This is a genomic window from Neobacillus drentensis, from assembly GCF_021560175.1.
GTDB lineage: Bacteria > Bacillota > Bacilli > Bacillales > Cytobacillaceae > Neobacillus > Neobacillus drentensis_A.
Window position 1 is genome coordinate 1763427 of record NZ_CP091110.1, and the last position, 115343, is coordinate 1878769.

Consider the following 115343-nt stretch of genomic DNA (forward strand, 5'->3'; position numbering starts at 1 on the left):
GTTAAAACAAATCAAAAGTCGCCCAAATAAATTTTTTGCATAAACTGAAAAAAACGCATCTTGGAAAGTTAGGTGGTATAGATGGACGCAATCGTAACAGAATTGCAAAACTTAAATATTGGAAAAGTGAAGACAAATGAACCATTGTTAAATCATACGACAATAAAAATTGGTGGCCCTGCTGATCTTTTTATTGAACCTTCATCAGTTGATAGCTTAAAAAAGGCTATGGCAGTAATTGAAAAGAATGGCCTTAAATGGCGGGCCATTGGCAGAGGTTCTAATCTGTTAGTCTCGGATAAAGGGATAGAAGGGGCAGTCATAAAGCTAGGTTCGGGCTTAGACCTCCTAGAAATCAACGAAACTGAAATTACCGTCGGCGGTGGATATTCCCTTGTTAGTCTGGCTACTTCAATTAGTAAAAAAGGGCTTTCCGGTCTCGAATTTGCCAGCGGCATTCCTGGTTCAGTTGGCGGAGCAGTGTATATGAATGCTGGAGCACATGGTTCAGATATTAGTAAAATCTTAACGAAAGCGCATATTCTGTTTGATGACGGCTCGATGGAATGGCTGACGAATCAAGAGATGGAATTTTCGTATCGAACATCTATTCTTCAAAAGAAACGTCCTGGGATTGTATTAGAAGCGGTTTTTAAGCTTACCCAAGGTGACCGTGCAGCGATTGTTGCCCAAATGCAAAAAAATAAGGATTATCGGAAAGAAACACAGCCATGGAATTTCCCTTGTGCAGGCAGTATTTTCCGTAATCCCCTTCCGAATTATGCTGGTAAATTAATTGAGGATGCTGACTTAAAGGGCTATAGCATTGGTGGGGCAAAAATATCAGAAATGCACGGGAATTTCATTGTAAATGCCGGCAATGCAACGGCGGAAGATGTCCTATCATTAATTCAGTATGTAAAGGATACTATCTTTCGTTTATATCAGGTTAAAATGGAAACAGAAGTGGAGATTATCGGTAGATAACCCTACTTTTCCTGTAAGAAATTCCTTACGAATGACAAGAATTGTGTTATAATTACAAATAATAAATACGTGGATACAAGCAAGAAAATCAGTGACGGCATGAATTTTCGTGCCGTTGTTTCTCTTTATAGTGGCCGTTATGTAAAATGGACAAGCCTTGGGGCAACTGCTTATAGTTTTAAAGTTTCATACATATTTCAAAATAGCGCTCACGCTTTTCTTTTGGAGGAGAGTTTAGGGATGGAAAATGGTAAAATCGTTGCTCTTGAGGATCGTATACCAAAACTGAAGGAGCAAAGACGACGAAAGGCAAACAGACGTCTTGTACTCCTGCTGATTTTGTTTTTTACAGTAATAGTCGTTGTTGCCTATTCCCAATCTCCATTAAGTCATGTAAAACATATAATTGTGACAGGGAATGAAGTATATTCTGATCAGGAAATCATTAAGGCGAGTGGTATTACAACACAGTCGAATATTTGGAAGGTGAAAAAAAGTAATGTTGCTTCAAAACTTGACCATCTATCAGAAATCAAAAAGGCAACAGTTCAGATTAAATGGCCTAATTCTATTCAAATCCAAGTGAAAGAACATATAAGAGTTGCGTACCTTAAAAGTGGTAAAAACTACCTTCCTATCATGGAAAACGGTAAGATTTTAAAGGACAGAAAAACGGAAATAATTCCAGTTAATTCTCCGATTCTTTTTGATTTCAAGGAAGGTTCGGTTCTTAACCTAATGGTAAAAGAGTTAGAAAAACTTCCCATTGAAATTACAAATTCCATTTCTGAAATACATTATACTCCGAAAAAAACTGACCGGTATCATATTTCCTTATTTATGAATGATGGCTTTGAAGTCAGCGCAACGCTAAGAAGTTTTTCAGAAAAGATGGTGCATTACCCTTCCATTATTAGCCAATTAGATCCGAAAAAGAAAGGGTTAATTGACTTGGAAGTAGGTTCCTATTTTAAGGCTTTTGGAGCGAATGTCGAGGGGAAAAACGGTGAATAGGATAAAGGTGAAAGGGAAGTACTTTATCTTGTCACTCGTTTGTTTGGTTTTGGGATTTATGGTTGCTTTTTCGTATCACCTTACCCAAACTAAACTTCAAAATGAAAAACGGAATCTTTCAGGTAATCAATATGAAGAAACCCTTGGGTTAAGAAACCAATTAATTGCTCAAGAGGAAACCAATCGCAAACTGCAAAAGGAATTAAATCAGAAGCAGGGCGAGGTCCTGAAAAATGAAAAAAACCTTTCGAAGGAGACTGAAAGTTTCCTTAATCTTACAGAAGATGCAGAGAAATATCGGATGTTTCTTGGAAAAGTAAAAGTAAAGGGGAAGGGTGTGCGAGTGACTCTTTCTGATGGAGCTTATAACCCTAAAGAAGACAATGTGAACAATTACCTTGTTCATGAACAGCATGTTTTTAAAGTAATCACCGAATTGTACATCTCAGGTGCTGCGGCTGTAGCCATTAACGGACAGAGACTGACAAGCCATTCGTATATTGTCTGTAATGGACCGGTTATTACAGTGGATGGGGTGCCGTATCCAGCACCTTTTGTCATTACGGCGATAGGTGACCCGGATGTTCTTTCTACTTCATTGAACCTTACAGGTGGAGTGAAGGATCAATTAGTAAATGACAATGTAGTTTTTTCGATGGAAAAGGAGGATGAAATCGTCCTAAATCCAATCTTAGGCAGCTAATTTATGTCCACACGAAATGAATGGAGAAGGTCAGGTGAAAAAAGTGGACAAGCGGAAGATAAATTTAAGCTTTACCTTAATAGCGACTTTGGTTGGATTTATGATCGCGATTCAATTTCAAACAGTGAAGAAACCAGTAGAACGTGATACACGAGATATATGGCAGCTTCGAGAGGCGCTCCTAAAGGAAAAAGAACTACAATTTAATTTACTAAGTGAGATTCGTTCTAACGAAGAAAAACTATCAGCCTATGAATCTAAGCAAAAACAAAGTAAGGAACAAGCATTAAATGATACGTTAGAGGAGTTAAAAGGGGAGGCAGGATTAACAGACATCACCGGTCCTGGGATCACGCTCTTGATTGAACCGGTGATGGAAGATATTCAGCTGGGAGCCCCAGTGGAAGATTCGGTTTCGCCCGAACTTTTAAAAAGGTTATTAAACGAACTGAATATGTATGAAGCCAAATACGTGGCAATAGATGGTCAAAGGGTCATTAATACCACTGTCATTAGAGATATAAATGGAGAAACAAAAATTGATGGGCATACCATAAAAGGACTGCCAATTGAGATTAAAATAGGCGTAGATGATATGAATGCGGCGGAAAATTTATCAAATCGGATGAAGGTATCAAAAGCCAGGGATGAGTTTTTCACTGAAAGCTTAAGACTTGAGGTGTCGGCATCAAATCCCGACATTACGATACCCGCCTATGATAATTCGATCCGGGTGAAGTACATGGAGCCGATTAAAGAAGGAGGCGGTTCCTAATGTGGCTTCCTTTTATGGGACTGGTAATTGGTATCATTCTTGGGTTACTAACGGAACTTCGAATCCCTGAGGAGTATTCCAATTATTTGTCGATTGCTATTTTGGCAGCTTTTGACACACTTTTCGGAGGAATTCGAGCATACCTGCAAAATATATATGATGAAAAGGTGTTTGTATCAGGATTCTTTTTTAATATTGTCCTTGCAGCAAGTTTAGCTTTTCTCGGTGTTCATCTTGGTGTAGACTTGTATTTAGCAGCAGTTTTTGCGTTTGGTGTCAGATTGTTTCAAAATATTGCCGTGATACGGAGAATATTATTGACAAAATGGTCAACAAACAAAGAAAAAATAGAAAAAAGTTGAATTTTTTAAAGGGAAATATGTAGTTGTGACGAATAATTTTATAAGATATGACTATGAAACTAGTATAGGACGAAAAATGAAATTGTTGTTCTTCCCAAGGAGATTAAAAGGAGGTGCCATAGAATGAACAGCAATGAAATATATGTTAGTCTTGACATCGGTACATCCAGTGTAAAAGTAATCATTGGTGAAATGGTCAATGACTCTGGAAAAGACACGTTAAACATAATTGGTGTTGGAAATGTGAAATCAGAAGGTTTGCGTAAAGGGTCGATTGTTGACATGGATGATACCGTTCATTCTATTAAGCGGGCAATTGAGCAGGCAGAAAGAATGATCGGAATGGAAATCCGCGAAGTAGTGGTCGGTATATCTGGAAGAGACATCATGCTTCATAACTGTCACGGTATTGTAGCTGTTTCAAGCCAAAACCGGGAAATAACTAATGAGGACGTCATTCGTGTAATTGAGGCATCTCACGTCGGTTCTATACCACCGGAAAGAGAAAACATTGGTGTTATTCGAAAACAATTTATTCTTGATGGTAAGGATGAAATTAATGATCCTCGCGGGATGATTGGTGTTCGTCTAGAAATGGAAGGAACTCTGATAACTGGTTCCAAATCGATAATCATCAACACTTTACGCTGTGTGGAACGTGCAGGCCTAGAAATTTTAGATATTATCCTGCAGCCTTTGGCAGCAGGAGATTTTGCCTTATCAAGAGATGAGAAGAATCTGGGTGTTGCCATGATCGATATCGGCGGAGGGTCCACTACGATTGCTGTGTTCGAAGAAGGATTCTTAAAAGCAACCAGTGTGATTCCAGTTGGCGGTGATCTGCTAACAAATGATCTTTCTAAAGTTTTGCATACCTCAACAGAGGATGCTGAAAATATTAAGATAAAATATGGACATGCCTTCTATGATAATGCCTCGGAAGATGAGTTCTTCAGCGTACCAATCATCGGCAGTGACCAGCATCAGCAATTTAACCAACTCTATGTGTCTGAAATTATTGAAGCTAGAATGGAAGAAATTTTTGAACTGATCGCAAATGAATTGAAACGTATGGGTGTAATGGATTTACCTGGTGGTTTTGTCTTAACAGGCGGATCAGCAAAAATGCAAGGTTTGTTGGAACTTGCTCAAGATATGTTCCAAAATCCAGTCCGTATTGCCTCACCTGACTATATAGGTGTAAGAGAACCTCAATATACAACAGCGGTTGGCTTAATTAAGTATGCTTACAAGAATGCTAGACTACCTGGAGGAACCAATGGATCAACCTCTGCGGTGTCGGTTTCGGAGCCAGTCGAAAAAAGAATACCAAAACAACATCAACCTAAAACTAAGGTAGAAAAACAACCTGAAGAAAAAATGTCATCAAAAGTAAAAAAATTCCTTGGTTACTTTTTCGAATAAGAAATAGTAAATCAACGAATTAGGAGGATTTGTCATGTTAGAATTTGATACAAATTTAGATTCTCTTGCAACAATAAAAGTAATCGGAGTTGGCGGCGGAGGCAATAACGCAGTAAACCGAATGATTGAACATGGAGTTCAGGGCGTAGAATTTATCGCCGTTAATACAGATGCACAAGCCTTAAATCTATCAAAAGCAGAAGTTAAAATGCAAATTGGTGCCAAACTTACCCGCGGTCTTGGAGCAGGTGCTAATCCAGAGGTAGGTAAAAAGGCTGCAGAAGAAAGCAAGGAACAAATTGAAGAGGCGCTAAGAGGTGCCGATATGGTCTTTGTTACAGCTGGGATGGGTGGCGGAACCGGTACTGGTGCAGCGCCGGTTATTGCACAAATCGCCCGTGATTTAGGTGCCTTAACGGTAGGTGTTGTCACTCGACCATTTACCTTCGAGGGTAAAAAGCGTTCGAACCAGGCGTCAGGCGGAATTGGGTCAATGAAAGAAGCGGTTGATACGCTCATTGTGATTCCAAATGATCGTCTTCTTGAAATTGTTGATAAAAGTACGCCTATGCTTGAAGCATTCCGTGAAGCAGATAATGTATTGCGTCAAGGTGTTCAGGGTATCTCTGACTTAATTGCTACACCAGGATTAATTAACTTAGACTTCGCTGACGTAAAAACGATTATGTCTAATAAAGGTTCCGCTTTAATGGGTATCGGAGTTGCTGCCGGTGAAAATCGAGCAACTGAAGCGGCTAAAAAGGCAATCAATTCTCCTCTACTAGAGACATCGATCGATGGTGCTCAAGGTGTCCTAATGAATATTACCGGTGGATCTAACTTAAGTCTTTATGAGGTTCAAGAAGCGGCCGATATCGTTGCCACAGCAACCGATCAAGAAGTAAATATGATCTTCGGTTCTGTTATCAATGAAACGTTAAAAGACGAAATTATTGTTACGGTTATTGCAACGGGCTTTAATGAAGAAGTGGCCCAGCCAAAAGTTACACGACCATCTTTTGGACAAGTGAAACCGACTGTTAACCCTGTTAAGAGAGAACACAAACGTGAAGAAGCTCCGCAGGAACCAGTCCGCAACAATACCAATGTTTCTCAAGAGGATGCACTAGATATCCCAACATTCTTACGTAATCGAAATAGAAGAAGATAATTTTTTTAGATGAAAGAGGCGCAGTTCCACTAGGGACTGCGCCTTTTTCATATTTTCAACTATATAAATATGACAAATTCCGTTTGCTTTTGTGAAAATTTCTGATTTTTTGATTACAGAAAGTGACACACTTCCGCTAGTAAAGTACGTTATACTTTTTCGTAAACAGAAGAATAGAAACATAAGCCAATAGCTGAATTAAGGAGGAAGCTGGCTTGACAGTTTATCTTGATGTAATTTGGGCTCTTAATTTGTTATTCGATAGCCTTCTCCTGTACTTAACGGCTATATTTCTTAAAAGAAGAATACAAATCTGGAGATTACTTGCCGGTGGATTTATAGGTTCAATGATTATTTTATTATCGTTTACACCACTAAATGCCTATACCAGCCATCCGATCTCAAAACTTATTTGTTCGATGTTGATGGTACTATGCACTTTTGGATTTAAACGGTTAACCTTTTTCTTTAAGGCCTTAATGACGCTATATGTTTCTACTTTTTTGATTGGCGGAGGCTTAATGGGTGCCCATTATTTCATTCAATCTGATTTAGAGCTGTCCGTAAAGGTTCTGTCTTCCAGTGTGAAGGGATTTGGTGACCCGATTAGCTGGCTGTTTGTACTGATTGGCTTTCCGCTGGCCTGGCACTTTGCAAGAAAAAATGTAGAAGGTATGGAAATGACAAAAATACAATTCGAACAAATTGTCAGTGTTCAACTCCATATCTCCGAAGAAAGGATGCATTTCAAGGGATTGGTTGATAGTGGAAATCAACTGTATGATCCGTTGTCTAAACTCCCTGTTATGATTGTCTCTCTACAAAATCAAAGTGAAGCTGTTCCAGAATCAATTAACAGGCTGGCAGCGGCCGATCCAGAACAGTTCATATTGGGAAGTCAGGATGTGCCTAATGATTGGCAGAATAGGCTAAGAATCATTCCGTGCCGAGTCGTTGGACAAGAGCACCAGCTGATTGTTGCCATTAAACCCGATCTCATTTTAATCGAACATAACGGAGATCAATATGTATGTGAAAAGGGTCTTGTTTCGTTTACGATGCAGCAGCTCTCGGTTGATGATGCCTTCCAATGCATTGTTCATCCCAAAATGCTGACGGGAACTAAGCGGCAAGGAGGGGCTGTGAAGGTAAGTTAATATTACTATACTCAATCAGAACATTTTTTAGAAGGAGGAACATACATGAAAAAATGGAGATTTCGCTTAACTTACTATTGGTATAAATTGCTACTAAAACTGGGTCTTAAAACAGATGAAGTTTATTACATCGGCGGAAGCGAAGCTTTACCACCTCCTTTGAGTAAGGACGAAGAAGAGGTTTTGTTGAAAAAGCTTCCTGGTGGTGATAAGGCTGCAAGATCAATCCTAATCGAACGAAATCTACGTCTCGTTGTGTACATTGCGAGGAAATTTGAGAATACAGGCATCAATATTGAGGATCTGATTAGTATTGGAACAATTGGATTGATCAAAGCAGTCAATACGTTTAATCCTGAAAAGAAAATAAAACTAGCTACATATGCATCGCGATGCATTGAAAATGAAATTCTTATGTACTTAAGACGGAATAATAAAATACGATCAGAAGTATCGTTTGATGAACCGTTGAACATCGATTGGGATGGTAACGAGCTGCTCCTATCAGATGTTTTAGGAACAGACGATGATATTATTACAAAAGATTTAGAGGCAAGTGTCGATCGTAAGCTGCTGACCAAAGCATTGCATCAGCTTACGGACCGAGAAAAGCAAATTATGGAACTAAGGTTTGGCCTTACAAATGGAGAAGAAAAAACCCAGAAGGATGTGGCCGATATGCTTGGGATATCCCAATCCTATATATCCAGATTAGAAAAAAGAATTATCAAAAGACTGCGGAAAGAATTCAATAAAATGGTTTAGAAACGGAAAGGACTTAAGAACAGACTAATTGCAATTACTGTAAAGTTTTATCTTTAAAAGAAAAATTTTTCCATTCCAAAAACCTATTCAATTCATGATGTCATCGCATTTTTCGACAAATATGCATCAGTCCGATGGTAAGGACTGGTGCATATTTTTCCTTCTCGGGGAGATACTGTTTTTTGTACAGCAGCTCCTGTGAGGAGGGAAAAGGATTGACTCGAAATAAAGTTGAAATTTGCGGTGTAGACACATCAAAACTTCCTGTTTTAAAGAACGAAGAAATGAGAATACTCTTCAAGCAAATGCAAGAGGGCGATATAAGTGCTCGTGAAAAGCTTGTCAACGGTAATTTACGTCTTGTCCTGAGCGTCATTCAGCGGTTTAACAATCGTGGCGAGTTTGTTGATGATTTATTTCAGGTTGGCTGTATTGGACTCATGAAATCAATTGATAACTTCGATTTAGGTCAAAACGTAAAGTTTTCCACTTATGCCGTACCAATGATCATAGGAGAAATTCGAAGGTATTTGCGTGATAATAATCCAATTCGTGTGTCGCGTTCCTTACGAGATATTGCCTATAAGGCGCTACAGGTGAGGGAACGATTGATGAGCGAAACCTCACGTGAACCAACTGCAGAGGAAATTGCAAAGGTCTTGGAAGTACCGCATGAGGAAATCGTTTTTGCATTGGATGCAATTCAAGATCCGGTCTCCTTATTTGAACCCATCTATAATGATGGCGGTGACCCCATTTATGTAATGGACCAGCTAAGTGATGAAAAAAATAAAGATATTAATTGGATTGAAGAAATTGCCCTTAAGGAGGGCATGCGAAGATTAAACGAACGTGAAAAGCTGATCCTTAGAAAGCGATTCTTCCAAGGGAAAACACAAATGGAAGTCGCAGATGAAATTGGTATTTCTCAAGCTCAGGTCTCACGCCTTGAGAAAGCAGCAATTAGACAAATGAACAAAAACATTCAAAGTTAAAGCTGTCCAATCGGACAGCTTTATTTTTTATAGATAAAATAGCCCGTGCCAACATATAGTGGTAATAGTATGGAGCGGGAGTGGTGATGTGGTGAAAATTTCGGAATTCCAAATAAAAGATGTTGTAAATGTATCGGATGGTAAAAGGCTGGGGAATATTGGGGATATCGAGATTAATTTAACAACTGGGAAAATTGAGGCAGTAATCATTTCTGGGGGCGGCAGAGTTCTTGGTTTTTTTGGTAAAGATGAAGATATCATCATACCGTGGAAAAATATCCTTAAAATAGGGCATGACGTCATTTTGGTTAGATATAAAGGCAGCACTGAATTGATAGGGGAGCAGACAGAAGTTTAATATCTTTCATTTGCGGTGACCAAAATTTCTTTTCATGGTAAACTATAGAAAAACAAAAGAGGTAATTGGATGGAACCTTTTGTTAAAAATAATCAATCCTATTTATCAATTGATAGTTGGATGAGACGTTTCCCGAAGTTGACGGCCGGTTTCACAACCAAAAATGGCGGGACGAGCAAGGGAGACTATAAGACCCTAAACCTTGGATTTCATGTTGGTGATGATGTATCCGCTGTTTGCTCAAATAGAGAAAAAGTCGCGGAATTGCTGGAGTTTCCGTTAAGCAGCTGGACTGGTGCTGAACAAACACACGATACGATCCTTAAGAAAATAACAAAAACCGATCGTGGAATTGGATCCGATTCATACGAAAATGCCTTTAAAGGTACTGATGGATTTTATACGGATGAAGAGGGAATCCTGTTAACACTTTGTTTTGCTGACTGTGTCCCTCTTTTTTTTATTGCCCCAGAGAGAAGAATGATTGGTATCGCTCACGCTGGCTGGAAAGGGAGCGTTGGTCAAATCGCCAAAAAAATGATAGACACATGGGGCCAAGAGGGGATTAGGCCAGAGGGGATTTATGTCGCAATTGGACCTTCCATTTGCGAAAAATGTTATATGGTTGATCAACATGTTATAAACTTTGTAGAAAAATCACTAGTAGAAGGCGCGGCATTCACCTATAATTTAATTAGTGAAGGGCAATATTCCCTTAATCTACAGGAACTAAATAAACAGATTCTTCTTGGGTCCGGTGTTCCGGAGCAAAATATTCTTCAAACAGGCCTATGTTCTAGCTGCGATCAAGAGGAATTTTTCTCTCATCGCCGTGATAAAGGCAGAACAGGAAGAATGATGAGTTTTATTGGCTGGAAGGAGTAATTATTCAAGATGAAAGTAGCAGAAAATCTAAAGCGCATTAACCTGCAAATAAATGAGGCCTGCCATAAAGTGAATCGAAGCAGTGAAGAGGTAACTTTAATTGCGGTGACTAAATACGTCAGCATTGAACGAGCTGAAGAAGCACTGGGGGCAGGTATTCATCATCTTGGTGAAAACCGTGATGACAGTCTTTTAGAAAAGTGGGAAGTATTACAGGACAAGCCTACATGGCATTATATTGGATCATTGCAAACACGCAAAGTTAAAAATATTATTGATAAAGTTGACTATATTCATTCATTGGACCGCTTATCCCTTGCAGAAGAAATAAATAAGCGTGCAAACCATCAAATGAAATGCCTTGTTCAAGTCAATGTTTCTGGTGAAGCATCGAAACACGGTCTTTCTTTAGAAGAAGCTATTCCTTTTATCAAAGCTCTTTCAAGCTATGAACACATTGTGGTGGATGGACTCATGACTATGGCTCCATTAACAGATGATGAACAAATTCTTCGGGATTGTTTTCGGAAGTTAAGAGAGCTTCGGGGGCAAGTTCAGAGCCTGCAGTTAGAGTTTGCGCCATGTTCAAATCTTTCAATGGGAATGTCCAATGATTTTGCTATCGCCATTGAAGAAGGGGCAACCATGATTAGAATTGGCACGGCACTTGTCGGTGAAGACGGTTAAGGAGAGAAGAAAATGACGATTAAATCAAAACTAAAAACATTTTTCTTTTTAGATGATGAATATGATAATAACAATGAAGAAGTTGTAGAGAAGACCGTTCCAGTTAAACAAAAACAACAGCCTGTTAAAAGTCAAAACGTTGTTAGTTTTCAAAGTATCCCAAAGCCTGTCGGAACAACTACTGCGACTACTGCAACTAATACAACAAAATCCTCAAAAGTAATCATACTGGAGCCTATAACGTATTCAGAATCAACAGAGATTGCCGATCATTTAAAAAATCGTCGCGCTGTGGTCGTAAACCTGCAAAGTATTGACCAGACTGAAGGCCGTCAGATCGTTGATTTCTTAAGTGGAGTCGTATACGCGATAGGTGGAGACATTCAAAAAATCGGCTCAAGTATTTTTTTATGTACTCCCGATAATGTAGAAGTCACTGGGAATATTACAGATTTCCTTCCTGAACACCATAACCCTAATACAAGGTGGTAATGTGAATGGCTTTTATCTTTACCTTATTAATAAAATTAATCAATATTTATTCATGGGCGTTAATTATATATATATTGATGTCTTGGTTTCCAAATGCAAGAGAAACGATGATTGGAAGATTTTTGACAAGAATTTGTGAACCTTATTTAGAGCCATTTAGAAAGATCATTCCCCCAATTGGAATGATGGATATTTCTCCGATTGTGGCATTCCTTGTTTTAAATTTTGCCACCACCGGTTTAGGCAGTGTGTACAGGTGGCTTGTATAACAATGAAAAATAGGTTGTGTTAAAAGGGATGAATATTTATCAGCATTTCCGTCCAGAGGAACGGGAATTTATTGATCAGGTCTTACAATGGAAAAGCAATGTGGAGCAGCAATACGCCCCTAAGCTAACTGATTTCCTCGACCCTAGAGAGCAGCATATTCTCAAAATGCTCCTCGGTGAGCATGGCGAGGTAAAATATCAGTTCTTTGGCGGGATATCTGGTTTAGAAAGAAACAGGGCCCTCATTTATCCGGAATATTTAATTCCGAATGAAGATGATTTTCAAATCAGTTTATTTGAAATTCAATACCCGCGAAAGTTTGTCACGATTGAACACCGGCAGGTTTTAGGGACACTCATGTCAGTAGGTCTCAAACGCGGGAAATTTGGTGACATTCTGATAAGTGAGGGGCTGGTTCAATTTTTTGCTGCTAAAGAGATAAGTCCATATATAAAGAACAATGTCGAATCAATAGGCAGGGCAGGAGTAAGATTAGTTGAAACAGGTATCGAAAATGCCGTAGCTGCTGCCGCAGTTTGGGATGAGAATGAGTTAACATTGTCATCCTTACGACTCGATACGGTTATATCGGGAATTTATCATCTATCCAGGCAAAAATCCCTTGCCTTAATTCAGCATGGACTAGTCAAAGTGAACTGGACTTCGATCGAGAATCCTTCTTTTCCATGTGAAGCAGGTGATATGCTCTCCGTAAGAGGACACGGACGAGCCAAAATTATCGGTTTGGATGGCAAAACAAAAAAAGAAAAATGGCGAATTACTGTAGGGAAACAAAAATAATTGTAAATGCAGCAGGATTTTCGGAAAAACTTGTCGAATATTTGCTTATACATATGGAAGTACAGAATGCATGGAGGTGGCTTTAATGCCGTTAACGCCGTTAGATATTCATAATAAAGAGTTTAATAAAGGATTTCGCGGGTATGATGAAGATGAAGTAAATGAATTTCTTGACCAGGTAATCAAGGATTATGAACTTGTTCTTAGAGAAAAAAGAGAATTGGAAGAACGCCTCAATGAGATGAATGAGCGTCTAGGCCATTTTGTAAATATTGAAGAAACACTCAATAAATCAATCATTATTGCCCAAGAGGCTGGGGAAGAAGTAAAACGCAATGCCCAAAAGGAAGCGAAACTGATCATCAAAGAAGCCGAGAAAAATGCCGATCGGATTGTGAATGAATCCCTTTCAAAAGCAAGAAAAATTGCCCTAGAAATTGAAGACTTAAAGAAACAATCAAAAGTATTCCGGACTCGTTTTAAAATGTTGATTGAAGCACAGCTCGATATGCTGAATACAGATGATTGGGATCATTTATTAGAGTATGAAGTCGATGCAACAGAATTAAAGATTCATGAAGAAGAAGATTCATTAGCTTGACGAAATGCATTTTATTAGCATATAATTTTTAGACATAGTAAATAGAATGGAAATTGACGATGAAAGGGACAGTACAATTTTTCTCGAGACTTTTCTAGCGAGTCGGGGGTGGTGAAAGCCCGATAAAGTTGAAAAATTGGAAGATCACCCTCGAGTTCCAGGTTGAAACCCCAATCGGGATAGTAGGCTTAGGCGTGTTATTCACGTTACGAATGGTAAAGAGGATAGTACGAATGGGTATTATCTATCAGGGTGGTACCGCGGGAAAAAACCTTCTCGTCCCTATTTGGGATGAGAAGGTTTTTTTATTTGTCTATTCCCGATTCTGATTATATGAACAAGGATTTTAGGAGGAAAAGGAAAATGGAATATAAAGACACGCTTTTAATGCCAAAAACAGAATTTCCGATGCGTGGAAACCTTCCCCAAAGAGAACCTGACTTACAGGCTAAATGGGAAGAAATGAACATTTATCAAAAAGTACAAGAGCGGACAAAGGGACGTCCAATGTTTGTCCTTCATGATGGGCCTCCATACGCTAATGGAGATATCCATATGGGGCATGCTCTAAATAAGATCTTAAAAGACATGATTGTCCGTTACAAATCAATGAGCGGTTTTCATGCTCCGTATGTACCTGGCTGGGATACACATGGGTTACCGATTGAACAGGCTTTAACCAATAAAGGTGTTAAACGGAAAGAAATGACGATTGCTGAATTCCGGGAACTTTGTACAAAGTATGCCCTTGAACAAATTGATAATCAGCGGACACAATTTAAGCGTCTTGGTGTTCGGGGGGATTGGGAGAATCCATACATTACCCTCAAACCTGAATACGAAGCACAGCAAATTAAAGTGTTTGGCGAGATGGCCAAAAAAGGCTACATCTATAAAGGCAAAAAGCCTGTTTATTGGTCTCCATCAAGTGAATCAGCTTTGGCTGAAGCTGAAATTGAATACCAAGATAAAAAATCTGCGTCTATCTACGTTGGCTTTAAAGTTAAAGACGGCAAAGGTGTCCTAGATACTGATACAAGCATTGTCATTTGGACAACAACCCCTTGGACGATTCCGGCTAACCTCGGAATTTCCGTACATCCTGATTTAAACTATGTGGTCGTTGCCGTAAACGGTGGGAAATACCTCGTCGCAGAGGCATTATTAGAGGCTGTTACCAAAGAGGTAGGTTGGGAAGAAACAGAAGTCGTTCAAAAGGTCAAAGGCTCAGAACTAGAATATATCATCGCTGCTCATCCATTATACGGTCGTGATTCTCTAGTGATGTTAGGGGAACACGTTACTACGGATGCTGGTACTGGATGTGTTCATACAGCTCCAGGTCATGGTGAAGATGACTTCTATGTTGGTCAGAAATATGGTCTAGATGTGTTATGTCCTGTAGATGATAAGGGTGTGATGACAAGTGAGGCCGAAGGGTTTGAAGGTTTATTTTACGATACAGCTAATAAGCCAATTGCCCAAGCCTTAGAAGAGGCAGGAGCATTATTAAAGCTATCATTTATCACGCACTCTTATCCGCATGACTGGAGAACCAAGAAACCGGTTATTTTCCGTGCGACAGCCCAATGGTTCGCTTCCATTAAAGATTTCCGGGATGAACTATTAGAAGCTGTAAAAGAAACCAAATGGGTTCCTGCCTGGGGAGAAACAAGATTATTTAATATGGTTCGCGACCGTGGTGATTGGTGTATCTCTCGTCAGCGTGTTTGGGGTGTTCCTATTCCAGTATTCTATGCGGAGAATGGCGAGGAAATTATTACGGATGAAACAATTGAACATATTTCTAACCTATTCCGTGAGAATGGTTCCAATGTTTGGTTCGAACGGGAAGCAAAAGATTTACTTCCTGAGGGATTTACACATCCAGGAAGTCCGAATGGAACATTCACTAAAGAAACGGATATTATGGATGTTTGGTTTGATTCTGGTTCATCCCATCAGGCCGTACTGCTTGAGAGGGAAGATTTAGTAAGACCAGCAGACCTTTATCTTGAAGGTTCAGACCAATATCGCGGCTGGTTTAACTCATCATTATCAACGGCTGTTGCTGTTACCGGTAAGGCTCCATACAAAGGTGTACTTAGCCACGGCTTTGCTCTTGACGGAGAAGGAAGAAAGATGAGTAAATCAATTGGAAATGTCGTCGTTCCAGCAAAGGTTATGAATCAATTAGGTGCCGATATTTTACGCCTTTGGGTAGCATCGGTTGACTACCAGTCAGATGTTCGTGTATCCGATGCGATCCTAAAACAAGTGGCAGAGGTTTACCGTAAAATCCGGAACACTTTCCGTTTCTTGTTAGGAAACTTAGCAGACTTTGATCCGACTGTAAACAAAGTAGATTACGCAAACTTACGTGAAGTGGATCAGTTTATGCTTGTAAAACTGAATAAATTAATCAATTATGTACGAAATGCTTATGAGAACTATGAGTTTGCGGGCATTTATCATGCTGTCAATAATTTCTGTACGTTAGATTTAAGTGCATTTTATCTTGATTTTGCAAAGGATGTTCTTTATATTGAGGCTGCCGATAATCACGAGCGCCGTGCTATTCAAACGGTGTTATATGAATCACTGCTAGCGTTAACTAAATTGGTTTCTCCAATTCTTTCACATACAGCTGATGAGGTTTGGCAGTTTATTCCTGCGGTAAAAGAGGAAAGTGTCCAATTAACAGACCTGCCGGAGTATCAGGAGTTAGCAGGGGCAGAAGCTCTCGAGGAAAAATGGTCTGCTTTCATGACGCTCCGAGACGATGTGTTAAAAGCTCTTGAAGAAGCCCGTAATCAGAAAGTAATCGGTAAGTCTTTAACGGCTAAGGTAGCTTTATATGTAAATGAAAAATCAAAAGCACTGTTGGATTCTATCAGTGAAGATTTGAAGCAGTTGTTTATTGTTTCCGGCTTTGAAGTGGCTGGATCGTATGATCAGGCACCTGAAAATGCTGTGAAATTAGAAACAGCCGCAATTGTAGTGACAAAAGCTGAAGGTGAAACATGTGAACGCTGCTGGATTGTAACACCAGAAGTGGGTCAAGACCCAGAGCATAGTACCCTTTGTCCGCGTTGTGCCAATGTAGTTAAAGGAAATTATTCACATCTAGCATAATGTTTAGCCCCTTGCCAACAACAGGCAAGGGGCTTTTTCTATATTGTTATACCATATTCGAGAAAATCAGTATTTTTAAAATTTACCTTTTTCGCTAATAGTTGTAGTCGTTGTCAATTGTTTTATCGTGTCAGGAATGATTCTGCGGAGATAATAGTACAAATGACAAATTACGGAGGTAACAACTATGAATGCCATGCAGGAAAAGCTGTTTTTAGAACTCCGTCAAACGAAGGAAGAAATTGAGAACTCTCTTAAGCAACAAAAGCAACAGTGGCTCACCTCTATTTTAATGGCAGAGCTTAAAGACATTAATACCGCTATTCAAAAGGTCGAGGATGGGAAATTTGGCCAATGTGAGATTTCTGGTGAATTGATCCCTGATGATTTACTTAAAATGCTACCTACCATCAGGTCGGTTAAGGATTCAAAGGAATTAGAACACTATTACAAAAAGCCCCTTTCAACTGCTTTTTTATAATGTTACATTGTCGTTTTGCGATTAAGTATGCTAAAATGCAAAGGAGATTAGAAAAGCTTATTGCTGACTCTAGTCAGCTTAATGTGGAGGTATTTTTAAGTGTTTTATTACTTAATCGCAATTTTTGTAATTTTATTAGACCAATTTACAAAATGGCTAATCGTAAACAACATGTTTTTAGGGGAGAGTATTACAATCATTAATAATGTTTTGTATATTACCTCTCATCGCAATCGTGGAGCTGCGTGGGGGATTCTCCAAGGCCAAATGTGGCTTTTTTATGTTATTACTATTGTGGTTATTGTAGCCATTATGTTTTATCTGCACAAAGCTGCACGAGGAAAGGTGTTATTAGGAGTTTCTTTAGCATTAATGCTTGGAGGTGCGATTGGAAATTTTATTGATCGTGTCTTGAGAAAAGAAGTAGTTGACTTTATCCATGCGTATATTTTTAACTATAATTTTCCAGTCTTTAATATTGCTGATTCAGCATTAGTTATTGGTGTCATTTTGTTAATGATTCAAATGCTGCTAGATGAGCGGGGATCAAAGGAGAAATCATATGGAGAAAATGGAACACACCATTCTTGAAGATCAAAAAGGCGACCGAATTGACAAGGTCATCTCAGGTTTAGACGAAGAATGGTCACGAACACAGGTTCAGCAATGGATTAAAAATGGGAATGTCCTGGTTAATGGACAACCCGTTAAAACAAATTATAAATGCAGCTTAAATGATGAAATCGAAATTAATATCCCAGATCCTGAAGAACTGGATGTCATTCCAGAGGAAATGGATTTAGATTTTTATTATGAAGATAAAGATGTATTAGTGGTTAATAAGCCGCGGGGAATGGTAGTTCATCCGGCCCCGGGGCATATGTCTGGAACACTTGTAAATGGCCTAATGGCACACTGTACGGATTTATCCGGGATTAATGGAGTGTTACGTCCGGGGATTGTTCATCGTATTGATAAAGATACATCTGGACTATTAATGGTTGCGAAAAACGATATGGCACATGAGAGCCTTGTAAATCAATTGGTGGAAAAGACGGTTACACGTAAATATAAAGCGATTGTTCACGGAGTCATTCCTCATGATTTTGGCACCATTGATGCACCTCTAGCGAGGGATACAAAGGATAGGCAAAGTATGGCGGTTGTCGATAACGGCAAACATGCGGTCACGCATTTTCATGTGATCGAACGTTTTAAGGATTTTACCTTTGTGGAATGTCAATTAGAGACAGGCAGAACGCACCAAATCCGTGTCCATATGAAATATATTGGCTATCCGCTTGCTGGTGATCCAAAGTATGGTCCGAGAAAAACATTAGATATTGACGGACAAGCCTTACACGCCGGTATACTTGGATTCACCCATCCAAGAACAAAAGAATATTTAGAATTTGAGGCGCCCCTGCCGGAGGATTTTGAACGTCTTCTTGAACAACTTCGTAAATAATAATTGACGCTAGCCCAAATATGGGGTACTATGAGTATAGTTTAATAAGCCTTTAAATCAGTCCCGTGAGGCTGAGAAGGAGACGGTTAAGTTATAGGCCCACTATGCCTTTAACTAAAATTAACTTATCTACCTCTCGCCAAAACCGGTGAGAGGTTTTTTATTTTAAGATAATAAAAAGTAGGTGTAAAATGAACCAAAAAGCTCTGGTCCTTGATGAACAAGCCATTAATCGGGCACTTACGAGGATTGCTCATCAAATTATCGAAAAGAATAAAGGGATTGAGGGATGTGTGCTTGTAGGTATTCGTACAAGGGGAATCTATTTGGCAAAACGCCTAGCCTCAAGAATAGAGGAAATTGAAGGAAATCCAATCCCAGTCGGTGAAATTGATATAACCCTTTATCGGGATGATTTAACAAAAAAAACAGAAAATCAAGAGCCGCTAGTAAAGGGTTCAGATATACCAGTTGATATCAGTGATAAGATTGTTATTCTGGTTGATGATGTATTATATACAGGCAGAACGGTCAGAGCAGGACTTGATGCGCTGATGGATTTTGGCCGACCGGCAGCGATTCAGCTGGCAGTCCTTGTAGACAGAGGGCATCGTGAACTTCCTGTAAGAGCTGATTATGTAGGCAAAAATGTACCAACATCCAGTGATGAAAAAATTGTCGTTGAATTGGTGGAAGTAGATAAAATTGATCAAGTAGGTATTTTTGACAAATAAATAGCACGCCCTTTTAAAAGGCAGTCCTGTGAGGCTGACAAAGGGGAGAAGCCATGAAACTATTGGCATTTCTACACCCTCTTTGTACCCTCATGTACACAAGAGGGTTTTTTTATGGCTAAAAAGCAGACAATATAGATTAACTAAATAAAATTAGGAGAAACAAAAAAAAATGAAAAATACACCGGTCTTAGATGTTTCAGATATTCCAAAATCATCGCAATGGCTTACGTTAAGCTTACAGCATTTATTCTCTATGTTTGGTTCAACCATTCTTGTACCATACCTGGTTGGCTTAAGTCCATCCCTTGCGTTAATCTCAAGTGGACTTGGAACCCTTGCATTTTTGTTAATCACAAAGGGGAAAGTACCAGCTTACCTAGGCTCATCCTTTGCCTACATTATCCCAATTAAATTATTGAATGAAACAGGCGGCCCAGGAGCCGCCATGGTTGGAACATTTATAGCAGGGATTCTTTATGGAATTGTTGCCTTAGTTATTAGTAAGTCAGGGCACCGTTGGGTAATGAATTTATTACCTCCAATTGTGGTCGGTCCTGTTATTATCGTTATCGGCTTAGCATTATCATCCACTGCTGTGGGAATGGCAATGAATAACCCTGCTGGAAAATACAGCATGCTACATTTCTCTGTGGGTCTTGTTACTTTGGCTGCTACGATTATTTTCTCAATTTACGCAAAGAAAATGTTAAGTATTATCCCAATTTTGGCAGGTATTATTGTAGGTTATATTTATGCACTAGTGGTAGGAGTTGTTGACTTCACACCGGTTGTAAAAGCACATTGGTTTGAGATGCCAGAATTCGTCATTCCATTTGTAAGCTATAAAGTCAAATTTACTTGGGATATAGTCACACTAATTATCCCAATTGCGGTTGTTACATTGTCAGAGCATATCGGTCATCAGCTAGTTCTTAGTAAGGTTGTAGGACGTGATTACATTAAAAATCCGGGGTTACATCGATCGATTTTAGGTGATGGAACAGCAACTATCATTTCATCTTTAATTGGCGGACCTCCAAAAACCACTTATGGTGAAAACATCGGGGTCTTAGCCATTACTCGCGTATACAGTGTTTACGTCATTGCAGGTGCAGCAGTATTCGCGATTATCTTCGGATTTATCGGAAAGGTAACAGCATTAATCCAAACGATTCCGACACCAGTCATGGGTGGTGTATCCATCCTGCTATTCGGTATTATCGCTTCATCTGGGCTAAGAATGCTTGTGGATAGTAAAGTTGATTTCGGTGACAAACGAAACCTAGTGATCTCATCCGTAATCCTGGTTCTAGGGATCGGCGGAGCGATTGTAAAACTTCCTTATAATATTCAAATCCAAGGAATGGCATTAGCAGCCATCATCGGAGTACTGTTAAACTTAATTCTGCCAGGAAGACAAGAGGCCGATGAGAATATGTTTGGTACAGAAGAAGAAAATAGTAAAACTGCATAGTTGTTAGAACAGAACCTTTTAAATGAAGTCCAGTGAGGCTTCTAAGGGTGTAAAGCTTGAACAAAGAGACGGATAGGATTTTCGTATCTTTGTGAAGGTATGGTCGTTTACACCCTGATCACAAGGTCAGGGTGTTTTTATTATCTTTGAAAGGCGGAAATTGGATGTTACAACATTTATTAACCACAAATGAATTAAAGGTGGAAGAGATTTATCAAATCTTAAATGATGCTCACAACTTTAAAAAAGGAATGGAGTGGCATCCAGAGGGAAAAATTTTCGCTGCCAACTTATTTTTTGAACCAAGTACAAGAACAAAAAGCAGTTTTGAAGTGGCTGAAAAAAGGTTAGGTCTTGATGCAATCCACTTTGAAGTACTGACATCTAGTGTTCAAAAAGGTGAAACACTTTATGATACAGTGAAAACATTAGAATCCATTGGTGTAAAAACAGTTGTAATTCGACATGATCAGGACCGCTACTTTGATGAATTAGTAGGGAAGGTAAATATACCAATCATCAATGGTGGTGATGGCGTCGGCCATCATCCTACACAATCACTTCTAGATTTAATGACGATTCATGAGGAGTTTGGCCAATTTGCCGGGTTGAAAATCGCTATTATTGGAGATATTCGTCATAGCCGGGTTGCCCGTTCTAATGCGGATGTATTGACAAGACTTGGAGCAGAAGTGATTTTTTCTGGCCCTGAAGAATGGTTTGATTCCCGCAGTGCCGATATGTCTAAGTACAGACCGATTGACCAAGCCATTCAGGAAGCGGATGTTGTTATGCTGCTAAGAGTGCAGCATGAACGGCATCAACAAAAAAGCAGCTTTACGGCAAATGAGTACCACAAACAATATGGTCTTACTCTTGAAAGAGAAAAAATGATGAAGCAGGACAGCATTATCATGCACCCTGCACCAGTTAATAGAAATGTAGAAATTGCCGATAGTCTTGTAGAGTGCAAGAGATCAAGGATTTTTAAACAAATGGAAAACGGTGTGTATGTCAGAATGGCAGCCATTAAGAGATCAATTGAAAGTCTTGAAGGAGGAAACCAAAATGAAACTACTTATTCAGAACGCGTGCTACATAGCATCTAAAGGAGAAAAGAAACAAGCTGATATATTAATAGAAGATGGCATCATAACAAAGATTGAAACACAAATCGACACAATTGTGGATCGCACAATTAACGCGGAGGGTAAATTAGTTTCACCTGGATTTATCGACCTGCATGTCCACCTCCGTGAACCAGGCGGCGAAAAAAAAGAAACCATCGCAACAGGAACAGCAGCAGCGGCAAGAGGCGGATTTACCACTATTGCCAACATGCCAAACACAAGACCGGTGCCTGACACCATTAACAACATGGAGGACTTGCAAAAGCGGATCAAGGACACAGCAAAGGTTAGGGTGCTGCCGTATGCTTCGATTACGATTCGTCAGTTAGGCCAGGAGTTAACAGATTTTGAAGGTCTAAAAGCTAACGGAGCTTTTGCCTTCACGGATGATGGTGTAGGAGTTCAGTCTGCAAGCATGATGCTTGAAGCGATGAGAAAAGCTGCAGCACTTGATATGGCGATTGTCGCTCACTGTGAAGAAAACACATTAATCAACAAAGGTTCTGTCCACGATGGTTCATTTGCGAAGAAACATGGATTGAATGGAATTCCGTCAATCTGTGAATCCGTGCAAATTGCAAGGGATGTTTTACTGGCAGAAGCAGCTGAATGCCATTATCATGTCTGCCATATCAGCACGAAGGAATCCGTCCGAGTGGTAAGAGATGCGAAACGAGCAGGAATTAAAGTAACGGCAGAAGTAACACCTCATCACTTATTATTATCTGAAGATGATATCCCAGGCCTGGATGCTAACTTTAAGATGAATCCGCCGCTTCGTTCTGCAGAAGACCGCAAAGCCTTAATAGAAGGGCTTTTAGACGGAACGATTGATTTCATCGCAACCGATCATGCACCCCACACAGCAGAAGAGAAGCTTGAGGGAATGACTTTAGCACCATTCGGTATTGTCGGGCTCGAGACGGCGTTCCCGCTTTTATATACTCACTTAGTATTGAAGAACATCATGACGCTTGAACAGTTGATAGACTACTTAACAGTAAAACCAGCAGAGGCATTTGGTCTGCCTTATGGAAAAATTGAGGTGGGGGCACCGGCAGATTTAGTCCTCTTAGACTTAGAAGAACAAGAAATTAACCCAGAAGAATTTTTATCAAAAGGAAAAAATACACCATTTGGCGGTTGGAAATGTAAAGGATGGCCTGAAATGACAATCGCTGGAGGAGAAATCGCTTGGGAAAAAGGACGTGTGTTAGTATGAAAAAACAATTAATCTTAGAAGATGGAACCATCTTTATTGGTAGAGGCTTTGGAAGTGATACAGAAACAATTGGTGAAGTTGTTTTTAATACAGGGATGACAGGCTATCAGGAAATCATATCTGACCCATCCTATTGTGGGCAAATTGTCACATTAACATACCCATTGATTGGTAATTATGGAATTAACCGAGACGACTTTGAATCCATAAATCCTGCTATAAAGGGGTTAGTTGTTAAAGAGGCAGCAGACTTCCCATCCAACTGGAGAAATGAATATACCTTAGATGAATACTTTGATATGAAAAAAATCCCTGGGATTGCAGGTATTGATACACGTAAATTAACAAGAATTATCCGTCAATACGGAACACTTAAAGGTGCCATCTGCAGCATTGAGAAGGACCCAAAAGAGGTTTTGGAACAATTAAGAAAATCTCCACTTCCAACAAATCAAGTGAAACAAGTTTCTACTAAAAATTCTTATCCAAGCCCAGGACGCGGCAAAAGAGTCGTACTTGTTGATTTTGGGATGAAGCACGGAATCTTAAGGGAACTAAACCACCGGGATTGTGATGTGGTTGTTGTCCCTTATCATACGACAGCTGACGAAATCCTCCAGTTACGTCCGGATGGAATTATGCTGTCAAATGGACCTGGGGATCCAAAAGATGTTCCAGAAGCAATTGATATGCTAAAAGGTGTATTAGGCAGGGTGCCATTGTTTGGAATTTGCTTAGGTCATCAGTTATTTGCACTAGCTTGCGGAGCTAACACAGAAAAAATGAAATTCGGTCATCGCGGTTCAAACCATCCGGTCAGAGATCTTTCAACAGGAAAAGTTGCCATTACCTCACAAAACCACGGTTATACAGTGGAAGAAGAATCGATTAAAAATACAAGATTAAAAGTTACGCATATTGCAGTTAACGACGGTACAGTTGAGGGACTAAAGCATCTAGATTATCCAGCTTTTACGGTTCAATACCATCCCGAAGCATCTCCAGGACCAGAAGATGCAAACGGACTATTTAATCAATTTATTGACTTGATGGAAAAGCACAAACAGGAGGTTACAGCAAATGCCTAAACGTACAGATATCAAATCCATTCTAGTAATCGGTTCAGGACCCATTGTCATCGGCCAGGCAGCAGAATTTGACTATGCAGGGGCACAGGCATGTATCGCATTAAAAGAAGAGGGTTACCGTGTTATTCTAGTAAACTCAAACCCTGCAACCATAATGACAGATACTGAGATGGCAGATGCCGTTTATATTGAACCATTAACCGTTGAATTTGTCAGCAGAATCATTCGCAAAGAACGTCCAGATGCACTTCTAGCGACTCTTGGCGGACAAACAGGCCTTAACCTGGCGGTTGATCTTACAAAATCAGGCGTTTTAGCTGAATGTGAAGTAGAAATTCTTGGCACGAAACTTTCAGCGATTAACCAAGCGGAGGATCGCGACCTTTTCCGCAGCCTAATGAACGAATTAAACGAACCCGTTCCAGATAGTGAAATTATTCATGAATTAGCAGAAGCAAAGGCATTTGTTGAAAAAATTGGCTTCCCTGTAATTGTCCGTCCTGCCTTTACATTAGGGGGAACAGGCGGCGGAATCTGCCATAACGATGAGGAATTAGAAGAAATCGTTACTAGCGGCTTAAAGCACAGCCCTGTAACTCAATGTTTACTAGAAAAAAGTATCGCTGGTTTCAAGGAAATAGAATATGAAGTAATGCGTGATGCAAACGATAATGCGATTGTGGTTTGTAACATGGAAAACATCGATCCTGTCGGCGTACACACAGGAGATTCGATTGTTGTGGCACCGAGCCAGACATTAAGTGACCGTGAGTACCAGCTGCTTCGAAATGTTTCATTAAAAATCATTCGTGCTTTAGGAATTGAAGGGGGCTGTAACGTTCAGCTTGCTTTAGATCCAGATAGCTTCCATTACTATATTATTGAAGTAAATCCACGTGTTAGCCGTTCTTCGGCACTGGCGTCGAAAGCAACTGGTTATCCAATTGCTAAGCTTGCAGCTAAAATTGCAGTCGGTTTAACCCTAGATGAAATGTTAAATCCGGTTACAGGAAAAACGTATGCAAGCTTTGAACCTGCGCTTGATTATATCGTGACGAAAATCCCTAGATGGCCGTTTGACAAGTTCGAATCGGGCAATCGTTCACTAGGTACTCAAATGAAAGCAACCGGTGAGATTATGGCGATTGGCCGTACATTCGAAGAATCATTATTGAAGGCGATTAGATCCCTTGAAGCAGGCGTTCATCACTTTGAACTAAACGGTGCATCTGAGATTGATGATGAATTACTTGAGAAGCGGATCCGTAAAGCGGGAGATGAAAGACTCTTTTACATCGCAGAAGGGTTAAAACGTGGATTAACGATAGACACCATTCATGAATGGAGTAAAATCGATTTGTTCTTCTTAAAGAAGATGGAAGGAATTATTGAACTGGAAAAGGCGATTGCAGCAACTCCGTTCGAAACCGAAATCTTACTAGAGGCAAAACAAAAAGGTTTTACTGATAAAAAAATCGCTGAACTATGGAATATATCTGAAGGAGAAATTTACCGGACCAGGAACAATCTAGAGATTAGACCTGTATATAAAATGGTTGATACATGTGCAGCAGAATTTGAATCGGCAACACCTTACTACTATGGCACCTATGAAGAGGAAAACGAGTCGATTGTGACAGAGAAAAATAGCGTGATTGTACTAGGTTCTGGACCGATCCGAATCGGCCAAGGGATTGAATTTGATTATGCGACGGTTCACTCTGTAAAAGCAATTAAAGAAGCAGGTTATGAAGCGATTATCATCAACAATAATCCAGAAACCGTATCGACTGATTTCAGTATTTCCGATAAACTTTACTTCGAGCCGCTTACAATTGAAGATGTAATGAGTATTATCGATTTAGAAAAACCAGTAGGAGTAGTTGTTCAATTCGGCGGACAAACCGCGATCAACTTAGCTGCTAAACTTGAAGAAAACGGTGTGAAAATTCTCGGAACAAGCTTAGAAGATTTAGACCGCGCAGAAAATCGTGATAAATTTGAACAGGCTCTTCAACAATTAAATATCCCGCAGCCGTTAGGAAAAACAGCCATGTCAGTGGAAGAAGCAGTGGTGATTGCCGGCGACATCGGTTATCCGGTCCTAGTCCGTCCTTCTTACGTGTTAGGCGGAAGGGCGATGGAAATAGTCTACCGTGAAGAAGAACTGCTTTACTATATGAAAAACGCAGTAAACGTAAACCCTGAACATCCAGTCTTGATTGACCGTTATTTAACAGGAAAAGAGATTGAAGTAGATGCGATTTGTGATGGAACAAACGTCTTAATCCCAGGCATTATGGAACATATCGAAAGAGCTGGGGTTCACTCTGGTGATTCGATTGCTGTTTACCCGCCGCAAACGCTAAGTGAGAAAACCAAACAAACCCTTGTTGAGTATACTGAGAAACTAGCAAAAGGCTTAAATATTATTGGCTTACTAAATATTCAATATGTACTTGCAGGTGACGAAGTGTTTGTTCTAGAGGTCAATCCAAGATCAAGCCGTACCGTTCCATTCTTAAGTAAAATTACCAATATCCCAATGGCTAAGATTGCAACAAAAGCGATTCTTGGGGTATCCATCCTTGACCAAGGTTACATTCCAGGTCTTGTTACTGAAAAAGAAGGAGTATACGTCAAAGTTCCTGTATTCTCTTTCGCCAAACTGAAGAGTGTCGATATCACGCTTGGACCGGAAATGAAGTCAACTGGAGAGGTCATGGGTAAGGATGTAACACTGGAAAAAGCTTTATACAAAGGATTAGTTGCCTCAGGTATGAAAATTCAGCCATTTGGCACTGTATTGTTCACGGTAGCCGATAAGGATAAAGAAGAAGCATTAAAGCTTGCGAAGCGTTTCTCAAGCATCGGCTATCGTCTAATGGCCACAAGCGGTACAGCAGCTGTGTTAGAATCGGCAGGCCTAAGAGTAAAAGTGGTAGGAAAGATTGGTTCAGAAGAAAAAACACTCTTAGATGTTATCCATAATGGAGAAGCCCAGTTCATAGTTAATACACTAACAAAAGGCAAACAGCCGGAACGTGATGGATTTAGAATCCGCCGTGAATCTGTTGAAAATGGTGTTCCATGCTTAACTTCATTAGATACAGCTGATGCAATCTTAAAAGTGATTGAATCCATGAATTTCTCAGCAGAACCAATGGCAGCAATGAAAAAGGAGGCAGTGTTTGCATGATCCAAAAAGAGTTATGCAAAATTCTAAGCCAAAAAGAAATAGCATCAGATATCTATGAACTTACTATAAATGGCGAATTGGTTACCCAAATCACGTCACCAGGTCAATTTGTTCATATTAAAGTTTCAAATGGCTTGGATCCACTGTTACGCAGACCAATAAGTATTTCTTCATACGATTTTGAGCAGAAGAGTTTAACGATGATTTATCGTAAAGAGGGAAGAGGAACTTCCATGCTAGCAGAATTACAACCAGGGATGTTGGTTGACATCCTTGGTCCGCTAGGTAATGGATTTCCTGTAGACGAGGTAAGCATAGGGGATACGGCGCTACTTGTTGGGGGCGGAATCGGTGTCCCTCCATTGTATGAGTTATCGAATCAGTTGGTTGCAAAGGGTGTTAAAGTCATCCATGTGCTTGGATTCCAGACAGCATCCGCTGTCTTTTACGAAGAAGAATTTTTGAAAAATGGGGAAACCTATGTGACGACAGTAGATGGTTCTTATGGAAGAAAAGGCTTTGTCACTGATGTCATGAAAGATTTGCAGTTTGATTGTATTTATACCTGCGGTCCAACTCCGATGTTACGAGCAATTGAACAGAATTATCAAGATAAAAAAGTATTCTTATCGCTTGAAGAGCGAATGGGCTGCGGCATCGGTGCCTGCTTTGCTTGTGTATGTAAAAAGAAGGATGATCCAACAGGAGTTTCTTATAAGAAGATCTGCAGTGATGGTCCTGTATTTCGAGCCGGGGAGGTATTGATATGAGTCGATTAAATATTGAATTACCAGGCTTAAACTTAAAAAACCCAATCATGCCTGCATCCGGCTGCTTCGGGTTCGGCAGAGAATACAGTCAGTTCTATGATTTGAGTGTACTTGGCGCCATTATGATTAAAGCTACAACTGTAGAACCAAGGTTCGGAAATGCAACACCGCGTGTCGCGGAAACTTCTGCCGGCATGTTAAATGCAATTGGCTTGCAAAATCCTGGACTGGATAAAGTTCTTGGCGAAGAGCTGCCTTTCTTATCTCAGTATGATGTACCAATTATTGCAAATGTAGCCGGCTCACTTGAAGAGGATTACGTGGAAGTAGCCCGTCGAATTTCTAAGGCACCAAATGTACATGCGCTTGAACTAAATATTTCCTGCCCGAACGTAAAAACAGGCGGGATTGCGTTTGGAACCATTCCGGAAACAGCAAAACAATTAACCCGTAAGGTTAAAGAGGTATCAGAGGTACCCGTATATGTGAAGCTGTCGCCCAATGTAACCAACATTGTAGAAATGGCGAAGGCCGTTGAAGCAGGTGGTGCGGATGGGCTGACGATGATTAATACCCTTATTGGAATGAGACTTGATTTAAAAACCGGCAAACCGATACTTGCCAATCGGACCGGTGGATTGTCCGGCCCAGCAATTAAACCAGTGGCGATTCGGATGATTCACGAAGTCAGCCAGGCGGTCAGAATTCCCATTATCGGTATGGGCGGCGTGGAGACGGCTCAAGATGTCATTGAATATTTTTATGCGGGGGCTAGTGCAGTCGCAGTAGGAACAGCAAACTTTGTAGATCCGTTTGTTTGCCCGACAATCATAGAAGAATTACCAAGATTACTTGAAGAATTAGGGTTTGAACACATCAGTGAATGTACAGGAAGGAGCTGGAAGGAACATGGACAACTCGCTTATCATCGCGCTTGATTTTCCCGGCATGAATGAAGTTAATCAATTTCTGAAGCCGTTCGCGGGTAGAGAGCTATTTGTAAAAGTTGGGATGGAGTTGTTTTACCAGGAAGGCCCCTCGATCATTCATCAATTAAAGGAGCAAGGCCACCGTATTTTTCTAGATCTAAAACTCCATGACATTCCGAATACAGTTAAAAGTGCGATGAAGGGTCTTGCTCGTCTAGAGTGTGATTTGGTTAATGTTCATGCAGCCGGTGGAATAGATATGATGCAGGCGGCCCTTGAAGGTCTTGAAGCAGGTACCCCGGGAGGACGGAAACGACCTGCCTGTATCGCAGTAACCCAATTAACAAGTACGTCTGAGGAACAAATGAAAAAAGAACAGCTTATTCCGATCTCCTTGAAGGAATCGGTGCTTCATTATGCCTCGATTACGAAACAAGCTGGTCTAGATGGAGTTGTGTGCTCTGCATGGGAAGCAGCAATGATAAAGGAAGAGGCTGGACAATCGTTTCTGACGGTATGTCCGGGGATTCGAATGGCGTCAGATCAGGTTGGAGATCAAAAACGTGTCACAACCCCTGAAGCAGCACAGACAATGGGGGTAAGTTCGATTGTTGTAGGCCGGTCGATTACTCGTTCACAAGACCCGCTTACAAGTTATCAACAATGGATGGAAGCATGGAAGGGAGTACAACAATGAAAAAAATAATTGCCGAAAAATTACTAGAAATCAACGCGGTTGCCTTGAAGCCCGAGGTACCGTTTACATGGGCGTCAGGACTTCGTTCCCCAATCTATTGTGATAATCGTCTAACTCTTTCCTATCCTGAGGTGAGAAACGCAGTTGCGGCAGGATTGCAGCAGCTGATTCAGGAACATTTTCCGGGAACTGAAGTAATTGCTGGAACCGCAACCGCTGGGATTCCTCATGCTGCATGGGTCAGCGGTCTTATGGACCTACCGATGTGCTACGTACGATCAAAAGCAAAGGGGCACGGTAAAGGGAACCAAATTGAAGGGAAAGCCGAAGCTGGCCAAAAAGTAGTCGTAGTCGAAGACTTAATCTCTACCGGCGGCAGTGTAATCACAGCGGTTAATGCCTTAAAAGAGGCTGGCTGTGACGTGCTAGGGGTCGTATCGATCTTTACATATGGCCTTGAAAAAGGGAAACAATTATTTGAGGAAGAAAATATTAAGAGTTTCTCTTTAACTGATTTTTCTACCTTAATTGAAGTGGCTATTACAAAGGGCTATGTTAGTTCGGAAAATCAGGAAAGCCTGCTTTTATGGAGTAAAGATCCAGCTGCATGGAGTAAAAAATTCGAAGAAGCAGAATCGGTTACAAAATAAATTTTTCGCTGATAAAGTGTGGATACAGAGAAACCGCCGATAAGTAGCGGAAAACCGCCGATAAGTACCGAAGAACTGCCGATAAACCAAAAAGGGGAGCCAAATCAATATGATGGCTCCCCACTTTTAGTTATTATTTCTTCAATTTTAAAACCATTTCCTCATCAGGAGTCACATAAACCGTTTGTTGATTATCATAAATGACAAATCCCGGCTTTGCCCCATTCGGTTTTTTTACATGGCGGACTTTTGTATAGTCAACGGGCACCGAACCGGAATTACGTGCCTTGCTATAATAGGCCGATAAATTTGCAGCTTCGAGAATCGTTTCATCTGAAGGCTCCTTACTGCGAATCACTACATGTGACCCGGGAATATCCTTTGTATGAAGCCAAATATCGTCCCGCGCTGCCAGTTTATTAGTTAAGTAATCATTTTGTTTATTGTTTTTTCCAACAATAATTTCTGTCCCATCAGAAGCAACAAAGTGATCCAAAACTGGCTTGCTATTATGAGGTTTTTTTCCGTTCTTTTTTTGGCGCTCGCGGATATAACCACCCTCAACAAGTTCCTCACGGATTTCCTGAAGGTCCTTTGGCGATGCTGCTTGTACTTGCTGGAGTAAATTATCAAAATACGCAGCTTCCTCACGTGCCTTATCAATTTGTTCAATCACAATCGAGATCGAATTTTTAGCTTTTTGATATTTAGAAAAATACTTTTGGGCATTTTCAGATGGTGTCTTTCTTGGGTCGAGTGGAATGACAAGCATTCCGCCGTTTTCATCATAATAATTAAGAACCTCGATTTGTTTCATCCCTTTTTTTGCCGCATATAGATTTGCAGTTAACAACTCCCCGTATAGTTGAAACTCTTCTGCTTTCTCTGCTTCTTCCAATGTACGTTGGAGTTTGTCAATTTTCTTTTCGTTCTTTTCTTTTTCATTGATGATAAATCTCTCAATATCATTTCCTTGCTGTTTCACCCGGTCCCTTTCGGCTTTCCCGAAATAAAAACGGTCGAGCATTTCACTTAGGGTTGAAAAAGTTTTTACTTCTCCTTTTATATGTTCAAGCGGGAATAAATAAAATAACTCTTTTCCATTAGAAGTCATGATAGAGGGAGCAATATCCCCAGAGCTTATTTTTTTCATCAGTCTTACAAATGTTGCTGGCACTGTTGAACGATTGGCTAATCCGCTCTCAAATATAACTTCCTTTGCCAAAAGCGGCGAAATACCTCCGAAATGTTCAACGATCTGGCGGTCCAGTTTACCGCCCATAAAATCAATCTTCTTTAATACATCCTCTTCAACCGCAGTAAACGGATTGAGTTTATGTTGTTCGGGCGGGTTAATATATGGCTGCCCCGGAAGAATCGCTCTATGGCTGTTTACTGCAAAAGAAACGTGCTTAATACTGTCAAGAATGATATTGCGTGTCTTATCTACTAAAACAATATTGCTATGACGCCCCATAATTTCGACAATAAGTTGTTTATAGCTGATATCACCAATTTCATTTCTTCCTTTTATTTCAAACACAATCATCCGGTCATTGTTAACCTGATATACATCCTCTAATATATGTCCTTCAATATGTTTTCTAAGCAGCATACAGAACATAGGGGGTTCACTTGGATTATCGTAGGCTTCATTGGTGAATTGGACTCTTGCGTAGCTTGGGTGAGCCGATAATAATAGTTTTTGATTAACTCCGTTTGCACGGACCGTGAGAATGACCTCATTTTTATAAGGCTGATGGACTTTGTTAATCCGTCCGCCCTTAAGGGAACGAACCAATTCATCCACCATTGCTTTTGTAAATAAACCATCAAATGACATGGAAAACATCCTTTTCTAGAAGCTATGTTTCAATTATATCCTATCTGGCTAAAATCTGTCTTAATTTACCCATCAATCACATTTTCATCTAGCATTTTTTTGGACGACCCTGAATAAGCTTTCCTTAGAGCAAGTCTATAAAACGGGGAAGTGAGATGGTCGGATGAAATTCCATGAAATGAAGATAGATCAAGTAGAAAAGGCTCTAGAAACCGACTTTTCTTCTGGATTATCGCAGGAAGAAGTAAAGCAAAGAGTAAAACAACACGGACTAAATGAATTAGAAGAGGGAGAAAAGCAATCGGCTTTACTCTTATTTTTCAGCCAATTTAAAGACTTTATGGTATTAGTGCTATTAGCCGCGACGCTGATTTCGGGCTTGTTGGGTGAGTATATCGATGCGATAGCGATTATAGCCATTGTCATTATTAACGGATGTCTAGGTTTCTATCAGGAACGCCGGGCAGAGAAATCACTCCAAGCTTTAAAAGAGCTTTCGGCACCACAGGTGTCTGTACTTCGTGGAGGCCAGTGGATCAAGATTCCTTCGAAAGATATTGTGATTGGCGATGTAATTAAGTTTGCAAGTGGAGATCGAATTGGTGCAGATGTGCGTGTTATTGAATCGAAAAGTTTAGAAATTGAAGAATCCGCACTAACGGGTGAGTCCGTTCCTGTTGCTAAACATATTGATCCGTTAAGCAACCCAAATCCCGGCATCGGTGATATGGAAAATATTGCATTTATGGGAACGATGATTACAAGGGGCAGTGGATTAGGTGTCGTCATTGCAACCGGTATGAAAACAGCGATGGGGCAGATTGCCGATTTACTGCAAAATGCAGAGTCGCAGGATACACCGCTGCAGCGGCGTCTAGAGCAGCTTGGAAAAATATTAATTACTGTTGCCTTGGTTCTGACGGTCCTAGTGGTGATTGTCGGGGTAATCCAAGGACATGAATTATATGAGATGTTTTTAGCAGGTGTTTCGCTAGCGGTAGCAGCGATACCTGAAGGGCTTCCGGCTATAGTGACCGTGGCTTTATCTTTGGGCGTACAAAAAATGATCAAGAAAAATGCCATTGTCAGGAAATTACCGGCTGTTGAAACATTAGGCTGTGCATCGGTCATTTGTTCGGACAAAACCGGAACGATGACACAAAATAAAATGACCGTTACACATCTATGGAGCGGCGGAAATACCTGGACAGTCGACGGGGTCGGCTATCAGCCACAGGGGAATTTTTATCGAGATGAACAAAATGTACAGCCTAGGGATGAAAAGGCATTACAGCAAATGTTAATCTTTGGGATGTTATGCAACCATTCAGCACTGGCCATAAAAGATAACGATTATATCTTAGACGGCGACCCAACTGAAGGAGCACTGCTTGTCAGTGCAATGAAAGCGGGGTTTGACCGTACCAAATTATTAGAAGAATTTACGATTGTTAATGAATTTCCGTTCGACTCGACGAGAAAAATGATGAGTATCCATGTGAAAGACAAACAGGGAAGAAACTTTATCGTAACCAAGGGAGCACCCGATGTCGTGTTAGGTATCTGTGAGTCCATTTTATGGGATGAGAGAACCCAATACTTAAACAGGGAATCACAAAGTAAGGTACAGGATGCGATAAATGGACTGGCCTCACAGGCACTAAGAACGATCGCGATTGCTTTTAAGCCTATCCCTGCCAATACATTAATCTTGAGCGACCATGAAGCTGAAAAACAATTAACCTTTATCGGCGTCCAAGGCATGATTGATCCGCCAAGACCTGAAGTGAAAGCGGCTGTAAAAGAATGTAAAGAGGCAGGCATTAAAACCGTGATGATTACGGGCGACCACGTCATTACGGCCAAAGCGATTGCATCTCAGCTTGGGATCTTGACTAGGAAGAGCAAGGTACTCGAGGGAAAGGCATTAGCAGAAATGTCTGTAGAAGAATTGGAAGCTGTGGTGGATGATGTCTCCGTATTTGCAAGGGTGTCTCCAGAGCATAAATTAAAAATTGTTAAAGCCTTGCAAAACAGAGGGCATATTGTTGCCATGACAGGTGATGGAGTAAATGACGCTCCGGCTATTAAAGCCGCTGATATTGGTGTTGCCATGGGGATCACCGGCACTGACGTAGCGAAAGAAGCTTCAGCACTCGTTTTATTGGATGATAATTTTGCTACGATTAAAGCGGCTATTAAAGAAGGAAGAAATATTTACGAAAATATACGTAAATTTGTCCGCTACCTGCTTGCATCCAATGTCGGTGAGATTTTGGTTATGCTGTTTGCCATGTTATTGGCATTGCCGCTGCCACTTGTTCCGATTCAGATACTTTGGGTCAATTTAGTGACGGACGGACTGCCGGCGATGGCATTAGGACTTGATCAGCCTGAAGAAAATGTAATGAAGCGGGGTCCACGCAGTCCTAATGAAGGGGTATTCTCGCGTGGACTCGGCTGGAAAGTGGTCTCGCGCGGATTCCTAATCGGCCTAGTTACACTTTTGGCATTCATGATTGTGTACCATAATGATCCAAGTCAACTTCCATACGCACAGACTGTTGCATTCGCAACCCTTGTTATGGCGCAGCTGATCCATGTTTTTGATTGCCGCAGCGAACGATCAGTCCTATCAAGAAATCCGTTTGGGAACCAATATCTTGTCTGGGCGGTTGTTTCATCCTTATTACTAATGCTAGTAGCTATTTACTACCCGCCATTACAGCCTATTTTTCACACACTTCCTATTGCAGGAAAAGATTGGTTGTTAATTTTAGGATTATCTGCCGTTCCAACTTTTTTATTAGCAGGATCATTTTTGTTAAGAAAAACAAAATAAAGTGTGTTATAATCCAAAAGGTGATAGAATTCAGTTCTATTACCTTTTGTTATTTTTAAAAAATAAAGAGCCGATCATTATCTAAGATTGGATGTGTACGTGATGGTTATTAGTATGACAGGCTTTGGCAGAGGGAAGACAGAGTCAGGAGAATTTTTAGTGAATGTTGAAATAAAATCAGTCAATCACCGATTCTCTGAAATGAATATCCGGATGCCAAGACAACTTTTAAAAATAGAAGATAAAATGAAAAAAATATTGAGCTCTCATATTCGCCGCGGCCGAGTAGAAGTGTATGTAAGTGTTGATGGTGAAGGGATTGTCTCAAGGAAGATCCAGCCAGATTGGAAGCTGATAGAGGAATATTTCCAATTCATTAGTGATGCGAAAGGTAAATACGGGATCGAAGGGACCATTACCCTGCAAGATTTACTTAATCGAACCGATCTTTTACATATTGAAGAAAGTGAAGCAGGCAATGAAGAAATAGAAAAACTTGTCCTTACGGCCATAGAAGAGGCTGTGATATTGTTAAAGCAAATGCGGATGGCAGAAGGAGAAGAATTAAAAAAAGATTTACTTGCAATCACTGCCCAAATTGAAGCCAATGTAACAGAGCTCCAAAAATTTGCTCCTCTCGTTGTTCAAGCCTTTAAGGAGCGCTTGACGAAAAGAATGCAGGAGTTTGTTAATGGGCAATTGGATGAAACGAGAATTTTAACAGAGGTAGCTGTTTTTGCTGACAAAGCAGATATCAATGAAGAAATTACACGGTTAAGAAGCCATATCCAGCAATTCTTACAAACCTTAAATGAGTGCGAGCCAATTGGCAGGAAGCTGGACTTTCTTGTTCAGGAAATGAACAGAGAGGCCAACACCATCGGTTCCAAAGCAAACGATTCAAACATTGCAAAAAAAGTCGTTGAGATCAAAAGTTTACTTGAAAAGCTGAAAGAACAGGTTCAGAATATCGAGTAGGATTTGTTTAGAAACTGTTTAACACGGTCAAAATATATTATTAATGATTGGATGAGTAACCATGTCGATTAAATTAATCAATATTGGATTTGGAAATATTGTATCTGCCAATCGCATTATTTCCATTGTCAGCCCGGAATCTGCGCCAATTAAACGAATCATTCAAGATGCCAGGGATCGGGGTTCGCTTATTGACGCTACATATGGCAGACGGACACGTGCTGTAATTGTAATGGATAGTGACCATGTCATACTTTCAGCTGTACAGCCGGAGACGGTTGCCAATCGCTTAACTGACCGTGATGATATTATTGATGAAGGGTAGGATTTTCATAATATGCAGGAAAAAGGGTTGCTGATTGTATTATCCGGACCATCTGGTGTTGGGAAAGGAACGGTTCGAAAAGAGATCTTTTCTCATCCAGATACCGCTTTTGAATATTCCATCTCCATGACCACCCGGCTTCCACGTGAAGGGGAAGTGGACGGGGTTGATTATTTCTTTAAGACACGTGAGCAGTTTGAACAGTTAATTGAGCAGGGGAAGTTATTAGAGTATGCCGAATTTGTTGGCAACTATTATGGAACACCTGTTGATTATGTTCGGCAAACATTAGATTCCGGAAAAGACGTCTTTTTAGAAATTGAGGTTAAGGGTGCCCGTCAGGTACGCGAGAAATTTCCGGAGGGATTATTCATTTTCCTCATGCCCCCAAGCTTGACTGAACTCAAGAATAGGATTGTAACGAGAGGAACAGAAACAGAAGATATCATCCATAATCGAATGTTAACGGCACGTGAGGAAATTGAAATGATGGAATTATATGATTATGTGGTGGAAAACGATCAGGTGGAGAATGCCTGTAAACGCGTGAAAGCCATTGTAACGGCAGAGCATTGCCGTAGAGAAAGAGTCGAACATCGCTATAAAAAACTTCTGGAGGTTGATTAATATGTTATATCCGTCTATTGACTCATTATTAGAAAAAATTGATTCAAAATATTCACTTGTTTCTGTTGCGGCAAAGCGCGCCCGTGTGATGTCACAAGTAAAAGATGAAAGACTTCCTAAATATGTTTCTTATAAATATGTAGGAAAAGCATTAGAGGAAATTTATAGTGGTGAACTAACATATCGAGTTTCAAAAAAGGCAGAAACATCTGCTGAGTAATGACCCAGCCCACAGGCACAATATATAAATGAAACAAGGTCTGACAAAAGGGAGATTCGCCTGTATGTCAGCCTTTTTATTTTGCTTTAAGTGAATTGCATGAAATTGATAAGGAAATAGATGAAAAAAAAGATCTTTTCTAGCATAATTAAACTAAAAAGTAATGGACAAGAGTGGGGGCTTAAACAATGAGTAAGGAACGCAACATCCTATTGTGTGTGACAGGAGGGATCGCTGTTTATAAAGCTGCAGCACTAACAAGTAAGCTTGTGCAAGCAGGTTTTAACGTGAAGGTCATCTTAAGTGAATCGGCAGAAAAATTTGTTACCTCCTTAACCTTTCAGGCCTTATCCCGCAATGATGTATATACGGATACCTTTGATGAGAAGAATTCACAAGTGATTGCTCATATTGATTTGGCAGATTGGGCTGATTTAATTCTTGTTGCTCCGGCTACTGCTAATACAATTGGAAAATTAGCAAATGGAATTGCAGATAATATGATTACCACTACATTGCTTGCGGCAACTTCGCCTGTGTGGATTGCCCCTGCGATGAATGTACATATGTATGACCATCCAGCTGTAAAAAGAAATCTTGAGGTATTGGCTCAGTATGGCTGTCAATTTATTGAGCCTAGCGAAGGATACCTTGCCTGTGGCTATGTAGGAAAAGGCCGCCTCGAAGAGCCGGAAAAAATAGTGATATTAATACAAAACCACTTTAATCGACAAAAACAGGAAAAGTTAAAGGGAAAAACAGTCATGATCACGGCTGGACCAACACGAGAAAAAATAGATCCAGTCCGATTTATTTCCAATCATTCATCGGGAAAGATGGGGTACGCATTGGCAGAGGAATCTGTTAAACAAGGAGCGCGCGTGATTTTGGTTTCTGGTCCTGTCTCACTATCCGCTCCACAGGGGGTAGAACTCGTAAAGGTTGAGAGTGCAGAGGAGATGTACCATCAAGTCTTGAAGCACTACGATGGTGCCGATGTGGTCATTAAAACTGCGGCGGTTGCAGATTACCGCCCGAAAGTGACTTTTGATCATAAGGTGAAAAAGCAGACAGGCGATACTACTATTGAGTTAGAAAGAACAAGTGATATTCTTTTTGAGCTAGGAAAGCGAAAGGTCAATCAACTTCTGGTTGGCTTTGCTGCAGAGACCGATCATCTAGAAGAATATGCAAAAACGAAATTAAGCAAAAAAAATGCAGATATGATTGTTGCCAATAATGTAAAAGCAGAAGGAGCGGGCTTTGGCACCGACACAAACATTGTCACTCTGTTTAAGCGCTCAGGAGAGATCATTCGTTTACCGCTGATGACAAAGAACGAAGTGGCCGTAAAAATTATTGAAGAAATCACTTCACTTTTGAAGGACATGGATGAAAATGGAAATAGCTAGTGTCATCGTTGATGTACCGACTAAACAAACGGACCGGGCCTTCGATTATTTGATCCCTGAACAGTGGAGGGGCACCATTCAGCCGGGCATGAGGGTCATTGTCCCCTTTGGTCCAAGGCATATCCAAGGCTTTGTCGTGGGATTAAAAGCAGAATCAGATGTAGATGTAAACAAGCTTAGAGAGATCATTGAGCCCATGGATCTAAAGCCTGTGTTGAATAACGAATTATTAAACCTTGGGAACTGGCTGACTGAAAACACGCTTTGTTTTAAAATCTTTGCCTTCCAAGTAATGCTGCCGGCAGCTTTAAAAGCAAAATACGAAAAAAAAGTCAGGCTTGCAAACAAGGGAGCTTTCATGGAGTTACCCTCAAAAGTGCAAGCCTACTTTGAGAATGACGGAGAACTTGATTGGGAAGATGCACTACAAATGGGGATCGGTCCTCTATTACAGCGCGAGGCTGCAAACGGTCATTTAGAAGTCGTTTATGTGGTGAAAGAACGTGTGCGGAAAAAACATCGGAAATTTGTTCGGCCAACTGTCACCAGGCATGAATTAGAAGAGGCAATCCAAACCATTCCGGCCAAGGCGGAAAAGCAAAGGCAGGTTTTGCGCTATTTTCTTGAGCATGAGGATGAAGTTGAATTAAAAACCTTACTTGCTGAGCTAAAAACTTCAGGATCGACCATAAAAGCCCTTGTTGAAAAGCGGTTATTATCAGAGTTTGATAAAGAAGTTTACCGTGACCCATTTGAAAATCGAACATTCGAGCGGACTAAGCCACTGCCGTTAACAGACTCCCAGCAGAAAGCCATTGCTCCGATTCTCCAATCGATTGAATTAGATCAGCATGAGGTGTTTTTGCTGTATGGCGTTACTGGGAGCGGCAAAACAGAAATCTACTTGCAGTCAATCCAAGAAGTTATTGAAAAAGGTCAAGAAGCGATTGTTCTAGTACCTGAAATTGCTCTAACCCCGCAAATGGTCCATCGATTTAAAGGAAGGTTCGGTGATTTAGTAGCCGTTTTACACAGCGGTTTATCTGCAGGGGAAAAGTATGATGAATGGCGCAAGATTCAGCGGAAGGAAGTAAAAGTAGTGGTCGGAGCTCGCTCTGCTATTTTTGCACCGTTTGAAAATATTGGCATTATTATTATTGATGAAGAGCACGAAACCAGTTATAAGCAGGAAGAAATGCCGCGCTATCACGCCAGGGATGTGGCAATAGAAAGAGCGAAGACTTATAATTGTCCAGTCGTGCTCGGAAGTGCCACCCCATCGCTTGAGTCTTTTGCAAGAGCGCAAAAGAAGGTCTATCAGCTGTTATCATTACCAAGCCGGATGAACAATCAGGAACTTCCATCCGTAGAAATCATTGATATGCGGGAAGAACTTCGTGATGGCAATCGTTCGATGTTTTCCCGGAAACTTTTCGAACTGCTCCAGGACCGGCTCGAAAAGAAACAACAATCTGTCTTATTTTTAAATAAGCGGGGGCACTCTTCATTTGTGATGTGCAGAGACTGTGGGTATGTGGTAAACTGCCCTAACTGTGATATCTCCCTTACCTATCATCGCGTGAACGAACAAATGAAATGCCATTATTGCGGTTATGAAAGTTATGTACCAAAGAATTGTCCTGAATGTACTAGTGAATATATTCGTTATTTTGGCACCGGAACTCAAAAAGTGGAAGAGGAATTAGGAAAAATTCTCCCCGAGGCAAGAGTCATTCGAATGGATGTCGATACAACGGGACGGAAAGGGGCACATGAGAGGCTCCTTACTGATTTTAAAGATGGAAAAGCTGATATTTTACTTGGGACGCAAATGATTGCCAAAGGTCTGGATTTTCCAAATATCACCTTAGTAGGTGTGCTTTCTGCTGATACAATGCTCCATTTACCGGATTTCCGCGCATCAGAAAAGACATTTCAATTATTGACTCAAGTCAGCGGGCGGGCTGGAAGACATCAGCTGCCCGGTGAAGTTGTGATTCAAACCTATACACCGGAACACTATAGTATTGAGCTGGCCGGCCGTCAGGATTATGATTTATTTTATCAGCGGGAAATGTTGATTCGTAAACTGCATCATTATCCCCCATTTTTTTATCTTGCACTGATCACCGTGAGTCATGAAAACCTGATTAATGTCGTTTCGGCTACTGAAAAAATGGTAAACTATGTTCGCACACAAGTGTCAAATAAAGCAGTCGTTTTAGGACCAGCAGCCTCCTCCATCCCTAGGATAAATAATAGATATCGTTATCAATGTTTGATAAAATACAAGCGGGAACCGAACTTGATCAAAGCACTAAAAACCATCCTTGATCAATACCAAAAGGATGCCAAAAGTGGGTTGCTGGTGTCGATTGATGTCAATCCAGTTATTTTAATGTAACCAATCCTCAATTTAGATTGTAAAAGGTTATGAATGTCGTTTTTGGGTGAAAATGATAAGAAAAGCGGAAGCGCCTAGTCCAGGGGCGAGGCATAAGACGAGCCTTCTTGACGGATTGGCTTATGACCCCGAGCCCCTAGTCGCTGTAGCTAGACATATATCGAAGGTTATTAAAAGAAAATATACAGCTAACTAGATTTGGCATATGGGAGGAACAAAATTGGCAATTAGAAAAATCGTAATGCACCCTGCAGAGATTCTTGAACAATCCTGCAAGGAGGTCGTAAGGTTTGATAAAAAATTAGCACGTATTCTGGATGATATGTATGACACAATGATTGAATTTGACGGGGTCGGACTAGCTGCTCCGCAAATAGGACTCGATGCCCGAATTGCGATAGTGGATATAGATGATGACTTCGGCACAATTGAAATGATGAACCCGCGTATTATTGAAACATCAGGAGAACAAACCGATCCTGAAGGCTGTCTCAGCTTTCCTGGATTATATGGTGAGGTTACCCGCCCAAATTATGTAATGATTAAAGCGTTTGACCGTAAAGGGAGAGAGTACACACTTGAAGCCGAAGGTTTTTTAGCAAGAGCCATCCAGCATGAAATTGATCATCTAGACGGCATTCTATTTACCACCAAGGTTTCTAAGTATCTTAAGGAAGAAGAGTTAGAAGGAGTAGAAAGTGAATGACCAAAATCGTTTTTATGGGGACACCGGATTTTTCAGTTCAAGTTTTACAGCAAATCATTAAGGATGGTTACGAGGTGATTGGGGTCGTAACTCAGCCTGACCGGCCAGTAGGGCGGAAGAAAGTATTAACGCCGCCGCCTGTAAAGGTAGAGGCAGTCAAACACGGAATCCCTGTCTATCAGCCCGAAAAAATTCGCCAAGAAGAGGAACTAGCCAAAGTTCTCGCCTTAGAGCCGGATTTAATTGTTACAGCAGCTTTTGGGCAAATTTTACCTAAGAAGCTGTTAGATGCGCCAAAATTCGGCTGCATTAATGTACATGCTTCATTGTTGCCGGAGCTTCGCGGCGGTGCGCCGATTCATTATGCTATTATGCAAGGGAAAAAGAAGACGGGCGTTACCATTATGTATATGGTCGAAAAATTAGATGCAGGTGACATTTTAACAAGTGTAGAAGTGCCGATTAGCGAAGAGGATAATGTGGGTACCCTGTTTGAAAAATTAAGTGCAGCGGGGGCGGAACTGTTATCGGAAACCCTGCCGCCTTTATTAGCCGGACGACTTACCCCTAAGCCCCAAAACGAGGCGGAAGCTACATTTGCCACCAACATTAAACGTGAGCAGGAAAAGATTGATTGGGAGAAAACGGGAGAAGAAATCTATAACCATATCCGCGGGTTAAACCCATGGCCAGTCGCGTTTACGACAATGGAGGGGCAAGTGTTAAAAATTTGGCAGTCTGAAAAAGTAACGGGATTAACGAGTGAACCCGGGAAGATTTTAAAAATAGAATCAGATGGCTTCACCGTTGGAACAGGAAATAACACAGCCATTAAAATAATTGAACTACAGCCTTCGGGTAAAACCAAAATGCTCAGTGAACAATTTTTAAGAGGTGCTGGTTCAAAAATTACATTGGGCAGTAAGCTGGGAGAATAAGATGACCTTTACGAAAAAAAATGTACGTGCAATCGCTATGGACCTTTTAGTGACCATCGAGAAAAATCAATCATATAGCAACTTGCTTCTTAACAGCACAATTGAAAAGAATCAATTGTCCGCTGTAGATGTCGGATTATTAACAGAACTGACATATGGAACATTACAGAGACGAATGGTACTTGACTTCTATTTAACGCCTTTTGTCAAAGACAATAAAAAATTAGCTAACTGGATTCATCATTTACTTCGATTAACGCTCTATCAAATGGTTTATCTCGATCGAATTCCGGATCGGGCTGCAATTTTTGAAGCAGTAGAAATCGCCAAAGAACGCGGGCATAAAGGGATTGCCAGTTTGGTGAATGGGGTGCTCAGAAATATCCAGCGGCAAGGACTTCCATCCTTGGAGGAAGTGTCTGATCCAGTTGAAAGATTAGCAATTGAAACCAGCCATCCTCTATGGCTAGTTACTAGATGGGTTAACCAATTTGGGTACGATAAGACTAAAGAAATGTGTGAAATTAATTTAACGGCACCACTGCAAACAGCAAGAGTAAATCTCACGAAAATTTCTAGAGATGAGTGTGTTGCCTTATTAGAGGAGGATGGGTTTCAGATTGAGAAAAGTCCCATTATTCCTGAAGCCATCAGGTCATTAAAGGGAAACTTAGCCTCGACCATTTCTTTTAATTATGGAATGTTCACCATTCAAGATGAAAGTTCAATGCTTGCTGCTTATGCATTGGGAGCAAGGGAAGATGAATATATTCTCGATGCTTGTGCGGCACCGGGTGGAAAGAGTACCCATATTGCAGAAAAAATGAAAAATACTGGCGAAATCATCTCGGTTGACCTCCATCAGCACAAAGTTAGATTAATCAATGATAATGCCAAGCGATTAGGATTATCAAATATTATCACAAGTGTAGCGGATTCTCGCCATTTACAGGAAAAGTTCAAGCTTGAATCATTTGACCGGATCCTTCTTGATGCCCCTTGTTCAGGACTTGGAGTGATGAGAAGAAAGCCCGATATGAAATATACAAAGACCGAACAAGACATCGAACGGTTGAGCACTATTCAGCAAAACCTATTAGAGTCGGTTACCCCGCTCCTAAAAAAAGGTGGTATTCTTGTCTACAGTACCTGTACAGTAGATAAAGGGGAAAATGAACTTACGGTTAAACAGTTTTTGGAGAACCATCCTGATTTCGAAGGGGACACTACCTTAAAAAGCAGGATGCCAGAAGCGGTTCAACCCTTAATTACAAATTTTGATTTACAAATTTTCCCTCAGGATATTGGATCTGATGGGTTTTATATAGCAGCTTTAAGAAAGAAGGTGTAACAGTTGGAACAATTAAATACAACTGAGACAAAAACAACAATGGATACTAAAAAAAAATCAATCTATTCTCTTCAGCTTGAAGAATTAAAAAACTGGTTATCGGAGAATGGAGAAAAAGCATTCCGGGCTGAGCAAATTTTCGATTGGCTTTATAAAAAAAGAATTACCTCTTTTGAAGATATGAGCAATCTGCCAAAGGGTTTGCGTGATATGATCGATGGTCATTTTCAGATTACGACTTTGAATACGATTATCCAGCAGACATCAACGGATGGAACCATTAAATTCTTATTTGAGCTCCATGATGGCTACTCAATCGAAACGGTGCTTATGCGCCATGATTATGGAAATTCCGTTTGCGTCACCACACAGGTAGGCTGCCGAATCGGCTGTACCTTCTGTGCCTCAACTTTGGGCGGTTTGAAGAGACACCTAGAAGCTGGAGAAATTGTGGCGCAAGTGGTCAAGGTGCAACAGGCCCTGGATGAAACAGATGAGCGGGTAGATTCTGTCGTCATCATGGGGATTGGTGAGCCATTTGATAATTACGATAACATGCTAGCCTTTTTAAAGATCATCAATCACGATAAATCATTGAATATTGGAGCACGCCATATTACCGTTTCGACCAGTGGTATCGTTCCAAAAATTTATCAATTTGCAGATGAAAATACGCAAATTAATTTTGCCATTTCCCTTCATGCACCTAATACCGAGCTCAGGTCTAGATTAATGCCGATTAATAAGGCCTATAAACTTGATGACTTAATGAAAGCAGTACGGTATTATATCGATAAGACAGGTCGACGTATTAGTTTTGAATACGGCCTTTTTGGCGGTGTAAATGATTCAACAGAACATGCTGAAGAATTAGCAGCACTCTTAAAAGGACTAAAATGTCATGTGAATTTAATTCCTGTTAACTATGTACCAGAAAGAGATTATGTACGTACACCACGGGATAAAATTTTTGCTTTTGAAAAAACACTGAAAAACTTGGGTATTAATGTAACAATCCGCCGAGAGCAGGGATCAGATATTGCTGCAGCATGTGGACAACTTCGTGCAAAGGAGCGGAAGGAAGAGACGAGGTGAAGGGATGAAAGCAGTATTTCAGACAGATAGAGGGAGAGTGCGTCTTCACAATGAAGATGCCGGAGGAGTATTTAGAAATAAGGACGGTTACCGCCTTGCCATTGTTGCAGATGGCATGGGCGGACACCGTGCGGGTGATGTAGCAAGTGAGATGACGATCTCGGCATTAAAAGCAGAATGGGAAGCAGCCAGTGGGATTACGAGAGCCGGTGATGCGGAGAGTTGGCTTCAGGAGCAAATTAAGAAAGTAAATCTTTTATTATTAGATCATGCAACTAACAATTCTGAATGTGACGGAATGGGAACCACGATTGTTGCCGCGATCATCACGGATACGTTTGCAACCATTGCCAACATTGGTGACAGCAGGGGTTATTTGCTGAACGAATCTGGCTTTAAACAAATCACCGAAGACCATTCCCTTGTCAATGAACTCGTTAGGTCAGGACAAATATCGAGAGAAGATGCTGAACATCATCCACGAAAGAATGTCTTATTGAGGGCATTAGGGACTGAAAAAACAGTCGAAATGGATATCAAAACGATCATTTTTGAAGAAGGAGATATCCTTTTACTTTGCTCCGACGGTCTATCCAATAAAGTCAATGAAGCAGAAATGATGGAAATACTGCAAAATGATGAAAATTTACAACAAAAAGCAGGCACACTTATCTTACTTGCAAATGAAAATGGCGGAGAGGATAACATTACACTGGCTATTGTCGAGTTTTCTGAACCACGCGAGGATGATGTTTAGATGTTGATTGGAAAAAGATTAAGTGGCCGCTATAAAATATTGGATATGATTGGCGGAGGCGGCATGGCTAATGTCTACTTAGCTCATGATATGATCCTTGATCGTGATGTTGCGGTGAAAATGCTGCGACTTGATTTTGCTAATGATGAAGAATTTATCCGCAGGTTCCGGCGGGAGGCACAATCTGCAACCAGTCTTGCCCATCCGAACATTGTTAGTATTTATGACGTTGGCGAAGAAAATGACCTTTATTATATCGTAATGGAATTTGTAGATGGTCAAACATTAAAGCAATACATACAGCAAAATTCCCACCTTAGAGTGGAGGACGCGCTTGGAATCATGAGACAGCTTACCTCGGCGATCTCACATGCTCATCAAAATCATATTATACATCGCGATATAAAGCCGCATAATATTTTGGTCGATCACGATGGAAATGTGAAGATTACGGACTTTGGTATTGCCATGGCACTTAGTGCCACGAGTATTACCCAGACAAATTCTGTCTTAGGCTCCGTCCATTACTTATCACCCGAACAAGCCAGGGGAGGCATGGCAAACAGTAAATCGGATATTTATTCATTAGGAATTGTCATGTTTGAGCTGTTGACAGGCAGATTGCCGTTTTCCGGTGAGTCAGCAGTGTCAATCGCATTAAAACATCTCCAATCGGAGACACCTTCTGTCAGAAGATGGAATCCAAGCATCCCGCAAAGTGTTGAAAATATTGTCCTAAAGGCAACTGCCAAGGACCCCTTTCATCGATACAATAGTGTTGATGAAATGGAAGAGGACTTGCGAACAGCCCTTGATCCTGAACGAATGAATGAACCAAAGTTTATTATTCCGGTTGATGATGATGCTACAAAAGCGATTCCAGTTATTACAGTGAACCAGCCCCTGAAAAGTTTGGACGAAACATTGGTTCATAATAATGAAAAAGCAATAAATAATCAGAATCAGAAAGATACATCAAATAAAGGTCATTCAAATGAGAAAAAACGGAAAAAGTGGCCCATAATTTTAATATCCACTTTTTTAGTTCTTGCCATTCTCGCCATACTTACTTTTACCCTTTTACCTAGTTTGTTAGTTCCTAAAGATGTTAAGGTTCCTGACTTAAGCGGTATGACCTTAGATGATGCCATTTCCAAACTGAAGTTAGAAGGGTTAACCGTCGGTAATCAAATTGAAATGACGGATGAAGAGGTAATTGAGGGGAATGTAATAAAAACAGACCCCGAAAATGGCAGTACGGTGAAGGAAAATTCCAAAGTTACCATCTATGTCAGCACGGGTAAGGAGAAATATGAATTATCCGATTATGTTGGCCGGCAATATGACGATGTTATTCGTTTGCTAGAAGACCAGGGATTTAAAGATATAAAGAAAATAGAAACGAATGATGACAGTGTACCTGGCACAATTATTAGTCAAAATATTGCAAACGGCGAAAAGGTTGTTCCAGATGAGACTAGTCTAGAGTTTGAAGTTAGTAAAGGGCCTGAAAAAATTGTTCTTAAGGATTTAACCCAATACAATTTGAAAGGTGCTCAAGTTTACGCATCCTTGGTAGGACTAACTTTAGACTCCTCAGAAGAGAAATATGATGACAATATTGCTGCTGGAATGGTGATTTCTCAAGATCCAGCACCAGGGACAGAATTAGAAAAAGGTGACAAGGTTAGGGTCGTCATTTCTAAAGGGAAAGAAGATAAACCGCCAAAAGAAGTAATAATTGAATTGCAGATTCCATATGAACCGGCTGTACCTGGAGAACCTGGGCAAAAACAAAAGGTGACCATATTAATCGAGGATATGAACCACAGTATGACCGAACCTGCTGAGACCTTCTATATTACGGAAAATACGAAAAAGCAAATTAAGTTAATGATTCCTTATGGCAAGAAGGCAGGCTACAAAGTCATTCGTGATGACAAGGTGATTATTGATGAAAATAAAAACTATTCCGATATAGATGCTGACACTGGCACCGATACCACAACAGAAACAAATACACCTTCGAATAATTAGAATTGTTCTAGTCCTGTATAAGAAGGACGGAAATCGCGTAGATTTTAAAAGGAGAAAATTAATTATTGGTAAGTAAAAGGGCAAGGAGTGTAGCTATGCCTGAAGGAAAAATTGTCAAAGCATTAAGCGGTTTTTATTATGTTCTTCACAATGATAACTTGATCCAGTGTCGAGGACGAGGGGTTTTTCGCAAGAATAAAATTACCCCGCTTGTTGGTGATGAAGTTGTATTTCAAGCGGAAAATGATCTAGAAGGATATATTTTAGAAGTAAAAGAGCGCAAAAATGAATTAATTCGTCCGCCAATCGCCAATGTAGACCAGGCAATCCTAGTGTTCTCAGCGGTAGAGCCTGATTTTAGCACCGTACTTTTAGATCGTTTTCTCGTCTTGGTAGAATTTAATCAAATTGAACCATTAATTTGTATTACCAAGATGGACCTTACCAATCATGAGGAAAGAGCTAGGATTGAAGAATATGCATCCCGATATCGGGATGCTGGGTATGAGGTAATTCTCACCTCATCTGAAACAGAAGCAGGAATCGAACGGCTAAATCCACATATTGAAAACAAGATTTCAGTTTTTGCTGGTCAATCGGGTGTCGGAAAATCTTCATTGCTGAACGTATTAAGGCCTGACCTTGAACTGAAAACAAATGATATATCATCACACCTAGGCAGAGGGAAACATACCACTAGGCATGTTGAGCTTATAAAGGTTGGGAATGGACTAATTGCTGATACCCCTGGCTTTAGTTCGTTAGAGTTTACGAACATTGAAGTGGATGATTTAACATCTTGTTTTCCGGAAATCCAAAAAGCTAGTGAAAATTGTAAATTTCGCGGCTGTCTACACGTAACGGAGCCTAAATGCGAGGTAAAAGCAGCCGTTGAATCAGGTGAAATTCCGTCCTATCGGTATGAGCATTATCTAGACTTTTTGCAGGAAATTAAAGATAGAAAGCCTAGGTACTAACATAATAAAATTACACCCTCTATACTTTCAGCTGATTTTTTAAACTACTAGGAGGATAAAGCCAGGCTTCTAAAGCTGGCTTTTTTCCTTTATCGGAAAGGGAATGTGTCATGATCATCAATATACTTGCAGGGGGACCTGAAGAATTACTGCCTGATTTAAGCAGTTATCAAGGAGATGAGACAATCTGGGTGGGGGTTGACCGGGGGGTTTATCATCTGATTAACAGAGACATTATCCCTTCAATGGCATTTGGCGATTTTGATTCGGTAAGTGAAGAAGAATTATCAGCCATTGAACATCAGGTAACCGGGCTAAAAAAGTATAAACCCGAAAAAGATGAAACCGATATGGAGCTTGCCCTTAATTGGGCGCTTGAACAAAAACCTGATACTATACATTTGTTTGGGGCCACCGGCGGCAGGCTAGATCATTTACTCGCCAATGTCCAGCTGCTGCTCAATCCCATTAAATCGAAAAACCCAGCGAATGTTTACTTAATTGATGAAAAAAATATTGTTTTTTTAAAAGAAGCGGGGCGCTATACGATTGAAAAAGTCGCCGCCAAAAAATATATTTCATTTGTCCCTTTAACTCTTGACGTTACGGATCTCACGCTTGAAGGCTTTAAATACCCGCTTAAAAACCGTCATATTTATCTCGGATCCACACTATGTATTAGTAATGAACTTATTAGTGATTATGGTACTTTTTCATTTTCCAAAGGCATATTAATAGTGGTAAGAAGTAACGATTAAAAGTTTAGTAACTATTTAAGTACAGCCCATGGAAATTAGACTGATGCCTAGCTGCGGCGCCTAGGGGCTCGGGGTCATAAGCCAATCCGTCAAGAAGGTTAAAGAACAACCTTCTCGCCGGCTCGTCTTATGCCTGTCGCCCCTGGTCAAGGCGCCTCCGCTTTAAGTTTTTGGTACTGATTTCGTTCTGCTGAATACTATGTAGGGGCGTGCGGAAAAAGTGGCTTAAAATAAGCTGTGGGAGATTTGTGAGGAGGGACAGTATGAAATTTTATACAATTAAACTGCCGAAATTCTTAGGCGGACTTGTCCGAGCGATGATTGGAGCATTTAAAAAAGGCGAATAGAAAGACTTTTTAAATTCATGGGCACCCTTCAATTGGGTGCTTTTTATTTGCGATTTTGGTCATACTAAAAAGCGTAGTATAAAATTGTTCTTTTTTGTTCAAATATCATATAACGAGGACCGTTTTAAAAAAGGCTGTGTTAATCTTGAATGTTGATTTCCGCTCCAGGCGGATTCGCTCCAATCAACGTTCAAAAAATCAACTATAACCCTTAACACAGCCTAATAAAAAAGAAAAAGCATCCAATAATTGGATGCTCGCATGTTTTATACGCGTTCTACTTTACCAGACCTTAACGCTCTTGCAGAAACCCAAACACGCTTAGGCTTTCCGTCAACAAGAATACGTACTTTTTGTAGGTTAGCACCCCATGTACGCTTGTTAGCGTTCATAGCGTGAGAACGTGCGTTACCAGTGGTTGTTTTTCTTCCAGTTACTACACATTTACGTGGCATTATGATTTCCCTCCTTAACTACCAAAAGCTTAGAACAACAGCTATAGATGTTCATTTGGATATAGAAAATTGTTATATAAATTTTCTAGACTTGAGATACTTTAATAATTTATCACACAACGTACCTGATTGCAATACTTGTGGACAAACCTTTCAAGAAAAAATCCTTGACATAGATATTTGGTGAATGCTCTTATAGTATAAGGCAAGTATGGCTTTCAATATTGGATTGACTATAGTAAAATGACTGTAGTCAAAGAGCAATTATCCAAAGGGGGAACGATTCATGTCCATTGAATTGAAAACAAAGTACGGACAAATTGATATTTCAAATGAAGTAATTGCAACAATTGCCGGAGGAGCAGCAATTGAATGCTACGGAATTGTCGGTATGGCCTCTAAAAACCAAATTAAAGATGGAATCACGGAAATACTACGAAAAGAAAACTTTACTCGCGGTGTAATTGTACGCCAAGAAAACGAGGCATTACATATTGATATGTACATTATTGTCAGCTATGGAACGAAAATTTCCGAAATTGCCCACAACGTGCAATCAAAGGTTAAATACACCCTCGATCAGACAGTTGGACTTGCCGTTGACTCGGTTAATATTTACGTTCAGGGAGTTCGTGTGACGAACCCGTAGTGAGGAGGAAAGTTTGTGTCAATAACTGTATTAGATGGAAAACGTTTCGCTGAGATGGTGATCCAAGGTGCCAACCATTTGTCTGCAAATGCCAAGATGGTTGATGCATTAAACGTTTTTCCTGTACCCGATGGTGATACTGGTACTAATATGAATCTATCCATGACTTCCGGTGCAAAGGAAGTAAAAAATAATCGTCAAGAACATATTGGTAAAGTAGGATCAGCCCTTTCAAGGGGTTTGCTTATGGGAGCACGTGGAAATTCCGGGGTTATTCTCTCGCAATTATTCCGTGGTTTCTCAAAGGCAGTGGAATCTAAAGCCGTCATTTCGGGAAGTGATTTTGCCCATGCCTTAGAAGCAGGTGTAGAAACAGCCTATAAAGCTGTTATGAAGCCTGTCGAGGGGACCATTTTAACAGTGGCAAAAGATTCGGCAAAGAGCGCTGTAGCAGCCGCTCAAAAGTCAGAAGATATTATCTATATAATGGAAGAAGTTCTGAAAGAAGCTAAGGCATCGCTTAAACGCACACCAGATTTACTTCCAGTCTTAAAGGAAGTTGGCGTTGTGGATAGCGGCGGGCAGGGGCTTGTCTTTGTCTATGAGGGCTTTCTATCCCAATTAAAAGGGGAGAGTCTTCCTGAATCATCGGACTTACTACCTTCCATGACGGAGTTGGTCAGTGCGGAACACCATAAAAGTGTTCAAGGACATATCAACACTGAAGATATTGTCTTTGGTTATTGCACTGAATTCATGGTTCGGTTTGAAGAGGAAAAGATCGCAAACCATCCGTTTAATGAAACGGCCTTCCGTAATGATTTAAGTGAGTATGGTGATTCCCTATTGGTGATTGCAGATGAAGACGTGGTTAAAGTCCACATTCATTCGGAACAGCCAGGAGAAGTGCTCACCTACGGCCAGCGGTACGGTAATTTAATCAACATGAAGATTGAAAACATGCGCCAGCAGCATACTAATATTGTTGGTGAGACACATGTGGCAACGAAATCTAAAGCTAGCCAGGCTCCCAAAGAAATGCAAGAATATGGAGTAGTTACAGTATCAATGGGCTCAGGAATTGCCGAGTTGTTCAAAAGTATCGGCGCACATGCTGTAATTGAAGGCGGCCAAACGATGAACCCTAGTACAGAGGATATTGTGAAAGCGGTTAAAGATGTTCATGCGAAAAAAGTATTCATTTTACCAAACAACAAGAACATAATCATGGCTGCTGAACAAGCTAAAGACGTTGCTGATGAAGAGATCTATGTTATTCCGTCTAAGACGGTACCGCAAGGATTAGCTTCGCTTTTAGCCTTCAATCCATCTGCAGCCGTTGACGAAAATGAAGCAGCAATGAAGGAAGCCTTAAATCACGTCAAATCCGGGCAAATCACTTTTGCTGTCCGTGATACCTCTATTGATGGCTTAGAGATTGAAAAAGATGATTTCATGGGAATCTCTGAGGGGAAAATCGTGGTAAAGAGCAAAGATAAGGGAAAAGTGGCCGAGGACCTATTAGCGAAGATGCTCGATGAGGATTCAGAAATTCTAACCATTATCTACGGTGAAGATGTGACAGAAGAAGAAGTGGCTGAACTATCCTCATTTGTGGAAGAAAATTATGAAGATGTTGAAATTGAAATCCATGATGGCGGGCAACCATTATATTCATATATCTTTTCAATTGAATAAGAAAGAGCTAAAATAGAAGGGGGGCCATTTTGGTCTTTCCCTTCTTTTTTTGCCCAAAATTGGATTCATATTCCCAAGGGAAACCGTAATATAAGATAGAACGCCACTAAGGGAGAGAAACCTAATGAAATATAGAAGTGTGTTCGATATTATTGGTCCGGTTATGATTGGACCATCGAGTTCTCATACAGCTGGTGCTGCGAGAATCGGAAGAGTGGCAAGAAGCTTATTTGGCAGAGAGCCAAAATGGGCGAATATTTCGTTATATGGCTCATTTGCTAAAACATATAAAGGCCATGGTACAGATGTAGCCCTTGTTGGCGGCTTACTTGATTTTGATACAGACGATACAAGAATTATTGATGCAATTGATATTGCTAAACAAAAAGGAATGAAGCTTCGTTTTATTGAAGAAGACGCTGTAACAGATCACCCAAATACAGCAAGGGTCATTATTGGAGATCATAACGGTGAATTGGAATTGGTAGGAATCTCAATTGGCGGTGGGAAAATTGAGATTATTGAACTAAACGGCTTTCAATTAAAGCTTTCAGGAAACCATCCAGCGATTTTAGTTGTTCATAATGATCGTTTTGGGGCGATAGCCAGTGTGGCTAACACCCTTGCAAAATACGAACTTAATATCGGTCATATGGAGGTTGCCCGCAAAGATGTTGGCAAAATGGCGCTGATGACAATTGAAGTAGACCAGAATATCGATAATAAAATTATTACAGAACTCGAACAGCTTCCGAACATACTAAAAGTAACAAAGATTGTAGAATGATGCGAAAGCGGATTGCCTAGGTGCTTCCGCTTGAAGTAGGATTATATAAAAGTGAGGGGGGATTGTTTGTGTTTCGTAATGTCGCTGAATTAGTGGAAATGGCCAATAGTCAAAATAAAAAAATATCAGATATCATGATTGAGCAAGAAGTGACTGTTACTGGCCGGACAAGGGAAGAAGTCCTTTCGTTTATGGACCGGAATTTAACCGTTATGGAGCAAGCAGTCGAGAGAGGCTTAAAAGGGGTTACTTCTCACTCAGGCTTAACTGGCGGAGATGCTGTTCTAATGCAAGCCTACATCGAAAAGGGCAATTTTTTATCGGGTGAAACGATTCTTGATGCGGTAAGTAAAGCGGTAGCTACAAATGAAGTGAATGCAGCTATGGGGACTATTTGTGCTACGCCGACCGCAGGCTCAGCAGGAGTGGTTCCGGGGACCTTGTTCGCCGTGACAAAGAAACTCAACCCAACCAGAGAGCAAATGATTGCCTTTTTGTTTACCGCGGGTGCTTTCGGATTTGTGGTTGCTAATAATTCGTCCATTTCAGGAGCAGCCGGGGGCTGTCAAGCAGAGGTTGGATCCGCAGCAGGAATGGCGGCGGCGGCAATCGTTGAAATGGCAGGTGGAACTCCAAAACAGTGTGCAGAGGCAATGGCCATCACCCTAAAGAACATGCTTGGATTGGTCTGTGATCCGGTAGCTGGTCTTGTCGAGGTTCCTTGTGTGAAACGGAATGCGATGGGAGCAGCCAATGCAATGGTTGCGGCAGATATGGCTTTAGCTGGAATAACAAGCCGTATCCCATGTGATGAAGTAATAGATGCTATGTATAGAATCGGGCAATCAATGCCGACAGCCTTAAAAGAAACAGCGCAGGGAGGGTTGGCGGCTACACCGACTGGTCGTGAGCTAGAGGCTAAGATCTTCGGTATACCGCTCAAAGAAAAGTGAGTTCAGAATTAAATCAATCCATAACCGCCTTAAAAGGAATAGGGGAAGAAACGGCTGAATCCTTTGCGGAAATGAGGATCTATACAATCCGTGATTTATTAGAATACTTTCCGTACCGATATGAAGATTACTCCCTTAAGGATCTAACCGAAGTACAGCATGATGAGAAAGTGACAGTAGAAGGGAAGGTTCATAGTGAGCCTTCTCTTAACTATTATGGAAGAAAAAAATCGAAGCTGACTATTCGGCTTTTTGTCGGTGCATATCTAATAAAAGTAGTCTTTTTTAATCAGCCCTATTTAAAAAATAAAATCAATATGAATGAAACGATTACGGTAACCGGAAAATGGGATGCCCATCGGCAAACGATAACAGCCAATGAAATGCAAACAGGCCCTAACACGAAAGCAAACGACTTTGAACCCGTTTACTCATTAAGAGGCAAGGTGACCACCAAAGGAATGCGGAAATTTATCCATCTGGCCTTCCAACAATATGGACAGCAGATCGAGGAGACCTTACCGGAAACGTTTCTGAAAAAATATCGCCTCATGGGCAAACGGGATGCGCTGAAAATCATGCACTTTCCGAATAGTCCAGCGGAAGTTAAGCAAGCAAGAAGGCGGTTTGTTTATGAAGAATTTCTTTTGTTTCAGTTGAAAATGCAGGCATTAAGGAAATTTGAACGCGAGCATTCACCAGGGATCAAACAAAAATATAATTTGGCCAAATTAATGGAGCTCATCAATAGTCTTCCTTTCCCATTAACAGATGCCCAAAAGAAAGTGGTTAATGAAATATTAGCAGATTTAAAATCTCCCTACCATATGAATCGCCTGCTCCAAGGCGATGTAGGCTCCGGTAAAACGGTTGTAGCCGCCATCGGACTTTTTGCAACGGTTACAGCTGGCTATCAGGGAGCATTGATGGTGCCAACGGAAATACTGGCAGAACAGCACGCAGAATCGTTAAAGAATATGTTAGAACCCGTTAAGGTAAGATGTGAGCTATTAACCAGCTCCATTAAAGGTAAGCAGAGACGAGAAATCCTTCAAGAACTAAAAGAAGGAAAGGTAGATATCATAATTGGGACCCATGCACTGATTCAAAATGAGGTAACTTTTAACAAGCTTGGCTTTGTGATTACTGATGAGCAGCATCGCTTCGGGGTTGAGCAGCGGAGAATTTTACGTGAAAAGGGCGAAAATCCTGATGTCTTGTTTATGACTGCTACCCCAATTCCTCGGACCCTTGCCATTACGGTTTTTGGAGAGATGGATGTTTCCATCATTGACGAAATGCCGGCAGGAAGAAAATCAATCGAGACCTATTGGGCAAAACCAGAAATGCTAGAACGAGTCCTTGGGTTTATTGAAAAGGAATTGAGGAAAGGTCATCAGGCCTATGTGATCTGTCCACTCATAGAGGAGTCAGAGAAGCTGGACGTTCAAAATGCGATTGATGTTCATACCACTTTAAGCCACTTTTTTCAAAATCGCTTTCAAGTCGGCCTGATGCACGGCCGTTTATCATCAGACGAGAAAGAGTCGGTGATGAAGGAGTTTAGTGAAAATGTGGTTCAGGTCCTTGTTTCTACCACTGTTGTCGAGGTGGGAGTCAATGTTCCTAATGCGACCATGATGGTTATTTATGATGCTGAGCGGTTTGGTCTTTCGCAATTGCATCAGCTGCGGGGCCGTGTTGGACGTGGGAGTGCACAATCCTATTGTGTACTTCTGGCAAATCCAAAAACAGAAGTAGGTCAGGAAAGAATGCGGATTATGACTGAAACCAATGATGGGTTTGTTTTAAGTGAAAAGGATTTAGAGTTAAGAGGGCCTGGCGACTTCTTTGGCAAAAAACAAAGTGGGGTCCCCGAGTTTAAGGTGGCCGATATGGTCCATGATTATCGGGCGCTAGAAACAGCTAGAAGTGATGCGAGTATGTTGATTAGTTCAGAGTATTTTTGGACAGACCTCGAATATCAATATTTACGAGATCAAATTAAAGAATCTGGTGTATTAGAAGGGGAAAAATTAGATTAAACCTGTAAATTTTACTGGAAGCCTCCTAACCGTCTACTAGTGCCTGGCGACACGGAACGATTCGTTGTAAATCGGGCACTTCTGAATATTGTTGAGACATTTTTAGCTCCAGCGCCCAGCGACTAGTGTACTTCGCAAATTGGGCGCTTCCGCTTTTCTTTTGAATTTTAATCTTGCAATCTGCATTTTTAAATTTTATACTACTCTTAGTACCTAGTCATAAGAGCTCGGACGGTGTGAAGAATCATGAGAAGAAGCAAAAAAGATCGACAACAATTATTGACTTCTACAATTAAAGAGAATCCATTTATTACAGATGAGGAATTAGCGGAAAAATTTCAAGTTAGTGTACAGACCATTCGTCTGGATCGTTTGGAGCTATCGATACCGGAACTGCGTGAACGAATTAAAAACGTTGCTGAGAAACGGTTTGAAGATGAAGTCCGTTCCTTACCGTTAGAAGAAGTAATTGGGGAAATTATTCATATAGAATTAGACCAGAATGCCATCTCTATTTTTGATGTAAAAAAAGAACATGTGTTCAAGCGCAATAATATTGCACGCGGACATCATGTTTTTGCTCAAGCGAATTCTCTTGCCGTTGCTGTCATTAATGATGAATTGGCCTTAACGGCGAAAGCCAATATTCAATTTATTCGTTCTGTAAATTTAAATGAACGGGTAATTGCCAAAGCAAAGGTAGCTAAAATAGAGGATACAGGGAGAACGTTTGTAGAAGTACATAGTTTTGTCAATAATGAACTGGTTTTTACCGGAGAATTTGAAATGTACCGTTCGAAAAATAATTAAGGGATGAGACATATGAAAATTGCAATCGATGCAATGGGCGGAGATCATGCCCCAAAAGAAATAGTTTTAGGTGCAATGAAGGCTGTTCAGTCCTTTTCTGATATACATATCACCCTTGTTGGGGACGAAAACAAAATCAATGAAACGCTTAATAGTCACGAAAGAATCTCTGTTTTACATACCACGGAGGTAATTCTTGGCACAGATGAGCCAGTAAGAGCAGTTCGCCGAAAAAAAGATGCCTCCATGGTGTTAGCGGCTAAACAGGTAGTTGATGGATTAGCTGATGCATGCATCTCAGCGGGAAATACGGGAGCATTAATGGCGGCGGGATTATTTGTGGTCGGACGAATAGAAGGAATTGACAGGCCGGCCCTAGCGCCGACTTTACCAACCATTGGAGGGGAAGGCTTTCTTCTTCTGGATGTTGGCGCAAATGCCGATGCCAAGCCAGAACATTTAGTACAATATGCGATCATGGGTTCCATTTATAGTGAAAAGGTTAGAGGCATTCATCAGCCAAGAGTCGGGCTTTTAAATATCGGAACGGAAGAAAAAAAAGGTAATGATCTGACAAAAAACACGTTCGCTTTATTGAAAAACAGTAATCTGAATTTTGTTGGTAATGTAGAGGCACGTGATTTACTTGATGGAGTTGCGGACGTTGTGGTGACGGATGGCTTCACAGGTAATATGGTGTTGAAAACACTTGAAGGTACTGCACTATCAATGTTTAAAATGCTAAAAACAGCTTTAATGGGCAGCTTTACAAGTAAACTAGCTGCAGCCGTTCTAAAGCCGAATCTAAAGACTTTAAAAAATACAATGGACTATTCAGAATATGGCGGGGCTGCCCTTTTTGGGTTAAAAGCACCTGTTATTAAGGCACATGGTTCTTCAAACGCCCAAGCTATCTTTAGTGCAATTAGGCAGACAAGGGAAATGGTCGGAAACGATGTGGTCCAATTAATTCAAAAAGCAGTTGAACAGACAGATACTGTTAAATAAGAACGATTGAGGTGTTGAAATGAGTAAAATAGCCTTTGTTTTTCCTGGACAAGGTTCACAAACAGTTGGAATGGGGAAAGAGTTAGCGGAAAAACATCCAGAAATTATGGCGTATTTTTCAAAAGCTGATGAAAGATTGAATGTCCCTTTAAGCAAGCTAATCTTTGAAGGCCCAAAAGAAGAGTTGACGCTGACCTATAATACACAGCCTGCTTTGTTAACAACAAGTATCGCCATCTTAGACTTTTTTCAGCAATCTGGAATCAAGGCTGATTATGTTGCTGGGCACAGCTTAGGAGAGTATACAGCTCTTGTCGCTGCTGGAGTGCTATCTTTTGAAGATGGAGCCTACGCTGTTCGCAAACGGGGCGAGTTTATGGAACATGCAGTGCCAAATGGCGAGGGGTCGATGGCCGCTGTCCTTGGATTAGATCGAGATGCACTGCTAAAAGTAACAGAAGAGGTTAGTGGAACTGGTTTACCCGTTTCATTAGCAAATTTAAATTGTCCTGGCCAGATTGTTATCTCTGGTTCAAGGGAAGGTGTCAAGATCGCCGGAGAGAAAGCGAAAGAAGCAGGAGCAAAACGAGTACTCCCGCTCGAAGTAAGTGGACCATTCCATTCCGCATTAATGAAACCCGCAGCTAATCAATTGCGTGAAGTTCTAGATGGACTTGAAATGAAGGATGCCGAAATTCCTGTAATAGCAAACGTTACCGCCGAACCGATCAGTGCAAGTTTGGAAATAAAAGATAAGTTAATTGAACAACTATACTCTCCAGTATTATGGGAAGATTCCGTTGGAAAAATGATCAGCCTTGGGGTTGATACATTTATCGAAATTGGACCTGGTAAGGTTCTTACAGGCCTAATTAAAAAAATTGATAAGACAGTCAAAACGTATTCTGTATCGGATGAGGCGAGCGCTCAAGCAGTATTGGACGCCTTAAAGGAGGAAAAACTATGATTTTAGCAGGGAAATTTGCTCTTGTTACAGGAGCATCCCGAGGAATCGGCAGAGAAATTGCGCTAGAATTGGCGAGACAAGGTGCGAACGTTGCCGTCAATTATGCTGGCAGTGAAGCAAAAGCAAATGAAGTTGTCGATGAAATTAAGGCCCTTGGCAGAGATGCCTTTACTGTGAAATGTAATGTAGCCAATTCCGAAGAAGTGACTGAAATGGTTAAAACCACAGTAGACCGCTTTGGAAGACTAGACATCCTCGTTAATAATGCAGGAATTACGAGAGATAATCTTTTAATGAGAATGAAAGAAGAGGAATGGGATGATGTCATCAATACCAACCTAAAGGGTGTGTTCCTCTCTACAAAAGCCGTGACCAGACAAATGATGAAGCAGCGTGTAGGCAGGATCATTAATATTGCTTCTGTTGTCGGGGTAAGCGGCAATCCAGGTCAAGCCAACTATGTGGCGGCAAAGGCTGGTGTGATTGGCTTAACGAAAACAACTGCCAAAGAACTGGCATCCCGTAATATTACCGTAAACGCTATTGCGCCTGGGTTTATTACCACTGATATGACAGATCAATTATCGGAAGAAGTAAAGGCAGAAATGTTAAAGCAAATCCCTCTAGCACGTTTAGGAGAACCGAAGGATATCGCTAAAATTACCGCCTTTATCGCATCTGATGATTCCGCTTATATTACTGGGCAAACTTTCCATGTTAATGGCGGAATGGTAATGTAAACAAAAAAAGCCAGAGCTCCTTGACAGGGGCGCTTGTGCTGGACATTTCTTAGAGTAAAAAATTTCTTATAAAAGATTATGTATTATTTTAATGAAATACTCTATAATAGCTTGAGGGGAGGTGAACAAGCATGGCAGAGGTATTAGAACGTGTTACAAAAATCATCGTTGACCGCTTAGGCGTTGATGAATCTCAAGTTAAGCTTGAAGCTTCATTTAAAGATGATCTTGGCGCTGATTCCCTTGACGTAGTTGAACTAGTAATGGAATTAGAAGATGAGTTCGATATGGAAATTTCTGACGATGATGCTGAAAAAATCAGTACAGTTGGTGATGCTGTTAATTACATAAATAGCAGTAAATAATCCCGTTAGATTTATTCGAAAGCTCCGTTTTCAAACGGAGCTTTATTATGTCTAGCGACGGCGCCCATAGGCATGGCGCCTTTGCTTTTCTTAATGTATGATAGAACTTGGCAATACTATCTGCCAAGTTTCTTTGCGTTTTCATAAAAACTTTTTTAAACTCATAGTAAGTAGTTTGTAAATTTGATGCAAGGTGGAGAAATTCATGCGCAAGAATGGTAAAGAAAATGAAGTCAATCGCGCAAAAGAAAATCAATTTAAGGATTTTCAAACTTCAATCGGTGTGACGATTGAAAACGAAAAATTATTAAAACAAGCATTTACTCATTCATCCTATGTGAATGAGCATCGCAGAAAGCCATTCGAAGATAATGAAAGGCTTGAATTTTTAGGAGACGCTGTTCTCGAATTAACGGTTTCACAATTCCTATTTAAAAAATACCCTACGATGACAGAAGGAGAATTAACGAAACTGCGTGCTGCCATCGTGTGTGAACCTTCACTGGTAGCCTTTGCAAATGACCTGGATTTTGGTAAATACATTTTGCTTGGCAAAGGGGAAGAGATGACTGGCGGCAGGGAACGCCCAGCGCTGCTTGCAGACGTGTTTGAAGCCTTCATTGGTGCGTTATATTTGGATCAGGGAATTGAAAAAGTTGTTGAATTTCTAGAGAGAGTGGTCTTTCCTAAAATAAATGCCGGTGCTTTTTCTCATGTGATGGATTTTAAAAGTCAATTGCAGGAACTTGTTCAGCGCGATGGAGCTGGTATGATTGAATATCGTGTTCTTCAGGAAAAAGGGCCTGCCCATAATAAGGAATTTGTTTCGAGAGTATCACTTAATGGAGCAGAACTGGGTGTGGGTTCAGGAAAATCCAAGAAGGAAGCGGAACAGCATGCGGCTGAAATGGCCCTTAAGGTATTAAAAACAAAAACAACCTAGAAATGACATGTTGGCAGGAGTAATCCCCGTGCAGCATAGGGAGGATAAAGAAATGTTTTTAAAACGGTTGGACATTATTGGCTTTAAATCTTTTGCTGAACGCATTGAAGTTGATTTTGTTCCTGGAGTAACGGCTGTAGTGGGTCCCAATGGCAGCGGCAAGAGTAATATTACCGATGCCATTCGCTGGGTATTAGGGGAACAATCAGCAAAGTCATTAAGAGGCAGCAAGATGGAAGATATTATTTTTGCCGGAAGCGATTCTAGAAAGGCCCTTAATTTTGCTGAAGTCACCTTGACATTAGACAATACCGATCAAGGATTAGGGATTGATTTTAATGAAGTTAGTGTGACTAGAAGAGTTTCCCGCTCGGGTGATAGTGACTTTTTCATAAATAAACAGTCATGCCGTCTTAAGGATATTATTGATTTATTTATGGATTCAGGTCTTGGCCGGGAAGCCTTTTCGATCATCAGCCAAGGAAAAGTAGAAGAAATTTTAAATAGCAAGGCAGAGGACCGCCGCACCATTTTTGAAGAGGCTGCGGGAGTCTTAAAATATAAAAACCGTAAGAAAAAGGCAGAAGTGAAACTGTTTGAAACACAGGATAATTTAAATCGTGTCCATGACATCCTCCATGAACTGGAAGGACAGGTGGAGCCGTTAAAAATTCAAGCTTCCATGGCAAGAGATTTTCTAGAGAAAAAAGAAGAGCTTGAAACGATTGAGGTGGCATTAACGGTTTTTGAAATTGAAGACCTTCACCAAAAATGGGAACAACTTTCCAAACAATTAGAGGAGCACCAACAAGAAGAACTTAAGCTTTCATCAGAATTACAGGTCAAGGAAGCAGCGATTGTTGAAATAAGGGACAAAATCGCTGCCATGGATGAGTCCATTACAGATTTACAGAATGTACTCTTACATGCCAGTGAAGAGCTTGAAAAGCTTGAGGGCAGGAAAGAGGTACTCAAAGAACGGAAAAAGAACGCATCGCAAAATAAAGACCAGTTAAGAAGTAATATTACAGAACTAACCGATCGCATTAATCAGTTAAAGAAAAATCGGGATATACAGGCTGAAGCAGTAAAGGATCTAACCATCCAGGTTAAAAAACTGCAATCCGAATTAAAAGAGCGCCAAGAGAAGCTGCCTCTCTATTCGGAGAATACCGAAGAAAAAATTGAAGCCTTAAAAAGTGAATACATTGATTTATTGAACGATCAAGCCGGTGCAAAAAATGAACTAAAATATATCGACCAGCAATTGGAGCAGCAGGCGCGTAGAGGAACACGTCTTGATGCTGAAAATGAAAAATATCTTGAAGAGCGTCAGACCGCGCAAACCAACAAGATGGAAGTTCAAGCTGCCTTAGAAGAGATACAAAAGAAACTAGCTAGTCAATTGGTATCATATCGTGAGGGACAGCGTGAGCTTGAAACCGTTAAAAATAATTACGAGAAACAAGAAAAAACGTTATATCAAGCCTATCAGCTCCTTCAGCAGGCAAAGTCTCGAAAAGAAATGCTTGAAGAGATGGAAGAGGACTTTGCGGGCTTTTTTCAAGGTGTAAAAGAGGTATTAAAGGCTCGTGACCAAAAGTTAAAGGGAATTGAAGGTGCAGTTGCTGAACTTGTAACCGTTCCAAAGAATTATGAAACGGCTTTAGAGACAGCCCTTGGCGGTGCCCTTCAGCATATTGTTGTGGATAACGAGCAGAATGCCAGAACGGCTATTCAATATTTGAAGCAGAATTCATTTGGACGGGCTACATTTTTACCGTTGAGTGTGATTAAAGGGCGGTCGTTATCAGCAGCCCAGCTTTCTTCCATTCAAAACCACCCTTCGTTGATTGGACCGGCTGTCAGTCTCGTAACATTTGATTCAAAGTATGCAGAGGTTATGAATAACCTGCTCGGGAATGTGGTCATAACGAAGGACTTAAAAGGCGCAAATGAATTAGCCAAAATCCTTCAATACCGCGCAAGAATGGTAACGTTGGACGGCGATATCGTTAACCCTGGCGGATCGATGACTGGAGGAGCGCTTAAGCAAAAAACGACTTCCCTGTTATCGAGAAAAGGGGAGCTTGAAAACTTAAAAGAAAAGCTCACCATGATGGAAGAAAAAACTGCAGGCTTGGAGTCGGCTGTTAAAAAGCTAAAAGCAGTGGTGCAACAGGCTGAAAGTCAAGTAGAGGAGATCCGCCAAGATGGGGAGTCCTTAAGAGTAACGGAGCAATCTGTAAAGGGAGAGCTTCGTGAGGCAGAAATGCAGGAGAAGAACCTGAATGATCGATTAGCCCTTTACGACCTTGAAAAAGGGCAATTGATGGAAGAAAGCGAGTCACTGTTAAAAAGAAAAAATGAATTAGCGGGCGCTTTCGAGTCCTATAAGGTAACAATTGCCGAACTAGAGGCCCAAATTGCAAAACTAACAGAACAAAAGACGAGTGATTTGAGCTCAAAAGAAACGTTGACGAACGAAATTAATGAATTGAAGGTTGAATTTGCTTCAAAGAATGAACAGTTTACTCATGCAAAAGAACGCTTAACGATGCTCAATGCTGATTTATACGAGAGTGAGCAAAAGCTTGTCATTTTTACAGAAGACCTTAACCTGTTAACATCGGAAATGACGAATAGCTCCTCAGGTGAAGAACAATTAGAAGCAGCTGCCAAAAGTAAGCAACAGGATAAAGAAGCCACATTACAGTTAATCACCGAACGAAGACAAGAACGGTTATCCATGCAGGACTCCCTCGAAGATACAGAACTAGATGCCAAAGAGTTAAAGAGACTTCACAAAGGGATGATCGTGGTTCTAAAGGATGAAGAAGTGAAGATTAACCGCTTAGATGTGGAACTTGAAAATCGGCTTGCACAGTTAAGAGAGGAATACCTCTTATCCTTTGAGGGTGCGAAGGAACAATATCCATTAACCATTCCGGTAGAAGAAGCAAGGAAAAGGGTCAAATTGATCAAGCTGGCCATTGAAGAGCTTGGCAATGTTAACTTAGGCGCCATTGAAGAATATGAACGCGTGTCTGAACGTTATGAGTTCTTAAATGAACAAAAGACAGACCTGCAGGAAGCTAAAGATACCCTTTATAAGGTGATTGGGGAAATGGATACAGAAATGAAGAGACGTTTCGAACATACCTTTGAGGGGATTCGCGAACATTTCGAACCGACATTTCGGACTTTATTTGGCGGTGGAAGGGCTGACTTAGTTTTAACCATGCCGGATGATTTATTAAATACCGGTGTAGAAATTGTTGCGCAGCCGCCAGGTAAGAAACTTCAGAACCTTGGGCTTTTATCCGGAGGAGAGCGTGCTCTTACGGCAATTGCCTTGTTATTTTCGATTCTAAAAGTACGTCCCGTTCCATTCTGTATCCTTGATGAAGTGGAAGCAGCCCTGGATGAAGCCAATGTTCACCGCTTCAGCCAATATTTAAAAAAGTATAGTCAAGAAACACAATTTATTGTCATTACGCACCGAAAAGGTACGATGGAAGAGGCCGATGTTCTTTACGGAGTAACGATGCAGGAATCGGGTGTTTCAAAACTAGTATCTGTCCGCTTGGAGGATACAAAAGAATTAGTTGAATCTTAATGTGGAGGAAGTGAAGAGATGAGTTTTTTTAAAAAATTAAAAGAAAAAATTTCAAAATCTACAGATTCGGTGACGGAAAAGTTTAAGGACGGGTTAAGCAAAACACGAGATAATTTTTCCGGAAAAGTAAATGATTTAGTCGCGAGGTACCGTAAAGTCGATGAAGACTTTTTTGAAGAATTAGAGGAAATCCTGATTCAGGCGGATGTCGGTTTTGATACCGTCATGCAGTTAATCGATGAGCTTAAAATGGAAGTGAAAAAGCGTAACATTCAAGAACCGCAAGAGGTGCAAAGTGTCATCTCTGAGAAGCTGGTTGACATATATAATGCGGGTGAAGAACAATCTTCAAAAATAAATATTCAAGAGGATGGTTTAACCGTCATTTTATTTGTTGGGGTTAATGGAGTTGGAAAAACAACTACGATTGGAAAGCTAGGTCATAAGTTCAAGAGTGAAGGGAAGAAAGTGTTGATGGCAGCAGGTGATACCTTCCGTGCGGGGGCCATTGAACAGCTAGAAGTATGGGGCGAAAGAGTTGGAGTAGAAGTCATTAAGCAGGCAGAAGGATCTGACCCGGCCGCTGTGATGTATGATGCCATTCAAGCAGCTAAATCACGCCGTGCCGACATTTTATTGTGTGATACAGCAGGCCGTCTGCAAAACAAAGTGAATTTAATGAAAGAATTAGAAAAAGTGAAACGGGTCATTGAACGTGAGATACCTGGCGCCCCGCATGAAGTGATTCTAGTACTGGATGCAACAACCGGTCAAAATGCACTCATCCAGGCAAAGACGTTTAAAGAAGTAACAAATGTTAGTGGAATTGTTCTATCTAAACTAGATGGTACGGCGAAGGGCGGGATTGTTTTAGCCATTCGCAATGAATTAAAAATCCCTGTCAAATTTGTCGGGCTCGGCGAAAAAATGGATGATCTGCAAGAATTTGATGCTGAAAAATATGTATATGGACTATTTGCTGATCAAGTCGAAAAAACAGAATAGGTTGTAAAGGTATTATCTTGACAGATAGGACAGGAGCCTGTAAACTACTTTTGTAAAGGCTTTTCACTTAACAATAGTATCGGGGGGATGACTGGCATGATGCTTGAAAAGACGACGCGAATGAATTATCTATATGATTTCTACTATTCGCTGTTAACTCCAAAGCAACAAAGCTATATGTCTCTCTATTATTTAGATGATTACTCTCTAGGAGAAATTGCTGAAGAGTATGACGTAAGCAGACAAGCTGTTTATGATAATATAAAACGGACTGAAGCAATGCTCGAGGAGTATGAGGAAAAGCTGTTATTATTTCAGAAATTTCAAGAGCGTACAAGATTGATCAGGGACATGAAAGAATTGCTTAATGAGGAGAACCCATCAAAAGCAACATTATTAAAAATGGCTACTGAGCTTGAGAAATTAGATTAGGAGGCGGCATAAATGGCATTTGAAGGATTAGCCGACCGACTGCAAAATACGATCCAAAAAATCCGCGGAAAAGGAAAGGTCTCGGAAGCGGACGTCAAAGAAATGATGCGTGAAGTTCGTCTTGCTCTACTAGAAGCAGACGTTAACTTCAAGGTTGTCAAAGATTTCGTAAAAAAAGTCAGTGAGCGGGCTGTAGGACAAGAGGTCCTCAAAAGTTTAACTCCAGGGCAGCAAATTATAAAAATCGTTAACGAAGAACTAACGGCGTTAATGGGGGGCGAGCAAAGTAAAATTGCTGTATCTAATCGCCCGCCAACGGTTATTATGATGGTTGGACTGCAAGGTGCCGGTAAAACAACGACAACAGGAAAGCTATCGCTGTTACTTCGTAAAAAGTATAACCGGAAACCATTGCTGGTTGCGGCTGATATTTATCGTCCTGCAGCAATTAAGCAGCTCCAAACCTTGGGCAAACAATTGGATATGCCAGTATTCTCGCTTGGTGACCAAGTGAGCCCTGTCGAAATTGCTAAGCAAGCAATTGCCAAAGCAAAGGAAGATCATCATGATTATGTGTTGATTGATACAGCTGGACGTCTCCATGTGGACGAAGCTTTAATGGACGAGTTAAAGGACATTAAAGAACTAACGAAACCAGACGAAATTTTCCTTGTTGTTGATGCAATGACTGGACAGGATGCTGTCAATGTCGCTCAAAGCTTTAACGAACAGCTTGGCTTAACAGGTGTAGTTCTAACGAAGCTTGATGGCGATACCCGTGGCGGAGCAGCCCTATCTATTCGGGCAGTAACCCAGACACCGATTAAATTTGTCGGTCTTGGCGAAAAAATGGATGCACTTGAGCCATTTTACCCTGAACGAATGGCATCGAGAATCTTAGGCATGGGTGATGTGCTGACACTGATTGAAAAGGCACAAGCCAATGTTGATGAAGAGAAAGCCAAAGAGTTAGAACAGAAAATGCGGACGGCTTCGTTTACGCTCGAAGACTTCTTAGATCAACTTGGCCAAGTTCGAAACTTAGGTCCACTCGATGAATTGTTGAAGATGATGCCTGGGGCTAATAAAATCAAAGGTTTGAATAATATTCAAATCGATGAAAAGCAAATTGCCCATGTGGAAGCGATTATCCAATCGATGACAAAAGCCGAGAAAAATAATCCGGAAATTCTAAATGCTAACCGCAAGCGGAGAATTGCCAAAGGAAGCGGACGTCCAGTAACGGAAATTAACCGCTTATTAAAGCAGTTCGAGGACATGAAGAAAATGATGAAACAAATGTCCGGAATGCAGATGAAAGGCAAGAAAAAGGGCGGATTTAAATTTCCTTTTAAGTTTTAAACTATGTTGATTGGAGCGTAAGGCGCTCGACTCCTGCGGGAGTACGGGGCAGGGGGAGACCCCACAGGCGCAAAGCGCCGAGGAGGCTCCCCGGCACGCCCGCGGAAAGCGAGCGACTGGAGCGGAAATCAATAAACTAAGTTTTAGAACTGAAAAAGTTGGTAATAATGGTTGTAAAGAAAAAACACTTTACAAACTATAAAAGAATTGATATTATACTATCTTGTGTGAAACTATTCGGAGGTGCTTATTTAAAATGGCAGTAAAAATTCGTTTAAAGCGTATGGGAGCTAAAAAAACTCCTTTCTATCGTATTGTAGTAGCAGATTCTCGTTCACCACGTGACGGACGTTACATTGAAATCGTTGGAACTTACAATCCAGTTGCAGAACCAGCTAAAGTTGACATCAACGAAGAATTAGCTCTTAAATGGTTAAAAGACGGTGCGAAGCCATCTGATACAGTTCGTAACCTTTTCTCAAACCAAGGCATCATGGAAAAATTCCATAATGCAAAATTAAACAAGTAATTGTTAAAACGATTATGAAACAATTAATCGAAACAATTGTTAAGCCTCTTGTTGATTTTCCTGAAGATGTTCATGTGGATGTCTTGGAAGATGACTCGCGTATTACTTATCAACTATCCGTTAATAAAACGGATATGGGGAAAGTAATTGGGAAACAGGGGCGCGTTGCAAAGGCCATTAGAACTGTTGTTTATGCAGCAGGATCATCACAACAAAAGAAAATTTTTCTAGAAATTGGTGAATAGCTTTTTGCATCTAGATAAAAGGGAGGGATTGTTTCCTCCCTTTTTTGCTACTCGAAAAGTGGAAGCGCCTAGACGCTGAAGCTAGACAATTCTCATAGTTCCTATTAAGAACACAGGGAGGCGGATCTATGTGCAGCTGATTCAAACTGTTGTGGTGAAGCAAGTGTTAACGGAGAAAAGTAAGGAAGACCTTTACGAAAAGTTCCATGGGAAAATGCTGCAGTTGAAAAAGGAATGTGATCAGCTTTTATTCGAGCTAAAGCGATTGGAAAAAACTAAAAGCTTTTCACCGGAGGCACTAAAGAAAAAATTTGAAACAGAAATTCAAACGCGTAAAGAAAAAATCAAGCTTCTTGAGTTTCAAATCGAACAATTACATAACCTACCATTAGGAAGTGAAATACAGGAAAGAGAAGTTCAGGCCCTCGTGGAAGTAAATGTTGGTGATAGATGGAATGAGAGCATCGAGCAATCAACAATCATTATCGAGGACGGAATTATTAAGGAAATTAAATAGAAGGTGACGTAATATGGAAAAATGGTTTAATGTTGGTAAAATCGTCAATACACAAGGGATTAAAGGCGAAGTGAGGGTAATATCTAAAACGGATTTCCCTGAAAAGCGCTACAAAGCCGGTAATGTTCTCTATCTATTTATGCCAAACTCGAAAACACCGATTGAACTAACGGTGAAAAGCCACCGAACACATAAGAATTTCGAGTTACTAACTTTTGAAGGATACAATAATATTAATGAGGTAGAGAAATTTCGAGATGGGATTTTAAAGGTACCTGAAACACAACTCGGGGAATTAGAAGAAGACGAATTCTACTATCATGAAATTATCGGCTGCCTTGTGGCAACTACCAAGGGAGAGGAAATCGGAAAAGTGACCGAAATCCTTTCACCAGGAGCAAATGACGTTTGGGTGGTTAAAGGCAAAGGTGGCAAAGATGTCCTTATCCCGTATATTCATGATGTCGTAAAAAAAGTAGATGTAAAAGAACAAGTCATCATTATCGAACCAATGGAAGGGTTACTTTCATGATGCAAATCGATATTCTGACATTGTTTCCAGAGATGTTTTCTGGGGTCTTTGGTCATTCTATTTTACAAAAAGCGGCTGAGAAATCTGCTGTTCAGTACAATGTTGTAAATTTCCGTGATTTTGCGGATAACAAACACTCCACTGTCGATGATTATCCATATGGCGGCGGTGCCGGCATGGTACTCAAACCGCAGCCGATTTTTGACGCTGTTGCTTCTCTTCGAGAACAAGCAAAAAGTAATAATCCAAGGGTCATCCTGCTTTGCCCGCAAGGAGAGCGTTATGACCAGCGGAAAGCGGAGGAATTGGCTAAAGAAGAGCACTTAATTTTCATTTGCGGTCATTATGAGGGTTATGATGAACGGATCAGAGAACATGTCGTAACGGACGAAATATCGATTGGCGATTATGTCCTGACAGGTGGAGAACTGGGCGCGATGGTGGTCGTCGATAGTGTGGTCCGCTTGCTGCCAGAAGTACTAGGAAACGCGGAATCACATCAGAAGGATTCTTTTAGTACTGGTTTACTTGAACATCCTCACTATACAAGGCCGGCAGATTTTCGAGGGTTAAAGGTTCCAGATGTTCTTATGTCAGGTAATCATAAATTAATCGAAGAATGGCGCAATAAAGAGGCATTACGTCGAACACTAGTAAGAAGACCTGATTTATTAGATAAGATCGAACTAACAAACGAACAAGAAAAATGGCTAAAAGAAGTAAAAAAAGATTACGAGTAATATTGCAGGCTCATTATAATTATGTTATGATACTTCTTGTGACTTGCGAGCTGATCTTTTTCAGAGTGTAGTCTTATAACGATGTTCCGCTGCATGCAACAAGGAAAAAGGATATGCATGAGCATCTGTTGGAAGGAGTTGAAAAAACGATGCATAAATTAATCGAAGAAATCACAAAAGAACAACTTCGTTCTGATCTTCCTGCGTTCCGTCCTGGTGACACTGTACGTGTACACGTTAAAGTTATCGAGGGTACTCGTGAGCGTATTCAGTTATTCGAAGGTGTAGTGATTAAGCGTCGTGGTGGTGGAATTAGCGAAACTTTTACAGTACGTAAAGTTTCTTACGGAGTAGGCGTTGAACGTACTTTCCCAGTACACACACCAAAAATTGCGAAGCTTGAAGTAATTCGCCGCGGTAAAGTTCGCCGTGCTAAGCTTTACTACTTGCGTAACCTTCGCGGTAAAAAAGCTAGAATTAAAGAGATTCGATAATACGAAAAGAAAAGGGCTTGCTTCGAGCAGGCTCTTTTTTTATACATAATCTTTAAATTCATGGTAAATGATATGTATCGAATTGTTTCACTACAGACCGTTTTTTATAATAAATTATTAAAGTTTGGTTAAAAAAATCATCCCATCGTGATAAATAGGTTTAACTTATGTAAAATAGGCTTGTTAAGACATTTTTTAATAGTGATTGGTGGGGACTTGAATGACAAAAAAGAAAAATGAATTGTGGGAATGGACGAAAGCGTTATTGATTGCGGTGGCACTTGCTGCAGTCATTCGATATTTTCTTTTTGCTCCAATCGTAGTGGACGGACTTTCCATGATGCCGACATTAAAAGACCAAGATAGGATGATTGTTAATAAATTCAGCTACGAAATCGGAGCGCCTAAGCGATTCGATATTATCGTTTTTCATGCACCGGAAGGAAAGGACTACATAAAACGTGTTATTGGTCTTCCAGGTGATACACTTGAGTATAAGGATGATATCCTCTATATAAATGGAAAAGCGTATAAAGAGCCATATTTAGATGAATATAAGAAACAAGTAGAAGATGGTCCGCTAACGGGCTCATTCACCCTTGAAGAAAAAATTGGCCGTAAGACAGTGCCAAAAGGTGAATTGTTTGTAATGGGGGATAATCGCCGCTTCAGTAAGGATTCAAGGCATATTGGAACGGTTCCGTTGAGTAAAGTCATCGGGAAAACCAGTGTCGTATACTGGCCTTTAAAGGATGCCCACATTGTAACCGTTAAGGGGCAATAGTTTAAGCTTTAAAAAGGAGGTGGCGCTTTGACGATCCAATGGTTTCCGGGCCATATGGCCAAGGCTCGCAGAGAGGTCACGGAAAAATTAAAGCTGGTTGATATTATTTTTGAATTGGTGGATGCAAGAATTCCCTATTCTTCAAGGAATCCAATGATAGATGAAATTATCCAGCATAAACCAAGACTAGTCTTATTAAATAAGGCGGATATGGCTGATAAAGAAGTTACCAGACAGTGGATTGCGTACTTTGCTGATAAGGGAATTAAAGCTTTGGCAATTAATTCACAAGCAGGCGAAGGAATGAAAAATATTGTCCAGGCCTCTAACGAAATTTTAAAAGAGAAATTTGATCGATTAAAGGCAAGAGGTGTAAAACCACGTGCGATTCGCGCGATGATTGTCGGTATTCCAAATGCAGGTAAATCTACGCTAATCAACCGTCTCGCCAAGAAAAACATTGCAAAAACGGGAAACACTCCGGGTGTAACGAAGGCGCAGCAGTGGATAAAAGTAGGAAAAGAACTGGAGCTGCTCGATACACCAGGAATCTTATGGCCTAAATTTGAGGATCAGGAAGTCGGCATGAAGCTGGCGATCACAGGGGCAATTAAGGATACTTTATTAAATCTGCAGGATCTGACGGTTTACTCGCTGCGATTTTTAGAAAAGACCTATCCAGAACGGTTAAAAGAACGCTACAAGCTCACAGAAATACCTGAGGACGTAGTAGCATTATTTGATCATATTGGCACGCTTAGAGGCTGTTTAATGGGCGGAGGCATGGTCGACTACGATAAAGTAGCTGAATTAGTAATCAGAGAAGTTCGATCAGAGAAATTTGGGCCACTCACTTTCGAAAGCCCAAAAGATATTCCAGAACCCGTGGAAAACAAAAAATAAGCTCTCCCTTGGGAGGGCTTGATTTTTTTAATTTATGGCTGTGTTGATTTTTAGCATGTTGATTGGAGCGGAAGGCGGCGAAGACTCCTCGAAAATGCTATCACATTTCCTTCGTGCGTGGGCGGATTCGAGGATGCAAATTCAAAGTCCTGCGGGAGTACGGGGCAGGGGAGACCCCGCAGGCGCAGGTGCGCCGGGGAGGCTCCCCGGCACGCCCGCGGAAAGCGAAGCCGCCTGCAGTGGAAATCACGATTCATGATTAACGCAGCCTAATTTATAGACAAGGTGACTACATATGAAGAAACTTTCAATTGCGCAAATAGAAGAAAAGCTAGCTGCTATTTTAGTAGAAACCGATTCCTTTATTGTTGAGCTCAAAAACGATGAGCGAAAAGGTGTCCAACAATGCTTGGCCAAATGGAAAAAACAACGGGAGCAAGAAAAACGCCTGCGAGAAAAGTTCTTTGAAATGAATCATTATGAACGAAAGATACGGTCACAAGGCTTTCATCTCATTGCAGGGGTGGATGAGGTGGGCAGGGGACCGCTCGCAGGCCCAGTCGTGACAGCCGCTGTTATTTTACCTGAAGACTTTTTCTTAGCTGGAATTGATGATTCGAAGAAACTGACTGAAAAAAAGCGTCAGGAATTCGCTGCCATTATTAAAAAAGAGGCAATCGCGTACAGCGTTGCGATGATTCATGCCGAAGAAATTGATGAGATTAATATTTATGAAGCCACTAAGAAGGCTATGTATGCAGCAATTGTCTCCCTTGAGCCAAAACCTGATTTTTTACTGATTGATGCAATGAAGCTTGAAACCCCGTATCCAACAGAATCCATTATTAAAGGCGATGCCAAAAGCATCTCGATAGCGGCGGCTTCCATTGTTGCAAAGGTAGCAAGGGATACGTTAATGAAGGAACTGTCGTTAAGCTATCCTGTCTATGGGTTTCAACAAAACATGGGGTATGGGACAAAGGAGCATCTACAAGCGATCCAACAGTACGGCATCACTCCGTACCATCGAAAAAGTTTTGCACCAGTAAAGGACTATATCAACATAATAATTTAAACGAATAACAGGTTACGGCCTGTTTTTTTTATTATCGTGAAAAAAACGAAAAGTAGGGAAAATCCTATGAAATCGGTTTCTTTGACGCGCACTTTTCTGAATATTATAAAGATAATATAATTTTAGTACGAAAAGGTAGACAAGGTTTGTATCATTATATAAAATGAAAACGGAGTCAATTTTTTGAAGAGTTTGATAGGAGGATGGGAAATGAATATCCATGAGTATCAAGGAAAAGAGATCCTCAAGCAATTCGGGGTATCTGTTCCAAACGGAAAAGTGGCATTCACGGTTGAAGAAGCAGTAGAAGCTGCTAAAGAACTAGGCACACAGGTATGTGTAGTTAAAGCGCAAATCCATGCGGGTGGACGGGGAAAAGCCGGTGGAGTAAAAGTTGCGAAAAACCTTGATGAGGTTCGTACATATGCAAATGAAATCCTCGGAAAAACTCTAGTTACACACCAAACTGGTCCTGAGGGTAAAGAAGTAAAACGCCTCCTAATTGAAGAGGGCTGCGACATTAAAAAAGAATACTATGTTGGTTTAGTACTAGACCGTTCCACTTCACGTGTCGTTTTAATGGCATCTGAAGAAGGCGGTACTGAGATTGAAGAAGTAGCAGCAAACACACCGGAGAAAATTTTTAAAGAGGAAATCGACCCAGCAATTGGCCTACAGCCATTCCAGGCACGTCGAATTGCCTTTAATATTAATATTCCAACCGAGTTAGTCAACCAAGCAGTTAAGTTCATGATGGGCTTATATAATGCCTATATTGAAAAAGATTGCTCAATTGCCGAAATTAACCCGTTAGTAGTAACAGGTGACGGCAAGGTTATGGCATTAGATGCTAAATTAAACTTTGATTCGAATGCTCTATATCGCCAAAAAGATGTCATGGCCTATCGTGACCTTGAAGAAGAAGATGCAAAGGAAATCGAAGCATCTAAATACGATTTAAGCTATGTTGCCTTAGATGGAAATATCGGCTGTATGGTTAACGGTGCAGGACTAGCAATGTCCACAATGGATATTATTAAACATTACGGCGGCGATCCGGCCAACTTCCTGGATGTTGGGGGCGGCGCAACTGCTGAGAAAGTTACAGAAGCATTCAAAATTATCCTTTCAGATCCAAATGTAAAAGGTATTTTTGTAAATATCTTTGGTGGAATCATGAAGTGTGACGTCATTGCTGAGGGTGTTGTAGAAGCAGCTAAGCAGGTTGGACTATCTGTTCCGCTTGTTGTTCGTTTAGAAGGAACCAATGTTGACCTAGGTAAGAAGATTCTTGCTGAGTCAAGCGTTGAAATTATTGCTGCTGAATCCATGGCTGACGGTGCACAAAAAATCGTTTCATTAGTCAAATAGGATCTAAAGAAAGGGGAATTCACGTGAGCGTTTTTATTAATAAAGATACAAAGGTTATTGTTCAAGGTATTACAGGCGGAACGGCCCGTTTCCATACAAAGCAAATGCTTGAATACGGTACGAAAATTGTCGGCGGTACATCACCAGGTAAGGCCGGTCAAGAAGTCGAAGGAGTACCTGTTTTTAACACGGTAAGAGATGCGGTTGACGCGACAGGTGCTAACGCTTCTGTTATCTATGTTCCAGCTCCATTTGCAGCTGACTCTATTATTGAAGCAGTTGATGCTGAACTAGATCTTGTTATTTGTATTACCGAGCATATTCCAGTATTAGACATGGTAAAAGTTAAACGTTACATGGAGGGCAAAAAGACTCGTCTAGTTGGCCCAAACTGCCCAGGTGTGATTACAGCTGATGAATGTAAAATTGGGATTATGCCTGGATATATTCATACAAAAGGCCATGTCGGTGTCGTTTCCCGTTCTGGTACATTAACATATGAGGCTGTTCATCAATTAACGCAAGCTGGTTTAGGACAAACGACAGCAGTCGGAATCGGCGGAGACCCAGTAAATGGTACCAACTTCATTGATGTTTTAAAAGCATTTAATGAAGATCCAGAAACCTATGCCGTTATCATGATTGGTGAAATTGGCGGTACGGCAGAAGAAGAAGCTGCTGAATGGGTAAAAGCGAACATGACTAAGCCTGTTGTTGGCTTCATTGGCGGTCGTACAGCACCTCCAGGAAAAAGAATGGGCCATGCAGGTGCGATCATTTCAGGTGGGAAAGGTACAGCTGATGAAAAGATTCGTATCATGAACGAATGCGGTATTAAAGTTGCTGATACCCCTTCTGTTATGGGTGAAACTTTAATTGAAGTATTAAAAGAACAAGGTCTATACGAAAAGTGTAAGACTCATTAAGATGTTAAATGATAGTCCCTCAGATTTTGAGGGACTATTTATGATAAATTAATAAAATGGAGGTTTTTAATTATGGATGAGTTTAAAGAAAAATTTATTCATTTACTGCATTACCCCAATATCTCCTGGAAAACCGTCTTTCAAATGTTGAAAAAAGATCCATCACTCCAGTCAGTTTACCGAGCACCCATTTCAACCATTCCTTCTAACCCAATCTACCCAGCGGTTTCCCACGACTCCTCGTTAACTTCAGTTACTTCCTTTTCTTCTGAAAGTATTCACGAACAAATCCGTCAATACAAAACCAATGACATTAGTGTCATTACGATTTTTGATAAAGAGTATCCTCGTGTCTTAAAAGAAATCTATCAACCACCATGGGCCTTATACGCAAAGGGTGACATTGCCCTATTAGATAAAGAACCGAAACTTGCGGTTGTTGGGTCCCGTCAGGCCACACCATACGGTAAAAAGGCAATCCGGCACATTTTTCCTGACTTGATTCAACAGGATATTCTGATTGTCAGCGGACTGGCAACCGGAATAGATGCCCTAGCCCATGAAGAGACCATTAAACTAGACGGAAAGACCATTGGCGTTATTGCCGGAGGGCTATACCATATCTATCCCAAAGAGAATTTGCCTCTCGCTGTTAAAATGATGCAAACACAGCTAGTCCTCTCGGAATACCCCCCTGATACCAAGCCGCTTAGATGGCATTTTCCGGCACGCAATCGAATTATTAGCGGATTATCCACTGGAACGTTTATTATAGAAGCAAAGCGGAAAAGTGGGTCGCTGATTACCGCTAACTATGCCGTTCATGAAGGAAGAGATGTATTTTCATTACCTGGAAGCATTTTTAATCCCTGCTCTGAAGGGGCGAATGAATTGATCCAGCAAGGTGCAAAACTGGTTATCTGTGCAAAGGACATCTTGGAAGAGTTAAAATATCCCTAAACAGTAGAAAAGAAACTTACCAATAAAAAAGCCTTATTAGCAGGTATTTTTAATTAAATGGAGAAATTACCTAAAAAAGGTTGCAAAAATATCTATTATGTTATACATTTTCCAACAGATGTTAAAATACTAATAAATACATCCATTTTTAAAAAAAATGAATAGAATAAAAAATGTTAAATACTATGATAATTACCATATAGTTTAAAAATTTTGGGATAAGGCAGTTTTGTAAAGTATTTTCTCCAGTTAAATGTGTATAAACTGGAATTTAGGAAAACTTCTCAAATAGTAAGCATCTTAGAATCAGGCTTTTGCCGTATTCAAGGCGCTTTTACACTTTCCCTCTTAAGGAGGATATAGAATGGCAGCAGAATTTCTGGTAATTGTTGAGTCGCCTGCAAAAGCGAAAACAATAGAACGCTATTTAGGAAATAAGTATAAAGTAAAAGCTTCGATGGGACATGTCCGCGATTTGCCGCGCAGTCAAATGGGGGTAAATGTTGAAAATAGTTATGAACCAAAATATATTACCATTCGTGGGAAGGGCCCGGTATTAAAGGATTTAAAAACAGCGGCCAAAAAGGCAAAAAAAGTCTATCTCGCAGCTGACCCGGATCGCGAAGGGGAAGCAATTGCCTGGCATCTAGCTCATAGTTTAGACGTAGATGTCCACTCTGATTGCCGCGTCGTTTTTAATGAAATTACCAAGGATGCGATTAAGGAATCTTTCAAGCACCCACGTCCCATTAATATGGATCTTGTCGATGCCCAGCAGGCCCGAAGGATATTAGACAGACTTGTCGGATACAATATCAGCCCGCTATTTTGGAAAAAGGTGAAAAAAGGGTTAAGTGCCGGTCGAGTTCAATCAGTCGCCGTCCGGTTAATTATCGATCGTGAAAAGGAAATCAAAGATTTCAATCCGGAAGAATATTGGACGATCGAAGGAGAGTTCTTAAAGGGCAAGGACCAGTTTAGCGGAGCTTTTCACTCATTAGCAGGACATGAAAAGAATGAACTAAAGTCTGAAGCGGATGTTCAAGCCGTCTTGAAAGAGATGAAGGGGAATAAGTTCAAGGTCAACTCAGTGAGCAAGAAAGAACGCCGCAGAAATCCTGCACCGCCTTTTATTACTTCCTCCCTTCAACAGGAAGCAGCTAGAAAGTTAAACTTTCGTGCCAAGAAAACGATGATGCTCGCTCAACAGCTGTATGAGGGGATTGAGCTTGGCAAGGAAGGTACTGTTGGTCTTATTACCTATATGAGAACGGACTCCACTCGAATTTCAGAAATAGCTCAAGCAGAGGCGGCAGGCTATATCAAAGCAGAATTCGGTGAAGAGTACTTAAAGAATGACCAAAGAAAAGAAAAAAAACAAACGAATGCTCAGGATGCCCATGAAGCGATCCGCCCGACAAGTACCTTACGCGACCCCAGCAGTTTAAAAGAATATCTCTCTCGTGACCAGCTGAGATTATACAAGTTGATTTGGGAGCGGTTCCTTGCCAGTCAAATGGCACAGGCTGTTATGGATACCATGAGCGTTGATCTGCAAAATGGCAATGTCATCTTTCGGGCAACCGGCTCTAAGATTAAGTTCCCGGGTTTTATGAAGGTCTATGTCGAAGGCACGGATGACCAAGTGGATGGCCCGAATAAAATGCTTCCAGACCTAAAAGAAGGCGATGAGGTGTTTAAGAAGGATATTGAGCCAAAACAACATTTCACACAGCCGCCTCCGCGTTATACAGAAGCAAGACTTGTAAAAACCTTAGAAGAACTGGGAATTGGCCGACCATCAACATATGCACCAACATTGGATACGATTCAAAAGCGTGGCTATGTTGCATTGGATAATAAACGTTTTGTACCAACAGAACTCGGCGAAATTGTTCATGAATTAATGGTCGAGTTTTTTCCAGAGATTCTTGATGTAGAATTCACCGCCAAAATGGAGCAGGGCTTAGATAATGTCGAAGAAGGCAAAGTCAAATGGGTACAGGTTATAGATGAATTTTACCGGGATTTCGAGGTCCATCTAGAAAAAGCAGAAAAAGAAATGCAATCCGTCGAAATTAAAGATGAGCCTGCGGGTGAGGATTGCGAAAACTGTGGCAGTCCAATGGTATACAAAATGGGCCGTTACGGAAAATTCATGGCATGCAGTAATTTCCCTGATTGCCGCAATACAAAGGCGATTGTGAAAGAGATCGGTGTAACGTGTCCAACCTGTAAGGAAGGACAGATCATCGAACGGAAAAGTAAGAAAAAAAGATTGTTTTACGGCTGTACGAATTATCCTTCATGTGAATTTATCTCATGGGATAAGCCGCTTCCGAGACCTTGTCCGAAATGTGAAGGCTTGCTAGTTGAAAAGAAGTTAAAAAAGGGCGTTCAAGTGCAGTGTGTTAATTGTGATTACAAGGAAGAGCCGCAAAGCTAAGAGTGGGGAAAACCCACTCTTTTGTTATTTTTGGTACGTGGTTGAGTCCCATTTTTCCTCAAGTTGTCATGAGGTTAGTAGAAGGTTGGATGGGTGAAAATTGTTCTCATGAAGCGGTTATGAGGACAGAAGAAGGTTGGATGGGGTAAAAATTGTCCTCATGAAGTGGTTATGAGGACAGAAAAAGGTTGGTTGGGGTAAAAGTTGTCCTCATGAAGCAATCATGAGGACAACTGAAGGTTGATAGCCGTAATAATTGTCCTCATATAGCCCCATATCAACAAATGTGCACGATCCCCCTATTTTTCATAATCCAACCGATAAAAAAGTGGCCTCCTATTTTGCTTGTTTGTCTCTCTACTCGATTAAAAAAGTGTTTTAAAATTTTTTTACAAAAACAAAAAACTTTTTTGTTCCTCAATCGTATAGTACAATGCAAGATGGACTTATCATGAGGGCAAGGTATATTTATAGTACTTTTTAATCCAAAATGGTTACTAGTATAAATATTGAAGGAAATTGAGGAGGTACTTATTTGAAAGATGTAACGATCAATGTGATTGGCGCTGGTCTGGCTGGAAGTGAAGCAGCTTGGCAGATCGCTAAACGCGGAGTAAAAGTAAGACTGTATGAAATGCGGCCAGTGAAGCAAACGCCTGCGCACCATACCGATAAATTTGCCGAGTTAGTTTGCAGTAATTCACTCAGGGCTAATACTTTAACGAATGCGGTCGGAGTCTTAAAAGAAGAAATGAGAAAACTTGATTCGGTGATTATCGCCGCCGCTGATGCATGTTCGGTCCCAGCTGGAGGGGCATTGGCAGTAGATCGTCATGAGTTTGCCGCAAAAGTAACAGAGTTGGTGAAAAATCATGAGAATGTAACGGTAATCAATGAAGAAGTGACCGAGATTCCTGAAGGTCCAACCGTTATTGCAACAGGCCCGCTTACGAGTGAAGCTCTATCAGGACAATTAAAGGGTTTGACAGGGGAAGACTATCTGTACTTTTATGATGCTGCAGCGCCAATCCTAGAAAAAGACAGCATTAATATGGACAAGGTTTATTTAAAATCACGCTATGATAAAGGGGAAGCCGCTTATCTGAATTGTCCGATGACAGAAGAAGAATTTAATACCTTCTATGAGGCACTTATCTCAGCTGAGACCGCTCCTACAAAAGAATTTGAAATAGAAGTCTTTTTTGAGGGCTGTATGCCAATCGAAGTAATGGCGTCCAGAGGGAAGAAAACGATGCTATTTGGTCCATTAAAGCCTGTTGGACTAGAAGATCCAAAAACTGGAAAGAGACCGTTTGCGGTGGTCCAACTTCGACAAGATGATGCTGCCGGGACGCTTTTCAATATTGTTGGTTTTCAGACACATTTAAAGTGGGGGGCACAAAAGGAAGTCATCCGCCTGATTCCGGGTCTTGAAAATGCTGAAATCGTCCGCTATGGTGTTATGCACCGAAACACGTTTATTAATTCACCTAAAGTTCTAAAGGCTACCTATCAATTCCGAAATCGGGAGGATTTATTTTTCGCCGGTCAAATGACAGGGGTTGAAGGTTATGTTGAATCTGCTGCCAGCGGCTTAATAGCTGGAATTAACGCGGCTCGGCTAGCAATCGGAGAGGAGACAGTTGAGTTTCCTGCCGACACAGCGATTGGCAGCATGGCACGTTATATTACAACTGCTAATCCTGAAAATTTCCAGCCTATGAATGCAAACTTTGGTCTATTTCCGGAACTGCCAGTGAAAATAAAAGGGAAGCAGGAAAGAAATTTACAACATGCCAATCGAGCGTTAGAAACAATTCAGAACTTTGTGAAAGTTTTGTAAAATTTATTGCAAGGGCTATAGAAGTATGTTACGATTTACTAGCCCTTGTCAGTTTAAATAGTATGTTAATTGTGAATGTTTTATTAAACATATTTAAGGAGTGTTTACAAATTGTAAGCAATTCCGCAAAATAACAATTGAACCATTAATAACTTGTTTTCAGTGACTTTCTTTATTCTCATCAATAAGTGGGATTAGGTACCCAGCTCTTACATATCACTCGACTTTAAACCGAAATTACTCCAAAGGGAGGAAAATTTAATGAATCAATTTCATGCGACTACAATATTTGCAATCCACCATAATGGTGAATGCTCTATGTCCGGTGATGGCCAAGTGACTTTTGGCAATGCAGTTGTGATGAAACACACTGCCAGAAAAGTAAGAAAGATATTTAATGGTAAGGTATTGGCGGGATTCGCTGGTTCTGTTGCAGATGCGTTCACTCTTTTTGAGTTATTTGAAGGTAAGTTAGAGGAATATAACGGCAATCTTCAAAGAGCTGCAGTCGAGCTTGCTAAAGAATGGAGAAATGATAAGATGCTTCGCAAATTGGAAGCGATGTTAATTGTCATGAATCGTGAAAGTTTGCTATTAGTTTCCGGAACCGGTGAAGTGATTGAGCCTGACGATGGGATTCTTGCGATCGGCTCAGGGGGAAATTATGCATTGGCCGCTGGCCGCTCATTAAAGAAATATGCAGGCGAACATTTGTCTGCAAAAGAAATTGCAAAAGCTTCTTTAGAAATAGCTGCGGAAATATGTGTATATACCAACCACAACATTATCGTTGAAGAGCTGTAACGAGAAGGAGACGGAAAAAATGGTAAAAACTACGGATTTAACTCCCCGACAAATTGTTGAGAAACTTGATCAATATATTATTGGACAGAAGGATGCTAAGAAAGCCGTTGCTGTTGCATTAAGGAACCGTTTCAGAAGAGGCCTCTTAAATGATAAGCTTCGTGAAGAAATCATTCCAAAAAACATTTTGATGATCGGTCCTACTGGGGTAGGTAAAACGGAAATTGCCAGACGGATGGCTAAACTTGTTGGTGCTCCGTTTATTAAGGTGGAAGCAACTAAATTCACAGAGGTTGGTTATGTTGGGCGTGATGTAGAATCTATGGTGCGCGATCTTGCGGAAACCTCTGTTCGTTTAGTGAAAGAAGAGCGTATGCAAAGTGTGAAGGAACGAGCTGAAGAGAATGCAAACAGCAGGCTTGTTGATTTACTTGTTCCGTCAGCTAAAAAAACTGCGAACTATAAAAATCCGCTTGAAATGTTATTCGGCGGCGGCAATGCTTCATCCGAACCGGACACACAACAAGAAGATTTTTCTGCACAAGAAAAGCGGAAGATTGTCAAAGAAAAGCTTGCTCTCGGACAATTAGAAGATGAAATTGTAACGGTTGAGGTAGAAGAGCAAACGCCTTCGATGTTCGATATGCTGCAAGGTTCAGGAATTGAACAAATGGGTATGAATATGCAAGATGCCCTAAGTAGTTTTATGCCGAAAAAACGGAAGAAGAGAAAACTAACCGTTCGTGAAGCAAGGAATGTGTTAACAAGTGAAGAAGCTGCAAAGCTGATTGATATGGATGAAGTTTCATCCGAGGCAACCTATCGGGCCGAACAAACAGGTATCATTTTTATAGATGAAATCGATAAAATTGCCAGCAAAAATTCTGGCGGTTCATCGGCCGATGTTTCGCGTGAGGGTGTCCAACGGGATATCCTGCCAGTAGTTGAGGGCTCAACAGTTGTTACAAAATACGGCTCCATTAAAACTGATCATATTTTGTTTATAGCAGCGGGTGCTTTTCATATTGCAAAGCCATCGGATTTAATTCCGGAACTTCAAGGACGTTTTCCAATTCGTGTTGAACTCACTAAGTTAACAGTAGAAGATTTCTTTAGAATTTTAATTGAACCTGATAATGCTTTAATTAAACAATATCAGGCATTATTGGAAACAGAAGGTATACAAATTGAATTTTCTGACGATGCTATTCGTAGAATAGCTGAGGTAGCGTTCGAAGTGAATCAAAATACCGATAATATTGGGGCTAGACGTCTTCATACCATACTGGAAAAGCTGTTAGAGGATTTATCCTTCGAAGCTCCAGACATTACGATGGAGAAAATTACGATCACGCCGCAGTACGTGGATGATAAGCTTGGGGCTATTTCGAAGAATAAAGATTTAAGCCAATTCATTCTTTAGGAATGCTGCTTTTTTTGAATTTTTCAGGAGATGCCATTCTTAAATGATACTCATACACGAAAAATGTTTTACAAAAAAATTTAATAATGGTTGTAGTTACTAGGAGGAAGAAACAGATGGATTTACTTACAAAAACTAGACGTATTAATGTTTTACTACAGAAAGCAGCAGGCAAGCCTGTTAATTTCAAAGAAATGTCGGAAACGCTTAGTGAGACGATTGAAGCAAATGTTTACATCGTAAGCCGCCGCGGTAAGCTTTTGGGCTTTTCAATTTATCAACAAATTGAGAACGAACGAATGAAGAAAATGTTTGAGGATCGTCAATTTCCAGAGGAATATACAAAAGGCTTGTTTAATATTCAAGAAACTTCTTCAAATTTGGATATTGAAAGCCAATATACTGCATTCCCTGTAGAAAATAGAGATTTATTCAAAGAAGGTTTAACAACGATTGTTCCAATTATTGGCGGTGGGGAACGCCTGGGTACATTAATTCTTGCAAGACTGCAAGAAAAATTCCATGACGATGATTTAATTCTCGCTGAATATGGTGCTACTGTTGTAGGTATGGAGATTCTGCGTGAAAAGTCCGAAGAAATTGAAGAAGAGGCAAGAAGCAAAGCGGTTGTGCAAATGGCAATCAGTTCATTGTCTTATAGTGAATTAGAGGCAATTGAACATATTTTTGAAGAATTAAATGGCCATGAGGGCTTGTTGGTTGCTTCAAAAATTGCTGACCGGGTTGGAATCACACGTTCGGTTATTGTTAATGCTTTAAGAAAGCTTGAAAGTGCAGGGGTTATTGAATCACGTTCTCTTGGTATGAAAGGTACGTATATTAAGGTCCTTAACGATAAATTCCTTGTAGAGCTTGATAAATTAAGACAACACTAATCAACGATCCCCAATTTGAAAGAATTGGGGTTTTATTTTTTTAAAAGTATTTCTTGCTTGTTAAAGTTACTTATGCTATATTATTTCATGGTGTTAATACACACGCTTGTTGATTTAAATGGATGGTGCTGATTTTTCAGTTTCTATTTAAAAATGAGATAAGCGGAGGAAAACAAAAACCACTAGGAGGAAAAAACACATGTCAGTTATTTCAATGAAACAATTGCTTGAAGCTGGTGTACATTTCGGACACCAAACTCGCCGTTGGAACCCTAAGATGAAGAAATATATCTTCACTGAGCGTAACGGTATCTACATTATCGACCTTCAAAAAACAGTTAAAAAGGTTGAAGAAGCTTATAACTGGGTAAAAGATCTTGCTGGTAACGGCGGAACGATTCTTTTTGTTGGTACTAAAAAACAAGCTCAAGATTCTGTTAAAGAAGAAGCAGCTCGTTCTGGTATGTACTTTGTTAACCAACGTTGGTTAGGTGGTACATTAACAAACTTCGAAACAATCCAAAAGCGTATTGGCCGCTTAAAAGATATTGAAAGAATGTCAGAAGACGGTACTTTTGAAGTATTACCTAAGAAAGAAGTTGTTCAACTTAAGAAAGAACTAGAGCGTCTTGAAAAATTCCTAGGCGGAATTAAAGACATGAAACAACTTCCTGATGCACTATTCATCATCGATCCTCGTAAAGAGCGTATCGCAGTTGCAGAAGCTAAAAAGTTAAACATTCCTATCGTAGGTATTGTAGACACGAACTGTGATCCAGACGAAATCGATGTTGTAATCCCAGCTAACGATGATGCAATCCGTGCGGTTAAACTATTAACTGGTAAAATGGCGGATGCAATCCTTGAAGCGAAACAAGGCGAAGAAGTAGCACAAGAAGCGTAAGATTCAAAAGGTGATAAGAGGGAGACCCTTTATCACCTTTTTTTAAGAAATGTTTATCTTGAGAATGAATGGCTAAGATATAGTATAGTACATAGTTTAAAAGGAGGAATTTTAAATGGCAGTTACTGCTCAAATGGTTAAAGAACTTCGTGAAAAAACAGGCGCAGGGATGATGGACTGTAAGAAAGCACTTACTGAAACAGACGGTGATATGGACAAAGCAATTGATTTCTTACGTGAGAAAGGGATTGCTAAAGCTGCTAATAAAGCAGACCGTATTGCGGCTGAAGGTTTAACTTCAGTTGTAACAGCAGGAAACGATGCAGTTATCCTTGAAGTAAACTCTGAAACAGACTTCGTTGCAAAAAATGAAGGCTTCCAAACTCTTGTTCAAGAGCTTGCATCACACTTATTAAAAAACAAGCCAGCTACTGTTGAAGAAGCATTAGCTCAAACAATGGAAAACGGAGCAACTGTTGCTGATCACATCAACGCTGCTATCGCGAAAATCGGAGAAAAGCTTTCTCTTCGCCGTTTTGAGCTTCTTTCTAAGACTGATAATGATGCTTTTGGTGCTTACATCCACATGGGCGGCCGAATCAGCGTATTAACTGTTCTTGAAGGTACTACAGAAGAAAGTGCTGCGAAAGATATTTCTATGCATATCACTGCGTTAAGACCTAAGTATGTATCTCGTGATCAAGTATCTTCAGAAGAAGTTGAGCATGAGCGTCAAGTTTTAACACAACAAGCACTAAACGAAGGCAAGCCAGAAAACATTGTAGCAAAAATGGTAGAAGGCCGTCTTGGCAAATACTTTGAAGATGTATGTCTTCTTGATCAAACTTTCGTTAAAAACCCTGATCAAAAAGTTCGTCAATTTGTTGAGTCTAAGGGCGCAACTGTACGTGAATTCGTACGTTACGAAGTAGGCGAAGGTATTGAAAAGAAAGAAGACAACTTCGCAGAAGAAGTTATGAATCAAGTAAATAAAAAATAAGTCAAATATTCTCTAGCTTAAAAACAAATGCTATATGGGAATGTTACTGTTATAGTTTTTAATAGGGGACACGGTGTGTTCCCTATTTTTAAAGGGAAATATATAATAAAAATATCTAGCTCGAGCCCCTAATCAAGGCGCTTATGCTTTAAAATAATACATACGGAGGTTTATATGAGCGGTCCAAAGTACAAAAGAGTGGTTTTAAAATTAAGTGGGGAAGCACTTGCTGGAGAGTCCAGTTTTGGAATTAAACCTTCTGTTATTAAGTCAATTGCTGAACAGGTAAAAGAAGTAGCAGAACTAGGTGTTGAAGTAGCTGTTGTCGTGGGCGGAGGTAATATTTGGCGCGGTAAAATTGGCAGTGAAATGGGAATGGATAGAGCCACTGCTGATTATATGGGCATGCTTGCAACCGTGATGAATTCTTTAGCTCTTCAGGATAGCCTAGAGCAACTAGGAATTGAATCCCGTGTACAAACATCAATTGAAATGCGCCAAGTAGCAGAACCGTATATTCGACGTCGTGCTATGAGACATTTAGAAAAACAACGGGTTGTTATCTTTGCAGCAGGTACAGGTAATCCTTACTTCTCCACCGATACAACAGCAGCATTAAGGGCAGCGGAGATTGATGCAGAAGTGATTCTAATGGCGAAAAACAATGTCGATGGAGTTTATTCAGCAGATCCTAGAATTGATCCAAATGCCACGAAGTATGAAGATCTTACCTTCTTAGATGTAATTAAGGAAGGATTAGCGGTTATGGATTCAACTGCTTCTTCACTATGTATGGATAATGATATTCCGCTCATTGTTTTCTCCATTATGGAACAGGGAAATATTAAAAAAGCCGTTATGGGTGAAAAAATTGGAACAATCGTTAGGGGGAAAAATTAATGCCAAAACAAGTCATCGCTTCAACAAAAGACCGTATGACCAAAGCAATCCAAGCTTATACTCGTGAGCTTGCAAGTATTCGTGCCGGACGGGCGAGTGCCTCATTATTAGATCGTATTACAGTTGATTATTATGGAGCGCCTACACCCGTCAATCAAGTTGCGGGGATTAGCACTCCAGAAGCACGTTTACTTGTGATTCAGCCATACGATAAGTCAATTCTAGGTGATATTGAAAAAGCGATTCTGAAATCTGATTTAGGTTTAAATCCTTCAAATGATGGTTCCATTATCCGTATTGCCATTCCGCAATTGACTGAAGAAAGACGGAAAGAACTAGTTAAAGTGGTAAAAAAAGAAGCAGAAGAAGCAAAAATAGCGATTCGCAACATTCGCCGTGATGGAAACGATGATTTGAAAAAGCTAGAGAAAAATGGGGGAATTACAGAAGATGCCCTTCGTGGTTACTCAGATGATATCCAGAAGCTTACGGATGAGTTCATTCAAAAAGTCGATCAAATCACGAAAGATAAAGAAAAAGAAATTTTAGAAGTGTAATTTATCTGCTGGCAGTTAAAAGACCCTCTTTAAAAGGGGGTTTTTTCTCTATTTTTTAATGATTCCAGACTGTCCCTAAAATTTTCTGAACATTATTCTTAATTACTGTTATTTTACATAGGTTATTATTAGAGATATCTTTAAGGTTTTTTGGTATGATAATATCATCTAACCAGAAGATACTTTTACATATTTGGATAAGTGAATCCATGGTTTATTATCGGAGGATATGATTAATTAACCTGAGGAGCAATGTTATGTTGAATAAATTTGGGCTTTGGAAGAAGCCGGCTAACTCTTCCACACTCCGAGATAAAATAGAAGAAATAAAAGAATCACCTGTTCCTGAACATGTTGCTATTATTATGGACGGTAATGGGCGCTGGGCTAAAAAAAGGGCTTTACCACGTATTGCTGGTCATCACGAAGGCATGAAGGTGGTTCGAAAGACAACCATGCTGGCGAACAATCTCGGAATTAAGGCCTTAACCTTATATGCCTTTTCTACTGAGAACTGGAAACGTCCAAAAAATGAAGTGGAATATATTATGAAGCTTCCGGAAGAATTTTTAGGTACTTTTCTTCCTGAACTGATTGAAAATAATGTTCAAGTTAAAATGATGGGATATAAAGATCAACTGCCGTCACATACACTCCGCGCAATCGAGAGGGCGGTCGAAGAAACAAAGAATAATACAGGACTGGTCCTGAATTTTGCCTTGAATTATGGAAGCAGGGCGGAAATCCTCGATGCTGTAAAGCAAATTATAAATGATAGCAAAAATGGCATACTGAAGGATATAGAACTAAACGAACAAGTCTTTTCCTCCTATTTAATGAGTTCCGATTTTCCAGACCCGGATCTGTTGATCCGAACAAGTGGAGAAATCCGCTTAAGTAACTTTATGCTTTGGCAATTAGCTTACTCGGAATTTTGGTTTACAGATGTATTATGGCCAGATTTTAATGAAGAATATTTTCTTGAAGCAATTGAAGCTTATCAAAAACGTCAGCGCAGGTTTGGCGGAATCTAAAGTATACCTCTCTTTAAGAACATAAAAGGTGTTGAACTAGTAGATGAAGCAAAGAGTTATTACTGGAGTGGTAGCAGCGGCATTATTTTTGCCCATAGTATTTTACGGCGGACTTCCTTTTGTTCTGTTAACGTACATTCTTGCTACAATAGGGTTATATGAACTATTGAAAATGAAACAATTAAGTATCTTTTCGGTTCATGGACTACTATCGCTTTTATTTTTATGGGTGATTATTTTTCCTAAGCAATATCATCATGTTCTCTCGGATTTTTATTATTCGAAAACAGAGATCGCGATTATATTTATTTTGTTGTTTTTAGCCTATACGGTTGTCACAAAAAATCGATTTACCTTTGAAGATGTTTCGTTTTGCATACTCTCGGCGATTTATGTCGGGATTGGGTTTTACTTTTTTATTGAAACCCGCAACGCAGGACTTGTTTATGTTTTTTATTCCCTATTTATTATTTGGGCAACAGACTCTGGTGCCTATTTTGTTGGCAAAGCAATGGGAAAAAACAAACTATGGCCTGAAATTAGTCCCAATAAAACAGTAGAAGGCTCATTAGGCGGTGTCGTATGTGCTGTAATTGTGGGAATATTATTTTCGTTATTTTCCACGACCATCCCCGTAGGTCTGGTTACTTTAATGGGAATTACCGTTGTTCTTTCTGTTTTTGGACAAATAGGCGACCTTGTCCAATCTGCTTTTAAACGTCATTTTAACGTAAAGGATTCAGGAAACATTCTGCCGGGGCATGGTGGGATTCTTGATCGCTTTGATAGCTTATTATTTGTATTGCCATTATTAAACCTGTTCCATCTTTGGACATAGTGGCGGTTCTTTTTACTTATTAGGAGTTGAAACACTTGAAGACAATTAGTTTATTAGGTGCTACAGGTTCAGTAGGAATCCAAACGATTGATATCATTCGTGAGCACTGTAACGAATTTCAACTAGCAGCATTTTCAGTTGGAAAAAATATTGAATTAGCACGTAAATTAATTATTGAATTTAAACCACTGCTTGTCTCTGTGCAGGAATCTAGTGATTGTGCATTATTAAGAGCAGAATTCCCGAATACTAAGTTTACTTTTGGCAATGAAGGATTGATTGAGGTAGCTGTCTTTGAAAAATCAGATATCCTTGTTAATGCTGTCCTTGGCAGTGTAGGACTGCATCCTACATTACAAGCCATTGAGTGCGGGAAAGTCATTGCAATCGCGAATAAAGAAACGTTAGTTACTGCAGGACATTTAGTAATAGAAGCGGCTAAAAGAAATAATGTACCGCTCCTCCCTGTTGACAGCGAACATTCTGCCATTTTTCAAGCTTTGCAAGGAGAAATGGATAAAAATATTGAAAGATTAATTTTAACAGCATCTGGCGGCAGTTTCCGTGACCGTACCCGCGCGGAGCTAAAGGATGTGACCGTAGAACAGGCTTTAAACCATCCGAACTGGTCGATGGGTGCGAAAATTACCATTGATTCAGCGACCATGATGAATAAAGGGTTAGAGGTAATCGAAGCACATTGGTTGTTTGGAGTTCCATTTGAAAAAATAGATGTTTTGCTGCACAAAGAAAGTATTATTCATTCAATGGTAGAATTTCATGACTCTAGCATTATTGCTCAATTGGGAACACCAGATATGAGAGTGCCAATCCAATATGCACTGACCTACCCGGACCGGCTTCCACTGCGCTCGGCTAATCGGTTGAATCTTGGGGAAGTGGGTAAGCTGCACTTTGAGGAAATGGATTTAAAACGTTTCCGCTGCTTAGATTTTGCCTATCATGCTGGTAAAATAGGCGGCACCATGCCAACGGTGCTAAATGCAGCGAATGAAGCGGCAGTGGCTGCTTTCTTAAAAGGGAAAATACGTTTCTTACAGATTGAGGATTTGATTGAACAAGCATTAAATAAACATCAAGTCATTGAAAATCCAAGTTTAGCTATAATAGAAGAAGTTGACAAAGAGACTCGTCAGTTTGTACACTCACTTCTATAGGAATGATCCTTCCCTATCCTGAAAAAAGGTGGTTATGTCATTGACTACAGTTATTGCCTTCATAGTGATTTTTGGCGCACTGGTCTTCTTCCATGAATTCGGACATTTCTTTTTTGCAAAAAGAGCGGGTATTCTCTGCCGTGAATTTGCAATTGGGATGGGACCTAAGGTGTTTACTCATAAAAAAGGAGAAACTACCTATACCATCCGTCTATTACCGATCGGCGGCTTCGTCCGAATGGCAGGTGAAGATCCGGAAATGGTCGAAATTAAGCCTGGTTACCGGATTGGACTTATGTTTGATAAGCAAGAAAACGTCAATAAAATCATTTTAAATAATAAAGAGAAATATCCTAAAGCAAGGATTGTTGAAGTCGAGTATGCTGATATTGAAAAGGATTTAATCATAAAAGGATATCCGGAAGACGAAAACGAAAGTTTACAGACCTTCTCCATTGATCCAAAAGCAGTGATTGTTGAAAATGGGATTGAATCACAAATTGCCCCACTTGACCGTCAATTTGGATCTAAAACTTTACCACAAAGATTTATGGCCATTTTTGCGGGCCCTATGATGAATTTTGTTTTAGCATTCGTTGTGTTTATAATCATTGCTTTGTTACAAGGTGTGCCATCGAATGACCCTAAATTAGGTGTCATTACTCCTGATGGGGCTGCAAAATCGGCAGGTCTCCAGAAAGGAGATATTGTCCAAAGTATTAATGATTCGGAAATTTCAAGCTGGTCAGATGTAGTCGAAATTATCCGCAAAAACCCAAATAAAAAACTCGATTTCTCCATTGTTCGAAATGGAAAAGAAAAAGAAATTGAAGTAACTCCGCTTGAAAAGACAGTTGATGGAGATAAAATGGGGATTATCGGTGTTTATAGCCCTGTTGAAAAATCACCGGTTCAAGCTGTGAAATCCGGATTTACCGAAACCTACTTTTGGACAAAGCAAATATTTGTTATGCTAGGTAAGTTGGTTACAGGTCAATTTTCAATTGATGCCCTATCAGGTCCAGTTGGAATCTATAAGTCCACAGATGAAGTAGCCAAATCAGGAATCTATTATTTAATGAAGTGGGCTGGTATATTAAGCATTAACTTGGGAATTATGAACTTACTGCCAATTCCTGCCCTTGATGGTGGAAGGTTAATGTTCTTTGCAGTTGAAGCAGTTAGAGGAAAACCAATTGACAGACAAAAGGAAGGAATGGTCCATTTTATCGGCTTTGCTCTCCTTATGCTGCTCATGCTGGTGGTTACCTGGAATGATATCCAGCGATTTTTTCTATAAATGATCAACTAATTTTGTTATCCTTAATAAGGATCGCCTAGACGCGGTCCTTGTTTTTTTGTGGAATAAATGTCGAAATAAACCGAATCAGCGGTTATCGTGGTATAATTAATTTTTGATATAGATAAATAATAGTTTTTAATAGATGGGAGAGAGACGATGAGCGAACATGCCTTAGGCAATAAAGAGCGATTCCAACTCTTGCTCCAGCAGCTGCAACTGGTAGAAGATGCTGTAGTAGTACATTTCCAAAATGCACAAATTGAAAGGCTTCTGGTTGAAAAGAAGGAAAGGAAGTGGCACTTTCAATTTTTATTTGAAAACATACTTCCATTCAATGTGTATCTCAAGTTTACTACACAACTCGAAAGAACATTCACAAACATCGCAACCATTTCCTACAATATCCAGGTAACGAATCAAGCCAGCACACCGCAGCTTTTGCTAGAATATTGGAATTACTGCATTCAGCAAATTGACGGTATTGCACCGCCGCTTGTTAAACTTCTAAATGAACAAATCCCTGAAGTCAGCGGGAATAAACTAACCGTTTCTGTAAGAAATGAAGCGGAAGGACTCGCCTTAAAGCGAAAATATGGTCCTGTTATCGGAAATATCTATCAGTCCTTTGGTTTTCCACTGTTAGCGATTGATACTGAAATAAAAAGTGAAGAAAAAAATGAAGAATATCAGCAATTCTTACTGGCTAAACAGAAAGAAGACCAAGAACGTGCTCACATGGCCGTGATAGAAATGCAAAAGAAAGAAACGGATAAGGCTCAAGCAGGAGGAGAGGCCCCTTCAGGTCCGCTTTCAATTGGGTTAACGATCAAGGATGATAGCGAGCTTCGCAGCTTGATTGATATCGTTGATGAGGAAAGACGAGTTGTCGTTCAAGGGTATATCTTTGATGCTGAAATAAGAGAGCTTCGCAGCGGACGTTCCCTATTAACTTTTAAAATTACAGATTATACAAGCTCGATCATAGTAAAAATGTTTTCTCGTGATAAAGAAGATGCTGCCCTATTCCAGCTGGTTAAAAAAGGCTTATGGGTAAAGGTTCGGGGAAGCGTTCAAAACGATACCTTTGTCCGTGATCTAGTCATGATTTGTAATGATATCAATGAAATAAAACCTGCTGGACGAAAAGATACGGCACCTGAGGATGAAAAACGGGTAGAATTGCATCTTCATACACCAATGAGTCAAATGGATGCCGTAACTCCAGTAAGTACACTAATTGCACAAGCAAGTAAGTGGGGTCATAAAGCGATTGCTGTTACAGATCATGCTGTTGCCCAGTCATTCCCTGAGGCCTATGGGGCAGGAAAGAAAAATGATATTAAAATCCTTTATGGCGTCGAGGTTAACCTGGTAGATGACGGTGTGCCGATTGCCTATAATGATGCTCATCGTTTGCTGGCTGAGGATACATTTGTTGTATTTGACGTTGAGACAACAGGACTTTCTGCTGTATATAATACGATCATTGAGCTCGCAGCGGTTAAAATTCACAATGGGGAAATTATTGACCGGTTTGAATCATTTGCAAATCCGCACCAACGTCTTTCAGCCACAATTATTAACTTAACTAGTATTACAGATGACATGCTTAAAGATGCTCCAGAAGTTGATGAAGTAATTAAGAACTTTTATGACTGGGCAGGAGATGCTGTTTTAGTTGCCCATAACGCTTCCTTTGATATGGGGTTCTTGAATGTAGCCTATAAGCAAATCGGCTTAGAAAAAGCCAAAAATCCTGTCATTGATACTTTAGAGTTAGGACGTTTTTTATACCCAGAAATGAAAAATCACCGCTTAAATACATTAGCCAAAAAATTTGATATTGATTTAACCCAGCATCACCGGGCCATATACGATACAGAAGCAACTGGCTACCTGCTCTTGAAAATGCTAAAGGACGCTCTTGAAAAAGGAATTGAGTATCATGATGAGTTTAACAATAACATGGGTAAAGGAAATGCATATCAACGTGCACGTCCTTATCACTGCACCCTTTTAGCCCAGACAGAAGCAGGTTTGAAAAACCTATTCAAACTAATTTCAATCTCACATATTGAGTATTTTTACAGGGTTCCAAGACTCCCAAGATCCGTATTGCAAAAATATCGTGAAGGAATTTTAGTTGGGTCAGGGTGTAATAAAGGGGAAATATTTGAAGGGATGATGCAAAAATCCCCTGAAGAAGTCGAAGCACATGCCGGCTTCTATGACTATCTTGAAGTCATGCCAAAAGAAGTGAATGCACCGCTGATCGAAATGGAATTAGTACGTGACGAGAAAGCGATGGAGGACATCATTGGTAAAATTGTTTCTCTTGGTGATAAATTGGGGATTCCCGTCGTCGCGACAGGAAATGTTCATTATTTAACCGAAAATGATAAAATTTATCGAAAAATATTAGTTAACTCTCAAGGCGGGGCAAACCCATTAAACAGACATCAATTGCCGGATGTTCATTTTAGAACGACAAACGAAATGCTTGATGCTTTCTCGTTTTTAGGCACAGAAAAAGCGAAAGAAATTGTCGTCACCAATACAAATAAAATTGCCGATATGATTGATGTTATTAAGCCGATCAAAGATGATTTGTATACACCTAAAATTGAGGGTGCAGATGAAGAAATGCGTGAAATGAGTTACGCAATGGCACGGAGTATTTATGGTGATCAGCTTCCAGAAATCGTCGAAGCGAGGCTGGAAAAAGAATTAAAAAGTATCATTGGTCACGGATTTGCCGTTATTTATTTGATTTCACATAAATTGGTTAAAAAGTCACTCGATGATGGTTACCTTGTTGGTTCAAGGGGATCTGTCGGTTCATCGTTAGTTGCGACGATGACAGAGATTACAGAGGTAAATCCACTGCCGCCGCATTATGTATGTCCGACCTGTAAACATTCCGAGTTCTTTAACGACGGTTCGGTCGGTTCCGGATTCGACTTACCGGATAAAGATTGTCCAAATTGCGGAGAAAAATACCGGAAAGACGGTCATGATATTCCCTTCGAAACATTCCTGGGTTTCAAGGGAGACAAGGTCCCCGATATCGATTTGAACTTTTCCGGAGAGTACCAGCCTCGTGCCCACAACTATACAAAGGTTTTATTCGGTGAGGAATACGTGTATCGTGCCGGAACAATTGGTACGGTTGCCGATAAAACGGCGTTTGGTTATGTGAAAGCCTATCAGCAGGATAATAACCTGCAAATCCGTGGTGCTGAGATTGAACGGCTGGCTTCCGGCTGTACGGGCGTAAAAAGGACAACCGGTCAGCATCCAGGGGGAATTATTGTTATCCCCGACTATATGGATGTCTATGACTTTACACCGATTCAATTCCCGGCCGATGATCGAAATTCAGAGTGGAAAACAACTCATTTTGACTTCCATTCCATTCATGATAACGTCCTAAAGCTTGATATACTTGGACACGACGATCCGACCGTCATCAGGATGCTTCAGGATCTTAGCGGAATTGATCCAAAAACGATACCGACTGATGACCCTGAGGTAATGAAAATTTTTAGCAGTACTGAATCTTTAGGTGTCACAGAGCAGCAAATCATGTGTAAAACCGGTACCTTAGGAATTCCTGAATTTGGTACGCGATTTGTTCGGCAAATGCTAGAAGATACGAAGCCAACGACCTTTTCTGAGCTTGTCCAGATTTCCGGCTTATCACATGGAACAGATGTATGGCTTGGAAATGCACAGGAATTAATTCATAACCAAACCTGTAACTTAAGTGAAGTAATTGGTTGCCGTGATGATATTATGGTGTATTTGATTTATCAGGGACTTGACCCTTCCTTTGCCTTTAAAATCATGGAGTCTGTACGTAAAGGGAAAGGTTTAAGCGAAGAAATGGAAGCAGAGATGCGCAAAAATGAAGTGCCAGAATGGTACATTGATTCCTGTAAAAAAATAAAGTATATGTTCCCTAAAGCTCACGCTGCTGCCTATGTATTAATGGCTGTCAGGATTGCTTATTTTAAGGTTCATCTTCCACTTCTTTATTATGCTGCCTACTTCACGGTTCGTGCTGAGGACTTTGATATTGAAGCTATGTCACGGGGATCTGAAGCAATCCGGGCCAAACTAGAGGAAATTAATGCAAAAGGACTAGAGGCATCAAATAAAGAGAAGAACTTATTAACCGTCTTAGAGCTTGCCCTCGAAATGACGGAAAGAGGCTTCAGCTTCCAAAATTATGATCTATATAAATCGGATGCATCCGATTTTATTATCGAAGGAAATACCTTAATTCCTCCGTTCAATTCTATTCCTGGATTAGGAACGAATGCTGCCTTTAATATTGTTAAGGCGAGAGAAAATGGAGAATTCCTGTCGAAAGAAGACCTACAGCAACGAGGTAAGGTATCTAAGACCATCCTTGAATATCTCGATAAACAAGGCTGTCTTGCAGCCCTGCCTGAACAAAACCAGCTTTCACTGTTCTAGCAAGCCGATCCGCTTTTGATCATCCAGCTGCAGCGCCTAGGGGCTCGGGGTCATAAGCCCATCCGTCAGGAAGGTTAAAGAACAACCTTCCCGCCGGCTCGTCTTATGCCTGTCGCCCCTGAGCAAGCCGCTTCCGCTTTTGGTGTTTGCATATAAACTATGGTTATGGTATAGTTTTATTGGAAATACTAAGAAATACTCTCGAGTTCAAGAGTGGGGAAACCCACTCTTTCGTTATGTAACCAAGCTGCTTTATATGCATCTTGGTTTTGTTTACTATTTGTTTTTTATATTTGATAAAACTTTCCGTGAACTACATAGAATTTGGGTGAAATAATAGAGAAAAGGAGGTAAAGCATGAGCAAAGTAACGGAAGTTGTTGAAGAGCTGGCTGCACCAATTTTTCAAGAGCTTGGATTAGAGTTAGTGGAAATCGAGTATGTGAAAGAAGGAAAAAGTTGGTTTCTTCGCGTATATATCGATAAGGATGCCGGTGTAGATATCGAGGACTGTGGTATCGTCAGCGAACGGCTGAGTGAGAAATTGGATGAATTAGACCCCATTCCCCATAACTATTTCCTAGAGGTATCCTCCCCAGGTGCAGAGAGGCCATTAAAGAAGGCAAAAGACTTTGAAAAGGCTGTAGGCAAAAATGTCTTTATCAAAACCTATGAGCCCATCGATGGGGAAAACAAGTTCGAGGGCACCTTAGTGGATTTTGATGGCCAACATGTTACCGTTGAAATTAAGATTAAAACCCGGAAAAAATCAATACAAATTCCATTTGAAAAAGTTGCAAGTGCACGTTTGGCTGTTACCTTTTCATAAAAAAGAAAATTAAATAAGGATTAGGGGGATACAAGCAAATGAGCAGCGAATTATTAGATGCTCTTACAATACTGGAAAGAGAGAAAGGCATTTCCAGGGATGTTTTAATGGATGCCATTGAAGCAGCACTAATTTCAGCATACCGCCGAAATTTCAATCAGGCCCAAAATGTCCGCATCGATTTAAATTTAGGAACAGGTTCTATGCGTGTTTTTGCACGGAAAGAGGTAGTAGATCAAGTTTTTGATCCGCGTCTGGAAATATCGATCGAAGATGCCCAGCGAATCAACCCAAATTATCAAGTTGAAGATGTTGTCGAAATGGAAGTAACACCTAAAGACTTCGGCAGGATTGCGGCACAAACAGCAAAACAAGTGGTTACCCAGCGTGTAAGAGAAGCAGAACGTGGAATTATTTATTCTGAATTTATCGACCGTGAAGAAGATATTATGACAGGTATCGTTCAGAGACTAGACTCAAAATTTATTTATGTCAGCCTCGGAAAAATAGAAGCATTACTACCCGTAAATGAACAAATGCCTAATGAACGATACAAACCGCACGATCGTATCAAAGTTTTTATAACAAAGGTAGAAAAAACGACCAAAGGACCACAGATATTTGTATCGCGTACGCATCCGGGCTTATTAAAACGATTATTCGAAATTGAAGTTCCGGAAATTTATGACGGTACAGTGGAAATTAAATCCGTTGCCCGTGAAGCAGGGGATCGCTCGAAAATTTCTGTGCATTCCGATAATCATGAGGTTGACCCGGTTGGATCTTGCGTTGGTCCAAAAGGAACCCGTGTTCAGGCTGTTGTCAATGAATTAAAGGGTGAAAAAATTGATATTGTAAAATGGTCTGATGACCCAGTGGTATTTGTGGCTAATTCATTAAGCCCATCTAAGGTGCTTGATGTTATGGTGAACGAAGCCGATAAAGCAACCACGGTTATAGTACCTGACTATCAACTTTCACTAGCTATTGGGAAACGGGGACAAAATGCCCGCCTTGCTGCCAAATTAACCGGCTGGAAAATTGATATTAAATCAGAAACAGAAGCACGGGAATTAGGAATTTATCCACGTGAGGAAACAATCAGACTATTCGACGATCAAGTCGAAAATGATTTTGATTTTGACGAAGAGTTAGATGATTAGGTGAGGTGAATGACGAGTGAACACTAGAAAAAAAGTTCCTATGCGCAAATGTGTGGCAACCGGTGAAATGAAACCGAAAAAAGAACTCGTTCGCATCGTTCGTTCAAAAGAAGGGGAAGTTTCAATCGATTTGACTGGAAAGAAATCCGGCCGTGGTGCATACCTTTCTTTGAACAAAGAAGCTGTATTGTTAGCCAAGAAAAAAAACACCTTATCTAATCACTTAGAGGTACCGATAAATGATTCGATCTATGAAGAACTACTTGAGTTAATAGAGAAGGAGAACTGACTATCCAAATGAAGGACAATCAATGGATGTCATTGCTTGGCTTAGCCAATCGAGCGCGTAAAATCATATCAGGTGAGGAACTTGCCCTTAAGGAAATTCGAAACAATAAGGCAAAACTCATTTTATTAGCCGCAGATGCATCTGCAAATACAACGAAAAAAATTACAGATAAATGTAATTCCTATCATGTGCCTTTAAAAATGGTGGAAGATCGTTATCTTCTTGGTCAGGCAATTGGCAAAGAAGCCCGCGTTGTTGTAGCTGTTTTGGATGGTGGATTTGCAAAGAAATTGGTAACGTTGCTCGATTAAATCTAGCGGGGGTGAAACAAAATGAGTAAAATCCGTGTTTATGAATACGCAAAGAAACACAATATTTCAAGTAAAGAAATCATCAATAAATTAAAAGAAATGAATATAGAGGTATCCAATCATATGGCAACAATAGAAGATGCAGATGTAAAAAAGCTGGATGCCACATATAACAAAAAGGCAGAAGGTTCTACTTCCCAGCCCAAACAAAATAGTGGTCAGCAAAACCGTTCAAATAACCGTCCTGGAGGGCAGCAAAACCGCCAAAATTCAAGACCTGCGCAAACAGGTCAAAAACCTCAAGTACAGGCGAGATCACCAAAAGCATTTGAAGAAGCTGCCGATAAAAATACAGCTCCTAGCAAGGTGAAAGTAGTCTCACCTCCTAAGAAGGTGGAAGGCAAAAAGCAAAACCAAGAAACTCAATCAAAAGAAAATAAAGTATTTAATAATGCTGATAAAGCTAAGGCTAGACCATATAATAATAACCAAAATCGCAATAATAGCCAAAATCGTAATAATAATAAAAAGAAAACTCACACCCCAGTTCAACATTCTCAGCCTGTTAAGAAAAAGGAAAAAGAGCTTCCAGCTAAAATTACCTTTACTGAATCTTTAACGGTTGGAGAATTAGCGAAAAAAATCTATCGTGAACCATCTGAAATCATTAAAAAGCTGTTTTTACTTGGTGTAATGGCAACCATCAATCAGGTGCTTGATAAAGATGCGATTGAATTAATTGCGGGTGAGTATGGCGTTGAAGTAGAAGAAGAAATTAAAATCGATACTACTGATTTAGAAGTATATTTCACAGAAGACGCTCCGGAAACCTTAGTGGAGAGACCTTCCGTTGTAACCATTATGGGTCACGTTGACCATGGTAAAACAACCTTACTTGATTCCATTCGGAATACAAAGGTAACAGAAGGCGAAGCTGGTGGAATTACCCAGCATATCGGTGCTTACCAAGTAGTTGAAAATGGTAAGAAAATTACCTTCCTAGATACTCCTGGACACGCTGCCTTTACAACGATGCGTGCCCGTGGTGCTCAAATAACGGACATTACCATTCTTGTGGTAGCAGCCGATGACGGCGTAATGCCACAAACGGTTGAAGCGATTAACCATGCAAAAGCAGCAGAAGTACCAATTATTGTCGCTGTTAATAAAATGGATAAAGAAGCTGCCAATGTTGACCGTGTTATGCAGGAATTAACTGAACATGGATTAGTATCAGAAGCATGGGGTGGGGATACTATCTTTGTACCACTTTCCGCAAAAACAGGAGAAGGTATCGACAACCTGCTTGAAATGATTCTGCTTGTCGGCGAAGTTGAAGAATATAAAGCAAATCCTAACCGGAATGCAGTTGGAACAGTAATCGAAGCCCAATTAGATAAAGGACGCGGCTCTGTTGCAACATTATTAGTTCAAAATGGTACACTAAAAATAGGTGATCCAATTGTTGTTGGAAATACCTTTGGCCGTGTTCGTGCCATGGTTAATGATAAAGGACGCCGTGTGAAAGAGGCAGGACCATCTACTCCTGTTGAAATCACAGGTTTGAATGATGTACCGCAAGCAGGGGATCGTTTCGTCGTACTTGAAGACGAAAAAACAGCTCGTCAAATTGGTGAAGCCCGTGCCCAAGTGGCATTAGCAGCCCATCGCGGTGAAAAGTCAATTGTCAGCTTGGATAATCTATTTGAGCAGTTGAAGCAAGGTGAAATGAAGGATCTAAACATTATTCTAAAAGCTGATGTTCAAGGATCCGCTGAAGCCGTAGCAGCTTCCCTGCAGAAAATTGAAGTGGAAGGCATTAATATTAAAATCATTCATAATGGTGTTGGTGCTATTAATGAATCAGATATTTCTCTTGCGGCTGCATCAAATGCGATCGTAATCGGTTTTAACGTTCGTCCGGATGTAAATGCAAAACGTGCGGCTGAAGCTGAAAAAGTGGATGTTCGTCTGCACCGGATTATTTATAAAGTAATTGAGGAAATTGAAGCAGCAATGAAAGGAATGCTTGACCCTGAGTTCCAAGAAAAAATTATTGGTCAGGCTGAAATTCGTCAAACCTTTAAGGTATCAAAAGTTGGTACGATTGCTGGTTCTTATGTTACCGATGGTAAAATCACTCGTGACAGCGGAATCCGTTTAATCCGTAATGGTGTGGTCATCTTTGAAGGGCAAATTGATGCTTTGAAACGATTTAAAGACGACGCTAAAGAAGTTGCCCAAGGTTACGAATGTGGAATCACAATTAAAAACTTCAATGATGTTAAAGAAGGAGATATCATTGAGGCATATGTAATGGAAGAAATTGAGCGTAAATGATTGTTGGTGTAGCCGAATGTGAATGCATAATCTATAATGCCCATTCATTAAAAGAAAAACGGGCAGTGCTGCAACGGATTCTAACCCGGTTAAAACAGAGATTTAATGTATCTGTTGCAGAAGTAGATTATCAAGATACCTGGCAAAGAACAAAAATTGCTATTGCAGTCGTTACCTCCACGCGGGTAGCTACCGAGCAGGAATTGCAAAATGCATTCAAACTAATCGACTCATTTCCAGAAATAGAAAGAACGATCACCGAGATAGAATGGCTTTAAGTTAAGAGGTGAATGCAATGAGCCACAGAGCAAATCGTGTTGGAGAACAAATGAAAAAAGAACTTAGTGACATTATCGGCCGCAAAATTAAAGATCCGCGGATCGGTTTTGTGACAGTTACAGATGTTCAAGTTACAGGAGATCTTCAACAAGCTAAAGTATTTATATCCGTTTTAGGTGATGACGAGCAAAAGGAGAATACATTAAAAGGCCTAGCTAAAGCAAAAGGGTTTATCCGAACCGAAATAGGCCACCGTATTCGCCTTCGTAAAACACCTGAAATCATCTTTGAATGGGACGAATCAATCGATTACGGAAATCGAATTGAAACCCTTCTACACCAATTGCATACGGACGATGATAAACCGTATGAAAAGCACGAAGAAGAATAGAGGATAGACATCATGTCTATCCCTTTTTTTAATGGTTCGTTAAAAATAGTAGATAATCATATGGAAAGAAAGGAGAAGTTAAATGGAAGGAATACTGCCATTATATAAGCCCGCCGGATTAACATCCCATGATTGTGTTTTTAGGCTTCGGAAAATATTAAAAACAAAAAAAGTGGGTCATACCGGTACATTAGATCCAGACGTAACGGGTGTCCTGCCAATTTGTATTGGCAAAGCCACAAAGGTAGCGGAATACATAACAGATGCTGGCAAAGCCTACTTAGGGGAAGTAACAATTGGATTCTCCACGACAACGGAAGATTCTTCTGGTGAGGTAGTCGAACGTAAAGCAGTTAATCGCGTGATTACAAGGGAAGAAATTCTACAGGTCCAGCAATCGTTGACAGGGGAGATTGAACAAACACCGCCCATGTATTCTGCCGTTAAGGTAGGAGGTGTCCGACTTTACGAATATGCCCGCAAAGGGGTAGAAGTGGAACGGCCAACAAGAGTGGTATCCATTTACTCGATTGATTTACTTGATGAACGAGAGCAATTTGAGGGAGAAACAATTTCATTTCGTTTTCAGGTTCGTTGCAGCAAAGGGACCTATATCCGTACGTTAGCTGTGATGATGGGGGAGATTCTTGGTTTTCCTGCTCATATGTCCTATTTACAAAGAATTCAATCAGCCAGCTTTCATTTGGAGGATTGTTTAAGCTTTGAAGACGTTGAAAAGTGTATGGAAGAGGGGACGATTTCGAACGTTTTAAGGCCGTTAGAAACGGCACTCTCTCATTTGCCGAAATTTCGTATTAATGATAAAGTAGCAGAGAAAGTGAAAAATGGTGCACTGTTACAAATACCAGATCATTTAAAAACAATTAACGGACCAATTATCGCTGAAACAGACGATGGAACGGCACTAGCTATATATGCTAAGCATCCTAGCAAGCCGGATCTCCTCAAACCCGTTAAGGTTTTACGAAACGATCGTTAATAATAAGGTGCGAAATAGAAAAGGTGAGTTTCATTGGAAGTAATCCGGCTTAGTTACCCGATTAATATTGATAATTCAGAGTTCCCTTCTTTAGCTATGGCTTTAGGTTATTTTGACGGTGTCCACCTCGGACATCAACAAGTAATTCTTGAGGCAAAAAGGCAGGCGGAAGAAAAAGCTCTATCTAGTGCTGTTATGACGTTCGACCCTCACCCATCCGTTGTATTAGGGAAGAATACACAGCATGTTCACTATATTACCCCCTTATCTGAAAAGGTGACAATCATTGAAGAGTTGGGGATAGATTATTTATTTATTATTGAGTTTACCCCAGAATTTGCCTCTCTTTTACCACAAGAATTTATTGACCAATATGTGATTGGTTTAAATGTAAAACACGTTGTGGCGGGTTTTGACTTCACCTATGGCAGAATGGGGAAAGGAACGATGGAGACCTTGCCCTTTCACTCACGAGATCAATTTAGTTATACGGTTGTTCCGGAATATGTGCAAGGGAATGAAAAGGTAAGTTCCACAAGAATCCGCCGTCTGCTCAAGAAAGGTGAAACGATGGAGCTTCCGATTCTACTCGGTCGCTACTATACGACAACAGGAATTGTCGTCCACGGGGATAAACGCGGGCGAACAATCGGTTTTCCTACAGCCAATGTAGATCTTTATGATGAATATATCATTCCGCCAACTGGTGTTTATGCCGTTAGATTTAAGGTTGCTAAGCACTGGTTTGATGGAGTATGTAATGTTGGCTATAAACCTACCTTTAACAAAGAATCATTAAAACTTTCTGTAGAAGTTCACTTGTTTGATTATAATGAGGATATCTATGGCAATGAGGTAGTAATTGAATGGCATCTTTATCTTCGTAAAGAACAGAAATTTTCTGGTATCGACGAACTTGTTGCCCAGATTGAAAAAGATAAACAAAACGCACTTGCTTATTTTGAAAAAAATCGACATTCTTTCTAGCTTCATAGCAAAAAGAAGGATTTCTTACAATATGTTCAGGTTTTAACTTGCATTTTGCTGTAAAACCCTGTATTCTTAAATACGTATTAAAACTAACCTTTACTTGGCAAGTCGAGTCTCCGACGCTTGCTCGGTAACAGGGGATATGAAAATTTTAGGAGGTGAACCGGATGGCAATCACTCAAGAACGTAAAAACGAACTTATCAATGAGTACAAAACTCATGAAAGCGACACTGGCTCTGCTGAAGTTCAAATCGCTGTCCTTACAGAATCAATCAATAATTTGAACGAGCACTTACGTACACACAAGAAAGATCACCACTCACGTCGCGGTCTTTTGAAAATGGTAGGTAAACGTCGTAATCTTTTAACTTTCTTACGTAATAAAGATGTTCAACGTTACCGTGTACTTATTAATAAGCTTGGTCTACGTCGTTAGTTAACAGAAGCGGGATTTTTCCCGCTTTTTTGTTAGCAAAAAAACATTTTTTTTATACATAATTTTAAGTCTAAGCTTTTCTGTGCATACTATTAATAATTTGGTTTAAACAATAAGCTTTAAAGGCTTTTTTTATATGAGTTAGAATTAGTTTGATGATTAACCGAGAGGGTTTTTCTTTCGTATCATCCTTCTAAGGATTTAGTTAGAGAGGGGTAAAAATATGGAACAAATAAAACATGAATATTCTATGGATTGGGCCGGCCGAAAATTAACGGTTGAAATTGGCCAATTAGCGAAGCAAGCAAACGGTGCAGTGTTAGTCCGTTATGGAGATACAGCCGTATTAAGTACTGCTACTGCATCAAAAGAGCCAAAAAACCTCGACTTTTTTCCATTAACGGTTAACTACGAAGAACGTCTATATGCGGTTGGTAAAATCCCTGGCGGTTTTATTAAACGGGAAGGACGACCAAGTGAGAAGGCCATTTTAGCAAGCCGTTTGATTGACCGTCCGATTCGTCCGCTTTTTGCTGACGGGTTCCGAAATGATGTACAAGTTATCAGCATTGTCATGAGCGTTGATCAAGATTGCTCAACGGAAATGGCTGCTATGTTTGGCTCTTCGTTGGCACTTAGTACATCTGATATCCCTTTTGAGGGGCCAATTGCGGGTGTTGTAGTTGGACGTGTAAATAATGAATTCGTCATTAATCCAACAGTTGAGCAGGCGGAAAAAAGTGATATTCACTTAACGGTTGCCGGCACAAAAGATGCGATTAACATGGTTGAAGCAGGGGCTTTGGAAGTACCTGAAGAAATCATGCTTGAAGCTATCATGTTTGGTCATGATGAAATCAAGCGTTTAATTGAGTTCCAAGAAAAAATTGTCGCCGAAATTGGGAAAGAAAAACGACAAATTAACTTATATGAAATCGATCAAGAACTTGAAGCTGAGGTTCGAGAAATTTGCGAAGCTGACATGGTAAAAGCGATCCAGGTTCAAGAAAAGCATGCTCGTGAAGATGCCATTAAAGAGGTTAAAAACCAAGTTATTGCCAGATACGAAGAACAAGAAGCTACCGATGAAGATATGAAGCAAGTAAAGCAAATCTTGGACAAGATTGTTAAGGGTGAAGTCCGCCGGTTAATTACGGTTGAAAAGGTACGTCCTGATGGCCGTAAAATAGATGAAATTCGCCCATTGTCCTCCCAGGTAAGTATATTACCTCGGACACACGGTTCCGGTTTATTTACTCGTGGACAGACTCAAGCATTAAGTATTTGTACCCTTGGGGCAATGGGAGATGTTCAAATCCTTGATGGTTTAGGAATTGAAGAGGAAAAACGGTTTATGCACCACTATAACTTCCCATCCTTTAGTGTAGGGGAAACAGGTCCGATCCGTGGTCCAGGCCGTCGTGAAATTGGACACGGTGCACTTGGAGAACGTGCCCTTGAACCAGTGATTCCGTCTGAAAAAGATTTCCCATATACAATCCGTCTTGTTTCTGAAGTACTTGAATCCAATGGTTCCACATCACAGGCTAGTATTTGTGCAAGTACACTAGCGATGATGGATGCTGGTGTTCCGATCAAGGCTCCAGTTGCGGGGATTGCGATGGGACTAGTTAAATCAGGTGAGCATTATACGGTTTTATCTGATATTCAAGGTATGGAAGACCATCTTGGGGACATGGACTTTAAGGTTGCTGGAACAGCAAAGGGTGTTACAGCTCTTCAGATGGATATTAAAATTGAAGGTCTTTCTCGTGAAATTTTAGAAGAGGCCTTGCAACAAGCAAAAGTGGGCAGAATGCATATATTAGATTCCATGCTTGCAACGATTACGGAACCGAGAACAGAGCTATCGCAATTTGCTCCAAAAATCTTAACGATGACCATCAATCCAGATAAGATTCGTGATGTAATTGGACCAAGCGGTAAACAAATCAATAAGATTATCGAAGAAACCGGCGTTAAGATCGATATCGAACAAGATGGTACAGTCTTTATTGCCTCTACTAATCAAGAAATGAACCAAAAGGCGAAGAAAATCATAGAAGATATCGTCCGTGAAGTTCAAGTAGGCGAAATGTACCTTGGTAAGGTTAAGCGGATCGAAAAGTTTGGTGCCTTCGTTGAAATCTTCGCTGGAAAAGACGGTCTTGTTCATATTTCTGAACTTGCTGAAGAGCGTGTAGGAAAAGTGGAAGATGTCGTGAAAATTGGCGATGAACTTTTGGTAAAGGTAACGGAAATTGACAAGCAAGGCCGGGTAAACCTGTCTCGTAAAGCAGTTTTAAAAGAACAGCGTGAAAAGGCCGAAGAAAAACAGTAATTTTGAAGTCATAGTAAAAGGAAAAAGTCAGGGAATCGGGAATCCCTGGCTTTTTTTATGCAAACCGGTTTAGATTTCTATTGTTCGTTCTACCTTGTCCTCTTTAGACATAATCTTTAAGGAAGGGGGAATGGTAGATGAAAAGGGCTGGAATTTTAATTGTCATTTGTTTAGCAGCTTGGTTTTCCGTCAACAATCCTATTGTTGAAGACTATATAGCATCGTTAACAGAATCTGCACTTCCGGTCGTGAAGCAGACAGATCCTCTGTATCAAAAAATAGTAAAAAATGCACATACATATGAAGTCCCGCCTTCCGATGCAAAGATTGATCCTGTTTGGAAGGCCATTCCTGGATATAATGGAATGAAAGTAGATATTGCAGCTTCCTATAAAAAGATGAAGGAAAAAGGCGAATTTGATGAGCAAAAGCTTGTATTCGTCCAAACAAAACCAAAGGTACATCTAGAAAATTTGCCTCCCACTCCCATTTATAAAGGCCATCCTGATAAACCAATGGTTTCTTTTATTATAAATGTAGCATGGGGAAATGAATATTTATCCGATATGCTTGCAACATTAAAAAGGCATAACGTGTCGGCCACGTTTTTTCTTGAAGGGAACTGGACAAAAAAAAATCCTGAACTCGCCAAAATGATTGTTAGTGCTGGTCATGAGGTAGGAAATCATTCCTATTCACATCCAGATATGAGCAAGCTCACCGCCGCGAAGGCAAAAGAACAAATGATCAAAACAAATGAAATTATTGAAGCCGCAACAGGTGAAAAAAGTGTATGGTTTGCCCCGCCAAGCGGGAGCTACCGTGATGAAACGGTTAAAATTGCTCATGATTTAAACATGAAGACAGTGATGTGGACGGTTGACACAGTTGATTGGCGAAAGCCGTCTCCTGACGTTTTGATTAATCGAGTTATCTCTAAAATTGACAAAGGCTCAATGGTTCTTATGCACCCTACTGAAGCGACAGCAAAATCTCTAGATCGGTTAATTACGTTAATTGAAAAAAAGAATTTGCACATAGGTACGGTTAGTGAATTAATGGATGAGGAAAGAATAATAAATAATTAAGGCAAATTATCTCAGAAATTGGAGAAAATACATTTAAGTAAGTATAATAAATAATTGGAGTAGTAGCGTATGCATTTTAATCCTACTAAACATGAATAAGAAGACAACAGCTTTTGAAAACTTAGAGGAAGATATTCTATAGGCGGGGGGCAGCTGCCTGTAAAAGTCCGATTAGTTTAGGCAGTGGGGCATCCCCTTGCTGTTTGAAGGTTTCGCTGTATAGACAGGAGGAAGTCAATGATTAATAAGTACACTTGCCAAAACGGAGTAAGAATTGTTCTAGAAAATATCCCTACCGTAAGGTCAGTTGCAATCGGTGTATGGATTGGAACGGGTTCTAGGAATGAGGATCCGCAAACAAATGGTATTTCTCATTTCCTTGAACATATGTTCTTTAAAGGAACAACAACAAGATCAGCAAAGGAAATTGCTGAATCATTTGATAGTATTGGCGGTCAAGTAAATGCCTTTACATCGAAGGAATATACTTGCTACTATGCAAAAGTACTGGATACCCATTCTAAGTTTGCCTTAGATGTATTAGCCGACATGTTCTTTAACTCAACTTTTGTCGAAGAAGAGTTAAACAAGGAAAGAAATGTTGTCTTGGAAGAAATCAAAATGTATGAAGATACACCAGATGATATTGTTCATGATTTGTTGAGCAGGGCAGTATTCGAAGACCATCCGCTTGGATATCCGATCCTTGGGACCGAAGAAACCTTGAATACATTTACAGGTGAGTCATTAAAGGAATATATTCATCAACGATATACACCTGAAAATGTCGTTATTTCGATTGCCGGAAATGTATCCGAGAGTTTTATAAAGGAAGTTGAAAATTATTTTGGTTCTTACCAAGGTGATTCAAAGGAAGCACCTGAGAATATCCCTGTTTTTCATTCAAACCGAATTTCCAGAAAGAAAGAAACTGAACAAGCTCACCTCTGTATTGGTTTTGAAGGCTTGAAGGTTGGACACGAGGATGTTTATAGTTTAATTACCTTAAATAATATATTAGGCGGCAGCATGAGCTCCAGGTTATTTCAAGAGGTACGTGAACAACGAGGGTTGGCCTATTCTGTATTCTCGTACCATTCAGCCTATTTAGATAGCGGGATTTTGACAGTCTATGGAGGAACCGGGGCTAAACAGCTGGATCTCTTATTTGAGACAATTCAGGAAACGTTAGAGAAGTTAAAACAAGATGGAATTACCGAAAAGGAACTTACAAATAGCAAAGAACAATTAAAGGGCAGTTTGATGTTGAGTTTAGAGAGCACCAATAGCCGCATGAGCCGTAATGGAAAAAATGAGCTTCTATTAAAACGCCATCGCTCACTTGATGAAATTATCGAGCAGATTGATGCGGTTACGAAAAAGAGTGTCGATGGAATGGCAAGAGACATCTTTACTGACAAATACTCGGTAACTTTAATTAGTCCGAACGGTGAATTTCCAAATAAATTAGCTTAAACAAACGAGGTATCCCGGTTTTAGTGGATACCTCTTTTTCTGTCGTGTTAGTTCAAATTCCTAGCAGCATGGAACTTGCTTGCTAAACGTGCGAATCCGCTTTTCTTATTCTAAAATTTGTCCTTCCTTTATACACTAATAGAAAAAGTGTTGGTGGGGGGCAGGGCTATGAGGTTAAGTGAATTAAGCGGGAAAGAAATTGTCGATGTAAAAAAGGCAGAGCGTCTTGGGGTACTAGGACAAACAGATTTAGAAATAAATGAAAACACAGGTCAGATTCAAGCACTGCTAATTCCTTCCCTAAAATGGTTTGGTTTTCGTAAACAAGGGGAGGAAGTCAGGGTGCCATGGCATCATATAAAAAAAATAGGTTCCGATATGATTATCATTGATGTTCCAGGAGAAGATAGTCGCTAGGAAAGAAGCCCAAGCAAAATAAACGTTGCTTGGGCTTTTTTTATTTCCTTTCATGGAAAACTCACCGAATCAAGCAATCTTACATAAGATGTTGAAGTGATAACAGTAAAAGGAATTCTAAGTTGGATTTTTAAAAAAAAGAAGGTGAATGTTTTCATGCTGACAGGGATGCAGATAGCCGTAATGGGCGGTGATGCCAGACAGCTGGAAATCATCCGTAGGTTAACTGAATTAGACGCGAGATTATCGCTTATTGGATTTGAACAGCTTGATCACGCCTTTACCGGTGCCGTCAAAGAAAAGGTCGATGAAGTTGATTTTTCCAATATGGATGCCCTGATTCTGCCAGTGCCTGGAACAAATTTAGAAGGACAGGTAGAAACCATCTTTTCAAACGAAAAGGTGATTTTAACAGGTGATATTTTAAGCAAAACACCCGAACATTGCACCGTATATTCAGGCATCACCAACTCTTATTTAAATGAAATAACAAAAGAGGCAAAACGGCCCTTGATTCAATTATTTGAACGGGATGATGTTGCCATTTACAATTCGATCCCGACTGTCGAAGGAACCATTATGATGGCCATTCAGCATACAGACTTTACGATTCATGGATCGAATGTGACCGTACTAGGTTTAGGCAGGGTGGGGATGAGTGTAGCAAGAACTTTTGCAGCTCTTGGAGCAAAGGTAAAGGTTGGGGCAAGAAAAAGCGAGCACCTGGCAAGGATTACAGAAATGGGTCTAACTCCATTCCACTTAAGTGAATTGGTGAATGAAGTAAAAGATACCGATATTTTAATTAATACGGCACCACATCTAATTGTTACAGCCATGGTCATCTCCAAACTCCCTGCCCATACCCTCATTATCGACCTGGCCTCCAAGCCTGGCGGTACGGATTTCAGATATGCAGAAAAAAGAGGGATAAAAGCACTGCTCGCTCCCGGATTACCAGGAATTGTAGCGCCTAAAACAGCAGGTCAAATACTTGCCAATATCCTAGCCCAACTGCTTCAAGAGGATGTAGGAAAGCGAAAGGGGAAAGTGAAATGAGTTTAAAAGGTAAAAGAATTGGCTTCGGTCTTACAGGCTCACATTGTACGTATGATGCTGTATTCCCGGAAATAGAAAAACTCGTTCAAGCCGGTGCGGAGGTAATGCCAGTTGTAACCTTTACAGTTAAAAATACAGATACACGTTTTGGCAAAGGGGAAGATTGGATTCAAAGAATTGAAGACTTAACTGGAAATAAGGTCATTGACTCGATTGTAAAAGCAGAGCCGTTAGGTCCTAAAATTCCTCTAGATTGCATGGTCATTGCACCCTTAACAGGTGTTTCGATGAGTAAGTTTGCAAATGCTATGAATGATAGTCCGGTATTAATGGCTGCTAAGGCGACACTAAGGAATTTAAAACCCGTTGTCCTTGGAATTTCAACGAATGATGCTCTAGGGTTAAATGGTATCAACCTCATGAGACTAATGGCCACTAAAAATATTTATTTTATTCCATATGGTCAAGACGATCCAGACAAAAAGCCAAATTCAATGGTTGCTAGAATGACGCTGCTAACGCAAACAGTCGAAGCTGCACTTGAAGGGAAACAACTCCAGCCAGTTTTAGTGGAGAGATATAAGGATTCAGACTAAATTTCCCCCACTTTCGCTAAAAAAGGTTATTTCTTAATAAGAATATGTTAAAATAAATTAATCTTTCATCAGAAGGGTCAACCCCTTCTGATGTAAATTTAAGAATAACCACTAATGTTCAGTGCAGGTTTGAAAGGGGAACTAGAAATGAGTCAGCAAAAAGGTTTTCACGTTGCAGTGGTAGGAGCAACAGGAGCGGTTGGACAACAAATGATCCAAACACTAGTGAAAGAGAATTTTCCTATTAGCAAACTTACCCTACTATCATCGGCCCGCTCGGCTGGAAAAGTAGTCGAAGTAAATGGACAGGAAATTACCATTCAAGAAGCAAAGCCTGAAAGCTTTGAAGGTGTTGATATTGCGTTATTTAGTGCAGGCGGTAATGTGTCTAAGGAACTGGCTCCAGAAGCGGTTAAACGTGGTGCCATCGTCGTGGACAACACTAGTGCATTCAGAATGGATACAGATAAGCCATTAGTTGTACCTGAAGTAAACGAAGCAGATTTACATGAACACACGGGCATTATTGCCAACCCAAACTGCTCTACGATTCAGATGGTTGTTGCGTTAGAACCAATCCGTCAAAAATTCGGCTTGAAAAAAGTCATCGTATCCACCTATCAAGCAGTTTCTGGTGCAGGTGCTGTTGCTGTTGAAGAATTAATGGAGCAAACTAAATCGATTTTAGCGGGAGAAACAGTCGAACCTAAAATTTTACCGGTGAAAGCTGACAACAATCATTATCAAATTGCATTTAACGCAATTCCACAAATAGATAAATTTCAAGAAAATGGCTACACATTTGAAGAAATGAAAATGATTAATGAAACGAAAAAAATCATGCATCTTCCTGATTTACAAGTTTCTGCAACATGTGTAAGACTTCCTGTTGCGGTGGGACACTCAGAATCAGTTTATTTTGAAGTGGAAACAGATGGTGTCAGTGCTCAGGAAATCAAGGCTTTATTAAAGGATGCTCCTGGAGTTGTTTTACAGGATGACCCAGAAAATCAACTATATCCAATGCCTGCACATTGCGTAGGAAAGAATGATGTGTTCGTAGGACGTATTAGAAAAGACATTGATGAAGACCGCGGCTTCCATATGTGGGTGGTTTCAGATAACTTACTTAAAGGAGCAGCTTGGAATTCAGTTCAAATTGCTGAAAAGTTAGTAGAATTAGGTCTAGTTAAATAAGGCTACATCATAAAGGCAGGGTTTGGTGTTAAATGAAAATAATTGTTCAAAAATTTGGCGGGACATCTGTAAAAGATGACGAAAGCAGAAAACATGCCCAAGGCCATATTGAAAAAGCATTAAGTGAAGGCTACAAAGTGGTTGTAGTGGTTTCTGCTATGGGTAGAAAAGGCGACCCGTATGCAACTGATACACTTTTATCCTTAATTGGCGGTAATCTTAGTAAAATATCCAAACGGGAACATGATCTCCTTTTATCCTGCGGTGAGGCTATCTCGAGTATTGTCTTTACCAATATGTTACTAGAGAGAGGAATCAACGCCACAGCCCTAACTGGAGCACAAGCAGGCTTCCGTACTAATAATGATCATACCAATGCAAAAATCATCGAGATGAAATGTGACAGAATTCTAAGGGAATTAGAGACGAATGATGTTGTCGTTGTGGCAGGGTTTCAAGGAGCAGCCAAAAATGGGGATGTAACCACGATTGGACGCGGCGGCAGTGATACATCAGCTGCTGCTTTAGGTGCCGCCTTGAACGCTGAATGGATTGATATCTTTACAGATGTAGAAGGGATTATGACGGCCGATCCGCGTATTGCTGAAAACGCACGGCCACTTTCTGTTGTTACCTATACAGAGGTATGTAACCTAGCCTATCAGGGTGCAAAGGTCATTCATCCTAGAGCGGTTGAGATTGCCATGCAGGCAAAAGTGCCGATTCGAATTCGCTCCACTTATTCTGATTCACTTGGAACATTGGTCACGTCCGTTAATAAAGAAAATCGCGGCAGTGATATAAAAGAACGAACAGTTACTGGGATCGCTCACGTATCTAATGTGACACAAATAAAGGTCTTTGCTAAAAAAGATCAATATAATCTTCAGGCAGAAGTATTTAAAGCGATGGCAAATGAAAAAATCAGTGTTGATTTTATCAATATTTCTCCGAACGGAGTTGTCTATACGGTAACAGATGAAATGACCGATCGAGCGATTCAGGTCCTAGAAGAATTAGGTCATGAACCGGTAGTCGAGCGCCATTGTGCAAAGGTTTCCGTTGTAGGTGCAGGTATCGCAGGAGTACCAGGAATTACCTTTAAAATCGTAACCGCCTTATCAAATTATGGAATTCGTATTTTACAATCAGCAGACAGCCATACAACTATTTGGGTACTGGTTAAACAAGAGGACTTAGTTAAATCCGTCAATTCCTTGCACGATGCCTTTCAATTAGAGGAAGAAACAGTCGAGTATGATTTCTAGGGCTATGGAGAAGAAAGAACGTTTTTAATGAATGCTGCTTTTTGCAGCGGATAAGTTCCGATTGTATTGAAAGGAGTACTAAAATGGTTCATTTCGGGCGAGTATCAACAGCAATGGTAACCCCTTTTGATAAAAATGGGCATATTGACTTTGGAAAAACCACTCAATTGGTTAATTATTTAATTGATAATGGCACTGATTCCCTTGTGATTGCGGGAACAACGGGAGAATCCCCTACGCTTTCCAAAGAAGAAAAGCTGGCTCTATTTGATCATGTTGTTAAAGTTGTAAAAAAACGTATTCCAGTCATTGCTGGAACGGGGAGTAATAATACGTACGCCTCGGTTGAATTAACCAAAAAGGCTGAGCAGCTTGGTGTTGATGCCATCATGGCAGTTGGTCCTTATTATAATAAACCAAACCAAGAAGGTTTGTACCAGCATTTTAAAGCCATTGCAGAAGCCACACCCCTGCCGATGATGGTTTATAACATTCCGGGGAGATCATCCGTTACAATTCAGCCGCAGACGGTGATCCGTCTTTCTAAAATTCCAAATATCGTAGCGGTAAAGGAAGCTAGCGGAGACTTAAACGCAATGACACATATTATTGCAAATACGGCAGATGACTTTGTCCTCTATAGTGGGGATGATAGTTTAACTATCCCAGTTCTATCAATTGGTGGTGCAGGGGTTATTTCTGTGGCATCACATGTGATTGGAAATGAATTACAAGAAATGGTCAAGGCATTTTTTGATGGAGAACAGGCTAAAGCTGCTAAATTACATCAACACCTGCTGCCACTCATGCAAGGGCTTTTTGCAGCACCAAGCCCTGGGCCGGTTAAAACAGCCTTACAGATCAAGGGGTTGGATGTAGGATCAGTCAGGCTTCCGCTTGTTGGTCTAACAGGGGAAGAACGTGCTGCACTCATATCGCTTCTTAAAAGTATATAAATGACAAGAGGGCTAATCGAATGTTCTGTTCGGTTAGCTCTTTTTTTAAAAAAACGCCATATTACTGTAAAAAAATGATTATTGGTTGTAAAGGTTTTCAGGTATCAAGTATAATAATCATAACTGATCTTGGGTCGGCGATTAAAAGTGAACAATCATACTTAGCTTATTGCTCATTCATGGTTGCTTTGCTGGACTTTATGTAAGTATCTATTTATTGTCAGCATAGGAGGAAACGGAAATTGGTAAAGAAAAAGAATACATCCATTAAGTTGATTACACTTGGTGGTATTGGAGAAATCGGAAAAAATATGTATCTTGTTGAGGTGGACAAGGACATATTTATTATT

At 40.3% G+C, this 115343-nt stretch carries 111 protein-coding genes and 1 other annotated feature (2 of these 112 cut by a window edge); of the genes, 109 read left to right on the forward strand and 2 right to left on the reverse strand.

The window, feature by feature from the left end; all coding sequences use genetic code 11:
• From murG to pyrE, 32 genes are all read left to right on the forward strand, one after another.
• Positions 1-30 carry the 3' end of an undecaprenyldiphospho-muramoylpentapeptide beta-N-acetylglucosaminyltransferase gene (gene murG / locus L1999_RS08240; protein ID WP_235743103.1) on the forward strand. The gene continues 1083 nt to the left of window position 1, outside the view, so 30 of the gene's 1113 nt are visible here — the last part of the coding sequence; its start codon lies beyond the left edge, outside the window; the stop codon is at positions 28-30.
• 51 nt (positions 31-81) lie between these two features.
• Positions 82-987, forward strand: coding sequence for a UDP-N-acetylmuramate dehydrogenase (gene murB / locus L1999_RS08245; protein WP_235743104.1), 906 nt, complete (start codon positions 82-84; stop codon positions 985-987).
• Between the two features lie 240 nt (positions 988-1227).
• Positions 1228-2001 (forward strand): cell division protein FtsQ/DivIB, encoded by a 774-nt coding sequence (locus L1999_RS08250; RefSeq protein ID WP_235743105.1) that lies wholly within the window; start codon positions 1228-1230, stop codon positions 1999-2001.
• A complete protein-coding gene (locus L1999_RS08255) occupies positions 1976-2704 on the forward strand; it encodes a DUF881 domain-containing protein (RefSeq protein WP_235743106.1) in 729 nt (242 codons plus the stop codon). The genes L1999_RS08250 and L1999_RS08255 overlap by 26 nt, the downstream gene beginning before the upstream one ends.
• Positions 2705-2747: 43 nt before the next feature.
• The gene (locus tag L1999_RS08260; RefSeq protein WP_235744291.1) at positions 2748-3479 is read left to right on the forward strand and encodes a DUF881 domain-containing protein; all 732 of its coding nucleotides are present in this window, start codon (positions 2748-2750) and stop codon (positions 3477-3479) included.
• Positions 3479-3841 carry a small basic family protein gene (locus tag L1999_RS08265; protein WP_215040709.1) on the forward strand — a complete coding sequence of 121 codons (363 nt, stop codon included), beginning with the start codon at positions 3479-3481 and terminating at the stop codon, positions 3839-3841. Before L1999_RS08260 ends, L1999_RS08265 begins: the two co-directional genes overlap by 1 nt.
• 123 nt (positions 3842-3964) lie before the next feature.
• Complete coding sequence (ftsA, locus tag L1999_RS08270) at positions 3965-5266, forward strand: cell division protein FtsA (protein WP_235743107.1); 1302 nt, start codon at positions 3965-3967, stop codon at positions 5264-5266.
• Between the two features lie 34 nt (positions 5267-5300).
• Complete coding sequence (gene ftsZ, locus L1999_RS08275) at positions 5301-6437, forward strand: cell division protein FtsZ (protein WP_235743108.1); 1137 nt, start codon at positions 5301-5303, stop codon at positions 6435-6437.
• Positions 6438-6652: 215 nt separating this feature from the next.
• Complete coding sequence (spoIIGA, locus tag L1999_RS08280) at positions 6653-7594, forward strand: sigma-E processing peptidase SpoIIGA (RefSeq protein ID WP_235743109.1); 942 nt, start codon at positions 6653-6655, stop codon at positions 7592-7594.
• A 45-nt stretch (positions 7595-7639) separates the two neighbouring features.
• Positions 7640-8359: an RNA polymerase sporulation sigma factor SigE gene (sigE, locus tag L1999_RS08285; RefSeq protein WP_215040713.1), complete on the forward strand. Its 720-nt coding sequence runs from the start codon at positions 7640-7642 to the stop codon at positions 8357-8359.
• Between the two features lie 215 nt (positions 8360-8574).
• Entirely contained in the window at positions 8575-9354 is a 780-nt protein-coding gene (sigG, locus tag L1999_RS08290; RefSeq protein ID WP_215040714.1) for an RNA polymerase sporulation sigma factor SigG, read from the forward strand.
• Between the two features lie 88 nt (positions 9355-9442).
• The gene (locus L1999_RS08295; RefSeq protein ID WP_215040715.1) at positions 9443-9712 is read left to right on the forward strand and encodes a YlmC/YmxH family sporulation protein; all 270 of its coding nucleotides are present in this window, start codon (positions 9443-9445) and stop codon (positions 9710-9712) included.
• A 69-nt stretch (positions 9713-9781) separates the two neighbouring features.
• The gene (pgeF, locus tag L1999_RS08300) at positions 9782-10597 is read left to right on the forward strand and encodes a peptidoglycan editing factor PgeF (RefSeq protein ID WP_235743110.1); all 816 of its coding nucleotides are present in this window, start codon (positions 9782-9784) and stop codon (positions 10595-10597) included.
• Positions 10598-10606: 9 nt separating this feature from the next.
• Positions 10607-11284: a YggS family pyridoxal phosphate-dependent enzyme gene (locus tag L1999_RS08305; RefSeq protein WP_235743111.1), complete on the forward strand. Its 678-nt coding sequence runs from the start codon at positions 10607-10609 to the stop codon at positions 11282-11284.
• Positions 11285-11296: 12 nt separating this feature from the next.
• Positions 11297-11776: a cell division protein SepF gene (locus L1999_RS08310; protein WP_235743112.1), complete on the forward strand. Its 480-nt coding sequence runs from the start codon at positions 11297-11299 to the stop codon at positions 11774-11776.
• Positions 11777-11781: 5 nt separating this feature from the next.
• Positions 11782-12045, forward strand: coding sequence for a YggT family protein (locus tag L1999_RS08315; protein WP_235743113.1), 264 nt, complete (start codon positions 11782-11784; stop codon positions 12043-12045).
• A 28-nt stretch (positions 12046-12073) separates the two neighbouring features.
• Positions 12074-12847, forward strand: a complete 774-nt coding sequence (locus L1999_RS08320) for a YlmH family RNA-binding protein (RefSeq protein WP_235743114.1) — start codon at positions 12074-12076, stop codon at positions 12845-12847.
• Between the two features lie 85 nt (positions 12848-12932).
• On the forward strand, positions 12933-13448 hold the full coding sequence (locus L1999_RS08325) for a DivIVA domain-containing protein (RefSeq protein WP_101647372.1): 516 nt from the start codon (positions 12933-12935) through the stop codon (positions 13446-13448).
• A 50-nt stretch (positions 13449-13498) separates the two neighbouring features.
• Positions 13499-13735 (forward strand) — a binding site (T-box leader).
• A gap of 76 nt (positions 13736-13811) precedes the next feature.
• Positions 13812-16583, forward strand: a complete 2772-nt coding sequence (gene ileS / locus L1999_RS08330; RefSeq protein WP_235743115.1) for an isoleucine--tRNA ligase — start codon at positions 13812-13814, stop codon at positions 16581-16583.
• Positions 16584-16770: 187 nt separating this feature from the next.
• Positions 16771-17064, forward strand: a complete 294-nt coding sequence (locus L1999_RS08335; protein WP_235743116.1) for a hypothetical protein — start codon at positions 16771-16773, stop codon at positions 17062-17064.
• A gap of 99 nt (positions 17065-17163) precedes the next feature.
• Positions 17164-17655, forward strand: coding sequence for a signal peptidase II (lspA, locus tag L1999_RS08340; RefSeq protein ID WP_235743117.1), 492 nt, complete (start codon positions 17164-17166; stop codon positions 17653-17655).
• Positions 17627-18532 (forward strand): RluA family pseudouridine synthase, encoded by a 906-nt coding sequence (locus L1999_RS08345; protein WP_235743118.1) that lies wholly within the window; start codon positions 17627-17629, stop codon positions 18530-18532. Before lspA ends, L1999_RS08345 begins: the two co-directional genes overlap by 29 nt.
• Positions 18533-18723: 191 nt before the next feature.
• The gene (gene pyrR, locus L1999_RS08350) at positions 18724-19266 is read left to right on the forward strand and encodes a bifunctional pyr operon transcriptional regulator/uracil phosphoribosyltransferase PyrR (RefSeq protein ID WP_235743119.1); all 543 of its coding nucleotides are present in this window, start codon (positions 18724-18726) and stop codon (positions 19264-19266) included.
• A 172-nt stretch (positions 19267-19438) separates the two neighbouring features.
• A complete protein-coding gene (locus L1999_RS08355; RefSeq protein ID WP_235743120.1) occupies positions 19439-20743 on the forward strand; it encodes a solute carrier family 23 protein in 1305 nt (434 codons plus the stop codon).
• 164 nt (positions 20744-20907) lie between these two features.
• Complete coding sequence (locus L1999_RS08360; protein ID WP_235743121.1) at positions 20908-21852, forward strand: aspartate carbamoyltransferase catalytic subunit; 945 nt, start codon at positions 20908-20910, stop codon at positions 21850-21852.
• A complete protein-coding gene (locus L1999_RS08365) occupies positions 21812-23095 on the forward strand; it encodes a dihydroorotase (protein WP_235743122.1) in 1284 nt (427 codons plus the stop codon). The genes L1999_RS08360 and L1999_RS08365 overlap by 41 nt, the downstream gene beginning before the upstream one ends.
• On the forward strand, positions 23092-24183 hold the full coding sequence (locus L1999_RS08370; protein WP_235743123.1) for a carbamoyl phosphate synthase small subunit: 1092 nt from the start codon (positions 23092-23094) through the stop codon (positions 24181-24183). The genes L1999_RS08365 and L1999_RS08370 overlap by 4 nt, the downstream gene beginning before the upstream one ends.
• Complete coding sequence (gene carB, locus L1999_RS08375) at positions 24176-27382, forward strand: carbamoyl-phosphate synthase large subunit (protein WP_235743124.1); 3207 nt, start codon at positions 24176-24178, stop codon at positions 27380-27382. The genes L1999_RS08370 and carB overlap by 8 nt, the downstream gene beginning before the upstream one ends.
• Entirely contained in the window at positions 27379-28152 is a 774-nt protein-coding gene (locus L1999_RS08380) for a dihydroorotate dehydrogenase electron transfer subunit (RefSeq protein WP_235743125.1), read from the forward strand. Before carB ends, L1999_RS08380 begins: the two co-directional genes overlap by 4 nt.
• Positions 28149-29090 carry a dihydroorotate dehydrogenase gene (locus tag L1999_RS08385; RefSeq protein WP_235743126.1) on the forward strand — a complete coding sequence of 314 codons (942 nt, stop codon included), beginning with the start codon at positions 28149-28151 and terminating at the stop codon, positions 29088-29090. The genes L1999_RS08380 and L1999_RS08385 overlap by 4 nt, the downstream gene beginning before the upstream one ends.
• Positions 29062-29778 (forward strand): orotidine-5'-phosphate decarboxylase, encoded by a 717-nt coding sequence (gene pyrF, locus L1999_RS08390; protein ID WP_235743127.1) that lies wholly within the window; start codon positions 29062-29064, stop codon positions 29776-29778. The genes L1999_RS08385 and pyrF overlap by 29 nt, the downstream gene beginning before the upstream one ends.
• Positions 29775-30428 carry an orotate phosphoribosyltransferase gene (pyrE, locus tag L1999_RS08395; RefSeq protein ID WP_235743128.1) on the forward strand — a complete coding sequence of 218 codons (654 nt, stop codon included), beginning with the start codon at positions 29775-29777 and terminating at the stop codon, positions 30426-30428. Before pyrF ends, pyrE begins: the two co-directional genes overlap by 4 nt.
• Positions 30429-30561: 133 nt before the next feature.
• Here the strand turns inward: pyrE and L1999_RS08400 are convergent, their stop codons facing one another.
• A complete protein-coding gene (locus L1999_RS08400; RefSeq protein ID WP_235743129.1) occupies positions 30562-32271 on the reverse strand; it encodes an Rqc2 family fibronectin-binding protein in 1710 nt (569 codons plus the stop codon).
• A gap of 163 nt (positions 32272-32434) precedes the next feature.
• Here L1999_RS08400 and L1999_RS08405 point away from each other — a divergent pair, with 163 nt between their 5' ends.
• From L1999_RS08405 to spoVM, 16 genes are all read left to right on the forward strand, one after another.
• A complete protein-coding gene (locus L1999_RS08405; protein ID WP_235743130.1) occupies positions 32435-35113 on the forward strand; it encodes a calcium-translocating P-type ATPase, SERCA-type in 2679 nt (892 codons plus the stop codon).
• A 102-nt stretch (positions 35114-35215) separates the two neighbouring features.
• The gene (locus tag L1999_RS08410) at positions 35216-36091 is read left to right on the forward strand and encodes a YicC/YloC family endoribonuclease (protein WP_235743131.1); all 876 of its coding nucleotides are present in this window, start codon (positions 35216-35218) and stop codon (positions 36089-36091) included.
• Positions 36092-36152: 61 nt separating this feature from the next.
• Entirely contained in the window at positions 36153-36416 is a 264-nt protein-coding gene (gene remA / locus L1999_RS08415; protein WP_098528797.1) for an extracellular matrix/biofilm regulator RemA, read from the forward strand.
• A 12-nt stretch (positions 36417-36428) separates the two neighbouring features.
• Positions 36429-37043 carry a guanylate kinase gene (gmk, locus tag L1999_RS08420; RefSeq protein ID WP_235743132.1) on the forward strand — a complete coding sequence of 205 codons (615 nt, stop codon included), beginning with the start codon at positions 36429-36431 and terminating at the stop codon, positions 37041-37043.
• A gap of 1 nt (position 37044) precedes the next feature.
• A complete protein-coding gene (gene rpoZ, locus L1999_RS08425) occupies positions 37045-37263 on the forward strand; it encodes a DNA-directed RNA polymerase subunit omega (RefSeq protein WP_215040739.1) in 219 nt (72 codons plus the stop codon).
• Between the two features lie 188 nt (positions 37264-37451).
• Positions 37452-38675: a bifunctional phosphopantothenoylcysteine decarboxylase/phosphopantothenate--cysteine ligase CoaBC gene (gene coaBC / locus L1999_RS08430; RefSeq protein WP_235743133.1), complete on the forward strand. Its 1224-nt coding sequence runs from the start codon at positions 37452-37454 to the stop codon at positions 38673-38675.
• The gene (gene priA / locus L1999_RS08435) at positions 38662-41079 is read left to right on the forward strand and encodes a primosomal protein N' (protein WP_235744292.1); all 2418 of its coding nucleotides are present in this window, start codon (positions 38662-38664) and stop codon (positions 41077-41079) included. The genes coaBC and priA overlap by 14 nt, the downstream gene beginning before the upstream one ends.
• A gap of 205 nt (positions 41080-41284) precedes the next feature.
• A complete protein-coding gene (gene def, locus L1999_RS08440; protein ID WP_430540008.1) occupies positions 41285-41785 on the forward strand; it encodes a peptide deformylase in 501 nt (166 codons plus the stop codon).
• Positions 41782-42723 (forward strand): methionyl-tRNA formyltransferase, encoded by a 942-nt coding sequence (fmt, locus tag L1999_RS08445; RefSeq protein ID WP_235743135.1) that lies wholly within the window; start codon positions 41782-41784, stop codon positions 42721-42723. Before def ends, fmt begins: the two co-directional genes overlap by 4 nt.
• A 1-nt stretch (position 42724) precedes the next feature.
• Positions 42725-44074 carry a 16S rRNA (cytosine(967)-C(5))-methyltransferase RsmB gene (rsmB, locus tag L1999_RS08450; RefSeq protein ID WP_235743136.1) on the forward strand — a complete coding sequence of 450 codons (1350 nt, stop codon included), beginning with the start codon at positions 42725-42727 and terminating at the stop codon, positions 44072-44074.
• Positions 44075-44077: 3 nt separating this feature from the next.
• On the forward strand, positions 44078-45169 hold the full coding sequence (rlmN, locus tag L1999_RS08455; protein ID WP_235743137.1) for a dual-specificity RNA methyltransferase RlmN: 1092 nt from the start codon (positions 44078-44080) through the stop codon (positions 45167-45169).
• A gap of 4 nt (positions 45170-45173) precedes the next feature.
• Positions 45174-45926: a Stp1/IreP family PP2C-type Ser/Thr phosphatase gene (locus L1999_RS08460; protein WP_235743138.1), complete on the forward strand. Its 753-nt coding sequence runs from the start codon at positions 45174-45176 to the stop codon at positions 45924-45926.
• Positions 45927-47963, forward strand: a complete 2037-nt coding sequence (gene pknB, locus L1999_RS08465) for a Stk1 family PASTA domain-containing Ser/Thr kinase (protein ID WP_235743139.1) — start codon at positions 45927-45929, stop codon at positions 47961-47963.
• A 95-nt stretch (positions 47964-48058) separates the two neighbouring features.
• Positions 48059-48940, forward strand: coding sequence for a ribosome small subunit-dependent GTPase A (gene rsgA / locus L1999_RS08470; protein ID WP_235743140.1), 882 nt, complete (start codon positions 48059-48061; stop codon positions 48938-48940).
• 110 nt (positions 48941-49050) lie between these two features.
• On the forward strand, positions 49051-49698 hold the full coding sequence (locus L1999_RS08475; RefSeq protein WP_235743141.1) for a thiamine diphosphokinase: 648 nt from the start codon (positions 49051-49053) through the stop codon (positions 49696-49698).
• Between the two features lie 263 nt (positions 49699-49961).
• On the forward strand, positions 49962-50045 hold the full coding sequence (spoVM, locus tag L1999_RS08480) for a stage V sporulation protein SpoVM (RefSeq protein ID WP_098528769.1): 84 nt from the start codon (positions 49962-49964) through the stop codon (positions 50043-50045).
• A 266-nt stretch (positions 50046-50311) separates the two neighbouring features.
• Here the strand turns inward: spoVM and rpmB are convergent, their stop codons facing one another.
• On the reverse strand, positions 50312-50500 hold the full coding sequence (gene rpmB, locus L1999_RS08485) for a 50S ribosomal protein L28 (RefSeq protein WP_053475625.1): 189 nt from the start codon (positions 50498-50500) through the stop codon (positions 50312-50314).
• 286 nt (positions 50501-50786) lie between these two features.
• On the opposite strand from rpmB, the gene L1999_RS08490 reads away from it, so the two are divergent.
• From L1999_RS08490 to L1999_RS08790, 61 genes are all read left to right on the forward strand, one after another.
• Complete coding sequence (locus L1999_RS08490; RefSeq protein ID WP_098528767.1) at positions 50787-51149, forward strand: Asp23/Gls24 family envelope stress response protein; 363 nt, start codon at positions 50787-50789, stop codon at positions 51147-51149.
• A 15-nt stretch (positions 51150-51164) separates the two neighbouring features.
• On the forward strand, positions 51165-52847 hold the full coding sequence (locus tag L1999_RS08495) for a DAK2 domain-containing protein (protein ID WP_235743142.1): 1683 nt from the start codon (positions 51165-51167) through the stop codon (positions 52845-52847).
• 124 nt (positions 52848-52971) lie between these two features.
• Positions 52972-53634, forward strand: coding sequence for an L-serine ammonia-lyase, iron-sulfur-dependent subunit beta (gene sdaAB / locus L1999_RS08500; RefSeq protein ID WP_235743143.1), 663 nt, complete (start codon positions 52972-52974; stop codon positions 53632-53634).
• 68 nt (positions 53635-53702) lie between these two features.
• Positions 53703-54587: an L-serine ammonia-lyase, iron-sulfur-dependent, subunit alpha gene (gene sdaAA / locus L1999_RS08505; protein WP_235743144.1), complete on the forward strand. Its 885-nt coding sequence runs from the start codon at positions 53703-53705 to the stop codon at positions 54585-54587.
• Complete coding sequence (gene recG / locus L1999_RS08510; protein WP_235743145.1) at positions 54584-56632, forward strand: ATP-dependent DNA helicase RecG; 2049 nt, start codon at positions 54584-54586, stop codon at positions 56630-56632. The genes sdaAA and recG overlap by 4 nt, the downstream gene beginning before the upstream one ends.
• Before the next feature lie 246 nt (positions 56633-56878).
• Positions 56879-57442, forward strand: coding sequence for a transcription factor FapR (gene fapR, locus L1999_RS08515; RefSeq protein ID WP_235743146.1), 564 nt, complete (start codon positions 56879-56881; stop codon positions 57440-57442).
• Between the two features lie 12 nt (positions 57443-57454).
• Positions 57455-58450, forward strand: a complete 996-nt coding sequence (gene plsX, locus L1999_RS08520; protein WP_235743147.1) for a phosphate acyltransferase PlsX — start codon at positions 57455-57457, stop codon at positions 58448-58450.
• A gap of 19 nt (positions 58451-58469) precedes the next feature.
• Positions 58470-59417, forward strand: a complete 948-nt coding sequence (gene fabD / locus L1999_RS08525; protein WP_235743148.1) for an ACP S-malonyltransferase — start codon at positions 58470-58472, stop codon at positions 59415-59417.
• On the forward strand, positions 59414-60157 hold the full coding sequence (gene fabG, locus L1999_RS08530) for a 3-oxoacyl-[acyl-carrier-protein] reductase (protein ID WP_235743149.1): 744 nt from the start codon (positions 59414-59416) through the stop codon (positions 60155-60157). Before fabD ends, fabG begins: the two co-directional genes overlap by 4 nt.
• 131 nt (positions 60158-60288) lie before the next feature.
• The gene (acpP, locus tag L1999_RS08535; protein ID WP_098528750.1) at positions 60289-60522 is read left to right on the forward strand and encodes an acyl carrier protein; all 234 of its coding nucleotides are present in this window, start codon (positions 60289-60291) and stop codon (positions 60520-60522) included.
• A gap of 205 nt (positions 60523-60727) precedes the next feature.
• Positions 60728-61465, forward strand: coding sequence for a ribonuclease III (gene rnc, locus L1999_RS08540; RefSeq protein ID WP_235743150.1), 738 nt, complete (start codon positions 60728-60730; stop codon positions 61463-61465).
• A gap of 52 nt (positions 61466-61517) precedes the next feature.
• A complete protein-coding gene (gene smc / locus L1999_RS08545; RefSeq protein WP_235743151.1) occupies positions 61518-65084 on the forward strand; it encodes a chromosome segregation protein SMC in 3567 nt (1188 codons plus the stop codon).
• A gap of 18 nt (positions 65085-65102) precedes the next feature.
• Positions 65103-66089, forward strand: a complete 987-nt coding sequence (ftsY, locus tag L1999_RS08550; RefSeq protein WP_235743152.1) for a signal recognition particle-docking protein FtsY — start codon at positions 65103-65105, stop codon at positions 66087-66089.
• 99 nt (positions 66090-66188) lie between these two features.
• Positions 66189-66521: a putative DNA-binding protein gene (locus tag L1999_RS08555; RefSeq protein WP_235744293.1), complete on the forward strand. Its 333-nt coding sequence runs from the start codon at positions 66189-66191 to the stop codon at positions 66519-66521.
• Positions 66522-66533: 12 nt separating this feature from the next.
• Complete coding sequence (ffh, locus tag L1999_RS08560; RefSeq protein ID WP_215040761.1) at positions 66534-67883, forward strand: signal recognition particle protein; 1350 nt, start codon at positions 66534-66536, stop codon at positions 67881-67883.
• A gap of 256 nt (positions 67884-68139) precedes the next feature.
• Positions 68140-68412: a 30S ribosomal protein S16 gene (rpsP, locus tag L1999_RS08565; protein ID WP_215040762.1), complete on the forward strand. Its 273-nt coding sequence runs from the start codon at positions 68140-68142 to the stop codon at positions 68410-68412.
• Between the two features lie 14 nt (positions 68413-68426).
• A complete protein-coding gene (locus tag L1999_RS08570; RefSeq protein ID WP_235743153.1) occupies positions 68427-68657 on the forward strand; it encodes a KH domain-containing protein in 231 nt (76 codons plus the stop codon).
• 130 nt (positions 68658-68787) lie between these two features.
• Positions 68788-69174 (forward strand): YlqD family protein, encoded by a 387-nt coding sequence (locus L1999_RS08575; RefSeq protein WP_215040764.1) that lies wholly within the window; start codon positions 68788-68790, stop codon positions 69172-69174.
• 13 nt (positions 69175-69187) lie between these two features.
• Positions 69188-69706: a ribosome maturation factor RimM gene (rimM, locus tag L1999_RS08580; protein ID WP_235743154.1), complete on the forward strand. Its 519-nt coding sequence runs from the start codon at positions 69188-69190 to the stop codon at positions 69704-69706.
• On the forward strand, positions 69703-70446 hold the full coding sequence (gene trmD, locus L1999_RS08585; RefSeq protein ID WP_235743155.1) for a tRNA (guanosine(37)-N1)-methyltransferase TrmD: 744 nt from the start codon (positions 69703-69705) through the stop codon (positions 70444-70446). Before rimM ends, trmD begins: the two co-directional genes overlap by 4 nt.
• Before the next feature lie 149 nt (positions 70447-70595).
• Complete coding sequence (gene rplS / locus L1999_RS08590) at positions 70596-70940, forward strand: 50S ribosomal protein L19 (protein ID WP_235743156.1); 345 nt, start codon at positions 70596-70598, stop codon at positions 70938-70940.
• Positions 70941-71160: 220 nt separating this feature from the next.
• On the forward strand, positions 71161-71724 hold the full coding sequence (gene lepB, locus L1999_RS08595; protein ID WP_215040766.1) for a signal peptidase I: 564 nt from the start codon (positions 71161-71163) through the stop codon (positions 71722-71724).
• A gap of 27 nt (positions 71725-71751) precedes the next feature.
• Positions 71752-72627: a ribosome biogenesis GTPase YlqF gene (ylqF, locus tag L1999_RS08600; RefSeq protein ID WP_235743157.1), complete on the forward strand. Its 876-nt coding sequence runs from the start codon at positions 71752-71754 to the stop codon at positions 72625-72627.
• Positions 72628-72922: 295 nt separating this feature from the next.
• Positions 72923-73702: a ribonuclease HII gene (locus tag L1999_RS08605; protein WP_235743158.1), complete on the forward strand. Its 780-nt coding sequence runs from the start codon at positions 72923-72925 to the stop codon at positions 73700-73702.
• A gap of 210 nt (positions 73703-73912) precedes the next feature.
• Positions 73913-75073 carry an ADP-forming succinate--CoA ligase subunit beta gene (gene sucC / locus L1999_RS08610; protein ID WP_235743159.1) on the forward strand — a complete coding sequence of 387 codons (1161 nt, stop codon included), beginning with the start codon at positions 73913-73915 and terminating at the stop codon, positions 75071-75073.
• A gap of 23 nt (positions 75074-75096) precedes the next feature.
• Positions 75097-75999 (forward strand): succinate--CoA ligase subunit alpha, encoded by a 903-nt coding sequence (sucD, locus tag L1999_RS08615; protein ID WP_215040770.1) that lies wholly within the window; start codon positions 75097-75099, stop codon positions 75997-75999.
• A 72-nt stretch (positions 76000-76071) separates the two neighbouring features.
• The gene (gene dprA / locus L1999_RS08620) at positions 76072-76959 is read left to right on the forward strand and encodes a DNA-processing protein DprA (RefSeq protein WP_235743160.1); all 888 of its coding nucleotides are present in this window, start codon (positions 76072-76074) and stop codon (positions 76957-76959) included.
• 364 nt (positions 76960-77323) lie between these two features.
• Complete coding sequence (gene topA, locus L1999_RS08625) at positions 77324-79405, forward strand: type I DNA topoisomerase (protein WP_235743161.1); 2082 nt, start codon at positions 77324-77326, stop codon at positions 79403-79405.
• A 535-nt stretch (positions 79406-79940) separates the two neighbouring features.
• A complete protein-coding gene (gene trmFO / locus L1999_RS08630; RefSeq protein WP_235743162.1) occupies positions 79941-81248 on the forward strand; it encodes an FADH(2)-oxidizing methylenetetrahydrofolate--tRNA-(uracil(54)-C(5))-methyltransferase TrmFO in 1308 nt (435 codons plus the stop codon).
• 261 nt (positions 81249-81509) lie between these two features.
• Complete coding sequence (hslV, locus tag L1999_RS08635) at positions 81510-82052, forward strand: ATP-dependent protease subunit HslV (RefSeq protein WP_101647429.1); 543 nt, start codon at positions 81510-81512, stop codon at positions 82050-82052.
• A gap of 19 nt (positions 82053-82071) precedes the next feature.
• On the forward strand, positions 82072-83475 hold the full coding sequence (hslU, locus tag L1999_RS08640) for an ATP-dependent protease ATPase subunit HslU (RefSeq protein ID WP_235743163.1): 1404 nt from the start codon (positions 82072-82074) through the stop codon (positions 83473-83475).
• A 116-nt stretch (positions 83476-83591) separates the two neighbouring features.
• Entirely contained in the window at positions 83592-84371 is a 780-nt protein-coding gene (gene codY, locus L1999_RS08645; protein ID WP_215040775.1) for a GTP-sensing pleiotropic transcriptional regulator CodY, read from the forward strand.
• Between the two features lie 199 nt (positions 84372-84570).
• Positions 84571-85275: a 30S ribosomal protein S2 gene (rpsB, locus tag L1999_RS08650; RefSeq protein ID WP_235743164.1), complete on the forward strand. Its 705-nt coding sequence runs from the start codon at positions 84571-84573 to the stop codon at positions 85273-85275.
• A 115-nt stretch (positions 85276-85390) separates the two neighbouring features.
• On the forward strand, positions 85391-86275 hold the full coding sequence (tsf, locus tag L1999_RS08655; RefSeq protein WP_235743165.1) for a translation elongation factor Ts: 885 nt from the start codon (positions 85391-85393) through the stop codon (positions 86273-86275).
• Positions 86276-86449: 174 nt separating this feature from the next.
• Entirely contained in the window at positions 86450-87175 is a 726-nt protein-coding gene (gene pyrH / locus L1999_RS08660; RefSeq protein ID WP_235743166.1) for a UMP kinase, read from the forward strand.
• Entirely contained in the window at positions 87175-87732 is a 558-nt protein-coding gene (frr, locus tag L1999_RS08665; protein WP_235743167.1) for a ribosome recycling factor, read from the forward strand. The genes pyrH and frr overlap by 1 nt, the downstream gene beginning before the upstream one ends.
• 257 nt (positions 87733-87989) lie before the next feature.
• Positions 87990-88766: an undecaprenyl pyrophosphate synthase gene (locus L1999_RS08670; protein WP_235743168.1), complete on the forward strand. Its 777-nt coding sequence runs from the start codon at positions 87990-87992 to the stop codon at positions 88764-88766.
• A gap of 43 nt (positions 88767-88809) precedes the next feature.
• A complete protein-coding gene (locus L1999_RS08675) occupies positions 88810-89604 on the forward strand; it encodes a phosphatidate cytidylyltransferase (protein WP_235743169.1) in 795 nt (264 codons plus the stop codon).
• Between the two features lie 35 nt (positions 89605-89639).
• On the forward strand, positions 89640-90782 hold the full coding sequence (dxr, locus tag L1999_RS08680) for a 1-deoxy-D-xylulose-5-phosphate reductoisomerase (RefSeq protein ID WP_235743170.1): 1143 nt from the start codon (positions 89640-89642) through the stop codon (positions 90780-90782).
• 40 nt (positions 90783-90822) lie between these two features.
• Positions 90823-92082 carry an RIP metalloprotease RseP gene (rseP, locus tag L1999_RS08685; RefSeq protein ID WP_235743171.1) on the forward strand — a complete coding sequence of 420 codons (1260 nt, stop codon included), beginning with the start codon at positions 90823-90825 and terminating at the stop codon, positions 92080-92082.
• 159 nt (positions 92083-92241) lie between these two features.
• Positions 92242-96567: a PolC-type DNA polymerase III gene (locus L1999_RS08690; RefSeq protein ID WP_235743172.1), complete on the forward strand. Its 4326-nt coding sequence runs from the start codon at positions 92242-92244 to the stop codon at positions 96565-96567.
• 357 nt (positions 96568-96924) lie between these two features.
• Positions 96925-97395, forward strand: a complete 471-nt coding sequence (gene rimP, locus L1999_RS08695) for a ribosome maturation factor RimP (RefSeq protein WP_215040784.1) — start codon at positions 96925-96927, stop codon at positions 97393-97395.
• Between the two features lie 38 nt (positions 97396-97433).
• Entirely contained in the window at positions 97434-98558 is a 1125-nt protein-coding gene (gene nusA / locus L1999_RS08700) for a transcription termination factor NusA (protein ID WP_235743173.1), read from the forward strand.
• 16 nt (positions 98559-98574) lie between these two features.
• The gene (gene rnpM, locus L1999_RS08705) at positions 98575-98847 is read left to right on the forward strand and encodes an RNase P modulator RnpM (RefSeq protein ID WP_215040786.1); all 273 of its coding nucleotides are present in this window, start codon (positions 98575-98577) and stop codon (positions 98845-98847) included.
• Positions 98848-98855: 8 nt separating this feature from the next.
• A complete protein-coding gene (locus L1999_RS08710) occupies positions 98856-99158 on the forward strand; it encodes a YlxQ family RNA-binding protein (RefSeq protein WP_235743174.1) in 303 nt (100 codons plus the stop codon).
• Between the two features lie 21 nt (positions 99159-99179).
• A complete protein-coding gene (gene infB / locus L1999_RS08715; RefSeq protein ID WP_235743175.1) occupies positions 99180-101498 on the forward strand; it encodes a translation initiation factor IF-2 in 2319 nt (772 codons plus the stop codon).
• On the forward strand, positions 101495-101776 hold the full coding sequence (locus tag L1999_RS08720; protein WP_235743176.1) for a DUF503 domain-containing protein: 282 nt from the start codon (positions 101495-101497) through the stop codon (positions 101774-101776). The genes infB and L1999_RS08720 overlap by 4 nt, the downstream gene beginning before the upstream one ends.
• 17 nt (positions 101777-101793) lie before the next feature.
• A complete protein-coding gene (rbfA, locus tag L1999_RS08725) occupies positions 101794-102168 on the forward strand; it encodes a 30S ribosome-binding factor RbfA (protein ID WP_215040790.1) in 375 nt (124 codons plus the stop codon).
• Between the two features lie 82 nt (positions 102169-102250).
• Positions 102251-103168 (forward strand): tRNA pseudouridine(55) synthase TruB, encoded by a 918-nt coding sequence (truB, locus tag L1999_RS08730; protein ID WP_235743177.1) that lies wholly within the window; start codon positions 102251-102253, stop codon positions 103166-103168.
• Between the two features lie 33 nt (positions 103169-103201).
• On the forward strand, positions 103202-104155 hold the full coding sequence (ribF, locus tag L1999_RS08735; protein WP_235743178.1) for a bifunctional riboflavin kinase/FAD synthetase: 954 nt from the start codon (positions 103202-103204) through the stop codon (positions 104153-104155).
• A 170-nt stretch (positions 104156-104325) separates the two neighbouring features.
• Positions 104326-104595 (forward strand): 30S ribosomal protein S15, encoded by a 270-nt coding sequence (gene rpsO, locus L1999_RS08740; protein ID WP_024026799.1) that lies wholly within the window; start codon positions 104326-104328, stop codon positions 104593-104595.
• Positions 104596-104818: 223 nt separating this feature from the next.
• Positions 104819-106936, forward strand: coding sequence for a polyribonucleotide nucleotidyltransferase (gene pnp / locus L1999_RS08745; protein WP_235743179.1), 2118 nt, complete (start codon positions 104819-104821; stop codon positions 106934-106936).
• A 137-nt stretch (positions 106937-107073) separates the two neighbouring features.
• Entirely contained in the window at positions 107074-108024 is a 951-nt protein-coding gene (locus L1999_RS08750) for a polysaccharide deacetylase family protein (protein ID WP_235743180.1), read from the forward strand.
• A gap of 237 nt (positions 108025-108261) precedes the next feature.
• A complete protein-coding gene (locus L1999_RS08755) occupies positions 108262-109500 on the forward strand; it encodes a M16 family metallopeptidase (RefSeq protein WP_235743181.1) in 1239 nt (412 codons plus the stop codon).
• Positions 109501-109668: 168 nt separating this feature from the next.
• Positions 109669-109917, forward strand: a complete 249-nt coding sequence (locus tag L1999_RS08760; RefSeq protein ID WP_235743182.1) for a YlmC/YmxH family sporulation protein — start codon at positions 109669-109671, stop codon at positions 109915-109917.
• Between the two features lie 156 nt (positions 109918-110073).
• On the forward strand, positions 110074-110976 hold the full coding sequence (gene dpaA, locus L1999_RS08765) for a dipicolinic acid synthetase subunit A (protein ID WP_235743183.1): 903 nt from the start codon (positions 110074-110076) through the stop codon (positions 110974-110976).
• Positions 110973-111572 carry a dipicolinate synthase subunit B gene (gene dpaB / locus L1999_RS08770; protein WP_235743184.1) on the forward strand — a complete coding sequence of 200 codons (600 nt, stop codon included), beginning with the start codon at positions 110973-110975 and terminating at the stop codon, positions 111570-111572. Before dpaA ends, dpaB begins: the two co-directional genes overlap by 4 nt.
• Before the next feature lie 147 nt (positions 111573-111719).
• A complete protein-coding gene (asd, locus tag L1999_RS08775; protein ID WP_235743185.1) occupies positions 111720-112769 on the forward strand; it encodes an aspartate-semialdehyde dehydrogenase in 1050 nt (349 codons plus the stop codon).
• Between the two features lie 32 nt (positions 112770-112801).
• Positions 112802-114037 carry an aspartate kinase gene (dapG, locus tag L1999_RS08780; RefSeq protein ID WP_235743186.1) on the forward strand — a complete coding sequence of 412 codons (1236 nt, stop codon included), beginning with the start codon at positions 112802-112804 and terminating at the stop codon, positions 114035-114037.
• An 83-nt stretch (positions 114038-114120) separates the two neighbouring features.
• Positions 114121-114993 carry a 4-hydroxy-tetrahydrodipicolinate synthase gene (gene dapA / locus L1999_RS08785; protein WP_235743187.1) on the forward strand — a complete coding sequence of 291 codons (873 nt, stop codon included), beginning with the start codon at positions 114121-114123 and terminating at the stop codon, positions 114991-114993.
• Positions 114994-115235: 242 nt separating this feature from the next.
• Positions 115236-115343, forward strand: partial view of a ribonuclease J gene (locus tag L1999_RS08790; RefSeq protein WP_235743188.1) — the 5' portion only. It continues 1560 nt past the right edge of the window; only the first 108 of its 1668 coding nucleotides appear in the window; the start codon lies at positions 115236-115238; the stop codon falls past the right edge of the window.

Bases quoted from the DNA above. Each gene is read 5' to 3' on its own strand.
- acpP (WP_098528750.1), top strand. From the start codon at position 60,289: ATGGCAGAGGTATTAGAACGTGTTACAAAAATCATCGTTGACCGCTTA.
- L1999_RS08405 (WP_235743130.1), top strand. From the start codon at position 32,435: ATGAAATTCCATGAAATGAAGATAGATCAAGTAGAAAAGGCTCTAGAA.
- tsf (WP_235743165.1), top strand. From the start codon at position 85,391: ATGGCAGTTACTGCTCAAATGGTTAAAGAACTTCGTGAAAAAACAGGC.
- rsgA (WP_235743140.1), top strand. From the start codon at position 48,059: ATGCCTGAAGGAAAAATTGTCAAAGCATTAAGCGGTTTTTATTATGTT.
- fabG (WP_235743149.1), top strand. From the start codon at position 59,414: ATGATTTTAGCAGGGAAATTTGCTCTTGTTACAGGAGCATCCCGAGGA.
- L1999_RS08670 (WP_235743168.1), top strand. From the start codon at position 87,990: ATGTTGAATAAATTTGGGCTTTGGAAGAAGCCGGCTAACTCTTCCACA.
- ffh (WP_215040761.1), top strand. From the start codon at position 66,534: ATGGCATTTGAAGGATTAGCCGACCGACTGCAAAATACGATCCAAAAA.
- pyrR (WP_235743119.1), top strand. From the start codon at position 18,724: ATGAACCAAAAAGCTCTGGTCCTTGATGAACAAGCCATTAATCGGGCA.
- spoVM (WP_098528769.1), top strand. From the start codon at position 49,962: ATGAAATTTTATACAATTAAACTGCCGAAATTCTTAGGCGGACTTGTC.
- L1999_RS08315 (WP_235743113.1), top strand. From the start codon at position 11,782: ATGGCTTTTATCTTTACCTTATTAATAAAATTAATCAATATTTATTCA.
- rimM (WP_235743154.1), top strand. From the start codon at position 69,188: ATGGAAAAATGGTTTAATGTTGGTAAAATCGTCAATACACAAGGGATT.
- L1999_RS08305 (WP_235743111.1), top strand. From the start codon at position 10,607: ATGAAAGTAGCAGAAAATCTAAAGCGCATTAACCTGCAAATAAATGAG.
- priA (WP_235744292.1), top strand. From the start codon at position 38,662: ATGGAAATAGCTAGTGTCATCGTTGATGTACCGACTAAACAAACGGAC.
- lepB (WP_215040766.1), top strand. From the start codon at position 71,161: ATGACAAAAAAGAAAAATGAATTGTGGGAATGGACGAAAGCGTTATTG.
- L1999_RS08370 (WP_235743123.1), top strand. From the start codon at position 23,092: ATGAAAAAACAATTAATCTTAGAAGATGGAACCATCTTTATTGGTAGA.
- ileS (WP_235743115.1), top strand. From the start codon at position 13,812: ATGGAATATAAAGACACGCTTTTAATGCCAAAAACAGAATTTCCGATG.
- pnp (WP_235743179.1), top strand. From the start codon at position 104,819: ATGGAACAAATAAAACATGAATATTCTATGGATTGGGCCGGCCGAAAA.
- L1999_RS08385 (WP_235743126.1), top strand. From the start codon at position 28,149: ATGAGTCGATTAAATATTGAATTACCAGGCTTAAACTTAAAAAACCCA.
- coaBC (WP_235743133.1), top strand. From the start codon at position 37,452: ATGAGTAAGGAACGCAACATCCTATTGTGTGTGACAGGAGGGATCGCT.
- L1999_RS08320 (WP_235743114.1), top strand. From the start codon at position 12,074: ATGAATATTTATCAGCATTTCCGTCCAGAGGAACGGGAATTTATTGAT.
- remA (WP_098528797.1), top strand. From the start codon at position 36,153: ATGTCGATTAAATTAATCAATATTGGATTTGGAAATATTGTATCTGCC.
- fapR (WP_235743146.1), top strand. From the start codon at position 56,879: ATGAGAAGAAGCAAAAAAGATCGACAACAATTATTGACTTCTACAATT.
- L1999_RS08605 (WP_235743158.1), top strand. From the start codon at position 72,923: ATGAAGAAACTTTCAATTGCGCAAATAGAAGAAAAGCTAGCTGCTATT.
- L1999_RS08325 (WP_101647372.1), top strand. From the start codon at position 12,933: ATGCCGTTAACGCCGTTAGATATTCATAATAAAGAGTTTAATAAAGGA.
- sdaAB (WP_235743143.1), top strand. From the start codon at position 52,972: ATGAAATATAGAAGTGTGTTCGATATTATTGGTCCGGTTATGATTGGA.
- L1999_RS08570 (WP_235743153.1), top strand. From the start codon at position 68,427: ATGAAACAATTAATCGAAACAATTGTTAAGCCTCTTGTTGATTTTCCT.
- L1999_RS08750 (WP_235743180.1), top strand. From the start codon at position 107,074: ATGAAAAGGGCTGGAATTTTAATTGTCATTTGTTTAGCAGCTTGGTTT.
- def (WP_430540008.1), top strand. From the start codon at position 41,285: ATGGGAGGAACAAAATTGGCAATTAGAAAAATCGTAATGCACCCTGCA.
- ftsY (WP_235743152.1), top strand. From the start codon at position 65,103: ATGAGTTTTTTTAAAAAATTAAAAGAAAAAATTTCAAAATCTACAGAT.
- L1999_RS08720 (WP_235743176.1), top strand. From the start codon at position 101,495: ATGATTGTTGGTGTAGCCGAATGTGAATGCATAATCTATAATGCCCAT.
- L1999_RS08475 (WP_235743141.1), top strand. From the start codon at position 49,051: ATGATCATCAATATACTTGCAGGGGGACCTGAAGAATTACTGCCTGAT.
- L1999_RS08265 (WP_215040709.1), top strand. From the start codon at position 3,479: ATGTGGCTTCCTTTTATGGGACTGGTAATTGGTATCATTCTTGGGTTA.
- murB (WP_235743104.1), top strand. From the start codon at position 82: ATGGACGCAATCGTAACAGAATTGCAAAACTTAAATATTGGAAAAGTG.
- L1999_RS08310 (WP_235743112.1), top strand. From the start codon at position 11,297: ATGACGATTAAATCAAAACTAAAAACATTTTTCTTTTTAGATGATGAA.
- L1999_RS08755 (WP_235743181.1), top strand. From the start codon at position 108,262: ATGATTAATAAGTACACTTGCCAAAACGGAGTAAGAATTGTTCTAGAA.
- codY (WP_215040775.1), top strand. From the start codon at position 83,592: ATGGATTTACTTACAAAAACTAGACGTATTAATGTTTTACTACAGAAA.
- smc (WP_235743151.1), top strand. From the start codon at position 61,518: ATGTTTTTAAAACGGTTGGACATTATTGGCTTTAAATCTTTTGCTGAA.
- rimP (WP_215040784.1), top strand. From the start codon at position 96,925: ATGAGCAAAGTAACGGAAGTTGTTGAAGAGCTGGCTGCACCAATTTTT.
- rsmB (WP_235743136.1), top strand. From the start codon at position 42,725: ATGACCTTTACGAAAAAAAATGTACGTGCAATCGCTATGGACCTTTTA.
- L1999_RS08760 (WP_235743182.1), top strand. From the start codon at position 109,669: ATGAGGTTAAGTGAATTAAGCGGGAAAGAAATTGTCGATGTAAAAAAG.
- dprA (WP_235743160.1), top strand. From the start codon at position 76,072: ATGGATGAGTTTAAAGAAAAATTTATTCATTTACTGCATTACCCCAAT.
- dpaB (WP_235743184.1), top strand. From the start codon at position 110,973: ATGAGTTTAAAAGGTAAAAGAATTGGCTTCGGTCTTACAGGCTCACAT.
- pknB (WP_235743139.1), top strand. From the start codon at position 45,927: ATGTTGATTGGAAAAAGATTAAGTGGCCGCTATAAAATATTGGATATG.
- ftsZ (WP_235743108.1), top strand. From the start codon at position 5,301: ATGTTAGAATTTGATACAAATTTAGATTCTCTTGCAACAATAAAAGTA.
- dpaA (WP_235743183.1), top strand. From the start codon at position 110,074: ATGCTGACAGGGATGCAGATAGCCGTAATGGGCGGTGATGCCAGACAG.
- L1999_RS08400 (WP_235743129.1), bottom strand. From the start codon at position 32,271: ATGTCATTTGATGGTTTATTTACAAAAGCAATGGTGGATGAATTGGTT.
- L1999_RS08710 (WP_235743174.1), top strand. From the start codon at position 98,856: ATGAAGGACAATCAATGGATGTCATTGCTTGGCTTAGCCAATCGAGCG.
- L1999_RS08690 (WP_235743172.1), top strand. From the start codon at position 92,242: ATGAGCGAACATGCCTTAGGCAATAAAGAGCGATTCCAACTCTTGCTC.
- rpsP (WP_215040762.1), top strand. From the start codon at position 68,140: ATGGCAGTAAAAATTCGTTTAAAGCGTATGGGAGCTAAAAAAACTCCT.
- L1999_RS08410 (WP_235743131.1), top strand. From the start codon at position 35,216: ATGGTTATTAGTATGACAGGCTTTGGCAGAGGGAAGACAGAGTCAGGA.
- pgeF (WP_235743110.1), top strand. From the start codon at position 9,782: ATGGAACCTTTTGTTAAAAATAATCAATCCTATTTATCAATTGATAGT.
- L1999_RS08365 (WP_235743122.1), top strand. From the start codon at position 21,812: ATGAAACTACTTATTCAGAACGCGTGCTACATAGCATCTAAAGGAGAA.
- nusA (WP_235743173.1), top strand. From the start codon at position 97,434: ATGAGCAGCGAATTATTAGATGCTCTTACAATACTGGAAAGAGAGAAA.
- L1999_RS08555 (WP_235744293.1), top strand. From the start codon at position 66,189: ATGCTTGAAAAGACGACGCGAATGAATTATCTATATGATTTCTACTAT.
- fabD (WP_235743148.1), top strand. From the start codon at position 58,470: ATGAGTAAAATAGCCTTTGTTTTTCCTGGACAAGGTTCACAAACAGTT.
- sigE (WP_215040713.1), top strand. From the start codon at position 7,640: ATGAAAAAATGGAGATTTCGCTTAACTTACTATTGGTATAAATTGCTA.
- rpsB (WP_235743164.1), top strand. From the start codon at position 84,571: ATGTCAGTTATTTCAATGAAACAATTGCTTGAAGCTGGTGTACATTTC.
- asd (WP_235743185.1), top strand. From the start codon at position 111,720: ATGAGTCAGCAAAAAGGTTTTCACGTTGCAGTGGTAGGAGCAACAGGA.
- infB (WP_235743175.1), top strand. From the start codon at position 99,180: ATGAGTAAAATCCGTGTTTATGAATACGCAAAGAAACACAATATTTCA.
- dapA (WP_235743187.1), top strand. From the start codon at position 114,121: ATGGTTCATTTCGGGCGAGTATCAACAGCAATGGTAACCCCTTTTGAT.
- truB (WP_235743177.1), top strand. From the start codon at position 102,251: ATGGAAGGAATACTGCCATTATATAAGCCCGCCGGATTAACATCCCAT.
- topA (WP_235743161.1), top strand. From the start codon at position 77,324: ATGGCAGCAGAATTTCTGGTAATTGTTGAGTCGCCTGCAAAAGCGAAA.
- rpsO (WP_024026799.1), top strand. From the start codon at position 104,326: ATGGCAATCACTCAAGAACGTAAAAACGAACTTATCAATGAGTACAAA.
- L1999_RS08490 (WP_098528767.1), top strand. From the start codon at position 50,787: ATGTCCATTGAATTGAAAACAAAGTACGGACAAATTGATATTTCAAAT.
- hslU (WP_235743163.1), top strand. From the start codon at position 82,072: ATGGTAAAAACTACGGATTTAACTCCCCGACAAATTGTTGAGAAACTT.
- rnc (WP_235743150.1), top strand. From the start codon at position 60,728: ATGCGCAAGAATGGTAAAGAAAATGAAGTCAATCGCGCAAAAGAAAAT.
- frr (WP_235743167.1), top strand. From the start codon at position 87,175: ATGCCAAAACAAGTCATCGCTTCAACAAAAGACCGTATGACCAAAGCA.
- rpmB (WP_053475625.1), bottom strand. From the start codon at position 50,500: ATGCCACGTAAATGTGTAGTAACTGGAAGAAAAACAACCACTGGTAAC.
- gmk (WP_235743132.1), top strand. From the start codon at position 36,429: ATGCAGGAAAAAGGGTTGCTGATTGTATTATCCGGACCATCTGGTGTT.
- L1999_RS08255 (WP_235743106.1), top strand. From the start codon at position 1,976: ATGTCGAGGGGAAAAACGGTGAATAGGATAAAGGTGAAAGGGAAGTAC.
- plsX (WP_235743147.1), top strand. From the start codon at position 57,455: ATGAAAATTGCAATCGATGCAATGGGCGGAGATCATGCCCCAAAAGAA.
- trmD (WP_235743155.1), top strand. From the start codon at position 69,703: ATGATGCAAATCGATATTCTGACATTGTTTCCAGAGATGTTTTCTGGG.
- L1999_RS08675 (WP_235743169.1), top strand. From the start codon at position 88,810: ATGAAGCAAAGAGTTATTACTGGAGTGGTAGCAGCGGCATTATTTTTG.
- ftsA (WP_235743107.1), top strand. From the start codon at position 3,965: ATGAACAGCAATGAAATATATGTTAGTCTTGACATCGGTACATCCAGT.
- rplS (WP_235743156.1), top strand. From the start codon at position 70,596: ATGCATAAATTAATCGAAGAAATCACAAAAGAACAACTTCGTTCTGAT.
- rpoZ (WP_215040739.1), top strand. From the start codon at position 37,045: ATGTTATATCCGTCTATTGACTCATTATTAGAAAAAATTGATTCAAAA.
- sucC (WP_235743159.1), top strand. From the start codon at position 73,913: ATGAATATCCATGAGTATCAAGGAAAAGAGATCCTCAAGCAATTCGGG.
- L1999_RS08360 (WP_235743121.1), top strand. From the start codon at position 20,908: ATGTTACAACATTTATTAACCACAAATGAATTAAAGGTGGAAGAGATT.
- dapG (WP_235743186.1), top strand. From the start codon at position 112,802: ATGAAAATAATTGTTCAAAAATTTGGCGGGACATCTGTAAAAGATGAC.
- pyrF (WP_235743127.1), top strand. From the start codon at position 29,062: ATGGACAACTCGCTTATCATCGCGCTTGATTTTCCCGGCATGAATGAA.
- L1999_RS08460 (WP_235743138.1), top strand. From the start codon at position 45,174: ATGAAAGCAGTATTTCAGACAGATAGAGGGAGAGTGCGTCTTCACAAT.
- hslV (WP_101647429.1), top strand. From the start codon at position 81,510: ATGAATCAATTTCATGCGACTACAATATTTGCAATCCACCATAATGGT.
- L1999_RS08250 (WP_235743105.1), top strand. From the start codon at position 1,228: ATGGAAAATGGTAAAATCGTTGCTCTTGAGGATCGTATACCAAAACTG.
- pyrE (WP_235743128.1), top strand. From the start codon at position 29,775: ATGAAAAAAATAATTGCCGAAAAATTACTAGAAATCAACGCGGTTGCC.
- pyrH (WP_235743166.1), top strand. From the start codon at position 86,450: ATGAGCGGTCCAAAGTACAAAAGAGTGGTTTTAAAATTAAGTGGGGAA.
- L1999_RS08345 (WP_235743118.1), top strand. From the start codon at position 17,627: ATGGAGAAAATGGAACACACCATTCTTGAAGATCAAAAAGGCGACCGA.
- fmt (WP_235743135.1), top strand. From the start codon at position 41,782: ATGACCAAAATCGTTTTTATGGGGACACCGGATTTTTCAGTTCAAGTT.
- rbfA (WP_215040790.1), top strand. From the start codon at position 101,794: ATGAGCCACAGAGCAAATCGTGTTGGAGAACAAATGAAAAAAGAACTT.
- carB (WP_235743124.1), top strand. From the start codon at position 24,176: ATGCCTAAACGTACAGATATCAAATCCATTCTAGTAATCGGTTCAGGA.
- L1999_RS08355 (WP_235743120.1), top strand. From the start codon at position 19,439: ATGAAAAATACACCGGTCTTAGATGTTTCAGATATTCCAAAATCATCG.
- L1999_RS08380 (WP_235743125.1), top strand. From the start codon at position 27,379: ATGATCCAAAAAGAGTTATGCAAAATTCTAAGCCAAAAAGAAATAGCA.
- L1999_RS08335 (WP_235743116.1), top strand. From the start codon at position 16,771: ATGAATGCCATGCAGGAAAAGCTGTTTTTAGAACTCCGTCAAACGAAG.